Raw genomic sequence first — 115,343 nt, forward strand, 5'->3', positions numbered from 1 at the left:
CACGGATACCATCTTTTCGTATCTCTTGAATAATCTCTATTAAAGAAGGCTCGCAGCCTGTGTTAACTTTTACTTTACCATCTTCGATAAAAAAGTTATCGTTCCCCCATGTTTTAATGCCGTAGTCCAATGTCTTGCTCCTTAAAAATGCGCAATATTAATAGTTTTTTCTTCTTTACTCACAAGGTCTTTGATCCAAATAGTCTGCTTTGCAAGCTCATCTTCACCGATACATACACAAAATTTCACAAAGTTTTTATCCGCGATTTTAAGATGATTTTTAAGCGATTTTGCATTATAGTCGGTGAGAACTTTGTCTGTTTTTCGTTTGCGATCCACCAATTCAAAAACAACGTCTATCGCCTCATCACACAATGCACCGATATAATATCCCTCACGTTCGATTTCTGGCATTTTTACCAGTTCCATTAAACGCTCAATGCCCATTGCAAAACCAACAGCAGGTGTTGATTTTCCTTCCAGAAACTCAACCAGACGATCATAACGTCCACCACCAGCGATAGCACTTTGTGCACCAATGTCATTGCTCACAAATTCAAAGGCAGTTTTGGAGTAATAATCAAGTCCACGAACCAGTTTTGGATTGACCACATAAGCCACGTCAAATTGATCTAAGATACGTTTTAATGTTGTAAAATCATCTTTACATGTAACGCACAAATGCTCTGTTATCAGTGGTGCATCTGCAAGCAATGTTTGACAGTGTTCGTTTTTACAATCCAACACACGAATAGGGTTGGTAAGCTTTCGTCTTTCACAATCTTCGCATAACCCTTCACGTGTCTCTAAAAATTTGACCAGTGTTGTGCGATACTGTGGCATACAAGCAGGGCACCCCAATGAGTTAATTTCCAGGGTAAAACCAATGCCAAGTGCTTCAAACATTGCTTTAAGCATTAAAATAATCGTTGCATCTTCTCGAACATCGCCTTCGCCAAAACTCTCCGCGCCAAACTGATGAAATTGTCGTAGACGTCCTTTTTGAGGTCTCTCATAACGAAACATGGGGCCATGATAAAAGAAGCGTCTGTTGCCACCTGCTTTATCAAATTTTTGTTGAATAAAAGCTCTTACAATACCTGCAGTGCCTTCAGGGCGCAAACAGACATCATTTTCACCTTTGTCGATAAATTGATACATCTCTTTACCAACAATATCGCTGCTTTCACCTACACTGCGTTTAAAAAGCGCTGTTTCTTCTAAAATCGGCGTTTCCATAAACGAAAAACCATAATTTTGCGCAATACGAGTGCATGTCGCAATAATATATTGATAAATTTCACTTTGTGGGGATAGTGTATCTTTCATTCCACGTAATGCATTAATCATTTAAAAATTCCTCGATTTGTTTATAAATTGTTTCTATTTCGTGCGAAGCATCCACCTCTAAAACCTGAATTGGTAAGGTTTTAACAACGCGACGCATTATATCTTGAATCTGTAACAAATAGCTTACACCACGTTCCTCAATGGCATCATGAACTTTAGCACTTAGCCTCGTTTTTATCAGTGTTTCATTGGTTAAAAAAAGCACCATTTTTTCAGGATAATTCTCTTCAAGAGCTAAACGGTTCATTTGGAGTAAAAACTCACCATCAACCTCACAATGGTTGGCACATGCATAGGCAATTCCTGATAAAAAACCACGATCACTAATCACTAAACGCTCATTGCGTACAGGCTTCACAACAGTATCATAATGCAATGCGCGATCCGCTAAAAACAAAAAAAGTTCTGCATTAAAAGAGCCTTTCAGCGCTCCACCCAACAACATTTCTCGAAGTTTAATTCCTGTAGGTGTTCCACCGGGTTCTTTTGTCGCTAAAACATTATGATTTCTTTGAGCAAATAATGCCACTTGGGTGCTTTTCCCCGTCGTATCAATACCTTCAAAAATCACATACATGTAAATCTACTTTGTAAATAAGGTAAAACCATTGGCGGAACGAGATGAGAAACATCCCCTCCATGTTTTACAATGGATCGAACGACAGATGAGCTAATAAATGCATTTTTAAGACTTGGCATCAAATAAACCGTCTCAATTTCACTCCACAATGACGCATTCGCATAACCCATTTGGAGTTCAAATTCAAAATCACTCACCGCCCTAAGACCACGTATCATCACACGAATATTTTTCTCTTTGGAAAAACTCACCAACAGATTATCAAAAGGTTCAACTTCAACACCATCCATATCTTTAATGGCAGCTTGCACCATTTCAACACGGGTGTTTATGTCAAAAACAGGGTGTTTCTCTTCAGAGAGGGCTACTGCGACTAAGACTTTGTCAAAAAGCTTTTTAGCACGCTTGATGACATCCATGTGCCCATTGGTAATAGGATCAAATGTCCCTGGATAGATGGCTACTCTCATGCTCCCTCCCAACGTTGAAAAAGATTGTGTTCAATTTCTAAAAGATCAAACCATTTGCCAATGAGAAAATGCTCCATCTCTTCAAGACTTGAAGCCTTTGCATAATAACCAAGCACAGGAGGTGCAATATGTATGCCAAGCATCGAGAGTTTAAACATATTTTCTAATGCAATGGCCGAAAATGGCATCTCGCGAGGAGCGAGCAGAAGAGGGCGTTTTTCTTTGATCATCACAGAAGCCGTGCGTGTGAGAAGGTTGTCGGCAATACCATGAGTTATCTTGGCAAGTGTATTCATACTACAAGGAATAATCGCCATAGCATCACATTTAAAAGAGCCAGAAGCCGTCACAGCTCCAATATTTTCATCATCAAGTAAAACCGTATTGGATTCTTTAGCAAAAACCATTTTGGCATGCTCAGAGATAATAACATACTTTTCAATGTCAGAAGGAAGTGCTTTCAGAAAAGAGAGACCAAGTTCAACACCACTGGCACCACTAATGCCTACAATGATGCGCTTCATTCGAGAATTACCGCTTCTTTAGATGATACAATTTTTGCATTCAAAATTTTGCCTTGTTCTGTTTTAATCTTAACAACATCTCCAATATCAGCATCTTCTACAAGCGTCGCTGGAACTTCTATCACGAGTCCGCCATCTTTCAATAGGGCTCTTATACTATCTTTTTTTGAGAGAGTTTTCCTCACATCAAAATGATAATCTGCTATAACTTGTCCCTCTTTAATGCTAGTTTTTGTCATAGCATTTTGTGGTATTTCATTTAGAACGGCTCTTGAAGGAATGCCTTCTAAACTCATCCAAATGCTTTCGTAGTCATCGTTTGTGAGGATTTTACCGTTAAGCAAATTACGTTTTGCTTTAAATACAAGCATCTTAGCGTTCATTTCATAAGAAAAATAGAGTTTTTTTTCTCTGTTTCCTACTTTAAAAATTGCGACAAATGAACCACTGTTTTTTTTGAGTGTATTTTCAGGAATGTGCACGTCAACCAACTGATAACGTTTAAAATCCGCAGGCAGTGAAGATTTGGTCGAAATACGCGGTTTTTCATCAATAAGTACCGAAGGAGAAGCTTCTTGAAATTTTTTCAAAAAAGCATCTTCAATTGCGTCTACCTTTCCCATTAATGTACAATTACGTTTAAAAACAACGACGCCTTCACTGCTATCAATGACAGTCACATTACGATCTGTCAGAGCAGAAACAAGAACGTTGGAGTTAATCGAATACTGCATGCGATCTTTTGGGATTTGGACTAAAACAGAGTCATCTTTGCCTTGATAGCCAAAAAATGAAGCTTTAAGCTCATCGTGTTCAATACAATATGTTTTGTCAATATAAATTGGTTCGGATGAAAAAAGGGAAGATACAAAAAGAAGTAAAAATAAAATGGAGCGGGAAACGAGGTTCGAACTCGCGACCCCGACCTTGGCAAGGTCGTGCTCTACCACTGAGCTATTCCCGCAAAACGGACGGAATTCTACCAAAAAAAACCCTTTATGTCAATCTATTTGGACTACAATTGTAGCACAAATAGATTTTAAAGGGCTTAGAGAGCAATGTTATACCTTAAAAATAGTGATCTCTTTTTCTAGTTCTGCTGTTGAGAGATTGAGGTTCGTTGAGACACTCATTAAATTATCAGCAATCTTTTTATTCTCGTGAGCAAGACCGGTTGCTGCTTCCACTCCTTGCGTGAGATTATCAATCTCCTTGCTAATACTGAGCGCCTTTTCATAGGCTACATTAGTAATCTCTAAACTTTTTGAAGTCTTTTCTTTTGTTTCATTTGCCATAGATGAAATTTTAATGGCATCTTCATTGAGATGAACCACTTTTTGGCTATTTTCTTTGATATTTTCACTAGCACTTGATACACTTTGAACCACAACACTAATGGTGACATCAATTTCAGAAAGTGATTTTTGGGTACGCTCTGCAAGCTTTCTCACTTCATCTGCCACGACAGCAAAACCACGTCCATGTTCACCTGCACGGGCTGCTTCTATAGCTGCGTTCAGTGCTAAAAGGTTCGTTTGATCGGCAATATCTTTGATCATATCAAGTACAGAACGAATCTGGGTTGTCTGCTCTGCCAAATCATGCATCTGAGAGGAAATATGTTGTTCATCTTGACTAACACTATTAATGCTTTCGACGATTTGATCCAATGTTTTAATCATTTCATCGAGCATGACATAATCTTCCTTCATATACGTTGCTGATGTCTCAGAAATATCTCGTGATTCTTGTAATTCACGATTAATTTTAGAGGTAAGTTTTTTAACATTTTCCACAATACGATCTTGATCTTCAGCAAGATTATTAATTTTTTGAGAAGAATTTTGCACATTTTTATTGATTTCAGAGTTGGTTGTCATCGTTAGTTTAGCTTTGATCAAGGCTTGCTGAAGCGTTGAAAGGAGTGTATTAAGATTTTCACTAATATGCCCAATTTCATCATGGTTAAGGACTTCCAAAGGACGGTTCAATGCCAAATCTTGCGTGATGTCAGAGAGATGATCTCCAATACGCCCAATTCGCTTGACAATATAACGGCTAATAGATAGAAGAAGGCTAGAGGTAATCGCTAAAATCGCTAATGAAATAGCAATGACTAAATAAAGATTTTGTTTAAGCTTAGTACTAATTTCAACACTAATATCTTTCACTCTTTGATTGGTAAATTTTGAGATATTATCAAAACGCTGTGATATATATTTACAGTCAGCCTCAATTTCAACCGCCATATCGCCTATATCTTCACGATTATCTTTGACATACAATGCATAGATACGTTGATATTGTGGTGCTATTTTTTGACTATAACGATCATAGGCTTCGTTAAGGTTCTGTTTTAGGGTAGGATCGGAATAAAAATCACTTTTAAGCGCTTTATCAAAAAACTCTTTCATGTTTTTTTCAATCATCGGAATATGATCTTTTGCCTGACCAGTAGGAAGAAATTCACTGGTCACATGAATAAGATCATTGAGAACCATTTCAAAAGTGCTACGTGCTGCTGTAATTTCACTATCGGGAACTACATTTTTTTCATAAATCGTTTCTAAAGAGTTTTTACCAATAACACTAGAGTTAATGCTCACATAAGCAAGAATAATCAAACCAAGAACGGTAACAAACGAGATAAAAAGAAGCTTTGTCGAGATTCTAATTTCAGTAAACATCACATACCTTTATTTGGAGCATTTCCTTATTTTCATAGCTGCATGATAGCCAAAAAATATTTAAAAGGTCAAGTTTTTTAAACTATTTTTATAAATAAAAAATATTAAAACTAAATAATCAGAATAACAAAAGTTTGATCTCTTCTCCCGCTTCTACTTGTGTTGTTGTCTCATCACTGATCCAAAGCGCATTACTGTTTACAAGGGGTTTAACCATGCCGGAACCGTATCTATTACCATCAAATGCATAAAAAGCTCCCTCATCGTATGTGCCCAAGACAAGGTTTATACGACCTGATTTAACTTTAAAAGGCTCACTGTTTTGTGCATAGATCACTTCAAAATTAAACTTTTTTTGACCTTGGAATTTTTTGAGTACAGGAATAAGAAACAAAAAAGCATTGACATAGGCAGCCAAGGGATTTCCTGGCATAGAAGCGACAATCGTTTCTCCCATCTTGCCCATCATTGTCGGTTTTCCTGGTTTGATGTTAATACCATGAAAGGAAGCTTTAAAACCATTTATGAGCAGTGCCCGTTCCACAAAATCCGCTTCGCCCATACTGACGCCGCCACTGGTCACTAAAACATCATACTGTTTCATTTGTGCAAAATAGGCGGTTGCGGCTTCTAAATTATCGGGGATAACACCGCAATACTGCGCGGCGAAACCATGTTCGCGCAAAAGTGCCATCAAAGAGAGCGCATTGATGTCGTAAATTTCATCTTCACTTGCGGTTTCCCAAGGAGATTTGAGCTCATCACCTGTCGAAAAAACAGCGATAGCAAGCTTTTTATAGACTTCAACCATACTAATACCCTGTGAGGCAAGCAAAGCAATATCACGTGAGCTTAAGCACGTTCCTTCGCTGAGTAAAAGAGCCCCAACGCGTTCTTCTTCGCCTTTGAGACGAAGAGCATTGCCTTTTTTCACATTGGGCGAGAGAATAATTTTATGTTCATCGTATAAAAGACAATCCTCAAACGGGATGATGGTATCGGCATCATCAGGGACTTTGGCTCCTGTCATGATTTTATAGCACTCATTTTCGCCTAAACTTGGTTCAACCACATTGCCCGCTAAAATCGTTGTTTTAATCAAGAGTTCGCTGAGCCCTTCTTGGTATTTAAAAGCAAACCCATCCAAGGCTGCATTGTTGTAAGAAGGGAGATTTTTTTTACATGTAATATCTTTGGCAAGTGTTCGCCCAAGAGCTTCAAAGACGCTAACCCATACACAATAAGGTTTGGTCGATACGAGATCTTGACTTAGCGCGACTGCCTCATCAAAACTAACCACTTGCCCTTTATTCATTGCTTACTCCTCAAGTCTTTCAATATGCGCACCTAAGTGTGAGAATTTACCTTCAAGATCTTCATAACCACGATCAAGGTGATAGATTCGGTGAATTTTGGTTGTTCCCTCTGCCACAAGTGCCGCTAAAATAAGCGCTGAACTTGCGCGAAGATCGGTTGCCATAACATCGGCAGCATTCAGTTTAGCTTTTCCCTCAACGGTGGCACTATGACCTTTAAGCTTAATGTTTGCCCCCATACGCGACAGTTCACTCACGTGCATAAAACGGTTTTCAAACAGGCGCTCATCAATAATACTCGTGCCTTTTGCTTGCGTACACAGTGCCATGAATTGCGCTTGAAGATCCGTTGGAAAACCTGGATACTCGGTTGTTTCAATGTCAGAAGGTAGAATTTTTTCACACGGATGAATGGTGAGAGTATCGTCTTTTTCATCGACCTTAAAACCCATCTGCTGAAGCTTCAAAATAACCGCATCCAAATGTCTAGGATTAACTTTTTTCAATGTGATTTTTGAGTTTGTAATAGCACCTGCGCACAAATAAGTACCAGCTTCAATACGATCAGGAATGACACGAAAATCTTGAATATCTAAGAGCTTTCCACCACTACCTTGGATGATCAATTTTGAAGTTCCAATACCTTCAATACTCACACCAGATTCAGCTAAAACTTCGCACAATTGCACCACTTCTGGCTCTTTGGCAACATTAACCAGTGTCGTTACGCCATGCGCAAGTGCTGCTGCCATGATGATATTTTCACTACCTGTCACTGTCACTTTATCAAAACTGATTGTTGTCCCTTTAAGCCCTTTAGGTGCTTTGGCCAAAACATACCCTTGTTTGATTTCAATGACAGCACCCATTTTTTCTAACGCTTTTAAGTGCAGATCAATCGGGCGCTGACCAATAGCACATCCACCCGGAAGGGAGACTTCACAGTGACCAAAACGCGCTAAGAGTGGCCCTAGTGTTAAGATAGAAGCACGCATTTTACGTACAATGTCATAATTGGCACAGGCGGAATTAACCGTTGAAGCATCCACTTCAACAATATTTTTTTCTTTACATGTAAAGGTTGCACCTAAATTTGTAAGCAGTTGCAACAGTGTTTTCACATCGGCAACTTGAGGCATATTTGAAATTGTAATAGGTCGTTTTGAGAGGAGTGTTAACGCTAAAAGGGGAAGCGCGGCATTTTTTGCCCCAGAAATTGAGACAGAACCACTTAATTTTTGTTTCCCTTTGATCGCCAAATAATACATCATTCATTGTTTCCTTTTAAAAGATTCAGTTATTGTAGTTAAAAAATGATTAAAATTCCTATGAATTTGGGTAGAATTTGAATTACTATGATTGTGAGGAATTCGGATGCTTTTAGAACAGTTTTTGCATGAAACACGCTATCAATCTATTGCTCATCTCTATTTTGACGAAGTAAAATTAACCATTTTGGATCGCGTTAAAAAAGAACATACCTCTTTTCAATCGTTTGATCTGACCAAAGAGATCAAATTTGCCCCTGTTGCTGACATACTTTTCATTGAAATAGGCGATGGAAATAAAGACAAACTCAAACTCCTTGTCAGCCTTTTTGCCAAACGTAAACCAATTATTGCCTATCTTTTTGCCGATGATGTGGAGAATAGACTCCTACTCAAATTTGCATTGCATTTTGGGATTACCGATGTTTTACCGCTTAAAAATGAAGAAAATCTCCTCTTTTCAATCTTTTCCAAAAGTCCCAATAAACTCGACGACAAACTTTTCACGTTTCAAAAAATTGAACTTGAGAAAAAAATTGAACATTTTTTCCCTTTTTTAGTATTTCAAGGCGAAACCCTAACGTATGCGAATGCCAAAGCAAAAATGCTTTATGAAACCAATGATCTGATGGCACTTCAAACAAAACTGAACCGTGACGAGGAGTTATGTGAAGCCCTGAAAGAAGATGGAGATGCACAAGGAAGTATTGTCATTGAAACAGCTTCTGCTGCAAAAGAGATCTATCTTTGTGTCATCAAATCTTTTCCACAAAGTAGCGAAAAAATTGTCACCCTCATCAATTATGAGCCTGAAAATGAGCCTAAAAACTGCTCTTCTATCATGAATCGTTTTGATTTTGTCGATAAACTCAAAGATCGTCTTGCACAACAAAGTGTTACACAAACGCCTATTTCTCTTATTTTTATTAATATTTCCAATCTGGATAAACTGAGCAAAACATTTACCAGCACAACACTCTATGATGCGTTCAAAAATTTGATGCTTCAACTCTTTAAACTCAAAGAAGAGGGGCAAGAACTTATCCAATGGAGTCCTAATCTTTATATTTTAATGGGTGAAAAAGAGACTTTTGAACACGCTTGCGATCAAACACGGTATATTCAACAAGAGCTTATTTCAGCGACTGCCAATGAAAAAATAACACCGATTATCCTCTCCTCAGCCTTCCAGATCGAAATGGATGATCTTAACGAAGTCATTGATTACATTGAAAAAATCAATACCAAAAATCTCTTGCCACATGATATTGAAAAAATAAAATATTATGAGCTTGATTACCTTGATAATGTTATTGAAGAACAAGAGCAAATTTCTTATTTGATGCACAACTGTGTTAATAATAAAATTCCTATCAAACTGCTCAATATCTACAAAGGTTTGTGCATTAACACCAATTCAGCCATCATAAAAATAGCCCAAGACAGCTACCAAATGAGCTGCGAAAACCTTCAAGGCTACGCAATGCAACTCGAAGGAGAAACCGTCCTTCAAGCGCCCAATTTTCCAAAAGACATCAAAGCTGAAATCTCTTTGGTTGATATTAAACGCTCACTGGTCATCATTAAAAATCTCAAGTTTTTAGCCTCAAGCGCCAACAACAGGCAACATACGCGTGTTCAGACTAACGTACGAACACCTGTTCTCATCAAATACGCCCATCGCTCTTCCGCGCAAGGCGAGATTATCGACATCTCCGTTAATTCTATCGCGATGAAAGTCACCAAATCTTTCCGCGAAGAAGAGATGATGAGTCAATATGTACGACTCAATTTTTCACTCCCATGCGAAGAGGGTGAAAATGGATATGTCATCATGGATATTGAGGCAAAAGTAACCTATATAGGGCACACCGATGAATATACAAAAATTGTTGTCTCTCTCGAAAACCTGCCAAAACCTTATGATGACTATTTGCTTCGTTACATGTACACGCGTCAAAAAGAGCTTATTTCAGAGATCAGAAGAGCAACCAAAGCGTATAACTAGGCTTTACATGTAAAGATTTTTAAACATAGGAAAAACATGAAAATTATGATTATTGGAAATGGTTTTGATTTAAATTTAGGACTAAAAACCAGTTACTCAGATTTTATTTCAAGTGATTTTTTTAAATCTTTAGTAGCAGAGAATAATTCATTAGCAGTCTATTTAGCGAAACAAAATGAACTCAATAACTGGGTTGATATTGAACAAGAAATAACAAAATATTCTACGCAAGTTCAAGCTCAAGATACAGAAGTTGAAAATGACTTTGAAGCATTAAAAACTGCGTTAATGGCTTATTTGAAGGAAGCTCAAGAAGGAGAAATAAACCACGAATCTAAAGCATTTCAAATGATGAGAAATGAAATTGCAACAACAGATAAAATATATAATTTTAACTATACTAATTCTATTTTTAGAGTTGCAGAGATGCTAAAGATCGATATAGCAGTAAAAAGAAAACATTTTTATATTCACGGATCAATTGAAAACAAAGATATTATTTTTGGTGTTGAAGATACTGCAAAAGTCCATAAAAAGCATAAATTTTTCAAAAAATCTCATAACGAGAACTTTGGCAAATCAGACATTATGAACTTCCTTAATATGAATAACGATTTAGTTGTATTTGGACATTCTTTTGGAATAACAGATAGCTCCTATTTTGCAGATTATATTCATGAACTATCTATCATAAAAAATAAAGAAAATCCTGAATTGAAATTTTTTCATTATGGAAAACAAGGTTATAAAGAGCTTATGGCAATGCTTGATGAATATACTTTTGATAACGTATCAAAATTTAAAACTTATATCAACCTTATTACATGTGATTCATCAAAAAACAATTGACCTTTTTTCAAAGATGGTTAATGATACTCGCATTATATGCCGCTCCAAAGCCATTGTCGATGTTGACAACACTCACACCGCTCGCACAGCTATTAAGCATGGAAAGAAGTGCAGCCACACCTCCAAAGCTGGCACCGTAACCTACGCTGGTAGGAACAGCGATGACGGGTTTATCAACTAAGCCACCAATGACACTCGCAAGTGCACCTTCCATTCCAGCGATGACAATAACCACTTTAGCATTTTGGATATCATCTAGGTGAGCAAACAAACGGTGAATCCCCGCCACGCCGACATCAACAATTTTTTTGACATGGTTGCCTAAAATACGTGCTGTCTCGTAGGCTTCTTCCACCACATAAAGATCCGATGTTCCAGCAGCTATGATGGCGATGTAACTCTCTGGTGGCGTCATGATTTCTCGCTCAATGGTGATGGTTCGACCCATCACATTGTACTTTGCCTCAGGGGCAATGCCAAGAACGGCTTCATAGGCTTTTTCATTGGTGCGTGTAATGAGAATGTTATTGTCACGATCAAGAAGTTTTTGCGTAATTTGAGCAATCTGCTCGGGTGTTTTACTCTCACCATAGATGACTTCAGGATACCCCAAACGAATGCCACGGTGATGATCTATTTTTGCAAAATCCAACTCTTCAAACGGTTCTGCTTTGATCTTTTTGAGTGCATCTTTAATGCTCACATCACCCTTTTTAACCGCTTCTAAAAGCTTTTCTATTCCTTGTCCACACATATCATACCTTTTCCAAAATGGTTAATGACTCTGCAATCGAACCATGTCGATAGCCTTCAAGATCTAACGTTACATGTAAAAATCCAAGCGATTTAAGGTGCTCCGTTACATCGTTTAAATGGTGATCATTCAAAAGGCGAAGAGCCTCATTTTGAGGCATTTCGATACGTGCCAAGCCATCTTCGTAGCGAACACGCATTTGGGGATACCCTTGTGCAATCATATACGCTTCTGCACGACCTACCATCGTGAGTGCTCCTTCAACAATAGGCTTATCATACGCAAACCGAGTCAATAAACACGCATAAGATGGCTTGTCCCATGTACTCAGCCCAAGTTCTTGTGAAAGAGAGCGAATCTCTTTTTTACTCAATCCTGCATCCAAAAGAGGTGTTTTAATACCAAGTTCTCCAAGAGCAACACGTCCGGGGCGATACTCTAAGGTATCATCCACGTTACTACCCTCTGCGATGGCACTAAAATCATGTTCTGTTGCAAAAGAACTTAAAGAAGAGAATAGGGCATGTTTACAAAGATAACATCTGTTTTCAGGATTATGGCGAATGGCATCAATCCAAGGCTTTTCTATCACCAAATGCGAAACGCCAATTTCCTTGGCAACTCGTCTGGCATCATTAATTTCCCATGCGGCAATATACGGAGTCGAAACGGTGATAGCCAAAGCATTAGATCCTAAAATATCATATGCAGTTTTAAGTAAAAAGCTACTATCAACACCCCCAGAAAATGCCACAATAAGACGTTCATAGGAAGCAATAATCTCTTTCAAATGTTCATATTTTTGAGTCATCTTGTCTCTCTTTCATTGCAACGGTTACGCTCTCATAAATCTTCAAAATTGGTACATTATGGTTGAGAGCAGCTTGTTTACACTCTTCATATTCTGCTTTGTATTTGAGCATTTTTTCATGCGCAAAGACACATTTCACGCTTATCTCACCATACGGTGTTAGAACTCGTTGCATCTCACGCTCTAACATGACTTTTTGAACAAGCGAACGTCTAAGCCCGATAGAAGAGGTCTCGGCAAAAATAATCTCCATCGCTTCCGCCTCTTTTTCTTGTCCAACCAAAACGCTCAGTTTCACACCCAAACGATTTTTCTTAGTTGTAATAGCGGTTGTATAAACATCTTTAGCACCCGCTTCAAAAAGTTTCTCTTGTACATATGAGAGTATTTCAGGGCTCATGTCATCAATGTTGGTCTCTAACACAACCTCTTCAGAAAAAGCGACTTTTTCCTCGACTTCACCTAAAAAAACACGCAACACATTGGGAATATCAAACTCTTTATGCCCGATGCCATACCCAATTTTTTCAATCGTCAAAGAGGGCATTTTTTCATACATATCCACATTGGCTTTGATGATCGCTGCACCCGTAGGCGTCGTTGTTTCAAATGGCACACGACCCAACGTTACAGGTACATTGTGTAAAATCTCAAGCGTTGCGGGAGCAGGTACTGGAAGAGTGCCATGCGCGCACTGCACAAACCCACCGCCTAGCTCAATTTTTGAAGCCATAATCTTCTTTACATGTAAAGCTTCCAAACAGATTGCAGCACCCACAATATCGACGATGGAATCAACGGCACCCACTTCATGAAAGCCTACATTTTGTGGCTCTTTTCCATGAATTTTTCCCTCAGCCAAAGCTACCATCCAAAACATCTTCAGACTTCGTTCTTTAATGCTTGGAGAAAGCGTACTGTTGTTAATGATCGCTTCAATACTTTTAAACGTTCGATGTTCATGATGATGTGGGCTGACATGCCATTGAGGTGTGAGTTTGACGGTTACTTTTGTCCCGCTAATGCCCATTTTACTAGCTTTTTGAATCACCAATTCAAAAGCAGAATCCAAAGAAAGTTTTGAGAGTTCTTGTCTGAGATAGGCTTCTTCCACACCCACATCAAGAAGTGCACCAAGATTCATATCGCCGCTGATACCGCTAAAGCAGTCATAGTACAAAACTCTCATCATCAATCCTTATTGAGTGACCAATTTTGGAACGGTAATTGAACCAAAAGGAAGCACGATAATACTTGCATTTTCACCTTTTTCTTTAATGGCGTCAGCAAGAGCCACATGCAAATCATGGTATGGTTTTAAATGTACTGCTTTCATCTCTTCATCGCTCAGTTCGCTTACCGCCCAACTTTGCGCCCAAAGGTTAATTTCTGCCATTTTAGCCGCTTTGTGGTAACCCAGCTTATAGCCACATTTGATTTTATCCAACACCGCTTGAGCAGAGTGAGCAGAGCTCATCAATTTAAAAAATCCTTCTTCACCAATACCAGTACGGCATTTTGCCACCATAATGAGAATACCTTTATCTTTAAGCGCTAATTTTCCATTGTCAAGTGCTTTTTGAGACTGATAAAGGTCAATGTCCATAGGATAGGGGGCTACAGAGATAACAATGTCCGCTTTTTGAGGAATATTGACACAAAAAACTTCATCCGCTTTATCAATAGCCGCATAGAATGAATCGCTAAGATCGCCCGCAGTAACCGCGCAAATGTCATGATCACTATCCAAAACAGTCATAATGGCAAAGACATCAATATGTTGAAGTACACCCATTGCATCCATCATATCTTCATGTACAGGATTGCCTTTTAGACTGAGTGCTTGCGCATTGGGATGTAGGGCTAAGAGATGGTTTTGTTGAATTGTATCGTACGCCGCAACACCCGGTAAAAACGCTTTTCGTCCACCCGTATAGCCTGCAAAATAATGTGGTTCAACCGAGCCAATCGCACATACTTTTTTAGCTTCCGCAACGATTTTATTGAGATACATCTCTGTGCCGTTGGTAGATTTACCAAGATAAATCATTGCATCATTGCGTGAATCATGGCTCCAGAGACGATCTTTTGCCTTTAAATCTTCATAAATCTCTTTACCCAAGATAAAATGCCACTCTTCCTCACTTGGCGCTCTATGACACCCCGTTGCAACGATAAAATAAATATCTTTATCTTTAATTTTGGGATAAATGCGCGCTAAAACTTTACGCGTTGGAGTAGGGCGTGTACCATCATTGACAATAAAAACGATACGTTCTTTTGTATCACAAAAATGATCAAAACTCTCCTTACCAAGAGGATGGGCTAATGCTTCATCAATCGCTTTATTGTAATCAATTTTGGGAACACTATTTGGATTATACACACCCACTAACTGTTTATCGTTAATATCCAACTCAAATTTTTCGTCTTTTCCGTAGCCAACACTAACTTTCATACATTATCCTTTATCACCGTTTATATATTTTAAAACTTGTTACATTAAATCAACAACACACATTATTTCGAACAATTAAAACAATATAATCTTTTATTTGTGATATTTTATCACCGATAAAACAAAAAAGTAAAAATTTTATCAAAAAAAAATCAGAGACAGAAATTCCAAATAGATTTTGATAAAATTTTAATAGTCAAAGAACACGAGAGAGCCTAGCGGCTCTCATCTTCATAATGAAGGTCCTATGAGAACACTTCGTATTGTGCACGACCCATTTTGTAAAGATCAGCACCAAATGTATCGTTAATAACTGTTAATGGGAAATCAACCACTTCAAGTCTTCTAATAGCTTCTGGTCCCAATTCTGGATATGCAATGACTTCAGCTTTTTTAATTTGACGAGCAAGAAGTGCGCCCGCACCACCTGTTGCACCAAAATAAATAGCTTTAGATTTTACACAGGCATCTAAAACTTCTTGACTACGTTTACCTTTGCCGATCATGCCTTTAAGACCTTGCTCATTAATGAGTTTTGGTGAGTATGAGTCCATTCTGTATGATGTTGTAGGACCTGCACTACCGATTGGATCACCTGGTTTTGGAGGAGTTGGTCCAACAAAATAGATTACCGCGCCTTTCATATCGAAAGGAAGTGCTTGTCCTGCATCTAAAAGATCAACTAATTTTTTGTGTGCTGCATCACGTGCTGTATAGACAACACCTGTTAAATAAACAATATCGCCCGCTTTAAGTTGTACTACATCTGCTTCACTCAGTGGTGCTGTTAAATGATAAGTTTTGCTCATAATTTTCTCCTTATAGCTTGATATGCATGTGACGTGAACTGTGGCATTGAACGTTAACGCTCACTGGCAAGCTCGCAATATGGCATGGGTTTTTCTCGATATGAACGCCAAGAACTGTATTTGTTCCACCCATTCCCATAGCACCAATACCTAAGTTATTAAGAAGAACCATCAACTCTTCTTCCATTGATTCCAAAACTGGATCGGGGTTTTTGCTTCCAAGTTCTCTAAAGAGGGCATGTTTAGAAGAGATAACCGCTTTTTCAAACGTTCCGCCAATACCAACACCAACAGTAAGTGGAGGACAAGGATTTGGACCTGCATCTGAAATGACTTGTTTAACGTATTCAACAATACCTTTTCGGCCTTTTGCAGGAGCAAAGACAGTTGCGCGAGAAACGTTTTCAGAACCGCCACCTTTTGCAGCATATTCAATGTCCAATACATCACCTTCAACAAGATCAAAGTGAATGACCGCTGGAAGGTTGTAACCAATTTCATCTTTCAAGTTTGCACGTGTATCCCAATGACAGGTAGATGCTCTTAAGTAACCCTCTTTATAGCCTTGTTCTGTTCCCTCGTTGATCGCTTTTTTCAAACTACCACCAACAACCTTAACATCTTCGCCGACTTTGACAAAAAAGACTGCTAAGCCTGTATCTTGGCAAAGGGGTCTTGCTTCATTGGCTGCGATGTCCGCATTGTCCAAAATTTGTTTAAGAACTTGTTTACATACTTCACTTTTTTCAGTTTTGTATGCATCTTCCAATGCTTTGTAAGCATCTTTTGGCAAGTTGGTTGCACTATAAAGGATCATGTCCTTTACACTTTTGACGATCTCTTCGTACTTAATTTCTCTCATTTTTCATCTCCGAAAAAGTTAGTTTTGGTCACACACATAGTACTAAGCGTAGAGGTGCAGTGTTCAAGTTTACATTTAAAAGGAGGGCACCTCTACAGATCTTTACATGTAAAGATCTGTAAAAGTGTACATCCCACAAAGGGGATGTACCTTATAACATTATACAAAAATGAACACGCCTAGAAGTAAAACGGCAAAATAGATTACTGCAAAAAGTGCTCCTAATGCCCACCAACGTGCTTGAGAAATATAACCAGCACCATACCAAATTGGAGATGGTCCTGTACCATATGGAGTGATAATACCCATGATACCAAGGCTACCTGCAAGTAAGATCATAAATGATGGTAATTGTTCAGGTGCAATAAATTTAACAGCGATCAATGCAAAAACAGGAACCAACGCTGAAACGTGCGCTGTTACGCTTGCAAAGAAGTAGTGTAATAAGAAGAATACAATAATCATGGCAATCATCAACGAAATAGGAGGAAGCCCTGTTAGAGAAGATTCTGCTAAGGTACCAACCCATTTTAGGATACCAACTTTTGCCAAACCACCGGCAAGTGCAACAAGAGTGGAGAACCATACTAAAACGTTCCAAGCACCTTTGTTACCAATAATATCGTCCCAAGAGATTACATTACAAAGAACCATTAAACCAACAATAGAAATCGCTGCAGTTGTAGCATCAATACTTAATTCTTTACCGAAAATCCAAAGAACAAGAGCAAGAACCGCAAATAACAACATCATAATCTCTTTAAAAGAGATTGATCCCATTTTTTTAAGTTCATTAGCAGCCCAAATTGGAGCTTCTGGAGATTTTTTTTGTGTTGGTGGATATACAAGATATGTCAATAATGGAGTTAACAAGAAAAGTGGTAACATCAATGGAATCATAATTTTTGCCCATGCGCCCCACTCAATAGTTACTTTAGCACTTTTTGCAATAAGGTCAATTGCTAAAAGGTTTGGAGCAAGTGCTGTTAGGAACATTGAACTTGTCACACATGTTGTTGCCATTGCTACCCAAGTAATATATGCTCCGAGTTTTCTTGGCTCATTTTCGGGAGTAGAGTTAAAGATTTGTGGGATGTTGATCGCGATAGGGAAAATCGTACCACCACTTCTTGCGGTATTTGATGGCATAAATGGAGCAAGAAGGAGGTCAGCAAATGCCACAGCATAGCCAAGACCGAGTGAACTTTTACCCATAAATTTAACCATGACAAGAGAAATTCTTTTACCAAGACCTGTTCTTTGGTAGCCTGCAGCAAACATAAACGCAGCAAAGATTAACCAAATAATAGAGTTGGAAAAACCAGAAAGTGCCCACTTAATACCCTCAGCAGGTTTTGGATCAATAATGCCCATTAAGGCAACTAAACACACACCAATCCAACCAACAAGCGCAGCAGGGACTGGTTCAAGAACTAGACCTACAACAACTCCTAGAAAAATTGCTAAAAAGTGCCATGCATTAGCACTCAATCCCTCAGGAGCAGGGATAAACCACACAACTAACACTACCAATACTGGAATCAGCATGGATATTGCTTTTTTCGACATCGCGAAACCTCCATCAATAAATTTTACTCAACATCTCATAATTAAGACTGATGTAATTATATGGCGATAAAAGAGATATAAATGAGACTTTTTTGATAGAATTACAAAAAAACAAGGCATTAAACTTATGAAATACTTAAAAATTATGATCATATTGTTTTTTTACAGCTCTTTTTTATATAGTGACGAAATTTTATTAATTCATTCCTATAATAAAGGACTCAAATGGAGTGATGGAATCTCACGTGGTATTGAAGATATTATGCTAAAACATCCACAATATGAACTCACGACGGAATATATGGATAGTAAAAAAATAGAATCAGAAAACTATTTTGATGAATTACTTGATCTTTATAGAAAAAAATTCCGTAATCGTCAATATAATGCCATCATCGTTGCGGATAACTATGCCTATGATTTTGTTTTAAAATACCACCATGAGCTTTTCCCCAACACTCCCGTTATTTTTTGCGGCGTGGAGAACTTTAATCCTAAAGAGTTAGACACCTATCTTAAAAAATACGTAACGGGCGTTATTGAATAGACATCTTGCAAAACTCAAATAAAAGGCACTAAAAATGCTTGGCAAGAGGCATGAAAAAATATGAACAAATGCAAAAGCATAAACCCAAAGATTTTAAGCGCCATATTGGCGTTAATGAAGAGACATTTAACGCAATGATAGAGGTGTTTAGGCAATACGATGAGAATCGTAAAAAAGGATTAGGTGTAGGAGGGAGGAGATCTCTTTCACCAGAAAATAAAGTACTTTTGATGCTTGGCTATTATCGTGAGTATCGCACCCTTGAACATATTGGATTTGATTATGGTGTGAGTGAATCAACGGCTTCAAGGATTGTATGTGAAGTAGAAGAAGTGTTGATTAAGTCTGGTAGATTTTCATTGCCAAGCAAGAGAGAACTCTATAAAAGTGATGTTGCCCTCTCTTTTGTTGTCATTGATGCGACAGAAACGCCTTGTCAAAGACCCAAAAAAAGCAAAGAGAGTACTACTCAGGTAAGCAAAAGCGTCATACCCTTAAAGGACAGATTGTGATTGATAAAGAGGAGAGGATTATGTGTGTGCATACCGCTAAAGGTACGACACATGATTTTAGACTGTTTCAAGAATCTAATCTCCCCTTGATGCCCAAGACCTGTGTTTATGTTGATTTGGGATATCTGGGTATTGCCAAAGAACATAGCCATTGTCAAATTCCCCATAAAGCCTCCAAACTTCATCCTTTGAGTGAGGAGCAAAAAGAGGAAAACAGACAAAAAGCAAGTGCTAGAATATGTGTTGAACATGTGAATGCTAAAATCAAAACATTTCAGATACTCACCCAAAAATACAGAAACAGAAGAAAACGATTCAATCTACGCTTTAATTTGATATGTGGATTAATCAACTTTGACCGTGGTTTTGCTGTGGAATACAAATGAGTTTTGCAAGATGTCTAATATAAAGATATACGTGCAAACCTAGAACTGATCTATCAACTCTTTCCTGCAACAAAGATGGTCTATATTATCAGTGATGATGCTTATTCTTCTCTCGCCATTAAAGAGCAGATTATTGATGAATCCAATAATTTTCAAGATAAATTCCGTGTCGTTTTTGACAACAAAATTGATTTTAATAAAATTGACGAAAAAATTGACAAACTTCCCAAACACAGCGTTATTCTTTTTACCAGCTTTTACCGTGATATGAATGGGGTATATATACCTTATCACCGACTCAGATCTTTTTTCCAACGCTCAAAATTTCCTGTTTTTGCACTCAATCATATTCACTTAGGTGAAGGTATCATTGGTGGGTATATGATCAATCCTTATGATCAAGGAGCACTAGCTGCTAAAAAAGCATTTGAGCTTATTAATGGTAAAAAAATTGCTTCCGTTCCTATTGAAACACCTTCAAGCAGTTATTTTTTTGATAATAATATTTTACGTAAATACGGTATACCCCTTACCGATGTTCCAAGTCCTGCTGAAGTCATTAATGGTGTTGAAAGCTTTTATGAAAAACACCGTAGGTTTGTTGAAAATGCTTTTGCCCTTATGCCATTGCTCCTTTTACTCACCACTATTTTGGTTTTAAATATTATTAAACGAATTTCATTGGAAAAAGAGCTCTTGCGTCAAGGAAAACTGGATTATGTCCTTCTAAACAACATCCAAAGTGCCATTTTTTGGAAAGCGAATGATGGTAAGATTTTGGGATGTAATGATCTTCTTTGCGAAATCATTGAACGTGACAAAATTGACATCATTGGTAAAAATGTTCAAGAAATCATGCCTGGTTTTTGTGATAAAATTCAAGAAGTTCCCCTTGATTGCCCCACCAGTGCTGAGATTGTTATGAAAATGCCGTTTAAAGATAAAATTATTTTTTCGGTTCGAAGGACCTACTATACCGATGAAAATAACCAAGAAGCAGGCGTTGTTACCATTTTAACCGATGTTACAGAAAAAAGGCGAATCGAGACAGAGCGAAAACGCCATGAACAATTTGTTATCCAACGCTCCAAACAATCCGAAGTAGGCGAGATGATCGCCAGTATTGCCCATCAGTGGAAAACACCCTTAGTCGAAATCTCTGCTATTGCGCAAGAACTCATTTATAAACGCCGTAAAAAAGTTCTTGGGGAAGAAGATACTCAAAAAGTTGTCGATGATATTATGACGCAAGTAAAATATATGTCCAACACGATTGATGATTTTAGACAATTCATTAAGCCTTCATCCACGCAGACAGCCTTTGATGTACGAGAAGCTATCGATACGCTTTTAAGTGTTGTCAATCATAATGTAAAGTACAATTACATTACGATCAATATTATCCAACCCTCCAAAGAGTCACTCTTAGCTTTTGGGTATCCTAATGAATTTAAACAGTGTGTTTTAAACATCATTAATAATGCAAAAGATAGTATTGTGAAAAAGAGAGAGAGTAAGAATACAGATGGTATCATTGAAATTGAATTAAGCAGTGATGATACGCATATCTATCTCTCTATCAGCGATGATGGTTGTGGGATTGAAAAAAGTAAACTTGAATCTATTTTTGACCCCTTTATGAGTACTAAAGAACATGGAGATGGATTTGGGCTTTATATGGCACGTTTGATTATTGAAGATAAAATGGGTGGAAAAATTATTGCTAAACAAAAAGAGAATGGTGCACAAATTTGCATTACCATTAAAAAAGCCAAGGGAGCTGCATGAAAATATTGATACTTGAAGATAATGAACGACTCGGTAACCTTATGGTTGAAGCACTTGAGCAGAAAAAGTACCGTATTGACCTTTTTAAAGATGGAAAAGTAGCGTTAAAAGCCATTGATAATGGCTATGACTGTTTTATTTTAGATATCAATGTCCCGGGTATTGATGGTCTGAGTCTGCTAAAAGAGATCCGCGTTATGGATGCTTCGACACCCGCTATTATCATCAGTGCCAATGTTGAATTGGATACGATTCAAGAGGCCTACAGTAAAGGGTGCGATGAATACCTCAAAAAACCTTTTTACATGTATGAATTAGAAACCAAAATCGAAAAACTTTGCAAACCAAAAATTTGTCTGGTTTCACTCCCTGAAGGCTTTTGCTACTCTATGGAGCAAGAAATACTTCTTGATGGAGAAGGAGAAGAGGTTAAACTTGCTAAAAAAGAGATCTTACTCCTCAATCTCTTTACCAAAAATCTCAATAAAAACATCTCCTTTGAACGCATCGAACAGTATGTTTGGGGTGGAGAACTTACAACCACGGAAAATATCAGAGCTCTTGTGAAGCGCCTTCGCAAAAAACTCCCTGAAGATACCATCGAAAATCAAGGTGGCATAGGGTATCGTCTGCATTATGAACATTAAATCTTTCTTTGCTACACGTGAGCAGCTTCTCTATCTTTTAGCGGCTGCTGTTCCTATTGCTTTTACAACATGGAATGCCCTTTTGAATAACTTTGTGGTTGAAGTGGCTGGGTTTGATGGTGAAAAAATTGGTTTACTGCAAAGTATTCGTGAAGTTCCTGGTCTTTTAGCCTTTAGTATTGTGTTTGTTTTAATGATTTTTCGTCAACAAACCGCGGCGTATCTCTCTTTACTCCTTTTAGGGCTTGGAACACTTTTGACAGGCTTTTTTCCTTCAGTTGTGGGACTTTATATTACAACATTAATTATGTCTGTGGGATTTCACTATCTTGAAACATTGCATAGTTCTCTTTCACTGCAATGGATCAATAAAGAACAAGCACCTTCCTTTCTTGGTAAAATCTCAGCACTTCGATCTTTTATAGCACTCTTTACGTTAGCCGCACTCTATGTCATGATGAAAATATTTGACATAGGTTATCTTGCCGTTTATGTTTTAAGTGGCGGTATTACCATGCTTTTAGCCATTGTGACATGGATAGGGTTTGAGCATTTTAAAGATGATATTGTCCAAGAAACGAAGCTGTTTCTGCGCAAAAAATACTGGCTCTTTTATGTTTTAACCTTTCTTGCAGGAGCGCGTCGTCAGATTGTGGTTGTTTTTGCAGGGTTTCTTTTGGTGGAGAAGTTTCATTTCAATGTCGAAAATATGCTTTTACTTCTCATTGTCAATACGATTTTAAATATGGTCTGCGCACCTTACGCAGGTAAACTTATAGAACGTTTCGGAGAAACACTTTCCTTAAAATTGGAATATATCTCAATTGTTCTCATTTTTGTCCTTTATGGTTTGGTACAATCACAAACAATGGCAGTATCACTTTATATCTTAGATAATCTCTTTTACACAATAGCCATTGCCTTAAAAACATATTTTCAAAAAATAGCCGATCCTAAAGATATCGCTGTAACATCAGGGGTTGCTTCGGCTATCAACCATATTGCGGCTGTTTTTCTGCCTTTTACCTTAGGAATTGTCTGGATTTATTCTGTCAGTGCTGTCTTTTTTATAGGAGCAGCGATTGCGATGATTGCATTTTTATTAACATTTTTACTACCAAAAAAGGAGCGTGTGTGAGTTTACATGTAAAGGAAGATTTTTTACAATTTGATGACTATCAACCCGATGAAAACACCTACGATGAAACCACTTTTTTTGAAGCAGAAGGAAGTGAAAAATTTGATAAAACCTCAGCACAACAAATGCTCATGATGATGAACCGCGTTTCTGATGATTTACGTCTAGATGACTATTCGATGAAAAAACTTGAAATTGTCCTACGGGAAGAACTTCCTTTCTTTGCTGTTAACCGAAGACTCGTCTTAAACTGGATCAATGAGAATTTTTTATTTTAATCTCATCCTTTGTCGTCTATAATGTAGTATTCACAAAAGAGGATATATGAAAAAAATCTATTTAATCAGACATGCCAAGTCAAGCTGGAAAGATGAAACCATAGATGATTTTGAAAGACCCCTTAACAGTAGGGGAAAACGCGATGTTGCGTTCATGGGAAAGCGTCTTAAACTGTTTGATGTGAAGCCTGACATTATCTATACAAGCCCCGCGAAAAGAGCTGAAAAAACAGCTAAAGAGCTTGTTAAAGAGATGGATTACGATAAAAAGAAAATCAAATCTATCGATTCTTTGTTTGAGAGTTCCTATGAGCAGTATATGGAGCTTATCCATGCAACAGACGATCAATACACTGAAATCTTCATTATCGCACACAACCCAACCATCACCGAAGTGGGTGAACGTTTGAGTGGTGCAATTTTGAGTAACATTCCTACCTGTGCCATTGTTTGTATTAGTTTTGATGTCGAAAGCTTTAAAGAAATTACCGAAGAGAGCGGTCACATTCTCTTTTTTGATTACCCTAAAAAGCACCTCAAAGATTAAACTTTTTTACCAAAGTATAATATAGCTCCCGCCATTAACATGGCACAACTTCCTAATAAAAATGAAACAATTGTTGATCCATTGGAGATACCATCAAGGGGCAATCCATGTGTATTCATACCAAAATAACCCACAATAAGATTTAAGGGAAGAAAAATTCCTGAGAAAATTGTCAAAAGGTAGATAGTTTTGTTCATGCGTTCGTTATTGCGACTGGTGTAAAAATTATAAAGGTTGTTTAACTTATCGATTGCCAGTAAAGAGGAACGATTGGTACGGCTTAAGTGTTCGTGAATATCTTTAAAATGGATCGCTAAAAAATCTTCTTCTTTGAGATAGCTTTGAATAAAACTCTCCAAAACTTCAACACACAGCGTTAGAAGGCGGTTGATGCGACTGAGATCTTTTTTCGTGTTAAGCCAATAGCGCATAAACGAACTTAATTGAGCATTGTCATATAACTGCTCTTCCATCCAATCAATACTTTCATGCAAAGAAGTTAACATTTTCATTGCAATATTCGTTTTTTCATTCAGTAATTCATAAACTTTTTCCATCGTTTTAAAATCTATAAATTCTTGCACGTTTTTATCGTACCAATAGCATGAAGTACCATCAAACACAAAAGCATACGAGTCAATTTTAAGCTCTTTGTCGCGTGAGGTTGGTAGCGCTAAAATTAAAATATCGTAGTTAGATTCTTCTACAAACATCGAAGGATGGGTTGCATTTTTAATATCTAAAAGGTGGAAACGGTCTATTTGTTCGTATAAATGTATCATTGTACGTCATCCATAGTATTAGCTGCAATTTTTAAACGCTCTTTATCAAAATGAGTATAAATGCGAGAAGTATTGAGATCCGAGTGTCCTAGTGCTTCTTGCACCAAGATCAGGTCTCTATTTTTTTGATACAGCAGTGTTGCAAAGGTATGGCGCAACATGTGCGCACCGTTTTTTTCTTTTCTAATCCCCGCTGTCATTAGAATTTTATCCATGATATAGCTCACATAGGCTTGCGTTAAAGGCTTACCCGTGCGACTTTGAAACAAGAGGGCATTTTCAGAACTTCGGTAACTCATCCATTCGTTCAAATCATGCTCAATCTGTTCTGTTTTAATCATTGCCGTACGAGGTTTATTGCCTTTACCCCGAATCTGAAAGATGTAGTAATCCTCATCTTTCACCATATCCTTCAGTTTTAAATCTAAAGCCTCACTGACACGCATACCTGTAAAAATGATCATCTTAATCAGAAGTCGATTCTTTGCCTGAACATAGGGTTTAAACTCTGTCTCTTCAATGGCTTTGAAAAAGCGTGAGAGTTCTTCTTTGTACATGTGAGCAGGGAGTTTTTCACCCTTTTTACCCCCAAGTCCACCCCAGTTCTTGAGCTCAATGCGAAATTGGTGTGAATTGCCTTTTTCATCTTCATTCTGTTTGTCTATAAATTTAAAGAGTGAAACAATGGCCATACGGTAATTTTTTTTTGTAGCATCCGAGAGTGATCCCGTTTGAGAGGCAAGAAATTCACTTAAAATCTCTTCATCAATCTCTTTCAGAGACGTCATTCCCATAGGAGCAATGTAATAGTAAAATTTTTCCAGCGGATTGATAAAAAGATTAATCCCGATGAGTCCAATATTGCGAGCCTCTTTAGCAAGATTTTTCAGTTCATCCATCGTTGCACTACCATGATTGAGCGCTCCAATAATAGCCGAAAGTTTTGCATTTTCTTCGACATGGCGGTTGGAAAGAGAGGTCAGTTTAGACTTGATAAACCGATCCAGCCAAAACAGAAGGCTCTGCTCAAAACTCTCTTTTGCATCCACCATGTAGCGCATTTTAGTTAGCTCGTTTCGCGTAAAATTCCGCTTTAAAAGCAGCAAAGCGTCCTTCAAGGATCGCTTGACGCATCTGTTTCATTAAAGTCAAGTAGTAATGAAGATTGTGAATAGACGCAAGTCTAAAGTACGTAAGCTCTTTTGAGCGGAAAAGATGGTGCAAATAACCACGCGAATAATGTTTACATGTAAAGCAGTCACACTCAGGATCAATCGGGCTATCATCTCTTTGAAACTTGGCGTTTTTGATGCTGACTTTACCAAAGGAAGTAAACAGCGAACCGTTACGGGCGTTACGCGTTGGCATAACACAATCAAACATATCAACCCCTCGCTCCACGTTTTCGACCAAATCCTCAGGCGTTCCCACCCCCATTAAATAACGTGGTTTATTGGTTGGCATTAAAGGCGTGACGTATTCGACGATTTCATACATTTCAGCATTGCTTTCACCCACACTAAGCCCCCCAATGGCAAAACCATCAAAGGGTAGGGCGCAGAGTTCATTGGCACTAATGCGGCGAAACTCTTTATCGGTTCCGCCTTGAATGATCGCAAAAATATTTTGATGCAGACCAATACCCTCAGCTTGCTTTTGCTGATGATAGGCAATGGCGCGCTGTGCCCAATCGGTTGTGCGTTTGATAGAAAGCGCAACGCGCTCTTTGGTGGCAGGAAGAGCTACCAGATCATCCAAGATCATCATAATGTCTGAATTGAAATTGTACTGAATATCAAGCACCTTCTCAGGCGTAAAGTAATGCGATGAGCCATCAATATGGCTTTTAAACATAATGCCATTGACATCGGCTTTAGAAATATCGCTCAAACTAAACGCTTGAAATCCACCACTGTCGGTTAAAAAACTGTTCGGAAATTTGGTAAAACCATGCAGTCCACCAAAATGTTTAATCACCTCATCGTTTGGACGTAAATATAGGTGGTACGTATTACCTAAAATTATCTTAGCTCCAAGCATTTCACTCATATCAACAGCGTCTAAGCTTTTAACACTACCCACAGTTCCAACAGGCATAAATACAGGTGTTTGTATGGTACTGTGTGCTGTTTTTATTGTACAAGCACGAGCATTTCCATCGGTTTTATCTATCTGAAATTCCATTTTAGTTACAATATCCTCTTTAGTTTATAGGGAGTCTTTTACAATGAAAAAAATTTTAATCATCGCTGATGGCATTCTAGCAAAACAATTTTTAGAAAAGGTTATGGAAACCGAAGCGGGCGAAAATAACTACACTATCGTGACCTATAAAGAAGAGACTATACCTAAAAAACGCCCTGAAAATTTTAAATTTTTTGAATTTGACCCCACGAGCTACGAAAAGCTTGCCATCATTCTCAATGAGCAGTTTTTTCAAATCATGATTATTATGTCCAATGAACTCGATGTTAAAGCCACCTACACCAACATTAGACGCGTGGACAGCAAAGTGCGCATCGTCATCATGGATAGATGGGATTTAAAAATTGAAGATAAACGTCTTTTAATGCTCAATTCTCGTGAAATTCTCGCTTCTCGTTTTACTGACCATCTTCCTAACACACCGATTGTCGCTCAAAATATCGGACTTGGCATTGGTGAAATCATGGAAGTTTCTGTGCCCGTGGGAAGCTCTTACGCTTACCGACATCTCGCTTCTATCGAGCAGAGTAAGTGGAAAATTGCAGCCATCTACCGCTCAAATACACTCATTTTACCGCGCCCTGCATTGATGCTTCTTCCTAATGATCTTTTGTTGATGATTGGCGATCCCAAAGTGTTGCAAAGTGTCTTTAAAAGTATCAAGCGAGAACTAGGACAATTCCCTTCACCCTTTGGAAGCAGCATTTACTGCATCATTGACATGCTACGAATGAATGATACAGAGATAGACACACTCATCAATGATGCCTTGTTATTGCACTCTAAACTCAACAGCAACAAATTACATGTAAAGATTATCAACCCAACGTACTCCAAAACACTCGAAAAGATCAAAGGCTACAGCAATCACCATATACACGTTATGATTGACTATTTTGAAACCAGCCCACGTAAAGTCTTGCGTGAAGATACGGAAAAAATGGACATTGGTTTGATTGTCGTGATGAATACCTTTTTCCAAAAAAACAAACGCACCCTATATAAAACAAAATTACCGATTTTCAAGATGGGTAAACGTGGCTTTGGTGGTCTGAACCAAGGTGTGGTTCTGAGCAATGATGCCCATGAAATTGAGCAAGAATCTTCGGTTATTTTTGATGTGGCAACCCAACTCTCCCTTGAGCTCAAACTCTACAGTTATAACCCTGACCATGAAAATGCAAAAAATAGCTTGATTGAGCATTTTGACAATCTCTCAAAGATTTTTGGGCGTGAAGTAGACGTGGTGCAAAGTGATAAAAATCCATTGGTAAAGCTTCGTAATAAAAACAATATTTTGCAATTCATACCCTTTAGTCCCAAAATTTTGGAAGCTAATTTTTTCTCCATTTTCTCTACAGATATGGAAAAACTTCACTTTAAACTTGCCAATAATTATCAGCTATTTATCCCAATCAATGCATAATTAAGTGCTTTTTGAGTATTATAAATAAAAAATATGGATAGATAATGCAAGTCAATGTTGTCTTAAATAAAACCACTTCAAAAGATTACAGTGTCACTATAGACTCTCTAAAAGAGCTTATTTTTGATACAAAAGTCTTAATCGTAACCAATACCACCGTAGCAGCTCTTCACCTTGAAGCCCTCCAGAAAAAACTTTTTGCCAAAGAACTTTATACCGTCATCTTGCAAGATGGCGAAATGTATAAAAATTTTGATAGCCTCAATCTTATTTTAAACGCATGCTTTGAACATCGCTTGGATCGTCAATCTCTTTTAATTGCCTTTGGCGGAGGGGTTATTGGTGATATGACGGGATTTGCGGCTTCGATTTATCAACGAGGTATTCATTTTATTCAAATTCCGACCACACTTTTAGCACAAGTCGATGCAAGCGTGGGTGGTAAAACGGGTATCAATAACAGCTATGGGAAAAATCTCATTGGTTCTTTCTGGCAACCCTGCGCCGTTTATTGTGATAGTGCGTTTCTTAAAACGTTACCCAAACGTGAATTTGCCGCAGGTGTTGCTGAAATTATCAAAATGGCAGTCACGTTTGATAAAGACTTTTTTGAGTGGCTCGAAACACACGATCTTTACGATGAAACTTATCTAAAAACGGCTATTCATAAAAGCATCGCTATCAAAGCCGATGTTGTTTCACAAGATGAGACAGAAAGAGGCATACGAGCCATTTTAAATTATGGACATACCTTTGCTCATGTCATTGAAAACCAAACCCAATACAGTACCTATTTGCACGGTGAAGCTGTAGCGATTGGTATTGTGATGGCAAACGCTTTAGCACAAAAACTTAAGCTTTTAACCAAAGAAGAGGGCAGTCGAATCAAAGCTCTCTTAGAACATTATGCGTTACCAACACATTATGACATCAGTGATCCTGAAGCTTTTTATGATGCTTTTTTCTTAGATAAAAAAAGTGCTCATGACAAAATAACATTCATTTTAGCCAATGGAATTGGTGGTAATGATATGCGCAATAACATTTCCAAAGAGGTTGTTTTAGAAGCACTAAAGGACGTCAATGTATAAAAAAATTCTTTGGCTGATTTTCCTTACATGTAATCTTCTTTTAGCAGAAACAAACAGCTCTTTAAAGCTTGAAGACGCTATGAAAACGGAAGTTCTTCGTCAAAAAATTACAGCTATTGATGAAGCGATTCAAGACAATCTCTGGTACAAGCGTTATGGTAATTACCTAAGCTATCAAAAACTGATCGAAGAGCTCTCAACGGTTGATGCCGAACTTAAAAAAGTAAAAACGGCAAAAGACAAAGTTTCTGTTGAAAAGCGCGAGAGATTAACAAGTAAGCAAGAATCACTTGAAAAGCAAATAGAACTTTTACAAGAGTTTAAAAATTCGCCTTTTAGCCGCATGGTTGAGTCAACCGATTTGGAAACATACCCTAAAATCACCAACCCACTTGCAATTATTTCTGCACTTTCCTATATCAAAAAGATCAAACAAGACAGTGTGGATTATAAAGCACGCATTGATCGCTTGGATATTTTAATAGGTAAACTCAAAGAAAAACTCTCTTTTTTAGAAGAAATATATCAGATTGAGCCAATCATTACCAACGAAGACATGGTGTATGAGGCACAAAAAGAAGTTAACGCATTTGTTGCCGCCCAAGAGATTGCGAGCACAAGTTATACTTTACATGTAAAGAAAGTCGAAGAGGCAACGATTCGTATTACACAAGATATTACTTTGCAGATGAAGCGTGCCTTCAACATCGGTATATTCATCGTTGTAGTCATTGTTTTTACGCTTTTACTTAAATTTTTTGCTAAACGTTATATCAAAGACAATGAGCGTTTTTATACTGCCAATAAAATTATCAATTTTGCCAACGTCACACTGATTATTCTTATTTTACTTTTTTCCTACATCGAAAATGTCTCCTACCTTGTGACAGTTTTAGGTTTTGCCTCTGCGGGTATTGCGATTGCAATGAAAGACTGGTTTATGAGCATTTTAGGATGGATGGTCATCATTTTTGGCGGCAGTTTCCACGTGGGTGATCGTATCAAAGTCAAAAAAGATGGACTTCCTTATGTGGGTGATATTATCGATATTTCACTCCTTCGTATGACGGTACTTGAAGATATTACGTTAACATCGTATATGGAAAATACACGCTCAGGAAGAATTTTCTTTGTGCCTAACAATCTTATTTTTTCCGCTGTTATTTCAAACTACACGCATGGTACGATGCGCACCGTTTGGGATGGCATTAACATCTACATCACCTTTGGTTCAAACCATAAAAAAGCGGTTCATATAGCACGAGAGATTACCAAAAAATATTCAAAAGGCTACACTGATATTGCACGCAAGCAGCTCAATTTACTCCGTAATCAGTACAGTCTTAAAAATACAAACGTTGAACCTCGCATATTTTCATTTGTGGAACCACAAGGGTTTTGTATCAACTGTTGGTATATGACAAACTCGTATGCAGCACTCTCCCTTCGTGGTACGATTGGCTGCGAGATTATTGATGCTTTTATGCAAGAAGATGACATTACGATTGCTTACCAAACACATAATATCAATATTGGGAAGCAAGAGCGACCTTCATTTCCACCTGATGAACTAAAGAGTCCTGATGAAAAAAGTCTTTTTTAAAACGTTCGGATGTCGCACCAACATCTACGATACACAAGTGATGATGGAAAATCTTACCGATTTTGAAGTGACAGAAGAAGAAAGCGAAGCTCAGATCATTGTTGTCAACTCCTGCACGGTCACCAATGGTGCAGACACAGGGGTTAGAAGCTATATCAATCACGCCACCAAAGAGGGCAAAAAAGTCATTTTAGCAGGCTGTGGCGCGATCAGCAAAGGTGAGAGCCTTTTTGCTCAAAACAAAGTTTTTGGCGTTATGGGACATTCTGAAAAAGGGCAGATCAACACGCTGTTAAATCAAGAGATACCGTTTTATCAGATCGGCGATCTAACGTCTTTAGATGAGACGATTGTTCACGAATACACGGGCAAAACCAAAGCGTTTATCAAAATTCAAGAAGGGTGCAATTTTAGGTGTTCCTACTGCATCATTCCTTACGTCAGAGGCAATGCGAGAAGCCAAGATGAAGATAAGATCATCGAGCAAGTACAAAAATTAGCCTTGAACGGTTATGGTGAATTTGTACTGACAGGCACAAACATCGGCAGTTATGGCAAAGACAAAGGCAGTTCCCTTGGTAAACTTGTTCAACGCTTAGGCGCTATCAGGGGTGTTCGTCGCATTCGTTTGGGGAGCATTGAACCTGTGCAGATCGATGAGAGTTTTCGAGAAATTCTAGGAGAATCATGGTTGGAACGCCATTTACATGTAGCGCTTCAACACACCTCGGAGCGCATGCTAGAGCTTATGCGAAGACGTAACAATGTCAAACGTGACTTAGAACTTTTCCATGAACTCAGTGAGCGAGGTTTTGCACTAGGAACCGATTATATTACGGGGCATCCCGGAGAGAGTGGCGAAATTTGGCATGAAGCGTACACGACTTTAGAGCAATTTCCCCTCACACATTTGCATGCTTTTACCTACTCAAAACGCGATGGTACGCCCTCAAGTACGATGAAACCCGAAGTTAAAGGCGATGTCGCCAAAGAACGACTTAAGAGTATAGAAGCCCTTGTAGAGTCGAAAAACATTACGTTTCGACAAAAAAAGAGTGCAATACCCTTAAACGTCTTAGTTGAAGAGTATAAAGATAACCACTACATCGGATACGACCAATTTTTCAATAAAGTCATCATTCAAAGCAATCGTGACATTCTGAAAGAGTGGGTTACTATCGAAAACTATGAGATCAAACAGGAGGCTAATTATGCGCATTTTTAAATCCCAAAAACTGATGCTTGCCATCATGGCATTGAGCATCTTTGCTGTGCTACTTGCATTTGGGTATTTACGTATAACGCCTAAGATTATTGACCTACCGACGTATCATGCACTTTTAGAGAGTGGCGGAATCAAAAAAGCCAAAGTCGAAGAGAACGAAGTATGGCTTTACGGTCTTAACGATCAATTTGTCATCATCAAAGATGGTATTGACATTGGAGAACTTCTCAAAAAAGTACCCATTGAAGTCCAAAAATCCAATCCTTTTTTTGAAGACCTCATTATTTTGGGTATGCTCGGAAGTCTTTTATTTGCACTGTTCATTTATGCTCGCAAAAAGAGGGCTGAAGATATTAAAAAAGAGCAAGAAACCAACCAAAAAGCCTATGCAAGCTATGATCCATTTATGAGTAGCATCATAAGACCAGTGAGAGCGCACGTCAGCTTTAAAGATGTCGCGGGCATTCAAGATGTCAAAGAAGAGCTCGAAGAGATCGTCGATTTCCTCAAAAATCCCGCACGCTACAAACGTTATGGTATCACCCTTCCCAAAGGTGTGCTGTTAGTTGGCCCTCCAGGGGTGGGTAAAACAATGATCGCCAAAGCCGTTGCAGGTGAGGCGAGTGTGCCTTTCTTCTACCAAAGCGGTGCAACGTTTGTGCAAATCTACGTAGGAATGGGTGCGAAGAGGGTTAAAGAGCTTTTTTCCCAAGCGAAGGCTCATGCGCCATCTATCATCTTCATCGATGAAATTGATGCCGTGGGGCGCGCGCGTGGTGGTATGCGAAACGACGAGCGCGAATCAACGCTGAATCAACTGCTTACTGAGATGGATGGGTTTGAAGACAGCAGTGGCGTCATCGTCATTGCCGCAACCAATAAAATCGACATTATCGACGAGGCACTGCTTCGATCAGGCAGGTTTGACAGACGTATTTTCATCTCACTACCCGATAAAAATGATCGTTTAGAGATCATCAAAGCCTATATGCGTAACAAACCCACCGAAATCAATTTAGAAGAACTCGCCAATATGAGTGTCGGATTTAGTGGCGCGGCACTTGCAACCTTTGTGAATGAAGCGGCGATTAACGCGCTTCGTCGTGGCTCTACCATCCTAGAACTCAGTGACTTTGTGGCAGTGCGCCAAAAAGTGCTCATGGGCAAGAAAAAAGTACTCAGTTTCTCCGACGAAGAGAAGAAAATCCAAGCGCTTTACCAAGCCGCAAAAGCTCTGTGCGCTTACTGGTTTGAGATCGATTTTGATAAAATCAGCATTGTCAACGACCGCCTTAAAGATATGGATAGAGAGATTGAGTCTAAAACACAAATGCTCTCGCGAATCAAAGTTTATCTAGCAGGCATGGTCGCAACCAAACTCACCTACAATGAAAAATTCACCAATGCGACCGAAGACCTCAGTCGTGCCACTGCCATTGCCAAAGAGATGGTCGAAGTGTATGGTATGGGTGAAAAGCTCATTCCCTATGAGAGCGACATCTTGCTCATTTTGGAAAATGCCCAAAGTGAACTTGAACACTTTTTAGAAGGTATGAATACGGTACTGACTAAAATTTCCGACGAGCTTTACAGTGTAGAAAGCATCTCAAAAGTGCGTTTAAAAGCCATCATCGATGAAGTTCTTTAGTGGTTTTTGCCTTGCGAACGAGCAAGAACTCTTCGCTCCGTATCTAAACCAAAGCGATTTTACCGTCGCTGGGTTCAGTTATGGAGCGATCAAAGCTTTTGAATATGCCTTTACATGTAAAGAGCGTATCGACACGCTCCAACTTTTTTCCCCCGCCTTTTTTGGGGATAAAGATGCTAAGTTTAAAAAACTTCAAACGCTCTCCTTTTCCAAAAATAGCGACAGTTATACACAAAATTTTATGCAAAATTGTGTGTATCCTTCTACCTTTGATATACAACCATTTTTTCAAAAAGGAACTCTTGAAGAGCTAAGCGAGCTTTTACACTATACATGGAATGAAAAACATTTACATGCTTTGAAAGAACGAGGTATAAACATCGAAGTCTATGTAGGCGAAAAAGATACCATCATTAACTCAATAAGCGTCAAAGATTTTTTCGTCCCCTTTGCAAGCGTTTACTACCTCAAACGAGTAGGGCATATCTTAAAATGATGCACGATTTAGACGAAGCCGCCGTTTTCAAACGCTTATACGAACCTTCCCCTCGTGCCTTTTTTCTTCTGTTCTACACCACCCACTGCAGCCAATGCAAAATCGCCCGCGCAAGAATCGAACGCGTTATGCAAAACGGAACTTTTGAGGTCGATTTTTTTACATGTAATCTAGATGACGCCCCCAGAGTCAGTGAGCATTTTGGCATTCGCTCTGTGCCTGTATGTATGACCTACAACAAAAAAGGCGAGCAACACAGGGTCGAATACGCTCTCAAATCCGAAGCGGTTTATGAGAGTATGGTACTGGGTGTAAATGCGCAAAAAGGCGACCCGAAGTCTCGGTTGTTAGGGTTTTAGAGAAATGATAGCTTTTACATGTAAAGAAAGTAAAAAATCAAGCCCTGACTTCTATTTTTCTATTTTTTTAAGTTAAATATTTTCAATCAAATTATGAATAAAGATACTTATATGAAAGTTTCAGAGCTAATCAGCAAACTTCAATCACTTCCATCCAATGCAGATGTTCTTTGCTATACAGAAGATGAAAATTTCCAATTAAAAGGAGATTTTTTTCGTTTACTGGATATTGAGGACATAATTATTTCTGAAGCATCTAAAATTCGCATAAATGGACGACCATCTTTAAAATTAGAAAAAAACAAAGATTCTGAGCCACATGTTTTGATTTCTGTAATAACAGATTTTTGATTTTTTATGACGGATAAAGGTAATAGGCTACTTTAAATTTTTAAAAAGTAGCCTCTCATCACTCAAACCAAATCCCCGAAATCAACTCATACGATTTTATTCTCTCTTCTGAGTCATGTATCATGGAGTTTATCATCACTTCATTCGCACCTGTTCGCTCAATTAGGCTTTCCAGTTTTTCTTTCACAAATTCGGGTGTTCCCCAGATGGACTCTCTGGTTTTGTGGCGTATGCTCTTTTCTTCCCACTCTTGCCATAAGCTACTCATATCGTGTGTTGGTTTACTTAACGGGCTATTATCACCACGTTGGAGATGCAGAAATTTTTGAAGTTCGCTGGTCGCTAAGTAGTGGGCTTGCTCTGTTGTCTCGGCACAGACAACGTTAATGCAGATGATCATATAAGGCTCTTTGAGTTGAGACGAGGGTTTAAAGTTTGCGTGATAGAGTCGTATGGCATCTTCCATCGCATCCGGTGCAAAGTGTGAGGCAAAAGCAAAAGGCAATCCTTTTTCTGCCGCTAATTGGGCGCTAAACGTACTCGAACCCAGTAACCAGATGGGAATGTCCAGTCCATATCCTGGGACGGCTTTGATCCCTTTGGTGCCTGCACGATCCGATAAAAAATATTGCAACTGTTCCAGCATCATTGGAAAGTCTGAGCCGTCATTGGTTATGTCGCGTCTGAGGGCTAGCATGGTTTGTCTGTCCGTTCCCGGCGCTCTTCCTAGCCCCAAATCAATCCTCTTGGGATACAAAGACTCTAGCGTTCCAAATTGTTCAGCGATAACGAGTGGCGCATGGTTGGGGAGCATAATGCCGCCAGAACCTATACGAATCGTTTTGGTTTTTGCGCCAATGTAACTGAGTACTACCGAGGTTGCGGCACTGGCAATTCCGCTAAAATTGTGATGTTCTGCGACCCAATAACGCTTGTATCCAAACGCTTCAACCCCTTGGGCTAGTTTGGTACTGTTTTCGATGGCTTGCGCGATGGTGAAGCCTTCTCCTACGGGGATTAAGTCTAAAACCGATAAGGGAATTTTTTTAGAGTTCATGTTTCTCTCCAGTTAAAAGCAAGTTCTCCTACTATAATCAAATAAAATTAGAATAACATTACCTAAAAATCTAACGTTTGAAATTTCAGCTATTTTGATCTTAGAGGAGGGTAACTTAGATAGCAATTTTAGGCTATTGCTTATATAATGTTGTTACCAAAAACGCCAAGGAATCCCTCTCATGAACACAATATCAAACGATTCCAAAGAACTGTTGGCTTTTAACAAGCCTAAAGGCTATCTGGTTACGCGCTCGGACGATCTTGGGCGCAAAACTGTTTATGATCTTTTGCCTGAGTGGGCGTTTAGCGAGGGGTGGATGCCCATCGGACGGCTTGATCTGGAATCAAAGGGGCTTTTGCTCTTTACAACCAACAGCAAAATAAACCACGCATTGACTACGCCTCAAAATTGCATCAAAGTCTATGAGATTTGGGTGAGAGGTCATGTGAGCGACGAGCATATCGCTGAGGCGTTACAAGGCGTTCAAAGTCCAGAGGGTCTGCTTAAAGCGCTTGAAGTTGAAAAAGTGGGTATGGGTGGCGCGAAAACCAAACTTAGAGTCAAAATTGACGAGGGGAAAAATAGGCATATCCGCCGACTTTTTGGAGCGCTGAAAGATCCAAAATTTGGCACGCCTTTAAAGGTTTTAGAGCTGAAACGTGTGAGCATCGGCAGTTTTAAACTCGACCTTGAAAGCGGAAAGTGGCGTTTTCTCTCACAAGAAGAAGAAAAACTTCTTATTAAAAGCCTTTACATGTAACCTTTTTGAGGATTGAAAATAAAATAGGAATTTAAAATGAAAAAAATAGTACTGATATTACTGATGAGCTTAGAAATCTATGCTGGCACGCCGATGTGTGACTCTGGAAGGGTTATCAAACTTCTCAGCGATGATAATGAGGGCAATCGCCATCAACGTTTTATCGTCAAATTATCTTCAGGTAAAACGCTCTTGATCGCTCATAACATCGACATTGCGCCTAAAGTTATGACATTGCAAGAGGGTGGGGTTATCAATTTTTGCGGTGATTTGGAAACTAATGCCAAAGGTGGCGTCGTCCACTGGACACATCACGACCCTCACAATCGCCATATTGGCGGTTTTTTAGAATACAGCGGACACAAATACGAGTAACCTAAAACTCAACGCCTAACGTTTTACATGTAAAGATTTAACGACCTTAAAATCTTTACATGTAAAGACAAAAACAGCTTTCTCCATCAACCCTTATTTCCCAAAATCACACTTAATATTTTATTTTCATACAGCATAAAAGGATTAAAATGTAGCTATGTCAAAAGATAGAAAGGATTTTTCATGAATGACAACATTGCGATGTACTTTGCGAAGCTTTTAGCGCAAGTGGGAATTAAACGCATATGGGGAATTACAGGTGATTCGCTCAATGGATTAAGTGATAGTTTACAAAAATTGGGACAAATTGAGTGGATGGGAACACGGCATGAAGAGACCGCGGCATTTGCAGCAGGTGCTGATGCGAAAATTAGTGGAAAATTGGCCGTTTGTGCAGGCTCTTCAGGGCCTGGAAATCTGCATCTGATTAACGGTCTTTTTGATTGCCAACGAAAAGGGGTTCCTGTTTTGGCGATTGCTTCACATATTCCTTCGAGTGAAATCGGGAGCAATTATTTTCAAGAAACACACCCCGAAAATTTATTTAAAGAGTGCAGTGTTTATTGTGAACTCATCAGCAATCCCGAGCAGATGCCGCATATCTTAGAAACTGCCATCAGGCAAGCCATCTTAAAAAAAGGGGTGAGTGTCATCGTCATTTCAGGCGATCTTTTACTCCGTCCGATGCCTAAAGATGCCAAGTATTTGTGGAGTGAGCCACATTTTCCAAAGGTATTGCCAAAGATGGAAGACATTGAGGAGCTTGCGAAGATTTTAAATGAAACCAAAAACATCACCTTTCTGTGTGGGGCAGGGTGCAGTGATGCGCATGATGAAGTGATCAAACTTGCCAAACTACTCAACGCGCCCGTTGTCCATGCGCTTGGAGGCAAAGAGGCTATGGAGGGAAACAACCCAAACAGTGTCGGTATGACAGGACTCATCGGCTATGAATCAGGATACTACGCGATGGAAAACTCCGATGTCTTGCTCATCTTAGGTTCAGCCTTCCCGTATAAAGCGTTTTACCCTCAAAATGCCAAAATCGTGCAAATCGACATCAAGCCTGAAGCGCTCGGCAGACACACCCAAATTAGTTTAGGCATGGTGGGTGACGTGAAATCGAGTTTAGAACTTTTAATGCCTAAAATCAAACAAAAAGCAAATGACACCTTCTTAAAAAGTGCCTTAAAACACTACAAATCAACGGTTGAAACTTTTGATAAACTCGCCAGTGGCACCAGTAAAGAGGGCTTAATTCACCCACAATACTTAACCAAACTGATCGACAAATACGCTAGCGATGATGCGATCTTTACGTGCGATGTCGGAACACCCACCGTCTGGGCGGCACGCTACGTAAACATGAATGGAAAGCGCAAACTCATCGGCTCTTTTAACCACGGTTCTATGGCCAATGCTCTTCCACAAGCCATCGGTGCTAAAGTGAGCGCTCCACATAAAGAGGTCATTGCCTTGTGTGGTGATGGCGGTTTTGCAATGCTCATGGGCGATCTGCTCACCCTCGTTCAGCATAACATCAAAGCCAAAATCGTGATCTATAACAACAGCTCCTTAGGCTTCGTCGCCATTGAGATGAAAGCGGGTGGCTATTTGTCGGATAATACCGAATTAACCAACCCCGACTTTTCAGCCATTGCCAAAGCCGTTGGCGTTAAAAGCTTCAGGGTTGAAAAACCTGAGGAGTTAGAAAGCAAGGTCAAAGAATTTCTTGCGTTTGATGGAGCAGCACTGCTTGATGTCACCACCGCAAAACAAGAGTTAACCATGCCACCCAAAATCTCTTTTGAAAACGCAAAAGGGTTTAGCATTTACATGTTAAGAGCCATCATTAACGGCAAAGGCGATGAATTGGTCGAAGTGGCGAGAGAGAATTTAATACGCTAAAAGTGATTCAAGGTGACAGGTTAGTGGAGCTTGTCACCTTTCGATGTTTTGTGAAAAAAACAGTTACCTGTAAACGCCAAAATGAAGGGAAAAACCTCGTATTGTTACGCTGAACACTTTCAATGTACATTAATCGAAGTAAAGATAAAATTTCGCTCGAAAGTTTTGAGATAGCTCGTTGCTCACTTTGTAACTTAACATTCTCTTGGGGTGTCGCCAAGCGGTAAGGCTCTGGTTTCTGGTACCAGCATTCAGGGGTTCGAATCCCTTCACCCCATCCACCTCTTTACTTCACAACACAATCACTCAAAACCTTTTGCATGTAAAGCGCCCTTTCTCCACTTAAGAGAATACCTCTTCATCCAAATTCAGACTACGTACTATATAATAACATACACAACGATAGCCAATAAAGGAGGGCGCGATGGAACTGTTGGAAAATGTTAGCAATGACATACGAAGGCTACTTGGGGAATTAGACACTATCTTAAGAAATGTAGATATTAACAAAGTGGCAACAAAAACAACGATCAGACAAATTGTAGGTCATATGTGCGATTCTGCATCAAACAACACCCATAGAATCATCCATTTACAATATCAAAAAAGCCCCTTAATCTTCCCCGATTATGCCAATCTTGGCGTGAATGATATATGGATAAAAATTCAAAATTACAATACTTACGAGTGGGATGATTTAATTCATTTGCTCAAATACACAACCATTCATGTCGCACATGTCATCCAAAACATTGACAGCACAAAATTACAACAGCAATGGATAAGCGCTTTAAATGAGCACATTACATTAGAAGAGATGATTGTTGATTATCCACGCCATTTTAAACTCCATTATGATGAGATCGTCGACCTGATTGCTCAATAGATAATAAAGCCGCAACTTCTTCTCTGATTATGCCACTTTCAAAATTATTAAGGATTTTGAAAGTGACACGTAAAAACTTTAAAAAATATTTGCGAACACTCAATGTGGAGTCATTTTATTGAACGATTAATGTTTTGTTGCAATAATTCGTATAAAATAAGCAGAGAAAATCGCATCGTACTTTAGGAGTTTAACATGACATTGACCCATAAAATAAAAATTTACATCATCTCTGATGTCGTGTGTCCTTGGTGTCTCATCGGTTATAAGCGTTTAGAACACGCCATGAAAGAGCTTGGTGTGGAAGATAAGTTTGAGCTTGTGTGGAATCCCTTTGAGCTCAATCCAACAATGTCGCTGGAAGGGGAAGATGCCGTTTCGTATTTGGCACATAAATACACTATGAGCGTTGAGCAAGTGAAGTCAACTCAAGCAACGATCACTAAAAATGGGGCAGAATTAGGCTTTGCATTTCATTATTACGATGGAATGAAAACGGTCAACACACGCAATGCCCACATCTTGCTCGATTTTGCAAAAGAGTTTGGAAAGCAAACAGAACTCAAAATGAAACTCTTTAGTGCTCACTTCAGTGAGAAAAAAGACATATCAAACCGCCATACTTTAGGAGAGATCGTTCAAAATATCGGTTTGGACAAAGATGTTTTTTTAGCAAAGCTAGATGATGAAAGTGCTAGAGAAAAAGTGCAAGAGGCAGAAGAGTATTGGCGCAAACAAAACATATCTGCAGTTCCCACGATGATCTTTAATAACGAACTGATTATGAATGGCGCTTATCCTGTTGAAACGTATAAAAAAGTGTTAACAGAATTACTGGAAAAGAGGCTCAAAAAAAGTTACATGTAAACGTTTAACTCTTTACATGTAAAGCCAACCACGCTTTTGGACTGAGCCCATACCACTTCTTAAACGCTCGCAAAAAGGGGCTTGGTTCGGCGTAGCCTAGATAGGACGCGATGGTGGGGGTGTCCAGTCCTTTTTGCAAATAATGCGTTGCTAATTTCTGACGTACTTCGCCCAAAAGTGCCACAAAACTTGTCCCTTCTATTTTGAGCTTTTTTTGAAGGGTTCGTGGGTGCATTCCCACTTTATGCGCCACACTTTCAAGCGAGACATCAAGCTCACCCGTTCCGATGAGAATGAACCCTTTGACGTGTTCGCTCAAACTTCCATGCACGCTCAACCCCAAACTCTGTTCTGCCTCTTTTTCAAAGACACTCAGCAGATACGGATTGTCGTAACTTGTTTTCATTGCCAGTTGCGCTTTGTCGAAGTAGAGGGCATTTTCAACCTCATCGAAGAGAATCGTTTCACCAAATACGCTCTGATACGCTTTTACATGTAAAGGTTTTGTATGCCTAAAAATAGTCTGTTTGGGAAAAATTGGCTGTGGGATAATCTTGTTAATGAGATGAAGAAGTGCACTTAAGTGAATCTCAGCACTGTACTTTTCGAGGTGCTCCATCTCATCTTCTTTATGAATCAGCAGCGTCAATTTGTACATGCCATTTTCCGCTACAAAAAAGGGCTTGAGTGTTTTACCAATCAGTGGATAATAACGGCACAATTTGATGATCGCTTCTTCGACATTGCGTGAATGTAGCATCAAATAGCCCAAAACACCAAGCTTGTTGGGGTTGACGGACTCGGACAATTTAAACAAAACACTAGAATCACCAGCATAGGCGATAGCCTCTTCAATCAGTTCATTGATATACACTGCATTGATTTTAGTACCCTTGATTTGCAGTTCTTTCATACTGATATTGCGTGCATTTATAAAAGAGGCTACATCAAACCCATAGTGTTTGGTTAAAAACGTAAGAATAAATAAAAATGCTTCCGCAGGGGCTTGCTTTTGAACACCTAGTCGCAAAATGTCATACCTTGAGTCGTAAAATGTCACTAGAAATTTCTGAGCAAAGTATATACTAATGGCTATTAAACTTACTGAGAAAGGAGACGAAATGAATAGTTACAGTCTTGTACTGGCATTTCACGTTATCTCTATTGCGACATGGATGATCATGCTTGTGTATCTGCCTAAACTCTTTGTCTATCACATCAATGCACCACGTGATGCTCAAGCGGTAGTGGCATTGCAAGAAGCCAGTCTTTATAAAGTGGGAACCATCGCTATGATCTTTTCGATCACGTTTGGTCTTATCTTGCTTTATCTCAACCCAAGCTTACTCCAAAGTGGAGGGTGGTTGCATCTTAAGCTTACATTAGCCACATTTATGGTGATATATCACTTTACATGTAAAAGATTTATCAACCAATTTGCCAATGAAGATATTTCAAACACTATGCGCTTCTTTAGGTTTTTTAGAGTTATTCCTGAAATTACAACTTCCTTGATTATACTTCTTACCATCATCAAGCCATTTTAACATTTGGCTTGAAATTCTATTGACATATTTACTAAAAAAATGTACCATTTCGAAAAATGAATGACGGTCAGTCATTTAAAGGAGAGCCATGGCACGTATTATTGATAAAGAAGAGAAACGGCTTGATATTGCTCGTGCATCTATCGAATTGTTTGTCGCAAAAGGTATGCAACAAACAAGTATTGATGAGATTGCGAAGAGTGCTGGTGTTGCAAAAGGTACAGTCTATCTTTATTTTAAAAATAAAGAAGAGATTATCTTTACCATCTGGGATATGCTCTCACAACAACATGATGAGGCATTTCTAAAACGTATTACACCCGAAATGAGTGCTAAAGAAAAAATCTTAGAGTATTTTAATTTTAGCGAATGTGAAAAAGAACACGACAAAGAGCAGATGCTGACGCTCTACCAACACTTCGTAAGTTCTATGCTTGTCGATAAAACAGGTCTTTATAGTGCTTATTTTGAAAGATTTTTTCAACAAGATTATGACTATATTTCAAGCTGGCTCAATGATGGCATTGCCAAAGGCGAAATTACCGTAGGAAATGTAGATTTACTCACCTATACCATTATTATGCTTTTAAAAGGTGTCCTAATTCGAGCCAAAGCCAGTAATATGAATTTTTATGAAGCACAAAATACACTGACACAACATCTGATCTACCTTCTGGATCAATATACAAGGAAAGAACCATGCAAAAATTAACACTTTTATGCCTCTTCCCATTGTTGACTTTTGCAGGGAACTTGCCTGAGCTTCTCAGTCTTGCCGAAGCCAACAAACATGTGGAAGCCTCACGCTATGAGCTTGAAGCGGCAAAAGAAAAAGAGTACGCCACGAAAAGTGGGTATCTACCCAGTCTCAGTTTTGGTGCAAACCAAACCTATAACCAAGAGGAAAGTATGCTGTACCCTGAAAAGAGTCGCACAGGTTCTGCCATAGTCTCGTTTACCATTTACGATGGTGGAAAACGTGAAGCACTGTTCGATCAACAACAAGCCCTTGTGAAATCTGCCACATTTTCACTCGCATCGGTGCAAAACAATACTTCTTTAAACGTTATCTACTACTATTACAATTACATCAGCACCCTTGCTAGTAAAGAAGCAACGCTTCAAAAGATGGAACAACTCGAAGCAGAACGCTACCGCCTTGAAAAATTCCTCTCTGTTGGTAGCGCAACCGCTGATGAGTTGCAAAAGATCATTTCAACGATTGAACAAACCAAAGTTGACCTTTTAACTCTAGACAATACCCTCAACAACATTTCAAACACTTTAGAATATATGACAGGGAAAGAAGTACGTGTTGAGCCAGGTTCAACCATAGCATTTCAAGAAAGCAAAGTAAATGATGCAACACGCTTTGATATTTTAGCGTTAGAGCAGAGCGTTCAAAGTGCCAAAGCAGAAGCAGAAGCGGCAAAATCACCACATTTGCCAACCATTAAAATAGAAGATACTTATTCACGTTTCAAATACGACTATGCAAACCCTGCATGGGAAACGGATGCTGACCATCAAAATACCGTGCAACTCTCCATGCAGTGGAAGATTTTTGACTTTGGCTCCACTTCAGCCAGTTACCAAGCCGCACAAAAGATGTATCTTTCCAAAAACAGTGACTTAGCCTACGAAAAAGACAAAGCCAAAGCAAGTTTCAAAAGTGCTCAAAATAGTTACACAACAGCACTTGCAAAAATCGAAGCGGCCAAAGCAAGGCTGAGCGCATCGGAAATGACTTATGAACTGGTTAAAAAGAAATTTCAACAAGGCATCGTCAACAACGTCACCTATCTTGATGCTCTAAGCGATAAATTTAATGCACGCTCACAACTTCAAACCGCTTTAAATGAAGTGGAATACCAAAAAGCCGTCTTACTCTACGAAATGGGTAAAGAGATAAAAGGAGCCATCCAATGAAAAAAATATTAATTACCACATTGTTTCTGTTTCAAGCCCTTGTCGCAGGGGAAGTGTATGCAACCTTTGATGTTGTCAGCGAAAAAAGCTCTGAGCTTGGACTTTCTATTTCAGGAGTGGTCGGATCTTTAAATGTAGATGTTGGCGACAAAGTCAAGAAAGGTGATTTACTGCTTGCGTTAAGCAATGCGCAAGAAAAGAACGAGTACGAAATTGCACGTAAAAATGCAGAACATTCGGTTAAAATCTATGATCGTTATGCCAAAATCTCTGATGTTATCGACAAAGAGAAAATGGAAAACTACCTCTACGATAAAGATATTCAGCTTTTAAATGCTCAAAACAAAGAGATTATTTTCAAGAAAACAGAACTTCGTGCACCGTATGATTTGGTTGTAACAAAGAAAATGACAGAACTTGGCAACATCGTTCTAGGTTCGCAAACCAAACTTTTAACCGTTGAGAGCACTCGCGATGTCAAGCTTGTGCTTAAAATGGATGAAAAATATTGGACTACGGTTAAAGTAGGACAAAAATTTGTGTATAAAGTTGATGGAAGCGATAAAAAATACGAAGGTGTGATTAGCAAAATCTATCCAACTATTTTACCAAGTACCCGTGAAATGCAAGCCGAAGTCAAAGCCGTCGATCTCATGCCGGGTCTTTTTGGCAACGGCATGATCAGTGTGGACTAACCAATGTATCAAATAGCAATCAACCGTCCCATTACGACCCTAATGGGCGTCTTAACCTTTATTGTCTTTGGTTTGATGTCCTATAACACCATGCCGATCAATCTCTATCCTAACGTTGACTTTCCTATCGTTACCGTTCAAACAAACTACAATGGAGCTGATCCCTCCACCGTAGAATCCAAAGTCACCGATAAGATCGAAGAGGCCGTCTCTGGCGTCGATGGCATTGATAAACTGATGTCAACCAGCTATGAAGGATTTAGTTCGGTCGTCATTCAGTTTAAACTCAATAAAAACATTGATGTTGCGACCAATGACGTGCGCGATAAAATAGGCGCCCTTAACCTTCCTGTTGAAGTGGATAAACCTGTGGTGAAAAAACTAGGCGCTTCGGGTGGTGTTATCAAGCTTTTCGTCGCCAGCGATGGAAAAAATGATATTGCTTTAATGCGTCTTGCCGATGAAAAGCTCAAACCAAAACTTCAACGCGTCAAAGGTGTGGGTGAAGTTAATATTATCGGTTTTCAAGAGCGTGAAATTCGTATTTTTATCGACCCATTTTTACTCAACAAATACAATCTTAGTGCCTCTGATCTCAGCGGGATTATCTCCAAGCAAAACATCAAGCAGGGTGCTGGCAAAATGATCGATCAAAAGCAAGAGATCGTCATCAAAGCCGAAGGGGATGCTGCCAATATTGATGAGATCAAAGACCTTCTGGTCAAACCAGGTGTGCGTCTTAAAGACGTTGCAACCGTTGTGGATGGACTCAGTGATCCTAAGAGTTTTTCATCGTATAACGGTCAAAGAGGTGTCACACTGGAAGTCAAAAAGATTGCAGGTGAAAATGTTCTGAACATCATCCGAGGTGTTAAAAAAATCTTGCCTGACATGCAGCTCTTAGCGGGTAAAAACAATGAGATTAAAATCTTACAGGATCAGTCTGAAAAGATTATGATTAACATTGACAATGTTCGCTTTGACCTTATCTTTGGTGCTTTTTTATCGATTATTATCGTTTTTGCCTTTTTGCGTAATGTGACGGCAACGATTGTTTCTGCCCTTGCTATTCCAACGTCGGTTATTGGTACCTTTGCGATTATGAATGCGCTTGGGTATGACCTTAACCGCCTAACGCTGATTGGTCTGACCCTTGCCATTGGTATTTTCATCGATGATGCGATTGTGGTCATCGAAAATATTATGAAAAAGATGGAAGAGGGCATGAGACCCTTTAAAGCTTCCTTTGAGGGTATCAAAGAGGTGGCATTCTCCATTTTAGCGATCTCTTCGGTTCTCTTAGCCGTCTTTGTTCCCGTTGCCTTTATGGACGGTATCGTAGGGATGTTTTTTAACTCCTTTGCGATGACCGTTGCTTCGGGTATTGTCATCTCATACCTTGTGGCGGTTATGTTTGTGCCTTCCATCGGAGCGCGTCTTTTAAGTGCTAAAGAGAGCAAGTTCTATTATGCGACAGAACCTATTTTAAAAGCAGTTGATAGAACGTATGTGAGCATTTTAAAGCCACTGATTCGTTTTAAAACTATCACCGTTTTGGTGACTTTTGCCCTTTTGTTTGCCTCGTTAACTCTCAAGGTTGGTATGGATTTCCTTCCGATGCAAGACAACAGTGAATTTCAAGTTACCATCAAAGGACCCGTGGGAATCAATCTTGAAACCATGAAGCAAAAAGTCATCCCTGTTGATGAGATGCTTAAGGGTGATCCATCCATTGCTTACTCCATCATTTCAATCGGCTATGATTCTGCCAAAAGCCTCCATAAAGCACGTATTTATGTTAAGTTAAAACCTGTCAAAGAGCGAACGGTTTCACAACTCACCTTAATACAACAGTACCGTGAAAAGATGAAAGGGATGGAAGGGCTGACTGTTTCTGTCGAAAAAGTGGATGATTTTGATACGGGCGATACAACAGCACCTTTGCAAGTGGTTATTACAGGGGATCAATTTGAGACGTTAGATCAAACATCTATGAAGCTCATGGAGTTCTTAAAAGCAACACCGGGTCTTGTGGACGTCGATCGTGACTATGAGAGTGGTAAACCTGAGATGAAGATTACCATCCTTCGTGAAAATGCGCAAAGGGTAGGAGTGAGTGTTAAAGAGATCGCCGCCGTTTTAGGCTCTGCGTACTCAAGCGATAGTGCCATCTCTTACTATGAGGACAATGGCAAACAATTTGACATTACGATTCGTTATAGAGATGACTTTAGAGCCTCGTTGGAAGATATGAAAAAACTGCAAGTCCGAAATGCCAATGGCGATTTTGTCGCATTGGAAGGGTTGATTGCCTTTGAAAGCAATTTAGGAACAGCATCTATCAACCGTTTTGATCGTGAGCGCAAAATCTTAGTGACTGCTAACATTGTCGGTACTTCACTCGATAAAGTGGTCGTACAAGTCAATGACAAAATGAAAGAGATTTTACCAGAAGGGTATCATTACCGTTTTACAGGCGATGTTGAAAATATGAACGATACAGCAAAAGCTTTTGGTGCAGCAGTTCTTTTGGCGGTTATTTTGATCTACTTGATTCTAGCCGCGCTTTATGAGTCATTGATTCAGCCGTTTATTATTATGATCTCTATGCCGCTTTCACTCACGGGTATCATGGTGGCACTCTATTTAAGCGGTTATACCTTCAGCCTTTTTGTTATGATCGGTATTATCTTGCTCTTAGGAATGGTTGGGAAGAACGCCATTTTGGTCGTCGACTTTGCTAACCGTGCCGTTAAAGAGGGTAAGGAGATTGATGAGGCACTTCTTGAAGCAGGTGAAAAACGTCTTCGACCTATTTTGATGACCACTTTCGCGATGATCGGTGCGATGATGCCTCTGGCTTTTGGAAGCGGAGCAGGTCATGAAGCCAATGCCCCCATGGCACTTGCGATCATTGGTGGACTTTTAAGCTCAACCGTTTTAACCCTTCTTGTCGTTCCTGCGATCTATAAATTTATGTATCCAATGGATCGATGGTTACGTAAATGGTACGAAAAAGGTACAATCTAATCTTTACATGTAAAGAGGCTGTAATACCCACACAGCCTCTTTTTTTCCCCAACTCTCCACACATTTTACAAAATCGGCACACTATTTGCTTTTTAGTTACTTGGATTAAGGTTCTCTGTTACAGAGTTAATACAAGAGCAATGCTCTTCAAACGTGATGACGCTTTATGTTTTCACGCTAAAGTCCGTTTTTTCGGATAGGTAAATGCTTTAAGGACACGTGTGATGAAAAAAATGGTATGTCTCATTTCAGTCGCTGCAGTACTTGGAATGAATGCTTACGCAAGAGATTATGTTGAAGATGTTCACGGTGGCATCTCCCATGCAAGTATCGATGGAGAGCACAAGGCTGCTTACAACATCGGTTATGGCATTACAAAAACATTAGACAATAAAGTGCTTTTTGGTGTTGCTTTTAATGGCGAATATGCCAATCTAAGTGATGGTTCAATGTATGGAGCTGGTACAGATTTTAAACTCGGATACAATGTCTGGGAAAAATTGAACGCTTATGGTATCGTTGGGGCAAAACTTCAATCGGTTGATGGTAATGCGGGTTATGGTTTGGGATACGGTTTAGGGGTTGATTATCCTATTACACGCGCTATCTCTGCGGCAGTGGAATATAAAAGCTATAACATGAATGCAAGCAATATTCCTGATTATGACTACAAAACGTTAGGGCTAAATCTCAAATACGCGTTCTAATATACCTTGCAGGGAGATAATCCCTGCTTACTTATTTCTTTTTCGATCTTTTTTGGCTTGTTTCGCTTTAGCTTTAGCTTGCGCTTTACGAGCATCACTCATTTTTGCTTTGTCAGAGTTCACCTCACCCACATTTGTTTGTTTTCCTATATAGGGTACCGTATGTTTTTGCTGTGTTGAAAGTGCTGCTAATTTGTAGCCTTTTTCCATTTTAACGCTATTGTTAAGTAATCCGCCCATGTTATGTCCTTCGTGTTATATGAAATGTAATTGGAGAAAAATCGTTGAGAGTTTTGTAACGATATATGAGGTTATTATACTTTATCCTTGCTTCAACCCATGTAAAAATCTTTACATGTAAAGATAATTTGCTTTTCTTTCAGACTAATTGATTAAAATAGCGCGTAATATTTTTGACATGTAAAAGGAAAAATATGGTAGAGCAAAACCTTCTAAGCGCCCAACAATACGCCGTTAAACATAAAATGAGTACCTTCGCTGTTCTCAAACTCATCAATGCAAAAAAACTCAAAACAATCAAAAAAAACGTTGAAGGTGAAGAGATAGAGTACATCATCGATGAAACACTCCCAAGCAACGTTACCGTTCACAATGAGGCAACAGCCGAGCCAGAGAAAAATGAAAAAATAGACTATGAGATCGAATTTCATAAACTTTTGAGCAAATACATCGAACTACAAGAAAAATATACCCAACTTATTGAGGAAAAAAACCGTGCGATGAAATGAATTTGAAATTACCGATAAAGAGACAATCCATACACTACTCAGCAAATACGCAACGCTCTCACTCAGAAGACAATAACGTTCCTTATGCAATATCGCTTAATTTTGTCTGGTGGAAGAGGGTATCGCCGTTCATGGAACCAAAGAGGGCAAAAGAATAGATATAAAACCATTACCGCCGAAAATCCTATGTACAAAAAACGCATTGAAGAGATCATGATCTTAACATTGACACCAAATAGTCTTTCATGCAAATTCAAAAGGGGACAAAACCTCCCGCAAGAGCGAAAAAAACTTTTGTTAAAATACTTGGAAGAGCGTGGCACATCCCTAGATCTTTTAAGCGCAAATGCCATACGTCAGCTAAGTTAAAATCTTTACATGTAAAAAGGAAGAGGGCATTTAAAATGCCCTTTAAATGAGGTCGTTTATTGATTTAAAATATCAAGTGTTTTTTCATAAACACCGAGTTTACTGAGTTCGTTATTGAGCTCTTCTGTCAATTTGGATTGAGACTTTAATTCGCCAGAGATAAGCTGACTCTTCTCCGCTAGATTTTCCATATCGGAAGAGAGTGCATTGCTTTTTGAAGAAACGGCTAACAACCCACTGCTCACATTGCCCATCGTTTTGCTAATGCTTTCCACCGCTTGAATGATTGTACTTACCGATACATTGGTCTCTGAGAGGCTTTTTTGGGTGCGTTCTGCCAATTTACGCACTTCATCCGCAACAACAGCAAAACCGCGTCCATGTTCCCCTGCCCGTGCTGCTTCGATGGCTGCATTAAGGGCTAAAAGATTGGTCTGATCTGCAATATCGGCAATGACGCTCAAAACAACACGAATATCACGGACATTATTCGTAAGATTATCAACCTCAATAGAAAGGCTTGCATTGTCAGAGCTTCCTTGCTCCATACTGGATGAAAAGAGATTAAATTCACCTTTGACCTGCCCCAGTTGTGATTCTATCGCATCAATAGCCGTTACAGCATCTTGCAATGTACTACCAATCGTTCGAAGTAATGGCATACTTTGTTTCATTTGCTCAAGCATCGCTTTGTTCAGATTATTGATGATCGTTTGGCGATTTATTTTTCGTAGTAAAAAATAACTTTTAAATCCTGCATATTTTTGAACAAAATTATCAATGTAGTCATCTTCAAAATTACCGCCATCAACCTCATAGAAAAAGATGGCCGTTAACGTTTGGTTGATATTAACCCCCAAAAGCTCACCAAAGGTCGAAAAACCTACGACAGGAATCTCTTTAAATGTATTCAACCGATTGAGTACCTCGGCGTTGCAAAGACGTCTTAAAATACAATCATTAAAAATCGCACCAATCGCTTTGGGCTTATTACGGCTAAAATCAGCAAAATCATGGCTCGTTGTCTGTACAAAGTCTGTTTTTTCGAGTAAAACAAGTTCCTCGCCCGCTTCAATATCACAATAAAAATGAATCGTATCGTTTGCGATATCAATAGAAGCAATGGAGCGAATATAAATTTCCTCATCAATAGCAATTCCAAAAGTATAATTCGCAAGTTTAAAGTTAAGTTCATTGGCTGAGCAATGAAAATGGCTGGTTAACGCTTCTATGACACTGACATTGACATTGGTTTTACGATCCAAAAATGCTGTAACGGTGCGAGTAATGGGATTTGCTGCCAAAACCGTAAATACAGTGGCTGTTGGTCTAAAATTTTGACTTTTAAAAACACCAAAACGGTATTTTGGAGCAAGCTTTATAAACGTAATAACCGCATGATGGCGAAGTGTACGCGTCCCATCATAGATATAAGTGTTTTGAAAATCTAATTTACCACCAGCACTACCGCCGATGAGCAAACAGGGAAATTTACCCACATGATAAACCGCTTCCATGAAAAAGCTCTCACTCGCACTCAATCCGTCAATAAGTGTATATCCAAGGGTATCATCGGAACGCATTTTAAAAGGAACACGCACTTTTTTAACCTCTTCAGCAATCAAAGCGGAACGTTCAGCTGCTGTTTTTTTACTCGTTGCCATATCTTCGCTTTTGAGCGGAATTGAAGCCACATAAATATCGCTCACCATATCAGGAGAAAAGAGCATCAAAACAATATTATCGCCTTCGCCAGCATTTGCAGAAGAATAGAGTGAGGGAAGGGGATTTGAACGATCCAAACTGCATAATTCACCTGCAGTCGTTGAAAGAATTAATGTTGTATCGTTAGGAAGAAGCTGTTTAAGTTTTGAAGAGATAGCACTAAAATCAAGAGCAGGTGAGACAAACCCTAAAACAACTTTTGGATTAAAAGGAAGCTTTTCAAGAGCGGTTGTCATCGTTTTTTCTTGAAGCGTTAAAGTTAAAATAGCTTGATTGAGTAGTCCACTTGATGATGAACTGCTAGATTGATGCGATGATTCGGTTGATGAGCGAAAGAAACTAAACATGAGATACTTTCCTTAAAATGAATTTTTTGTTATTTCTAATTATTAATTAAATACTTGATCCATTGGCATCATTTGCCCATCAAAGTGCTATACCGATAAAGCCATCAAAAGCACTTAGCAAAAAACCAATTTCTGCATCTTTATTCATGCTAACGCACAAAAAATAAAGGTGCACTTAAAAAGCCTTTGAATAAAGCCTCCTTGTATGAGAGCCGAAATATGGTAACTTGTTTGTTTTATTAATTATTGAAAACTTAAATTTTCATAGTTAATTATCAAATTCTAACGTAACAAATATTACATTAAGTTCGTAGCATGAAAATAGCTTCTATGGAGTTAAGAAATAAAGACTTCCCTTATATAAGAGGTTTTGAGCTTTTGTTGATAAATGGAGATAAAACAATCTTGAGAGATTTTGAAACAATAACTATACTATTATGGACAACAGCAGAAATATTCTCGCATTACAAAAGTAAGCAATATTTCTGCCGTTGTTTTTTTAACTTAGATGCCTAATGATTGTCTTTTAAAGTACTCTTTACCCACTTTACACAATGGACATGCATTGGGTGCTTTTTTACCTCTATGAATATGTCCACATACTTCACATACCCAAATTTCTTCTTCAGCATCCGCAAAGAAGCCATCTTCTTTCATCGCATCTTGAAGAGCTTTGTATTCACGCTCATGTTCAACTTCGACTTTACCAATGGCATTAAAAAGACGTGCAAGCTCTTTATGACCCTCATCTTCTGCTATTTTTGCAAAGCCTGGGTACATGGTTGTATGCTCATAATTTTCACCCGCCATAGCAGCATCAAGATTTTTGAGTGTGATTTCAGTTTCAGCGCCGTCAACAAGCTTGTGATAGGCTTTAAATTCAGCTCTTGCATGCCATTTTTCATTTTCAGCCGCTTCTCTAAAGTGACGAGAAACTGCATGCCAGCCCTCTTCTAATGCAATGTCTGCAAATAGGTCATATTTATTACGCGCTTGTGACTCTCCCGCAAATGCTTTCATCAGATTAACTGCTGTTAGGTCTTTTGTAATACATTCCATCTCTTGACCACAACAGGTAAGTTTACCACCGCCTACATTTTGAACTTCAACTTCGTTACCACATTTACTACATTTATATGTCTCATACTGTTTCATTCATACTCCTTTATATTTGTGCTGAAATTCTAATACACACTTACTTAAATTGTAATTAATTGTAATTAATAATTTTTATTATCTATAAAATCCCTTTTTTGGTAAAAAAATCTTCGATAACTTTAGGTGCAAACGCTTTATCGTACATGTAAAGCTCCTGCCATGTTTTTCCTTCTAAAAAACTCTTTGTCTCAATCTGATATTTTTGCTTCATCACGGATACAAACTCTAAAACAGCACTAAATAAAAGTGCGTACTGTGCAGCGGTAAATTTTTTGAGAAGATCAAACAATCGGTAATAATTGACCATCTTTTTACTCGACTCTTCACTCATGCGAAGCGACCAAATACGCCCTGCAAAATCATGTTGGTACTCAACACCACTGCGAATTTCCAGAGAAAACTCTCTAAGTCCTTTTAAAAATGTCTCTTTGGGTAAAAAATTTGCGGTATTGTGAAAGAAAAGATAGATACTAAAAAGGAAGAGATCCTCAACACAGGGTGCGTAGTTTTTGATTTCGTCGTACGTCTCTTTTTCAACGCTTAATTGCATTCGAAGATACGCTAGGTGCTTGACGCGCCAGTTATCTTTTTGCTCTGCCCTCTTCTGCCACTCGATCAATGTAGGTCTCGGTATATCGTAACGCTCAACTAAAGGCTTGTAAGATGTCTGCATCGCTTACTCCCAAGTCAGAATAAACTATTCTATTACATTTTTTAAAATATTTCAATATATAAGGTTTTGAAGAAGATTAAAAGGAGAAATGTATACCATTTGTTCACATTAAAAACAGATGGTATACATCAAAATGAGATTAGATATGAAAGTGTTTTAGAAACGCTGGGTTATTTTCAACCAAACCAAGCTCTATAAGGCGTTTTACCGTACATTGGTCGCAGTCAGTGTCTTTTGGCCACTCTCTCGTGTAGCCATCCAGATCATTTTTAGTCGTTGCATCAATGCCGATGAACTCCTCTTCGATAAAAATATCGCGGAGCGCATCAATGTTATTGACCACACGCCAGATGAGCATATAGGCATTATCCACGCTATTGCCCTCTTTATCCACTACGATCAAAAGTTTCATATACTCACTTAAAGGCTTAAGTGCTTCATACACCTCTTTACCTGCCCTCTTCTTATGAATGGTCATAACGGTAATGGGTGTTTTTGTTTCTGTTTTATACTGTTTAAGGGCAATGACTTCTGGAACCAAGGTTGTCACTTTTAAAAGAAGGTCACGATCGCTCAAAATGGTTTTAGAAGGCGCATCGATCACACCACCGGTACAATCCACACCCAATTTTCCGCCAAACAGCGCATTGGGAGAAGCGTGATCAAGTGCGTCGCACACACCTTCACTGATGAGTAAACGTTTGGCATTGATGCGATTGAGAATGTAATCACTCAATTTGTCATAATCATCAAGTTCTGGTGCATTTTCACCCACAAAAATCGCATGTTTGACAAAGCTCATCTGCCCAACACCCCAAAACGCGTGCATAAACTGTTTGGCATGTCCTGGGTAAAGTACATTCATCTTGGCTAAAATAAAGTTATGAAACACGCCATTTTCAGGCATATTATAATCAATCAAATCGGGTGCAGTCGTTTTTAACAGTGGTAAAAAAATACGCTCTGTCGCCCAGCCCATGTATTTATCTTCAAGTGGCGGTTTGCCCACAACAGTGGCTTGATAGACTGGTTTTTCTTTACATGTAATGCACGTCACATCCATCACAGGATACGGCTCTTTAAGCGTGTAGTAGCCTGTGTGGTCACCAAAAGGCCCTTCGATCTCCATCTGACTAGGATCAACCCACCCCTCAATGACAATGTCTACATCTTCAGGTACGTAAATGGGATTGGTCAAGGATTTTACCAAACGAGCGTTTTTATCTTTGATAAAACCATAGAGTAAGAGTTCAAACATCCCAATCGGCATCGGCGCTTGTCCGCACCAAATATAGAGAGGATCACCACCAATTCCAATGCTCACAGGCATTTTTTTACCCGCTTTTTGGTACTCATGGAAAAAATGCGCACTATCTTTGTGAATTTGCCAGTGCATACCCAAACGGTTTTTATCGTACACTTGCAAACGGTACATGCCTAGATTTTGTTTGGTGCCATCCAAACTTTGTGTATAGACTTGCCCCATCGTAATAAAAGGGCCGCCATCTTCGCTCCATGTGGTTAAAATCGGAAAATCATACAGATTTGGCGCATCATACACCTTCGTTTGACAAACACCTTTGCCTTTTAGACGCTTTGGAAGCGCATTTTTAAGATTGAACAGTGTGCCAAGCATGCCCATTTTGTCCATAAACGATGTAGGTGGTTTCATGTGCATCAATGCTTCGATCTGCTTTGCCACTACATTGGGATTTTTACCAAAAATAAGCTCGGTCGCTTTGGTCGAACCAAACACGTTCATCAAAACGGGGATATCAAAGCTTTTTCCAAGTCTTTTGCTCACGGGTTTTGTAAAGAGAAGTGCTTTAGAATCTTCTTTTTTAACCTCAATATACGCTAAATGCGGGATTTCTAAGTCAATATCAAGCTCGTCATCGATAACACGTAAAAGATCGTTTTGGCGTAAAAGCTCAATGATTCTCTGCATTATTTCCCTTTAAAAGATTTCATTCAGTGCAATGTGTTCGGCACGTTCCAAAAGCGCTTTAGCCCCTCTATCAAGCACTTTTTGCGCTAAAGCTTTACCAACAGTTGCATACTCTGTGCGTGTTGTTGTTATCTCTTCTTTAAGCATTTCCGAACCATCAGGAAGGCCAATAATCGCTTTTACATGTAAAGCATCGCCACGTAGTTCTGCATTCACACCAATAGGCACTTGACAGCCACCTTCAAGGATCGTCACAAAGTCGCGCTCAACGCGGGTTTCGATGATGGCATCTTCGTCGTTAAGTACCGAAACCAAACGTTCCACTTCGGCATCACAGACAATTTCAATACCAAGCGCCGCTTGACCCGAAGCAGGGATCATCACCTCTTTTGAAATCGGTGCAAAGTGTGTGACTTCACTGGCAAGCCCCAAACGGTTTATACCAGCACTTGCCAAGATAATTGCATCAAATTCGCCCTCTTTGAGCTTGCGAATCCGTGTATTGACATTACCTCGTAGATTTTTAATCACAAAATCAGGACGAAGTTTTAACAGTTGCATTCGACGTCTTAAACTCGTTGTTCCAACCACAGCACCTTGAGGCAATTCCTCTAATGAAGCATATTTTTCAGAAAGCATAGCATCACGGACATCTTCACGTTTGGTAATGACACCCAGTTTAAGCCCTTGTGGAAACTCCATCGGAACATCTTTCAGACTATGAACGGCAATGTGCGCTTCACCCCTCAGCATCGCCTCTTCAAGCTCTTTCGTGAAAAGTCCTTTGCCTCCTATTTTTGCTAAAGCAACATCTAAAATTTTATCGCCTTTGGTCATCATAATAGAGAGTTCGACCTCAAGCCCAGGGTGCGCTTTTTCAAGTTCCGCTTTGACATGTTCGGATTGCCAAAGGGCAAGTTTACTTCCACGGGTTGCAATAATTAGTTTTTTCATTTAGACTCTTTTATAAATTTTCTATAACTTCGTTTTGTATCATCTTTTTTGCCATCAAGGTAAATGGTTGGAGTGCCATTAACCATCAAAGCATTGGCTAATTCTTGATCGCTATTGAGTTGTTTAAGAATATGGGGTTGGTTAATTTGCTCAATCGTAAAATTTTTATTTAATGCTTTGTTGAAAATATCTAAAATTGCTTTTTCATCCGTCTCTTTAATATCAAAAAATTCTTTATAGACTTTTTTGACAATTTCATGATCACCCTTCTCTTCTGCAAAAATCATTGCTTTGACGAGTGTTGGAGATGCTGGATGGATATTCAGTGGAAAATGGTAATAAAAAAGTGCAAATGTTTCAGGATATTTCTGTACATCGGCAAGAACTTCTGGGACAAAATCCATACAGAAAGGACACGATGGATCACTAAATACAACGATTTTATGAGGTGCATTAAGATTGCCTGCTAAAAGATGCTCTTTATTGTAGGCAGAGGCATCCATATCAAGCGAATAACTCCCCTTGACGCTTCGACCGTTGTTCAGATTTGTAAAATCCTTACTCAAGATTTTTCCATTGGTAAAGACCATATCATTGACGGAGAGTTTTTTACCCTCTTGCTTGACTAAATTAAGATCAATACGCACAAAATAGACCATCCAGTCAGGCATCTCTTTCATCGCTTCTTTTTTGAGAATAACAACTTTATCAAACGTATAATTTTCATTCGGAACAATGGCTTTTTGTAAAAATGTCGTGACTTTTGTGTCAAGATCAGCATTTGCATCTGCGGCAAAAAGTGAAAAACTACTTAAGGTGATTAGTGTCGTCAATAACTTCAACATCAATGATCTCATCTTTTTTTCCTTCCGTAAAATATTCAGTAGAACTGTTCTCATCTTTTACATGTAAAAATTTTGAAGCAAACAGTGTCACAATAGAGCTAAATTGCAACAAAAGTCCTACAATATCGCCTAAAAAACCTGGCAAAATTAGCAAAATTGCACCTACAATGGTCCAAAGATTCAGTCGTTGAAAAGATTCAATGCTAATCTCTCCTTGCATCAGGGCATTAAGGTTTTGCATCAGTGTAATACGCATATTTGCAAGTAAAATAAACCCGAGTACAGCAGATACGACAAGCTCAATAAACGTTGCAAATGCGCCTATAGCAGAAGCAATATTGACACTTACCATGACCTCTAAGAAGAGATAGATTAAAAAATATTTCACGCTAAAAATTCCTTGAGTTTAAAAAGAGCTTCCTCTTTTTTAACAACGGTTTTTTCCAATGTCTTACGCTCAACAATTTCAACAAAACCCTCTTCAAGCTCTTTACCAACAATCAGTGCATATGGAAGACCAATGAGTTCATAATCTTTCATTTTAAAACCAAAACGTTCATTTCGATCATCTAAAAGAACACTGTAACGCTCTTTTTTCAAGGCATTATACAGTTCTTCTGCATAGTTATTTTGTGCTTCATCTTTGACATTGGAAACAATAATATCAAGCAAATAAGGCGCTGTTTGTTTATTCCAAATACACCCTTTTTCATCATGGCTTGCTTCAATCATTACCGCGACCAAACGACTCACACCAATGCCATAGCATCCCATATAAAACGGTTGTGCTTTACCATTTTTATCTAAGAATGTCGCACCCATCGCTTTAGCGTATTTTTGTCCCAGTTGGAAAATGTGCCCTACTTCAATGCCTTTGGTAACGCCTAGTTCACCGCCACAACAAGCGCATTTGTCACCCGCCTTGACACTCGCAAGGTCTTTGTAGCGATCTTCGTTGAAGTTAAACATGGAGACACCTACCATGTGAAAGTCTGTTTCATTGGCACCACAGATAATATTTTTAGCCTCTTTAAGTTCTAAATCTATGTAAAATTTTACACATTCTAGTCCGACAGGTCCAATAAAACCTGCTTTGAGCCCTGCACGTTCAACCTCTTCTAAAGAAGCGTCTAAAAGATCAAGTGCACCACAGGCATTTTGTGCTTTGGTCTCTTGAAGCTCATCATTGCCTCTAACAAAGAAAACAACCACCTCTTCTTTATCCACATAGACCGCTTTTTTTACTACCGCTTTAATGCTGTAGAACGGATCGACTTTAAAGAAATTACAGACATCGTCAATGGTTTTCATATCAGGCGTTTTAAATTTGGAAAGATTCGCTTCAGGAGCTTCAGATGGGGCAAGTTTAGGAGCACGTTTTGCCGCTTCGATATTGGCAGCATAGGAGCATTTTTGACAGACAACAATGTCATCTTCACCATTTTGTGCCAATACCATAAACTCTTTACTACCACTACCGCCAATGGCACCGCTATCAGCATCTACCGCTCTAAAATCGAGCCCTAAACGCGTAAAGATTTTGGTGTAGGTCTTTTCCATCACATCAAACTCTTTTTTCATACACGCTTCATCTTCATGGAAACTATAACCATCTTTCATCGTAAACTCACGACCTCGCAGAAGTCCAAAACGAGGACGTGCTTCATCACGGAATTTGGTGGTAATTTGGTACAAATGCAGTGGTAATTGTTTATAGCTATTGATGCGGTTGCGAACAATATCCACCACTACCTCTTCATGGGTTGGCCCTAAAACAAATTCATTCTCTTTTCGATCTTTAAAGCGACACAACTCTTTGCCAAAAACATCATAACGTCCACTTTGTTTCCACAGTTCTGCAGGAGTGACCACATCCATTTGGATCTCTTGCGCACCCGTTTCATCCATCTCTTCTTTAACAACATTTTTAATTTTATCAAAAACGATTTTTCCCATCGGCAAAAAGTTATACAATCCGCTACCTACTTGAGAGATAAAACCACCACGCACCAAAAATTGATGGCTCGGAAGTGTTGCATCTTTAGGCGCATCCTTGGTTGTTGGTGCATATAATTTTGAAAACTTCATTACTTAACTCCCATTTGGTATTCACATTTATACATATTCATTCGTTTGGTTTGATCTTCATTAATGTTAAAAATATATTGAACCGCTTGTACAATCGTATCGGCTTCAGGTTTTTCCGCGACTTCTTTGAGGTTTTTAGTGGGTGAGTGTAAAAAAGAGTTAAATGCATGATGCAAGAGTTTTTCTACCTGCTCTTGCAACTCTTCAGGAATATACCCTTTTTTCACTGCTTTTTCTAACTCTTGCAAGGAACACTCTTTGGCTTGATCGCGAATCTCTTTGATGATAGGGTCGACACACATACTTTGCAACCATTTAAAAAAGTCCATCGTAGCTCGACCCACAATAGAATAAGCAATTTTGGCTTGCTCTTCACGAAGAGACATGTTTTGATTTACAATCTCTTCCAAATCATCGACCGCAAAAATATGGAGATCCTTATGCTCACTCACGTCAATATCACGAGGAACCGCTATATCAAACCAATACCGTGAGAACTCACGCTCTTCAACCATATCATCGGTAATAACACTATGAGGCGCTCCCGTAGCTGTAAAAACGAGGCGGTAACGATTAATAAATTCTGTCAATTTTGAGTAAGGTGCAATCGTTGCCAATTCACCCAATTCTGTGGCTAAAGCTTGGGCATGTTCCAAATTACGGTTGATAATAATAATGTTAACGCCACTGGAAATTAAATGTTTTGCTGCTAATTGACTCATCTCACCAGCCCCCACAACCAAAGCGGTTAAGCCTCCAATATTGCCTAGTAAATCTTTGGCTTTACTCACCGCAACACTTGAAACCGAAACAGGACTTTTTGAAATATCGGTTCGACTACGTACTTCAGCGGCACAGCGAAAAGCATGGTGCATCGCACGTCCTAGTTTTTGTGCGCAGTAGTTGTTCTCAAATGCAAATTTAAATGCTTCTTTAAGCTGACCCGCAATTTGAGTCTCACCAATGACTAAACTATCAAGAGAAGAACAAACGGTAAAGAGATGATGGATCGCACCATTATCCTCATAAACATCTGCCCTATCCTCTAATTCTTCACGCGGAATGCTCGAAACGCGACTGACAAGATCAAACATATCGTTCAGTGCTGATTCACACTCTGACACACTCGCAATCACTTCGACACGATTACATGTAGAGAGTAAGATCACTTCGTTCACAGCGGCACAACTTGTCAATGTTCCCATAAACGTACGGCATTTTTCTTCTGAATTAAAAGCCAATTTCTCACGAATACTAATATCTGTGTTCTTATGTGTAAAACTCATAGTGAGGTAATGCATTAAAAATTCCTCTCAATCATCTCTTTAATAATAGTGCTCAAACCCACATCTTCTTCTTTTTCAATGACCTCTAACGCTTCCAAGCCTAACTTCCGTGCATACGAAATGGAGTCTTCCAGTGCTTTTGTTTCATTCATTTTTGTTTTAATCCACACTTTTTGTGTTTCATCGAGTTCTTGCTGGAACAAAGAGAGCAGTTTTGTCTGATCCGAGGAAGAGAGTTTACGGTACATGTAAAGATAAGGCAAGGTTGTTTTTCCCTCTTTAAAGTCATTTAATGAAGGTTTCCCAAGCGTTTCACTGCTTTGAGTAATATCTAAAATATCATCGATTATCTGAAAAGCAAGCCCTAAATTTTTGCCATACAGAGCATAAATAGTAGCATTTTTGCCAGCAAGTAATGCCGCAGCTTTAGCGGAAGCTTCGATTAGGGAAGCTGTTTTTTTATAAATCATATCAAAATAACGCTCTTCACTGTCATTAAAAGCATGGGAAAGTTCAACATCTAATAGTTCACCAACAGAAAGAAGTGCAACAGCGTGAGAAACACTATAAGCCACATCATTGGGCATAAATGTCAATTCGCTAAAGCCTTTTGAGTAGAGTATATCGCCTAGCATTATGGCTGTTTTATTGCCAAAAAGCGCATTAATGGAGTCTTCCCCTCGTCTCGTGAAAGCATCATCAATGACATCATCATGTAACAAGCTTGCCGCATGAATAAGCTCAACAATAGCAGCGAGCTTAAGAGAGTTATCTGTAACTCCAGCAATCTTTAAAATGAGTTTTGCGCGTAAACGTTTACCTTTCGGAACTCTATGAAAGAGTTCAACACTGCGTGCGTCGCCTAAAGAAGCGACCATTTCTACCATCAAATTTTCAACTTTTCCTAACACCTGTGCGATCCTACGGTTTCTTTTTGGGTTTAAATTCAACTTCTATACGTTGTAAATTATCTTCTATAAATATATCTAAAATTGCCTCTTTATTTCTTTGATCGAAGTCATTAAAAACAATCTTCAGATACGTTTGAGCAAGCATTTTGTTGTCACCATCAGGTAACAATGGAATAATCACTGTCTCTAGAGGATGTTTCTTCTGCATTATATATTGCATGGGATAGCCTCTATAGTTGACTAATACTGTCAACATATTATTCGTATACAGTGTCCAACGTAAGCGTAAAATGTACTCATTGTTGGGATTATCTGCTGTAGGTTTTTTTGTAACCTCTTTATGGTTAATTAAAACCAACCCTATTTCATCTTTTTTAAGAATAAATTGATGGGTGTATTCGTAATTAATCCCTGCTGAGAGAGCATATGTGCACGCTACTACCCAACAAACAAATCCTAGCCCTATTTTACTCATTTTGAGTTAATATTTCTCCCATTGTGCTAATAAAAAGATCATTATTGTGCTCAACAACAGAATCTGTCTCATCCATTAACACCGTAGAAATCAATCCTTCAAGAGCATCGATTCCAAACTGTTTTTCAAGTAAAATCTCCATGGCACTGTAACGATCTACGATTTCTAGAAGCTTCATTTTGACTAAATCTTGGTTAGCATGAAAGAGAATATCAAAAAATTTACTTTTGGGGCTTCCCATAAAAAAGTCATCTTCATCTTCGTACAACATCAAATTCTCCTGTGCTTTTAAAAAGATACGATTATAGCACACTAAAACTTGTCTCATCTAAAACAGCTACTTTCATAGATCATTTTAACAATGAATATTGACTAACAAAGTGTTAGTCATTGTCGTATTTCCTCCATTAAATATCCTCATTAAACACACCATAAAATAGATATTTACATATAATTATATGTAAAATAATCTGTTAAATTTGTACTGTTAGTATATACAATATAAATAGAAATTTACGTATTATTTGTTACATTTACATCTTTACATGTAAAACATATAAACACTCTTTATTGGTATATGCCCTACCCTTTTCTTGATATACCAATCTCTACTTTTTTAATCATTAGTTGCTTGATAGAGTTACTTGACATTTAAAAATATTTAGTCTATACTTTCATCAACACTACATCAAAAGGATGAAAGATGAATCAAGAAACCCTCGCCTTACATTACGGATATGATAAGCAACACTTTGGAACAATGTCAGTACCAATCTATCAAACCACTGCCTATGACTTTGGAAGTGCAGAGACTGCCGCCAATCGTTTTGCCCTTCGCGAACTGGGACCTATTTACACGCGTCTAAACAATCCAACAACAGACGTCCTTGAAAATAGAATTGCCGCTGTTGAAAATGGTGAAGCAGCGATTGCAACCGCAACGGGACAAGCGGCTATCTTTTTCGCTATTGCAAACTTGGCAGAAGCTGGAGATAACATCATTGTTGCTAAAAAAATCTATGGTGGGGCAACGACATTACTTACACACACGATTAAACGTTTTGGTATCCAAGCAAAACTCTTTGAGAGCGATGATGCCAATGATTTGGAAGCACTTATTGATGACAAAACTAAAGCAATCTTTTTTGAATCACTGTCAAATCCACAAATTGCAATTCCAAACATTGAAAAAATCGTTGCTGTAGCCCAAAAATACAACATTATTACCGTATGTGATAACACCGTTGCAACACCAATTCTCTTCCAACCACTCAATCATGGCATAGATGTAAGTGTTCACAGTGCAAGTAAATACATCTGCGGTCAAGGCAGTGCAATGGGCGGATTGGTTGTTGAAGCCAAAGGACTTAATGCTAAACTTATCGGTAATCCACGCTATCCACAATTCAATGAACCCGATGAAAGTTACCATGGCTTAGTTTACGCAACATTACCGTTCCCTATTTTTTCACTTAGAATTCGCCTCTCACTCATCCGTGATATTGGAGCAACTATTGCGCCATTTAACTCTTGGTTATTGATTCAAGGGTTAGAGACGTTATCACTACGTGTGAAAGAGCATTCGCGGAATGCTTATAAAGTAGCTAGTTTTTTAAAAGCGCACCCTAAAGTAAAAAAAGTCTCTTACCCTGCTTTAGAGAGTGACCCTTTACACAGTAGAGCGAAACAGTATTTTAAAGAGGGCCAAACATCTGGACTGTTAAGTTTTGAAGTTGATGATTTTGAATTTGCAAAACACATTCTTAATTCCACAAAAATATTTTCCGTTGTTGTGAATATTGGTGATTCAAAATCGATCATTACCCATCCTGCAAGCACAACCCATCAACAACTTTCTGTTGAAGAATTAGAGCTTACAGGTGTTAAAGCTGGACTTATTCGACTCAGCATTGGACTTGAAAATGCAGATGATCTTATTGAAGATCTTAAAATTGCTTTAGGTTAAGGAAGCAATATGTCATTACTCTCAACCAAAGGAATGTATGGTTTAAGTGCCATGTACCAACTCTTTTTATCAAAGAGTGTGAAACCTTTGCAAATTAAAGAGATCTCTGCACGTGCTGAGATTCCACAAAACTACTTGGAGCAACTTTTGATTCTATTGCGTCAAGCAGGTTTAGTCAGTAGTGTTAGAGGTGCCTATGGCGGTTATCTTCTAGCCAAGAATGCTCAAGATATTTTGATTAAAGATATTTTGATCGCCCTTGAGGGAAATCTTGTCGTTACAGAAGGAGAAGTAAAAGACCCTGTACTTCGCATTTTCTATGAAGAAAGCAATGCCAAGATACAAGAGATTTTTAATTTACCGCTTTCTGAGTTTGACGTTTATGCACAACGTCTTAACAATCAATTAAATTATAACATCTAAGGAGATTATTATGTATGCACACAATGTAACTGAACTAATTGGCAACACTCCTCTTGTCAAACTAACCCGTGCCTCAGAAGCTTCCAATGCTTTGGTACTAGGAAAATGTGAATTTCTAAACCCTTCACATTCGGTGAAAGATCGTATCGGATTCAATATGATTAAAACAGCACTTGATAAAGGATTAATTGATCTCAATTCAATTATCATCGAGCCAACAAGTGGTAACACGGGTATTGGACTTGCGACCGTATGTGCAAGTTTAGGGCTTAAACTGATACTTACAATGCCTAGTTCCATGAGTTTAGAAAGACGTAAACTTCTAGCAGCATTAGGTGCAGAACTTGTACTAACAGAACCTGCCTTGGGAATGAAAGGTGCTGTCGAGAAAGCAACTGAACTCTCAAAAGAGATACCAAATTCATTTGTGCCACAACAATTTTCCAATGAATCAAACCCAGCCATTCACTATGCGACCACCGCTGAGGAGATTTGGAAAGATACCGATGGTAAAGTCGATATTTTTATAGCGGCTGTTGGTACCGGTGGAACCATTACGGGTACAGGGAAAAGACTAAAAGAGCTCAATCCTAATATCCAAATTATTGCAGTTGAACCAGAAACATCTCCTGTTCTTTCAGGTGGAAACCCAGGACCGCACAAAATCCAAGGAATTGGTGCTGGATTTATTCCTTCAGTCCTTGATACAAAATTGTATAATGAAGTGGTTAAAGTCAGCTATGAAAATGCTATTGAAACTTCTCGCAATCTTGCAAAACAAGAAGGCTTATTGGTAGGTATTTCAGCAGGTGCAAACGTTTATGTTTCATCCCAAATAGCACTTAAACCTGAGAATAAAGGTAAAACAATTGTTACTATTTTATGTGACACTGGCGAGCGTTACCTAAGTGCAGGATTATATGAGTATAAAGAGTCGTAAAACGACTCTTTATTTTATTTCTTCCTCTTTTATTCATTTTTATGGTACTATTTTCTCAACATAAAAGGGGTACAGGTACGTTATGAAACGAATCCCACGCATTCTTCTTAAAAAGCCTATTTTACTTGGTTCAATAACATTTGTTGTGAATCTTGTCATTAGTATGTCACCTGTTCTATACCTTCATGGGAAACATGTAGAACACTACAAAAGTATCCCTTCTTTCAATACGCAACTCCTTATCGAAGAGCAGGACATTGTTTACAGTGCCCTGCTCTATTCCTTTATTTTTGCATTTATTATTTCCATTCTTATCACACTTCTAGCCTTTTTTTTTAAAAAATCTTACCTTGAAGTTGAAAACTTATCACATTTTGATGGTCTAACAGGACTGTATAATCGTCTGATGTTTATGAATGTCTTTCAAAAAGAAATACAAAAAGTAAAACGTAACCGTGACTATCTTTTTTTAGTCATCTTGGATATAGATGATTTTAAGCCTATTAATGACACTTATGGACATCTTATAGGGGATGAGGCAATTAAAATAACGGCTAGTACGTTACAGCAACTTCTTCGTGCCTCTGAATCCATTGCACGTTTTGGTGGAGATGAATTCATTATCTCCATTGTTGATCAGGATAAGAATGCTGCTTCAACGATTGTCAATCGTATTTTAAATGAATTTAACAACAAAACAATTCCCGTTTCTCGCAATCACGATCAACAAGAACTTCAAATCAATCTCAGTATTGGATACACACTTTACAGAAGTGACGATGATTTTAAAACAATGCTGCAACGCGCAGATCAAGCATTGTATATCTCTAAAGAAGCCGGTAAAAACACCGCCACATTCCTAGCTTAAACCAAGTCTTACCCCTATTTTTGTATAATCTAACAAAAATTTATAAGGTATAGATGACTATGAGTGAAAAAAGCACCGTTTACAACCCAAAAGAAATAGAAGAGAATTATTACAAAATTTGGGAAGATAGAGGCTATTTTGAAATTGACGGCAATAAAGCCATTCAAGAGCAAGGCAAAAACTTCTGTATCATGATGCCACCTCCCAATGTTACGGGAAGTCTCCATATCGGACATGCACTTACGTTTACACTCCAAGATATTATCACCCGTTTTAAACGCATGGATGGATTTAAAACACTTTGGCAACCAGGAACTGATCATGCGGGAATTGCCACACAAAATGTGGTTGAAAAACAACTCCTGGCTCAAGGTATTAAAAAAGAAGAGTTGGGACGCGAGAAATTTCTAGAGAAAGTTTGGGAATGGAAAGCGTACAGTGGCGGACAGATCGTTCACCAAATGCGTAAACTTGGTGTCTCTCCTGCGTGGAGCAGAGAACGTTTTACGATGGATGATGGACTTAAAAATTCTGTTAAAAAAGCGTTTGTTAAATACTATAAAGAAGGACTTATTGTTCGGGGTAACTACATGGTAAACTGGTGTACTCATGATGGTGCGCTGAGTGACATTGAAGTAGAGTATGAGACCAACAAAGGCAAACTGTATCATTTAAAATATTTTCTCAAAGATTCTAAAGAGTTTTTAGTCGTAGCGACCACTCGTCCTGAAACCTATTTTGGTGATACTGCTGTTATGGTTCACCCTGAAGATGAGCGCTATAAGCACCTTGTAGGTCAAAAAGTGATTCTTCCACTCATTGGTCGTGAAATTGAGATCATTGCTGATGAACATGTCGATATGAGCTTTGGAACAGGCTGTGTTAAAGTTACACCTGCGCATGACATTAATGACTATGAAGTCGGTAAACGTCATAATTTAGAGTTTATCACGATTTTTGATAGCAATGGTATTCTTAACAATTACTGTGGTGAATTTAAAGGGTTAGAACGCCTTGAAGCACGTGCGCCTATTATGGCAAAACTACAAAATGAAGGGTTTGTCGATAAAGTCGAAGATTATGAAAACCAAGTGGGTCACTGCTATCGTTGTAAAAATGTGGTGGAACCTTACATTTCCAAACAGTGGTTTGTCAAAAAAGAGATCGCGGAAGGTGCTATTGCAAAGGTCAATGAACACCTAGCCGAATTTTACCCAAGCCACTGGCTCAATTCCTACAATGCATGGATGAAAGAGCTTCGTGATTGGTGCATCTCGCGCCAGCTTTGGTGGGGACATCAAATTCCTGTTTTTTATTGTGATGCGTGTGGCCATGAATGGGCAAGTGAAGCGGAGAGTGAGTCAGAATGCCCTAAGTGCTACAGCAACAAGCTTCACCAAGACCCTGATGTCCTTGATACATGGTTTAGCTCAGGTCTTTGGCCTTTTTCAACACTCGGCTGGGGAAATGGGGATGCTTACAAAGATGAAAAATGGAATGAAAGCGACTTAAAAGATTTTTATCCCAATACCCTGCTCATTACAGGCTTTGATATCCTCTTCTTCTGGGTGGCACGTATGATGTTTTCAGGAGAACATACACTGGGCAAGCTTCCCTTTAAAGATATTTATCTCCACGCTCTTGTCAAAGATGAACACGGTCAGAAAATGAGCAAAAGCAAAGGAAACGTGATCGATCCGCTGGATACTATTAATGAATACAGTGCAGATACTTTGCGCTTTACCCTCGCCATTCTTGCAGTTCAAGGTCGTGACATCAAACTGAGCGGTGAAAAATTAGAGCAAATTCGTAACTTCACCAACAAACTTTACAACGCTTCACGCTTTTTGTTGATGAATGCAAACTCATTTGAAGATTTAGACAAGATCGAAATTAAAACCGCTCTTGGTTTATACATGAAAAGCCGTTTAGCAGTAGCAATGGAAGAGGTACGTGCTCACTTTAGCGATTACCGTTTTAATGACGCAGCCACCACACTGTACCGCTTCTTGTGGGGTGAATTTTGTGATTGGGGTATTGAGCTGAGTAAAGCAGACAAACCTGCTATTTTGGAGCTTGGAGCTATCTTTAAAGAGGCAATGAAGCTTATTCATCCCTTTATGCCATTTATCTCTGAATTCCTCTACCAAGAACTTTCCGATAAAACACTGGAAGACAATGAATCCATTATGGTCAAACGCTATCCTCATGCACTCAAACAAGACGAAAAAATTGAGAAGACCTTTGAACTTGTTATCGAAGCGATTGTAGGCATTCGACGTGCCAAGGCCAATATTGATCTTGGAAACAAAAAAATAGAGCACGCTTTTATCAAAGTTTCTGATGCTGTAAACCTAAAAGATGCGTTGAAATACATTAGCTTATTGGCAAAAGTTGAAAATATCGACTTTACTGAGGTTAAGATCGCTAACTCAGCCACCGACGTGGGCGATAACGTTGAGGTGTTTATTCCACTCGATGGTGTTGATTTGGGCCCCATCGTTGAGCGCCTGAACAATCAAAAAATCAAGCTTGAAAAAGAAATTATGAAACTCTCAAGTATGCTCTCCAACGAGCGCTTTGTTGCCAATGCTCCAAAAGAAGTTATTGCAGAAAATCAAAAAGGGTTGGATGATGCTAAAGCTAAAATGGTCAAAATTGAAGCGGAACTCATTTCACTCGGTATTTAATCTTTACATGTAAAGCAGTTGGAGCTTTCAAGCTTCAACTGCTTTGCCTCTTTTTACGCCTTTGGACGAAAAGGTTTGATCACATCCTCGTTACATGTAAGAAAAGGTCCTTCTAAAAGATCAATGCAATACGGCACAGCAGGAAAGACTGCATCTAAACATTCACGTATGGATTTAGGTTTTCCAGGAAGATTGATAATCAAACTACGACCACGAATACCTGCCGTTTGTCGTGATAAAATGGCGGTAGGTACATACTTAAGACTCACTTGACGCATCAATTCTCCAAAGCCTGGCATCATCTTCTCGCAGACAGCCTCCGTAGCTTCAGGCGTCACATCTCGAATAGCTGGGCCTGTGCCTCCTGTAGTGACGATTAAACAGCATTCATCATGATCTGCCATGTGTTCAAGGGCTGCTTCAATGAGTGGCTGTTCATCAGGAATCACTTTGTACACGCTCTCCCACTCACAGCTTAGATACTCACTTAAGACTTGAATAATTGCTTTACCTGAAAGATCTTCATAAATACCTGCACTAGCACGATCAGAGATCGTAAGAATACCAATTTTAATCTGTCTCATATTATTGCTCCATGTTAAATTCGAGTAACGCTTTAATCGTTTTGGTATAAGGAGCATCGACGCCTATTTGATGAAGAGCTCGAATGACAACACCACAAATTTCTTCTATTTCTAACGTTCTACCATGTTCTAAATCAACCAACATAGATGGCTTAATCGAATCAAACTGTTTAATTAAGGTAAACATAGCATCCACATCTTCTTGCGAAATCTTTACATGTAAACTACGTGCAGCATAAGCGGTTTCTTGCATAAGTCCATAAACCACTTCGCTAAGAGGACTTTTCTCAAACAAAATACCTGTTTTGACACGCAGTAACGCGCAAAGTGCATTAACCCCATTGTTAATAATCAGTTTTTTCCACAGTTCTTGTTTGATGTCATATGTCGTTTGGGTTGGAATCCCTGCATGATTTAAAACAAGCGATAATGCTTCCAAAAAACGCTCATTTTCCATCGTTGTATGCATCATACCTAAAATGGTTTCCGCACTGCCAACCGCTTCTACATATCCAGGAGAAACCACATGTGCCCCAATTTTTCGTGTCAATCCGCCCATAATATACTCTTCGGCAAAATAGTCACATAAGATAGCTTCATTTTCAACACCATTTTGCAAAGAGAGGATATACGGTGGTTTCATTTGAGCTCGAAGCCATTGCGCAAGTTGAATGGAGACTTCACGTGTTGCAATTGATTTGGTTGCAAGAATAATAAGATCAAATGAAGTAGCATCTAATTCAGATAAACTCGGTAAATCAAGTGCTTGAATTTTTTGATCAAATTCTAAACTCGGATGCTTTACATGTAAACCCTCAGTTTGAAGCGCTTCAAGGTGTGCCCCTCGTGCAATAAAGACGACGTGATGACCATCTTGGAGAAGTTTGGCGCCAAAATAGCTTCCAACTCCTCCCGCACCTAGAATGATAATATTCATTTTTTTGATTGAGAAAGACGCACACGAACACTTGCTTCATGCGCACCCAGACCTTCAGTGTGAGCAAGCAATGCGCACGCTTCACCAATTTCATCAATGCCTTGTTTGCTCATACTGATGATAGAAGAGCGCTTCAAGAAATTTTCAACGCCAAGCGGCGAGTAAAACTTAGCTGTTCCACCCGTTGGAAGGGTATGATTGGGTCCTGCGATATAATCTCCAATGGGTTCAGGCGTATACAAACCCATAAAAATAGCACCTGCATGGTGAATCTTTGGCAGGAGATCAAAAGGATGAGACGTAACCACTTCTAAGTGTTCAGGCGCAATTTGATTCATCAAATTCACCGCTTCATCCATATCACGCGTCACAATAATCGCGCCTCGCTCTTTGATAGAAACTTCGGCAATCGCTTTGCGATCTAATGTCTCAAGCCACGTATAAATTTCGGTACGTGTTTTTTCCGCAATTTCAAGCGAAGGTGTAATCAAAATAGAACTGGCCATCTCATCGTGCTCCGCTTGTGAAAGCAAATCAATCGCTAAGAGGTGTGGGTTAGCAGTCGTATCGGCTAAAACACCAATTTCACTTGGTCCTGCAATCATGTCAATGTTCACCTCACCAAAAACGAGTTTTTTTGCCGTTGCCACAAAGATGTTACCAGGGCCCGTGATCACATCGACTTTTGGAATACTCTGCGTGCCGTATGCCATTGCCGCAATCGCGCTCGCACCACCTACTTTAAAAGCCTTTTTGATGCCACATAAATGCATCGCAGCCAAAAGCAATGGATTGAGTTCATTATTGGGAGCAGGCGTACAAACAACAACCTCTTTCACCCCTGCGACAAGTGCGGGAATTGCATTCATCAAAAGACTACTGGGATACGCTGCTTTTCCACCCGGTATATAAAGCCCTGCACGATCCACTGGCGTTACTTTTTGCCCCAAGACAGTGCCATTCTCTTCAAAATCAAGCCACGATTTTGGCATGAGCTTTTCATGGTACGCATAAATGCGTTTATACGCTAGCTCTAATGCCTCTTTGAGTTTAACATCAAGAGCATCGTACGCTTTTTTCATATCACTTGTTTTGACTTCAAGTGCTTCATCGTTTGCAACATGCCATTTATCAAATTTTTCAATATGATTTTTTAAAGCACCATTACCATCGGCTTTAATCTCTGCAATTATAGTCGAAACAATTTTTGAAACATTGTCCATATCCATATTTCCACGACGCAAAAGTGCATCGAACTGGACTTGAAAATTTTGTTCGCTGGTTTTTAAAAGCAACATCGTTAATCCTCTTTATAAGTGCTTTATTATAGCATATTTGCCTTACGCACATACCGAGCAATCATGGAACTATTGCCCAAAATCCCTCCTTGATGCAAGTAAATAGGCGTTCCATCCAGTGAAGCGATATGTTCCAATAGCACTTTCCAGCCCACAGGATCGTACACCAAATCAAACGTTACACCCATCTCATCTTTCAATGATTTCCATAACTCAAAAAGCTCTGGGTACAATTTGCCATAGTGATATTTTTTCTTGGTCTCTATAATGGTGGGGGCACATGTCAGATCAGATTCAACCATCTTCCACTGCTTTTGTAAATACATACTATCTCCCACGGTATTACATGTAAAGACAGGAAAGGGAAGATGCTTTTGTAAAAACAGTGCTGTTGTACCTGTTCCTGAGGGTAAAAAAAGATAAGGGTTTTGAATGGAATGTGTTTGTATGTCCGATAGAAGCTCATTGGCTAAAATTTTCATACCCTCTTCTGCTTCAAGCTGCCTGCCCCCTTCCTTTACATGTAAACTTGTTTCATCAAGCCACTTTTTAGCTTCTTCTTCGCGCAAATGTGATTCGATGATGTTCATTCCATTCACAAGTGCCTCTTTATAATTACCGATAGGATTTTCTTTGAGAAAGTGTGGAATATGATCGCATACATAGATGAACTCCCACCCTTTAAGGCGGGCTAAAACAGAGAGAGAATACATCGCGTTGGACTGATTTGATCCAGAACTTACCACACGCTTGATATGAGAAAAATCATGCGTCAAAAAGTAGTAAAATTTACGTGCTTTATTACCAGAAAAATCTTTATCCAACAGATCATCGCGTTTAATATAAAAAATATGGTTCTTAAAAGTTTGTTTTTCAAAAGGAGAAGGAGGAAAAAACATCGTTACATGTAAAAAGAAGGAGACCTCAAAAGAGGTCTCTTAAGGATTATAAGCGATTGAGACAATTAAGATCTTCAAAGGCTTTCAGTAAGCGGCTTTTAATAGCCTCTTCACCTGAGCGAAGCCATTTGCGTGGATCATAATATTTTTTATTCGGTTTATCGTCACCCTCTGGATTACCAATTTGACCTTGAAGATACGGTGCATATTTTTCAACATACCCTTTGACGCCTTCCCAAAATGCCCATTGCGTATCCGTATCGATGTTCATTTTAATGACACCGTACCCTACCGCTTCACGAATGTCGGAGAGTTCACTGCCACTGCCACCGTGAAATACAAAATTGACTGGTTTGGCATCGGTTTTAAACTTCTCTTGAATGTATTTTTGAGAATTATCTAAGATTTTTGGTGTCAAGTTGACGTTGCCTGGTTTATACACACCATGTACATTGCCAAAAGAGGCAGCAATGGTAAAATTAGGACTAATTTTTAAAAGCTCTTCGTAGGCATAAGCAACATCTTGCGGCTGCGTATAAAGAGCTGAATTATCCATACTGGTATTGTCCACACCATCCTCTTCGCCACCCGTACAACCAAGCTCAATTTCCAATGTCATGCCCATTTTACTCATGCGTTTGAGGTAAGAGACACACGTGTGTACATTTTGCTCTAGTGGCTCTTCTGAGAGATCCAACATATGAGAACTAAAAAGTGGTTTGTGTGTTTTAGCAAAATGCATCTCGCTAGCGCTTAAAAGCTCATCAATCCACGGAAGAAGTTTACGTGCAGCATGATCCGTATGTAAAATTACGGCTACACCATAGTATTCAGCAAGTGTATGGACATGTAAAGCACCACTAATGGCACCAAGGACTCCTGCTTTAAGACCATTCACACCTTTACCTGCATAAAATTCAGCTCCACCACTGGAAAACTGAATAATAACTGGTGAATTAGCCGTTTTGGCTGCCTCTAAAACAGCATTAATAGAATTTGTTCCCACAACATTGACAGCAGGGATTGCAAATTGATTGGCTTTTGCAATTGCAAAAACTTTCTGCACATCATTACCCGTAACAACACCCGGTTTTACAAAATCAAAAATTTTCGCATTCAACATGAAAACGCCCTTTATTTCAATTTTTACATACTTTTATAGGCTAAGCCCAAAAAGATTACATTACGCTATGCTCTAAAGCTTAACTCTTGAAGTCAATGTAACATAATTTTATAGTCTAAGGCTTTTAGCCTCTATTTTAAAAAACAAGATTTTTGTGAAAAGCCTTACCTTTTTTGGGGTAAGGCTCTCTTTTTTGGGGTTATTTAATGGTTACTTTTGCGTTTTTTCTAAGTGTTTGTGCTTTATCTTGTACTTGAATACGGAATTTTTCCATTTTCAAGCCATTTTCAATTTGTGGTTTTACTGTTTCAAATGTTGCTTTCTCAGCTGGTTTTGTATCTTCAACTAAGATAACATGGTAACCAAATTGTGTTTGAACAGGCGTTTTAGTAATTTCACCTTTTTTAAGTGCAAATGCTGCATCTGAGAAAGGTTTTACCATTTGATTTGCAGCAAACCAACCAAGTTCACCGCCACCTTGACCGCTAGGTCCTGTAGATTTTGTAGTTGCAAGCTCAACAAATTTATCATTGAGTTTTTGACCTGTCAATCCATCAAGTTCTTTGATAACATCTTTAGCTTCTTGCTCTGTTTTTACAAGCACGTGTCTTGCTTTAACGGTTGCTGGTTGCATAAATTTGTCAGCATTTTTGTCATAATAGTCTTTAACGTCTTTTGGATCAACTTTAACAGCATCAAAGATTTTTTTCATCCAGACTTCAAGAGCAAGATCTGCTTTGATTTTTTTCAAAGCTTCCGTATAATCTTTCTCTTTTTCTACACCACTTTTCATTGCTTCCGTAGTCAAAAGTTTACGCTCAACTGCTTGCTCAACAATTTTTTGTTTTGCATCAGCAGGAAGTTCTTCAAACTTTGCGCCTTGCATAGCACGCATAAGAACAGCAATGTCTTGTTCATTGACATCTTCACCATTAACGGTTGCATATGTTGTCGCATTTAAACTTACACCTAGTACTGCAGCTGCAATACTACTTAGAATAACTTTTTTCACTAAAATCCTTTATTGAAGTAATTCGCGTATTGTACCCCAAATCTTATTACTATTTCTTAAATGAAATGTTAATTTTAAGGATTGTCGGTATAATTTTCAAAAAAATAAGGTAGATGATGAAAAAGGCCACACAAAAAGAGGTTGTAATTATTAAAGCTCTTTTTTTGGAACATTACCCCAAAGCGGTTACTGAACTAAAATATAGCTCTTTGTATGAGCTTCTTGTCTGTGTCATGCTCTCAGCCCAATGCACCGATAAACGCGTCAACCTTATTACACCTGCCCTATTTGAACGCTATCCTCATGCAAAAGAGCTTGCAGAGGCGAATCTCGATGAGATCAAATCATTCATTGCTTCGTGCTCTTTTTTCAACAATAAAGCCGTGAATCTTCTTAAAATGGCACAAAAAGTCGTTGAACTGTACGATGGAGAGATTCCTTTGGATGAGCAAAAACTCATGGGACTCGCAGGTGTGGGACAAAAAACCGCTCATGTGGTGATGATCGAATATGCTTCTGCCAACTTAATGGCAGTCGATACCCATGTTTTTCGAGTCGCACACCGTCTAGGACTTTCAAGTGCTAAAACAGCCATTAAAACGGAAGAAGAATTAACCAAAATTTTTAAAAATGATCTTGCTACGCTACACCAAGCGATGGTACTTTTTGGCAGATATACCTGTAAAGCGGTCAATCCCTTGTGTGAAACGTGCTTTTTAACAGAACATTGCAAAACAAAACAGACATTTAAAGTTTAACTTAGCCCGTAACGGTATCAATCCATTTAATGGAACACCCTTGCGAAGGATGCTGAATTTTAGGTGCATCTTGCTTACTAAACAGTAACATGATTGCCTCTCTTAAATCTTCCTCTTTCACACTACGCGCATCTTGCCAATTATCATCCAATCTTCCATGATAATAAAGTTTCTCTTCACTATCAAATAAAAAAATATCAGGAGTGCAGACAGCACCAAGATGTTTTGCCACACTTTGATTTTCATCAATAAGATAAGGAAACTCTAGTCCCATCTCTTTGATTTTATCGAGCATATGAGCGGGTGAATCTTCTGGGTAGTTAGGATGAATGTTTGGGTTGATCGCAACCGTGGTGATGTCAAGTTTTTTGGCAAACTCCGCAACGGCGTTCAATCTCTTCCAAATAGCATTAGAGTAAGGGCAATGGTTACACATCACAGCGATTAGAAAACCACCTTTTCCGAAAAGTTCTTTACTTTTGAAAATTTTTCCATTTGGATCTTCAAGTTCAAAATGTTCCAGTTTATGACCTAGTTCCACTAAAGAGGAATGTATTAATGACATGGCTTACTCCTTATAGGTATTAATGATATTTTGAACAATGAACGCTGTATTTGAAACAGAATTCATGTCACACTCTTCTCTTTGAGAATGAGGATAGCGAATCGTCGGTCCAATAGAAACTGCTTCTATCTTTTTAGCTTGACGCATGATCAACTCACCACACTCAAGTCCTGCATGAATCGCTTTAAAGGTGGCATGAGGATAAAACTCTTTCATCACACCTTGAACGCGTTGTGCGAAAAGTGTCATTTCAGGCTTCCACGCTCCATGCCATCCTTCTTGTACAGCCTCAAAACCAAGTGCTTTAAAGAAGGCAACAGTTTCATGTGCCAGTATAGCCAAATTTTCATCATCCATTGCACGTGCTGCACAGTCAAATCGAAGCACACCTTCAAAATCGGAAACAATACCAAGATTGATACTCATAGAAGGAATATCAAGCTCTCGATCCCATTCACGAACACCTTGGGCAAAGGCACCCAAAGCCTTTATAATAGAGCTTGATTGAGCAATATACTTTGTGTGCGAGCCTTTCTCCAAACTCTTTACATGTAAACGTGTATCTTCTACATGTAACGGTGTTTTGGATGCGACAATGGCTGTTGCACTTTTAGGAATGGCATTACGCCTCTCCCCTCCATGCAATGAGACTAAAAGAACCTCATGTTTCAAAAGCTCATACCCTAAAGCTTTAATTGCTGAAGGGATTTTTTTATCAATATCGACCCCTGAATGTCCCCCAGTAAAGTTAAACGCACTGATTTCATAGAGTTTAATCTCTTCATCCAATGGCATATACTGTAGTTTCAAAGAGGCAATGACATCCATGCCACCTGCACAGCCAATGTAAATTTCACCCTCTTCTTCTGCGTCAAGATTGAGCAGATAGGAAGACTTTAAGGGGAGACGAAACTGCATTGCACCAATAAGTCCAACCTCTTCATCAACTGTAAAAAGACACTCTAAATTTTCATTATGCTCCATGGCCCAAAACATAATGGCCATGCCCATGCCATTATCAGCTCCTAGTGTAGAGTTCTTAGCTTTGACAAGCGTACCTTCCATGACAATCTCTATGGGATGGGTATTGCCAATACAGACCATATCGTAGTGCGCTTGTAAGCAGACTTGAGGTGCTCCTTTATGGCATAAAATATTTCCTACATGATCTTCGTGAACACTAAAACCAAGAGAGTGCGCAAACTCACAGATATACTCTTTCATCTTTGTCGTATGATAGCTGCAACGTGGAATGGCAGTAATTGCTTTAAAATGCTCTAATATTGACTCCATCTAAACCCTTGAAAATTTAATAAACGAAATGCTATTATACAACCCATGAAAACAATATTAATTTTACTCACTGCCATACTTTTACAAGGCTGCGTCTATTTTAATGACCGAGGAGTATCGGGACGCTATTATAATGATTGCACAGAATATTACGATGGTATGGGTATTTACCATAAAGATTGTGATGAAAATATTGTCGACTACAAAACCGTAACAGATGGTGTTTCAAAAGGGGTCGACAAGAGTGTTAATGCTACCAAAAGCCTTTTTGAATAATCAACGATGAGTTTAGAAACAATCCGCCAAGAGCGTCTTGCTTGGCTAGAATGGAAAGATATTAAGCCGATGCGAGAAGCACTTACCTCTCTTCCTATGCTTGAAAATATCTCTTTTTCACTGGGCGATACTATCACGATAAAAGCTTTACATGTAAAGTTTTTTGATCAAGAAAAAATTAAACAGTGTGCCCTCGCTCTCAGACCATGGCGCAAAGGTCCTTTTGAAATTCTTGATACTTTTATCGATACTGAATGGCAAAGCTTCATCAAATACAATCTTTTAGAGCCTTACTTTAATCTCGAAGGAAAAGTCGTTGGTGATATTGGTTGTAACAACGGCTACTATCTCTTTCGGATGCTTTCACAACGTCCTAAAAAACTCGTTGGTTTTGACCCATCAGCCCTCTATAAAACACAATTTGATTTTATCAACCATTTCATTCAAAGCGATATTGTCTATGAGATGCTTGGCGTTGAGCATCTGCCAGAGTATGAGCACAGATTTGACACGCTCTTTTGCTTAGGCGTTTTGTACCATCGAAGTGATCCTATACAAACACTCAAAGCGCTCTACCAAGGTCTTAATCCTAATGGTGAGCTGATTTTAGATACCTTTATGATTGATGGAGACACACCTGTGGCACTGTGCCCCTCAAAAACCTATTCAAAAATTCCTAATGTCTATTTTGTACCAACCATTCCAGCCCTTTATAACTGGCTAGAACGTGCAAAATTCAGAGATATTGAACTCTTGGAAATCAAAAAAACCGATGCCAATGAGCAGCGGAAAACAGAGTGGATTTATGGTGAAAGCTTGGAAGATTTTTTAGACCCAAATAACCCAGAACTCACTATCGAAGGATTTCCAGCACCCAAACGGGTTTATATTAAAGCAAAACGTTAAATCCGTCGATTTGTTATCAATTATAAATTTATTGTGGAAGATTATAGCGCCTAGGTGCGCGGGCTCTCTGCCGAAGAGAACTCAATGTTAACGCAATTTTTAAAGCTTTGCATTAAAAGCGTGTCAAAAAAATAAAAATAGCAAGGATGCTAAATGGTAAAGAGTAAAGCGGGTTTAGTTCAAGAGATGCTTGACAACACCACTAATTTTGATGATGAGTCAGACAATCAGGATGAAAGTTCGCTCGATTCTACCAATTTTTTAAATGACGATCTCAAAACTCACATTAAAATCAAAAGTACTCTTGTGGGAAACCTCACAGAACTGAGTAAAAATAGCTCCAAAGTCCTTTTGCAAACAACCCATGAAATGAGTGTCGATGAATTTGGTTTGATTCACAGTGGTTTTCTTTTTGGTTCAGCAGAATATGCGGCTGTTGCGGCTGTTAATGAACCCAATGTTGTCGTCATTGGATGCCGTTCTAAATTTTTTGCACCTGCCAAAGTGGGCGATATTGTCAATTTTGAGGCTAAAGGTCGTTTTGAAGATGCCCGTAAAAGAGAGATCAAAGTTATCGGTACCATTAACGAAATAAAGGTATTTGAAGGTATTTTTCAAGCCGTTTTATTAGAACACCATATTCTTGAAACCAAAATTGAAGAGCTTCAAGCAAGCTTCAGTCCAAAAGAGTTTTCATAGAAAATTAAACCAATACGGCACGTTTTGTTGCTCAACTTTAAGTGTCGTACTTTCTCCATGCCCCGGAAAAATTTTCCAATCAGCATCAATTTTTAGAAATTTTTCCAGACTTTGACGCATTTGGTCAGCATTGCTGTACGGAAAATCATATCGACCAATCGAATTTTTAAAAATAAAATCTCCACTAAAAAGGGTATTATCAATTAAAATGGCACTGCAACCGGGTGTATGCCCTGGAAAATGAAAAAATTTGACACATATACCTTCAATATCAAAACTCTCATCACCCACAACTTTTACATTTGCATAACTAGGAGGCGTTCCTTGTCCAAAGGGATCATCTTCAAGCATAAAACAATCATCTACAGGCGCATAAATTGGGATGTTTAATTGAGCTGAAAGTTCAGCATTACTCCATACGTGATCAAAATGACCATGCGTATTTAAAATAGCGATAGGATGATGCACATTGCGTAAAACCCAACTTGTTGCTTCCATTCCTGGGTCAATAATAAGTTCTTTGTCATGAATAGTAATGATATAACAATTGGTTCCGTATGCCCCACATGCTCTACTTTTGATTTGCATTAGCTACTTCTTTTATGAATTTCTAAAATTTTAACACATCTCATCTTATTTTGCTTTAGAAGCTTAAAAGATTGCATTAATTTTAAGTTTAGTATAATTAATCTATTGCTTAAATTGATTACGAGGTTACTGCTATGAATAAATACCAATCTATCGAAAATTATTTAGTTAAGTTTCTTCAAGATGAGGTGCGAAAAGCTGGTTTTTCCAAAGTCGTTTTAGGAATTAGTGGTGGCGTAGATTCGGCTGTTGTTGCCATTCTTGCCCACAAAGCTTTTAAAGATAATCTTTTAGGCATCATGCTTCCAGCCTCTACTTCAAGTAGTGCAAGCTTTGAACATGCAAGCGAACTTACTCAGAAATTTGGTATCAAAACTGAAAAAATCCCTGTTGGTCCTCTTGTTGATACCTACTTCCACGATAAAAAAGATGCTTCAAAACTTCGCATTGGTAATTTTAGTGCACGCATGCGTATGGCAGTTCTTTACGATATTTCAGCACGTGAAAATGCTCTTGTTTTAGGAACGGGAAATAAAAGTGAAATTCTGCTTGGATACGGTACTATTTTTGGTGACCTTGCCTGCGCAATTAACCCCATTGGCGAACTTTATAAAACAGAAATATTTGAATTTGCAGCACACCTCGGTGTACCAAACTCTATTCTTACCAAGGCACCATCGGCTGATCTTTGGGAAGACCAAAGTGATGAGGGAGAGTTTGGATTCAGTTACGCACAAATTGACAAAGTGCTTTACGCTCACATAGAAGAACACAAAGATAAAGAAGCTCTCCTTGCTGCTGGCTTTGAAAAAGAGCTTGTTGAAATGGCATTAGAGCGTATTGCAAGCAATCTTTTTAAAGGAAAACTTCCAACCATTGCTGATTTATCAGCGGTAAAATAAAGGATAAACATGAAAGAAATACCATTTTATAAACCATTTATCGATCAAAGAGAAAAAACACTTATCAATGAAGTTTTGGATTTGGAAAAAGCTAACAAAGTCGAAACACTCGAGAAAGAGTTTATAAAATATACTAACTGTGGCGATGCCATCTCAACGGTGAATGGAACAGCTGCCATGCATCTTGCTATGTGTGCCTTAGATCTTAAACGCGGTGATAAAATTATCTGTTCGGTCAATGCTTTTCCTTCCGTTGCAGAAGTGGTTCGTCACTTTGACGCTGAACCTATTTTTGTGGACATTGATAAAGATGATTTCAACATCGATATTGAACAATTAGAGAGTGTCCTTAAAAACAATAAAGCTAAAAAACTTAAAGGTGCATTCATCAGCCATATTGCTGGGCAACCTGCTGAACTTTCAAAAATCTATGAGTTAGCGAAGCAATATGACATTAAAATTGTCGAAGATGCAACAGCAGCACTAGGTGCTACGTATAAGGGACAAAAAATAGGCGCTCTTGACGCCGACATTACCGTTTTTCGTTTCAATCCACAATCTAATAATTCTGTATCCAGTGCTGGTATTATGACGACTAAAGATCCTGAACTTTCAGAACGTGCACGGCTTCTTCGTAACCATGCCCTTGTCGGAGACGGTTGGGACAAATTTGGTAACCTTGGTTATGTCTATGATGTGGTTGATATTGGATTAAAATATGACCTCAATGAACTTAATGCAGCTTTTGCAATCGGTCAATTGGAAAAAAATGAAAGCTTTATTGAGCGAAGACTCGAAATTGCTGATATTTATAACCGTGAGCTTGCCTCATGTCCACATGTTTCTACGCCGATTAAAAAACGTGATCATACTTATGCACAGTACATCATCAAAATTGATAAAAATAGAGATAATTTTGCAAAAGAGCTTAAAGAGCGAGGTATTTACACAGGTCTTCACTACATCCCATTACACCTGTTAAGCTACTATAAGCATAAATACAACTTGCGTGTCAATGATTTTCCAAAAGCACTCAGTAATTATCAACAAATTTTATCACTACCAATCTACTCAAGCCTCAGTGATAAAGATGTTCTTCACATTTGTGAACAAATCAAAGAGATTGCTAAGAACCGTGTTTAACCGTTCACGTTTTGTTCTATGGGTAGAAGCCTATCTCTTCTACCCAACTTCTTTATTTCAACGATTTTTATCTTATCTGTTCCTACCATTAAGTGCCCTTTACTGCACTATTGTTTTATCAAAGCGTTTTTTTGGCAGGAGAAGAAAGCTTTTTTTTACAATTCCTATCATCAGTATTGGCAATCTTACCGTTGGTGGCAATGGTAAAACACCTTTTTGTATCGCTTTAGCCAAAGAATACTCTGATGTTACTATTGTTCTTAGGGGATATGGGCGTAAATCGCATGGACTTATTTTGGTCTCAGATAATGGGCAAATCATGTGTGATGCAATGGCTAGTGGTGATGAAGCAATGCTGTATGCCAAATCTTTACCAAAATCAACCGTTATTGTGAGTGAAGATCGTGTGGAAGCCATTCGCTTTGCAAAGAAAAAAGGTGCAAAAATTGTCTTTTTGGATGACGGTTTTTCCAAAAGTTTTATTCATAAAATTGATATTTTAGTCAAACCAAATCCCGAACCAACAAACAATTTTTGTCTCCCCAGTGGACCATATCGTGAACCAAGATTTCTTTACCAATATGCTGATCTTGTTATCTCAGAAGATATGGATTTTAAACGTCATGTTGAGGTCATTAATCCTAGTGAAAGAATGCTTCTCGTAACAGCTATCTCCAAACCTAGTCGTTTGGATGCTTATCTGCCCGACAATGTTGTTGGAAAAGTTAGTTTTGAAGACCATTATATGTACTCAGAAAAAGAGCTTGAAATTCTCCTTCATGAACATAAAGCGACGACCATTTTAACCACACAAAAAGATGCTGTTAAAATGGCTACCTTTGACATCCCACTCTCTCTTCTTAAACTTGAAGTCGAAATCTTCCCTAAAACACTCGCAAAAATAAACACACTTTTAGCTCCTAAACGCTAAAATAAGGCTTTAACCTTTATACAAGGATTTGCTGTGCAACATAAAATACACCAAGCACAAATCTTGATGGACGCATTGCCGTACATTAAACTTTTTAATAAAAAAACCATCGTCATTAAATACGGTGGCGCCGCACAAATCAACCCCGAACTCAAAGAGCAGTTTGCAAAAGATATTGTTCTACTTTATCTTGTGGGAATCAAGCCTATCATTATCCATGGCGGCGGTAAAAAAATCAATGCCCTACTCGATAAACTTGAAGTTAAAAGTAGCTTTGTGGATGGACTTCGTGTGACAGATGATCAAGTGATGGAAGTGGTCGAAATGGTGCTCAGTGGAAGCATCAATAAAGAAATCACGACCCTACTTAATCATCATGGCGCCAAAGCCATTGGCATTACGGGCAAAGACGCCAATTTTATCCATGCGCGCCCCATGGATGATGGTAAATACGGACTTGTAGGCGATATTACAAAGATCGACAAGAAAGTGCTCAAGCATCTTATGCGTGAAAAATTCATCCCTGTCATCGCCCCCATTGCAGCGGGTGATGATATCAATCATCCCGGTTATAACATTAACGCAGATTTAGCCGCCAGTAAAATTGCTGTTGCAATGCAAGCCAAAAAAATCATCTTCCTCACAGACACCCCTGGTGTTTTAGATAAAGAGGGAAATCTCATCTCCAGCCTTGATAAAACCAAAATCAAAGCCCTTAAAAAAGATGGTACGATCAGTGGCGGAATGATCCCAAAACTAGACGCGTGTTTAGAAACTGTGCGCGGAGGAGTTGAATGCGCACACATCATTGATGGAAGAGTTCAACACTCCATTTTATTAGAGCTCTTTACCAAAGATGGTATTGGCACGATTATTAAAGAATAAAATTAAATTCTGTCAACGTTGTTGGCAAGCTTCAGTGCCGAGAGGCTAACGTAGCTAAAAGAGCTTTGCTTTTTTAGTGTATAGAAATTAGTAAGGATGAGTATGTTTATTGAAACCCGTGGAAATGATGGTATTAAACCAAACAAAGTTCCCTTTTCATTTGCTATTTTAAACCCAAGCGCAAGCTTTGGCGGACTTTATGTGCCAGAGAACCTCCCTAAAATTGACCCAGACTTTTTAGAGAAGGCTTCAAAAAAAAGCTATAAAGAGATCACGCTTGATATTTTAAGACTCTTTAAAATTGACATTGAAGAAGAGGTCATGCAAAAAGCCGTTGCATTGTATGATGCCTTTGATGATGCTAGCGAGCCTACACCTCTGGTTCAAATTGAAGATGACTTGTTTGTCAATGAACTCTACCATGGTCCAACACGTGCCTTTAAAGATATGGCATTGCAACCTTTTGGCTACATTCTCTCGCACCTTGCGCAAAAATTAAACGAGCAGTATCTCATTCTTGCAGCAACCAGCGGCGATACGGGACCTGCCACATTAGATACGTTTGCCAATAAACCCAACATCAAAGTCGTCTGTCTCTATCCTGATGGTGGAACGAGTGATGTCCAACGCCTTCAAATGACCACACAAAAGAGCCCAAATCTCAAAATCATTGGTATTCATGGCAATTTTGACGATGCCCAAAATGCGCTCAAACGCTTGCTCGCATCGTCTAGCTTTAAAGAAGCATTGAGTACCAAAAATATTAAACTCAGTGCTGCTAACTCGGTCAATTTTGGACGTATTATTTTCCAAATCATTTACCATATCTACGCTTATGTCGCCTTGCTCAAACAAAAGAAAGTAGAACTTGGAAAGCCCTTTTATACGATCATTCCTAGTGGAAACTTTGGTAATGCCTTAGGTGCGTATTACGCGAAAAAAATGGGTCTTCCAGTTGAGAAAATTCTGATTGCATCCAATATCAATAATATTCTTACTGACCTTATCACCACGGGTGTTTATGATCTTCGAAATCGAAACCTCCTTCAAACAACTTCCCCTGCAATGGACATTTTGATCTCTTCCAATATTGAGCGTGTTTTGTTCGATAAATTTGGAGCCGTTCGTACCAAAGAGCTTATGGAAGACCTTAAAGAAAACAAACTCTATACATTAAGCAAAGAAGAGTTAGCAAGCTTGCAATCAGATTTTGAAGCCGTTTACTCCGATGATACCTTTGGTAAAGACCAAATCAAACATTATGCCAACCAAGGCTACATCATGGATCCTCACACAGCAACGTGTCTTAAAGCCTATCAAGAACTCAAAGCTAAGCCCCTTCCGTGTGTCCTTTGCTCCACAGCTGAATGGACTAAATTTGCTCCAACGATGCTGAATGCTATTAACCAAAACAGCGTAAAATACAACGATAAAGAGGCACTTGAGGGCATCAGCAACGCTTTACATGTAAAGATTCCAAATTGCATCAACACTCTCTTTAATGAGCCCGTCATTCACGATAAAGTCGTTGCAAAAGAAGGCATTGAGGCAGAAATTTTTAATTTTTTAAATCATAAGGCAAGTAAATGATCATCATCCCTGCTCGCCTTGCTTCCACACGCTTTCCAGGTAAAATATTGGCCAATATCCATGGGCTTCCGATGGTCATTGCAACCGCAAAACGTGTACAAAATCTTGATGATGTTGCCATCGCTGCCGATACAAAAGAAGTCGTTCAACTCGCTTCTGATTATGGGTTTAAAGCCATCCTCACCTCACAAGATCACCAAAGCGGAACAGATCGTATTAATGAAGCAGCTTCTAAACTCAATCTTTCAGAGAATGAAATTATTGTCAACGTACAAGCCGATGAGCCATTTATTGAAGAAGCTGTTGTCAAAAGTGTCATTGAGCGAGCGAAAAATACCGACGCGATGATTACTAGCGCGTGTAAGAAAATTGATCTTAACCATGTAAAAGATCCAAACCTCGTTAAAGTCATTTTAGATACTAACAAAAATGCTATTTATTTTTCCAGAAGTGTGATTCCCTATGACCGTGAAGGTGGATTTGAGGGCTATTTTGGTCATATTGGTCTTTATGCGTTCCGTAAAAAAGCACTTCAAACCTTTTGTACTCTTCCCTATGCACCTCTTGAACATATTGAAAAGCTAGAACAGTTGCGTGCTATTTACCATGGCTACACGATTGCAATGGTGGAAGTGGAAAGTCAAAGTTTCGGAATTGATACGCAAGAAGATTTAGAGCGAGCACTACGTTTTTTTCAATAAACAATAAAGAGAGCTATGAATCTCTCTTATCGTTTAAACGGCTACTTGCTCAAAAGTATCTTTTTCGTGGTCGAAAAGATACGCTTCCATTGGGTTTTCACCCACTTGAAAAATAATCCTACATGACTCAAAACCCGATTTTTTAAGCCCTTTTTCAACCACTTCTAAGATAAAGGCGCGTGTACTAAACATATGGGTAGTTGTGTTGCCTTCATAGGCAAATGCTTCGTTAGGAATAGGTGTAAAGCCCTCTTTATTGAGATGTTTTTCAAAAACAGTTTTTTCATTTAAGCCTTCGACTTCGACAATCAAAATAACGTTCATTTAAATTCCTATTTTTTCAAGATGCGCTAAAAATTCATCAGCATTTTTAAACCCAACCAGACGAAACTCTGCGCTCTCTTTACCCTCTTTAAAAAACAAAATGGCAGGAGGACCGTAAATCGTAAAAGCTTTTTGCAAAGCTTTATCCTCTTCACTATTTTTTGTCACATCCACCTTTAAAAGCGTGAATTTTTCAAGTTTTTCTTTCACGTTAGCGTCACTAAAGGTAAACTTTTCAAATTCAACACAATTCACACACCAATCAGCATAAAAATCTACCATCACTGGTTTTGGGCTATTTTTAATGGCATTTTCAAGCTCACTTAGATTTTTAACCTTCGTAAAAGAGGAGGAAGATAATGATGAAGGCACAGTCAAACTCTCTTTAGCTATAAATTTTTCAAAAGGTGCTAAAGGATTGCTTGCCCCACTTAAAAAGCCAATGAAAAGGGCTACACCATATACAAGTATTATAAAGAGAAGGCTTTTAAATATTTTTTGCCACCCTTTTGTATGCTCGTTTAGAGGTTCAAGTGCACCAAAGTAAATCGTAGCGCTAATAATCAATATTGCCCACAGAGCCATACTAACAAAGCTTGGGATAATGCGCGAAAGCATCCAGATAGCAACACCTAACAGCATCACACCAAAGAAGACACTCACATTTCGCATCCACATGCCAGGACGTGGCATATATTTACCCGCCGTTGTACCCAACAGAAGCAGAGGAATTCCCATGCCAAGACTCATGACAAATAAAGCACTTCCACCAAGCAAGGCATCACCACTTTGCGAGATGTATATGAGAGCGCCAGCAAGAGGTGCTGCCACACAAGGGCCTACAATGAGTGCGGATAAAAAACCCATAACCGCAATGCCAATAATTCCTTTAGCTTGCGCCTTTCCAGTTTTTTGACTTACTCTATTTTGAATAAAATTTGGCATCTTAATCTCATAAAAACCAAACATTGAAAGCGCCAAGATAACAAAAACTGCACTGAAAATACCAATCACCCAAGGGTTCTGCATTGAAACTTGTATGTTCGCACCAAAAAGTGCTGCAAGAACACCCGCAATAGTGTAAGCCAAAGACATGGCTAAGACATACACTAAAGAGAGTAAAAAACCCTTTTTAGCGTTCATTGACATACTAGGCTGTGAGACAATAATGGAAGAGAGTATAGGCACCATCGGAAAGACACAGGGTGTTAATGAAAGTAAAAGTCCAAAACCAAAAAAGCTGAGCAAGACAAAAATGATATTGTTATTCATAAAACTTTGTGCAATTTCATCTTGTTCTGAGAGAACCGTCTTATTTTGTGCGACAATAAGAGAGGAACCCATAAGATTAAATGTAAATTCTTTGATAAGGGGTTGATAGCAAATACCAAGTTCTGAACAACCTTGATAGGAAAGTTTGAGCGTAAAATTGCCTTTTTTGACCTGATCTTCCAATAAGCTTTGTGGGACAAAAAGCTCAAAAGACTTTCGTTGCGTTACATAGTCGTGAAAGTTCTCTGCTTTAGGTCGTTCAACCCATCCGGTTATGTCAACCACTTTAGGTTGAGTAAGTTCTAATTTGATCTTATCATCGTACATATAAATTTTATCGCCTAAAGCAATACTGATAATAGCACCATGAAGAGTGTGTGTTGCAGTGACTTTAAAAGCTTCTTCTGGTGTTAAAACCTTTGGCTTTTCGACACCAAAAAGAGAGACCATTAACAAAAAGAACAAAGCAGAATACCGTAAAATATGTTGCACAAAAGCACCTTTTCTAAAATAATTGTTTATTGTATCAAAGAACTCTAAATGTTTTTTAAATTACAACGATTTTAAGAGTATTATAAAGCATTACATGTAAAAGCAGGAGCAGAATATGGGCAAAAAGAAAAAAGAAAAAATAGTCCTCCAAAATGAAGAACTGATCATGGATAAAGAACCCATAAAAGAGAAAGATGACAAAGTCCAAATTTGGGTTAAAAAAAGCGAACTCAAATACGAAAAAGATTTAAAGAGACTTCAAATTGAACTGCTCAAATTCCAAAATCACGTCAAAGATAAAGGGCTCAAAGTGCTTATTATCATTGAAGGGCGTGATGCTGCGGGGAAAGGTGGAACGATTAAACGTATTACAGAGCACTTAAACCCTAGAGGAGCTAGAATTGTCGCACTCTCTAAGCCTTCCGATACCGAACGCTCACAATGGTATTTCCAGCGTTATACAGAGCACCTACCTTCTGCTGGAGAAATCGTACTGTTTGATAGATCATGGTATAACAGGGCTGGTGTTGAGCCTGTCATGGGATTTTGTACCCAAGAAGAGCATAAAGAATTTTTGCGTGAAGTTCCCAAATTTGAAACCATGATCGCAAATGCAGGCATTATCTTTTTCAAATTCTATTTTTCAGTGGGTAAAGAAGAGCAAGCCAAACGTTTTAAAGAGCGCAAAACAGACCCTCTCAAACAGTTTAAACTCTCTCCCGTAGATGAGAAATCACAAGAACTATGGGATCAATATACGGTTGCAAAATACTCCATGCTTTTAGCTTCTAACAATCCTAAATGCCCATGGACCATTATTCTCTCTGACGATAAGAAAAAAGCGAGGATTAACACCATTCGACATATCTTGCAAAATGTTGATTACCCCGATAAAATCAAGAAAAAACACTTAGCAACCGACAACTCTATTGTACGTTCAGGTAAGCAAGAGATAGAGATTATGGAAAAAAGCTTACCAAGCGAAAACTTGTCTCACTTGAATGGATAAGCTTTACATGTAAAAAGGTTTGAGCTAGCGTAAGTGTTTGATGAGGAGTTTAATATAGTCTATATCAAGCTTATTTTTAGACTCTTCTTGAATTAAGGATAAAGCATTGTAGGTACTGTAAGCACCTCTGTAAGGTTTTAGTGTAATCAAGGCATCAAATATATCGCAAATAGCAATAATTTTTGCAAATGAACTGATACGAGAACTATCAATTCCACGAGGATAACCACTTCCATCTAACCTCTCATGATGCTCTTTGATTGCATTAATGACAATTCTATCTTTTAAGCCACTGCGTTTGACTAATGTGACACTCGCGTCAACATGTGTCTGAATTTTTTTAATTTCACTCTCACTCAAAAAATCAGGCTTATTCAACAATTCATCATCTAGCTCATATTTACCAATGTCGTGTAAAATTGCACCTAATACTAATTTTTTCTGATCCGTCATATCAATGCCGATTTGACTTCCAAGAATCGAAGCAAAAAAAGCAACTTTAATACAATGCGCGGATAAGGAATCTTTTTCATCTAAAAAGTCATTGAATTTTGAGAGTGTCACACGTTCTTGATTGACGACAAATACCAATTCTTCTGCTAAAATATCAATTGCTTCTATCGGGAGATATTTTTCTTCTTTATCCTTGATCCAAGCATCAAAAAGAGATTTGGAATGTGTATATATCAGCTTTAATTTTTCAGTGATAGCTTGAGTTTTTAATACAATCTTATGAATATCAATACAATTTTTGACAGCTTCATCAAAACTATACAGCGTATCTTCTTCGGATATATTCCCTATTTTATGAACAGTTTCATCATGATATACCTTGTACTTTGGATAACTCTTATTTTCTACATAAATTTGTAAATCAGGGTTACTTAGCTTTTGATATATCTCTTCGTTTAAAAAAGTCCCACTTTCGATTAAAATGACAAAGCCATTGAATCGTTGAATGTAGCAATCAAAATCCAAGACCGTTCCACGTCTAAAAGCCCTATTATCTATCGGAGTAAATCCATGATTTAAAAATATTTTAACTACTTTGCTCATAACACGATACCTTAACCATTCACTCTTCAGCGCATTTCTATTTTTTGATGGCAGGTATTATATCATGCAAAAATGAAATAAATAGGATTATTTGTTTTGTTGAAAATAATGAAAGGGAAAGAGCTTCTCCTAGCCGTATTTACTGACCATAAATACGGCTAAGATAGTAAAAAAAGAGGTTATTATTCTACTTCAGCGTCGATGACATCGTCATCTTTTTTAGCTTTTGGTTTTTCACCGCCAGCGGCACCCGCTTCACCTTGATCTTTTTTGTACATTGCTTCCGCAAGTTTATGGCTCGCTTCGCTTAGAGATTTGACTTTTGCATCGATTTGCTCTTTTGTTGCACTCTCATTTGCAAGAACTTCTTTAAGTGCTTTAAGCTCTGCTTCGATTTTTGTTTTCTCTTCAGCACTGATGGCATCACCCATTTCACCTAACGATTTTTCTGTTTGGTGAGCAAGTGCATCGGCTTGATTTCTAGCATCAACCGCTTCTTTACGTTTTTTGTCTTCTTCTTTGTGAAGTTCAGCATCTTTAACCATTTTCTCAATTTCAGCATCATCCAATCCTGAACTACCAGAGATTTTGATCTCTTGTGCTTTTCCTGTTGCTTTATCTTTTGCAGAAACAGTTAAGATACCATTCGCATCGATGTCAAACGCAACTTCGATTTGTGGCACACCACGAGGAGCTGGTGGGATGCTCTCAAGATTGAACTGACCAAGTGATTTATTATCTCTTGCAAACTCACGCTCACCTTGTAGAGCATGAATAGTAACCGCTGGTTGGTTATCTTCTGCGGTTGAGAACACTTGAGATTTTTTAACAGGAATCGTTGTACCTTTTTCAATGAGTTTCGTCATGACACCACCCAAAGTCTCAATACCAAGGCTTAGAGGCGTAACATCTAAAAGAAGAATATCTTTGACATCACCCTTAATAACGGCACCTTGAATTGCTGCACCAATGGCGACAACTTCATCAGGGTTCACAGATTTATTAAGATCTTTTTCAAAGAATTCTTTGACTTTTTGTTGAACCAAAGGAACACGCGTTGAACCACCGACCATAACGATCTCTTTAATTTCAGCTTTTTTTAAATCAGAGTCATTAACAACTTCTTTGATTTTTTTAATCGTAAGTGCAACTAAATCTTCAATCATAGATTCAAATTTAGCACGAGTCAATTTTTTAACCAAGTGTTTAGGACCGGTTGCATCCGCTGTGATAAATGGTAAGTTAACTTCTGTCTCATTGGAAGATGAAAGCTCTTTTTTCGCATTTTCAGCTGCTTCTTTAAGACGTTGAAGAGCCATAACATCTGATTTAAGATCAATACCATTGTCGTTTTTAAATTCAGAAACCAACCAGTCAATTAATCTGTTATCAAAGTCATCACCACCTAAGAAGGCGTCACCACCGGTTGCTAGAACTTCAACAACATTATCACCTGTTTCAAGTACCGTAACGTCAAATGTTCCACCACCCAAGTCATAAACAACAATTTTCTCAGCTTCTTTTTTATCCAATCCGTAAGACAAAGCCGCTGCTGTTGGCTCGTTGATAATACGAAGAACGTTCAAGCCTGCAATCGTACCTGCTTCTTTGGTTGCTTTTCTTTGGCTATCATTAAAGTACGCAGGAACAGTGATGACCGCGTCTGTTACTTCTTCACCAAGATACGCCTCAGCATCTTCTTTAAGTTTCATCAACACTTTTGCGCTGATCTCTTGTGGCGTATACACTTTACCATCGATTTCAATTGCACATGCGCCATTTCTATCAACAATAGCATATGGAAGACGTTTTTTAGCTTCAATCGTTTTCTCTTCATTACTCATAAGACCCATAATTCTTTTAATGGAATAGATGGTTCTCTTTGGATTGGTGACTGCTTGACGTTTTGCTGTGTCACCAACTAAAACCTCTTCTTTATCGGTAAATGCAACAACAGATGGGGTTGTGTTTTTACCCTCTTTATTAGGAATAACTTTACTCTCACCGCGCTCATAGACAGAGACACATGAGTTTGTGGTTCCTAGATCAATACCAATTACTTTTCCCATTTTTTATCCTTTGATTTTTATTTTTACTCTTTTTTAAATGCGAACAGAGTCCATCTTCAATTCATTACACTAAAGCACAACCTAACGGTCGTATTTTAATTTTATTTGACGATACTCACCATTGCTGGTCTTAAAATACGATCTTTAATCTTGTAACCCTTTTGGAAAACCTGTAAAATCTCGCCACTATTTTTCTCCGCGCTTTCTAATTGCATAACGGCTTCATGGAAATTTGGATCAAATGTTCCATCAATCGCAACCAATTCAACACCGTGTTTTTCAAACGCTTTGCGAAATTGATCAATCGTAAGGCCTAAACCCTCTTTAACTTTTTCTAAAAGCTCACCACTCTCAATCTCTGTGTTACTTCCTGCCAAAATTGCCATTTCTAAAGAGTCAATGACAGGTAAAAGGTCCCGTGCAAACACCTCGTGTGCATACGAAATGGCTTGCATTTTCTCTTTTTCCAAACGTCGTTTCATATTGTCGAAATCAGCATTTGCTCGTAAATATCTATCTTCAAGTTCGGCAACTTTAGATTGGAGTTCTTCGAGTTCACTTTTTTGCTCACATTCGCATTCGTCGTCTTCTTGAGGCTCTGAACACTCAGGAACGATCTCAGCAGAAACATCAGAGACACCCTGTTCCTCTTTTAATTTTTCATCCACGTTTTACTCCTTCACTTGATTAAAGAACTCTTCGAAATCACTCTCAATGCGACCAAAGCAGAAAAAATCTACTGTTGTATCTTCATCTTTGAGTTGTGCTTTTTGTTTGATTGCCATGCATCCTTGAGGAACAAAGCCATCAAAGTAGAGTCCATCGGTAATAGATTCTACAAAATGAAGCGTTTGAAACCGTTGGATAAACGCCTCATTTTGGAGTTCTTGTGCAATAGAGTACATTTCTTTCTCCCCTTCTCTCAAAATGGGTGCTTGGGAAAAAATAGCTGAGAGTTTTTCATGCAACTCATACAATCCTACTTGTGCTGAGATGTCTTTGAGTTCGCGCATTTGACAGCCAACGAGTCGTTGTAAAAACTGCTCCACTTTAGCGTTAAACTTTAAAACAACCTCATGTTCATCAAACACTAAAATCAAAAAACGATTCTGCACCGTTACTAACTCCTTAAAAGGAGAATTGGCAGTTTTTTCAACAATACAAAAAAGATTGTGTTCGTGAGATGAGCGTTTAATTTTATCAATATTTTTAATTTCTAAAGGATGCGTTGGATCCAATTTTTCTTGCCAATATCCCATTAAAGCACGATGCGTTGGTACACGGCCACCACTTACATGTAATTGCTCAAGTGAGCCCACATCAGAGAGCTTTTTAAAATAAATACGTATGGTTGAAGGAGAGATACCTAATGTCATCTTCATCTGTAATTCTAAAGATCCAATAGGCATTCTTGATTTAAGGTACGTCTGAATAATGGCATCTAAAATCAACTCTTGCTTCGAAAGTTTTTTCATTTTTAGCACTCTTAATGTTTAATTGCTGAAGAAATTATACAACATTGAGTGTATTGATGTCAAGTAGTAACTAAAAAGAGCATGGGTATAGGGTTTACATGTAAAGGCAAAGCCCTCTAAAAGGGCATAGTGATTTAATATGGAAAAGTTTAAAAGAAGTAGAAATTAACGAATGGGATGTTTAAGACGTTTTTTATTGCGCATTAAGAGAAGTTTGATGAAATGTTTGATTTCGCCTTTACTCTCTTTGAGCTTGGAGAAAAAAGTTTCTTTTTCAGTAATGGTAGTGAAGATGTCATTTAAAGCTTGTCTTTCATTTTGGGACAACGTACTCACTTTTCATCCTTTAGTTCATGTGCTATGCGTTGAATTAAACGCAAGGCATCGCCCTCTTCCAGTTCACCAAGCATTTTAAAAATAGCTGATGCTGCTTGAGGTTGTGAATTACCAAGTTTCCAGTCTTGGTACGTTCGCATCGATACACCCAATTTATCTGCCATCTCACGCTGAGAAATCTTCTTGCCTAAAAATTTAGACTCAACAGCATTATGAAGGAGATTAAAAATATCGTTTGTTTTCATGTATAGGATTCTAGCTAAGGCTGGTTTAATTATACATAAATACGATTATTTTATAAGTTATTATATCTAAAAAATATCATTTTAGTGTATTTTTACTACATAATTTTGTTAAAAAATACTTTTATTTAAGTTTTTTACTCATTTAATGTTTATTTTTATACAGTTTTACGTATATTATATAGAAAAATATTGAAAGAGTAAAACATAAGAGTTAATTTAGATACTTAGATGTTAATGTGGTTAAAGCAATTTTACATGTAAAGAGGGGAAAGAAATGAAGGGTAAAAAGAAGAAAAGTAGGATGGAAATTCCATCCTACTGTAAAGCACTGACTATTTTTTATTATCTCTAATAGAAAGCTCTTTAATGATTTTGCTGTATGTTACAAAATCTTTACGTTTAAGATATTGCATCAATCGTTTGCGTTGACCGACGAGTTTAAGAAGTCCTAGTCTTGAAGAGTGATCTTTTTTATTACTCTGAAGATGTTCTGTTAAATCAACAATTCTTTTAGAAAGAAGCGCGATTTGTACCTCTGGAGAACCTGTGTCTCCCTCTTTTCTGCCAAACTGACTAACAATTACTTGTTTTTCCGCCGAACCTAAAGCCATAATGACCTCCTGATTGGTATTTGATTTTTTGCTTTTAAACAAAAGCTTGAAATTGTAGCTAAAAAAATTAAAATTGTCTATGGGCATTCTGCCATCACCTTCTATCTTCAAAAAAGCTTCTGAGACAACTTCAAGTCTATCAAGGATTTAGGAGTTATTTTCCTAATTAAAGCTAAATATAACGTTTATTTAGTACAATATTTATCTTATTTAACCAATAAATATGTTCGAGGGAAAACTATGTTATTAACTAAAGCGAGTGAGTATGCACTGCTATCATTGATTATTATTTCTCAAAAGAATAGCCCACAAGATGTTGATACCCTCTCCAATCAACTCGGTATTTCCAAGAGCTTTTTAGCTAAAATCCTTCAAGCGCTTGCAAAAGAAAACATTCTCAGCTCTTTTAAAGGTGCTCATGGTGGTTTTATGCTTGCACAAAAGCCAGAAAATCTCACACTCAAAATGATTGTCGAATGTGCTGAAAAAAAGCAAACAATGGTTTTTGAATGTTCTCCTTCAACACAAAAATGCCCTGGTGGCAAAGGGACATACTGTCGTGTTTGGCCAATTCTTAATAAGCTACAAACGAAAATTGATCTATTTTTGGATAATATGACACTTAAAGATATTATTGAAATTTAAGGGTGTTGATTGGCTAAAAATCAAAATGCGCTCTTCGCTAGGGTTATTCCTTACTTAGAGCCTCTTGTCAAAGCAAAAGATCTTACTGTTGTTGTTTTTATCGTCTCTATTATGGCGATTATTATTGTTCCTCTTCCAAGTGCCATACTCGATTTTTTCCTAGTTATTTCACTCTCTATTTCCGTTTTGATTATTCTGATTTCGCTTTATATTCCAAGGCCAACCGATCTTTCAACTTTTCCAACACTTATTTTGATCATCACACTCTTCCGACTTTCTTTAAACATTGCAACCACGAGAATGATTCTTACCAATGGACATTTAGGGCCTGATGCTGTGAGTGAAATTGTCTCTAGTTTTGGGCAGTTCGTTGTCGGTGGTAATTATGTCATCGGTGTTGTTGTCTTTACCATTCTTGTTTTAATTAACTTTATGGTCATTACTAAAGGTTCTACAAGGGTTGCAGAAGTTGCAGCACGTTTTACACTCGATGCGATGCCTGGCAAGCAAATGGCGATTGATGCTGACTTGAATGCTGGCTTGATTGATGAAAAAACGGCACGTAAACGTCGCGAAGATATTATTCAAGAAGCCAATTTTTATGGAGCCATGGACGGTTCGAGTAAGTTTGTTAAAGGTGACGCTGTTGCAGGCATCATCATCACTATTATTAACATTATTGGTGGTTTTTTAATTGGTTCATTCCAACACGGACTTGATCTTGGAACCAGTGCACAAACCTATACCATTCTTACTATTGGTGATGGTTTGGTTTCACAGCTTCCTGCCCTCATTACTTCAACCGCTACAGGTATTTTAATTACGCGTGCCAATAAAGCAGATGATGTCAGCTTCTCTGATGGTGCTGTTCAACAACTTTTTGGTGAGCACAAAACACTACTGATTGTAGGTTTTATTTTGGTCTTATTTTCTCTTGTTCCAGGACTTCCAACGCTTTCGCTTATGTTTGTTGGAGCTATCTTTTTGGGACTTGGTTATCTTGTCAAACAAACCAATGATGGAAGCTTCTCATTTCAAAAATTCTTTGCTTCTACTCCTGTTGCTATGCAAAAAGCGAAACAAGAAGCCGACAGTAAAGCACAAGCCAGTGCAGCACCCAAGAAAAGCCCAGAAGAACTACGTAAAGAAGAAGAAACAACGCTTAATGATATTCTTAAATTGGAAATCTTGGAGCTTGATTTGGGTTATCAACTCATCAAATTGGCTGATCCTGCGCAAGGCGGTGATCTTCTTGACCGCGTTAAAAGTATGCGTCGTAAAATTGCCTCTGATTTTGGCTATCTCATTCCACAAGTCAGAATTCGTGATAACTTGCATCTAAGCCCTAATCATTACCAGCTCTTACTAAAAGGTATTGAAATTGGCAATGGGGAAATTTATCCTGATAAATTTATGGCAATGGATAGTGGATTAACGATCGACAAAGTGCAAGGAATTCCAACTAAAGAGCCTGCATTTGGGCTGGATGCCATCTGGATTGAAGCGGCATTAAAAGAAGATGCCATCATTAAAGGTTACACGACGGTTGATCCAGCAACCGTAATTTCAACCCACTTAAGCGAATTAATCAAAAAATATGCCGAAGAGCTTCTTACCCGTCAAGAAGTTCAAAGTCTTATTGATAAATTGCAAAAAGATTATCCTGTGGTGGTCAATGACTGTCTCAAAGTGGCCAATGTTGGGCTTATTCAAAAGGTACTTAAAGCGCTTCTTCATGAGAAGATACCTATTAAAGATCTTCTTACCATTGTTGAGACCATCAGTGATGTCGCCGAAGTGACCAAAAATGTCTCAATCATTGTTGAGCAAGTACGTGCTAAACTTTCTCGTGTTATCACAAAGCAATATAAAGATGACAATGGTGTTTTAAAGCTTCTTACATTTAATGCAGGAACTGAACAAAAGCTTTTGGATGCTCTTAGAGAGCGTGATGGCGTACGTGATCTTGTCCTTAACATTGGTCAAATCAATACACTGGTTAAAGAGTGCAGCGATGAAGCAAGCAAACTACTGCATAAAGGCGTTGCTCCCGTTGTCATTATTGTTGACCCACTGCTTCGAAAGTCACTTTCTGATATTTTCGAAAAATTTGGACTTGATATCGTCGTTCTCTCCCATGCGGAGATTGATTCAAGTTCTAAATTTGAAGTCATGGGTTCTATCGAAATAGAAAAGCTCTAAAACAACCAATACACACATCACTAAGCATTAAGGACTTTTATGAACCACAAAATACATCACCTTTCACACACCGATTTAGATGGCTATGGCTGTCAAATGGTAAGTGCCCATTATTTTAATTCAATCGCTTTTTATAACTCAAATTATGGTAAAGAGATCAATGAATGTTTTAATCAAATCTTAAATAACATTCAAACCTCTCCACTACAAAAACATGTCATTCTTATTACCGACCTTAATCTTACTATGGATCAGGCAAAAGAGTTTGAGTCCAAAGTCAGTATCTGTGATAAAGAGATTATGCTATTTGTTCTGGATCATCACAAAACAGGTCAAGAATGTGCGGATGCTTTTGAATGGTACTTTTTAGATTCTAGCCGTTGTGCAACTAAAATCACTTATGACTTTTTCAGCGCCCTCTACGGTGCAGACGAGAAGCTAAGCAAATTTGTTGATGTCGTCAATGCTGTGGATATTTGGCTTGAAAATGAGCCAGAGTTTGAACTAGGAAAAGTATGTATGGGACTCGTTAGTGGCGCTAAAGAGGTGAACAAAGTGATGTTCCCTGAAGAGAATAGCCACTACATCTTTTCACTCCTAACAAAAGCGCAAGAATACTTTACATGTAAAGATGCTCATATTGCTTTAGATGATGCCATTCATAACATTAAAAAGCAGTTTTTTGTAACAACCGCGAACAATACGCTCAGCAATTTAGTCTCTGCGTACAATGTCATTTTACTCACAAAAAATAGAGAGAGAATGCAAATTATGTATAAAGAAGCCAAGGGAATTTTAACGTACAATATTGGGAATGTTTCTGTTATTGGCAATGACTTTTTAACCGCCAATCCTGATCTTGACTTTTTTATGGATATTACCTCAAAAAAGACCATCAGCCTACGTTCAAATGGTAAAGTAGATGTCAGTAAAATTGCCGCACAAATCGCTAATGGTGGTGGTCACCACAATGCTAGTGGCGGACTTCTCAGCAATTTTAAAGATGCTTTTATCTATGATACTATCAAATCACAAGTGATGAGTATCATCGCGAATAAAGGATAATCATGGAAGCCAACAAACTCAAACAAGAGCTCGAGCGTGCGGAAATTGAGATCGAGGAGATGTCAATGCAACTGGCTGACATGCTTGGTGCTGCACTCTACTTTGCAGGCGCAAAAAAAGAAGATTTACCCAAAGCCATTGATCTTTACCTTAAAGGACTGGATGAAGTGTTTGAGGATGAAGACGAAGATAGTGAGATGGGTTTTGAAGAAGTTGTTGAAGTCATTGAATATATCAAAGCTAAAAACCCTAAACTTTTTCAACACTAAGCTGTGTAGAGAACTTTTCTCTACACTCTATACCTTTTTTTTAGCGATAAATGTCGCAAAATTTCCCCATTTAAAAATTGTTTCTATCGTTGAAAATCCCGCATTTTTGAGCATAGCTTTGTTTTCTTCTTCCGTATAAGGAATCAGTACATTTTCTAATGCTTCACGTTTTTGAGCAATTTCAAATTCGCTATAACCTTGCTGACGTTTAAAATCATAGTAAAGATCTATCATCTGTTTATTGAGTTCTTTATCTTCAAATACAATTTTTTCACTAAAAACAAACAGTCCATTGGGATTGAGCGCTTGATAAATTTTAGCCACAAAATCTGCACGTTGAAGTGGACGAATAAACTGAAGCATGTAATTGGCAATAACTGCATCCTTGGAGCCTAAATCAACTTGTGTCATATCTGCTTGTATAAACTCCACTGTTGCCCCATACGCATGCACCTTTTGACGTGCCAAATTGAGCATTGCTTCGGCATTATCAATGCCTAAGAGATGGTAGCTTTTATCGCTTTTTTTATGGAGAGCCAAGAGTGTATTGGCTGTTGAACAGCCAAGATCGACAATCTGTGCTCCCTCCTTTACATGTAAACAAATCGTTTTACATGTAAGATCAACGACCTCTTTATAAAAGGGAATTGAGCGCTCAAGCATATCGTCAAAAACGACGGCAACATCTTCATCAAACTCAAATTGTTTGGTAATTGGTTTGGTAAATACTTTATCCATTACAATCCATATCCATAGCATTAAATTCTTTTAAATTATAACAAAATATTAGTTAGTATTAAGCATTCACTTCTTATACTGTCACTACTTTCGCACAGGTACACCAATGAACAAACAGCTCCAAGAACTTACCGATTTAACGATTAAAGAGATACTTAACCTTGAAATTGTTTTGCCTGAAATTTACCGTGACATTTTTTATACCAAAGCCAAAGAACTTGGTATCAAAGTGAGTGACATTGATAAAGAAGCCGCTTTGATCTACGCTTTGCAAAAAATTCAATATATTCAAAATGAGACTGAACGTTCAACATCAGCGCTCAAAGAAAATGTTGTCAATGCACGTATTGCCATTGAAAATAAAGACAATATGGCATTGCAATTTATTGAAAACAATATGATTGAGTTAGAATTCAAAATTGCTTCCTTGCAAGAGGAGCTTTATGTGGACGAGCTCACACGACTTTACAATCGAAGATGGCTTTTTGAAAAATTCCTCAAAGACGATCACTTTATCAGTAATGGTCTTTTAGCATTTATTGACATCAACGCCTTTAAAGCCGTCAATGACAAATTTGGACATCTTGTGGGTGATAAAGTCTTACATGTCATGGGAAAAGTGCTTAAAAAAGTACACAATACAACTGCTATTCGTTTTGCAGGAGATGAATTTTTGATACTTCACAACAGCGAAAATGAAGAAGAAATACATAAAATTTTACATACTGTCAATCTTAACCTCAAAAAAACACCTTTTAAACACAATCAAGAAATCTTTTATATTGATTTTTCATTTGGTGTTGCACCTTTTAAAGCCAAAGACTCTTTTAAAAGTGTGCTTGAAACAGCTGATCTTAAAATGTACGATTATAAGAAGTCATTTAAGTAAACTTTGCACGTTCCCAGCTGTTTTCTAGCATCTTTGATGTCTTTTTCGATCTGAAGTTTGAGATCAGCAAGCGTATTGAATTTTTGATTATCGCGTAAAAACTCTACAAAAAAGAGTTCAATCGTTCCATGAATTTCCACAAGATTGTGATCTAAGATATGCGTCTCAACCGAAAACTGACTATCCGTACTGGTTCGCACACCAATAAACGAAACGGAATCATAAATGCTCTGGGCGATACGTGTACGTGTTGCGTATACACCTTCATGAGGGATGAGATACTCTAAGACTTTCATATTCAGTGTCGGAACCAGCTCTTTTTTTCCAAGTCCCTGCCCTGTAATCACATCGCCAGAGATAGCATATTCACGCCCTAAAAAGCGGTTCGCTTCTTCTAAACGTCCCTCTTGTAAATAAGTACGGATCAAGCTTGAATGCACCGAAATACCGTGGTAACAAAACTCATCGACAATCACCACTTCGCCATCAAAAAATGTTTTGAGATCTTTTGCGGTGCATGAACGATGTTGTCCAAAGCAAAAATCATAACCGACAACAATCTTTTTAAGATTTTTAAATTCATGCTTTAAGAGCGCTACAAATTCAGCTCCACTGAGATGTTTTACTTTGAGAAAATGAAAAAACATGCACGGATACCCTGCATATTCGCTACGCTTAATCCCCGGTGTTAAATTTGCTTGGTCTTTGTCTATGACAAACAGTGCACCATTTTCACCCAATTGATTAAGAAGCTGCCTATGCCCTACATGAATACCATCAAAACTACCGATGGCAAGGGTGTCAACACTCTCTTTTTTTAAAATAGTAGAACGTCTCAACATTCCCCTCTTTCCCTTTTACAAGTGATTCTCTTTTTTCGATAAGTGTCCACCCAAGGCTCACGGCTTGTGACTCAAATAGATAATGTGCGCGCATAATAGCCGAGCCATCTTTAACGACACCTTTTGTGGTACGTTTGACATCTTTGCCTACTTCAAATTGTGGTTTAAACAAAATAATAATAGCAGAATTTGCTAACGTATCGATTACATCTAAAAGAGCACCGATGCCAATAAATGAGACGTCACAACTAACCATATCATAGGTTCGCTCGGGCTTAAAAAGTCGTATATCACTATTTTCATGCAAAATAATTCGAGAATCGACTTTTAGCGTAGGATGGAGCTGTTCACTGCCTACATCCACAGCGGTCACACTCTTTACCTCTTCTTCAAGCCACACCTGCACAAATCCACCTGTGCTACTGCCAATATCAAGGACATCAGCCCCTTTTACATGTAAATCTAATTCATTGATAAATCCACGCAGTTTAAGCCCCGCACGACTGACATATTGCATCATTTTTGTCACATCAACCGTGTCATTCTCTCCAACTTCTACAGAGCTCTTACGCTCTACTTTGCCATTGAGCCATACACTACCCTCTTTAATGAGTTCCGCCGCTTTATTGCGGCTTTGTGCGAACCCTTTTTCAAACACATAACTATCTAGTCTCATTCCACCATCCCATTGAGTTCACTCTCTGAGAGTGTTTTGACACCAAGTTCTTCTGCTTTAGAGAGCTTACTGCCTGCGTCTTCGCCATAAATGACAAAGTCAGTCTTTTTAGAGACACTTCCACTTACTTTTGCGCCCAATTTCTCAAGCATCACTTTGATCTCATCGCGCGGTTGGCTCATCGAACCCGTCAAGACGACCGTTTTGCCCGTAAAAGCAGACTCGGTTATTTCAAGTTTGGAGGCGACAGGCTGAATCACGGCCATTAATTCATAGGTTTCGGTGCGGTTCACATGAATAAACTCCACCAAACTTTTTGCCATCTCTTCGCCAAACCCTTCAAGCGCGATGATCTGCTCATAGCCTGCTTCCAACCACTCCAACCCAAAGGCTCGTGCGATCTTTTTAGCCGCCACTTCGCCGATATGCTCAATGCCAAGGGCGTTAATAAACTTTTCTAAACTTACCCCTTTGCTCTGCTCAATCGCCGCTAGAAGGTTGTCTGCTTTTTTCGCTTTAAAGCCCTCTAATGCGAGAAGTTGCTCAACTGTTAAAGTGTAAAGATCTTTTACATGTAAAACCAATTTTTGCGCATAAAGTTGCTCAACGATTTTATCGCCAAGACCGTCAATATTGAGCGCTTTTTTCGATGCAAAGTGAATCATCGCCCCCACAACCCTCGCATCGCACGAGAGATTTTGACATTTGATGAGTGCGCCATCATCCAAAAGTTCACTGCCGCACACAGGACAAGTAAGCGGTCGCTCGACTACTTTTTCGCTTCCATTTCGTCGTTCAATCAGCACTTTAATAATCTTAGGAATCACATCGCCACTTCGGATGATAATGACACTGTCTCCTATGCGCACATCTTTTCGCTCAATCTCATCAAAATTGTGCAATGTGGCGCGCTCGACGATAACCCCTTCGATACTCACGGCTTCGACTTCCGCTACAGGTGTCACGACACCCGTTCGCCCTACTTGAAGCGTAATGTCCTTGAGTCGTGTCACTTTCTCAATCGCAGGAAATTTAAACGCCACCATCCATTTGGGGTACTTTACCGTGTAGCCTAGCTCTTCTTGCAAGCTCACATCATCAATTTTGACGACCATACCGTCCATCATCATCTCGATCTCATCGCGCTTTGCTATGAGTTCTGCGTAAAGTGCATGCACATCATCCACGCTTTGAGTGACGACGATGCGAGGTGGTTTTAAAAAGCCAAGGCTGTAAACAAAGCTCATTTTTTGGCTTAAAAAACCCTGTGTTAAGCTATTGACCCCAATGCCCCACGGGTAAAACATTAGTTTTCGCTTCGCCGTAATGCTGGTATCGAGCTGTCTAAGGCTTCCTGCGGCGGCATTGCGAGGGTTGGCAAACAACGCCTCACCAAGACTTAAACGATCAGTGTTAAGTCTTTCAAAGTCTGCTTTTTTGATGACCACTTCGCCGCGAATTTCAATCGGTTCATGATAATCGATGCGCAAAGGAATAGAGCCAATGGTTTTGACATTTTCAGTAACATCCTCGCCAATGCTTCCATCGCCTCGTGTAATCGCCTGTTTTAAAATGCCCTCTTCGTAAATAAGATTCAGGCTTGCCCCATCAAATTTTGGCTCACAGTAAAACGTAAAGCTCTCTTTGACTTTCTTAACACGCTCTATCCACGCATCCAAATCAGCTTCATCAAAGACATCTTCCATACTCCACATGCGCGCTTTGTGTTCTGCTTTATTGAATCCCTCCAATACCATGCCGCCTACTCGTTTAGTAGGACTATTGACATCTGTAAAAAGTGGATTTTCTTGCTCATATTTTAAAATTTCATGATAGAGTGTGTCGTACTCTTCATCACTAGCCAAAGGTGCATCATCAACGTAATACGCCTTTGCCCAAGCATTGGCAAGCTCAATTTTAGCTAAATACTCTTCGTGACTCATGCGATATAACTGCTATAAATAAGTTTAAGAAGGGTAAGTCCGACCATGATGAGGAAAAAGGTACGGATAAACTTTACCTCTTTTTTAATGACCATATTAGAGCCAATATACGCTCCAATAATCTGTCCAAAGCCCATCATTAAACCGACTAAAATCAGCACATTACCACTCCAGAGAAAGACAGCCAAGGAGACAATATTGCTCGTAAAGTTCATCACCTTTGTTTGTGCAGTTGCTTTTTTAAGATTAAAACCAAGCAGTGTCACAAGAGCAATTGTCCAAAAGGTTCCCGTTCCTGGACCAAAGAAACCATCGTAAAAGCCAAGTCCGATGCCAAAGACAAGAAAAAAGAGATGAGAGCCTAGGTACGCATGGCGATCGTTTTCCCCCATTTTAGGTGACAAAAGTGTGTAAATAAAAATGCCTACCAACATGGCAGGAATAATCTTCGCCAAAATGCTCGCATCCATCAGCAAAATGGCGTACGTTCCAATCGCTGCTCCAATGAATGTGTAAATCACCCCAATAAAGACTTCAGACCATGTAATGAAGCCTTTACGGATAAAATTGATCGAAGCCATACCGCTACCAAAGGTACCTTGAAGTTTGTTGGTCGCTAAAGCAATGTGAGGAGGCAGACCCGAAGCCAAAAGTACAGGAATCGTGATAATACCCCCTCCTCCTGCAATGGCGTCAATAAAACCTGCAATAACACCCGTTGCGAGGAAAATAGCGTAATAATAAAACTCAAATTCCATCTTTTTTGATCTCCTCAGTCTGAATGCTTGCTTGTATTGTATCAGGCTCTTCTATCTGCTTGGGTGCTGTTTCCATCACTTCAGGGGCATTTACATGTAAAGATGTTTCTTCTTGCTCTTCAGCTTTATGTGAACTCTCTTGCGTACTCTCATTAGCATCATTGATTTCACTGCTTGGTAACACACTGCTCTCTTCTGAGATGACCGGTGTTTCATCACTTTGAATGTTGGTTTCTTCAAATTGCGCATAAAGTTCTAGCGCACCTTTGGTTGCAGCGGAAACTTCGTTGTAACTGCCATCACGGATATGTCGCCAAATATCGCGCCTTACCAAACTTAACACATAACGTCTGTCACCTCCGATAACGCGTCCAAGTTCATTACCGCCACATTCATGGCATACAAAATAGGTAATTTTATGTTGTAACGTCTCTTCAGAACGACAATTTTCATCATCAACCATCAGCATACTTTGACATTTTGGGCAATAGCACCAAAGTCCAACAACATCGCCTTTTTTATACTTCCAACGCCAAAGCACTTTAAATAAAATGAGTTCACGAAATTTAAAATATTTTGGGCGCATTAAATAACGAGCGACAAAAGGAAAGGCAACTAAAATAATACAAATAGTAATGGCACCGCTATTGACAATCCACTGCGGTATGGCGTAAAGTTCACTAATACGTGTTAAAAGGCTCAATATTTTTTCCAAAAAAGATTCCTAAATAGTTGTTTGATTCAGTGCTTGAAGCACGCTTAGCGCTTGTACATGCGCTTTCACGTCATGGGCACGTATAATACTTGCGCCATGCTCATACGCTTTAAGATGAAGCGCAAGCGTTCCTGGTAAACGCTCATCAATCGGTGTGGGTATGATCTTATCGATCATCGATTTGCGACTCGCTCCCACAAGAAGGGGATAGCCAAAATGTAAAAAGTGTTCATGGTGTTTGAGAAGTTGTAGATTATGTTCTAAGCTTTTTCCAAATCCAATGCCCACATCCAAAACAATCTTTTTTATACCAAATTGCTGTGCTTTTGCAATACGTTCTTCAAAAAAAGCATCGACTTCTAGCATAACATTATCATAGATAGGCTCATGTTGCATACTTTTAGGATCACCTTGCATATGCATTAAAATGACGGTTGCATCGTATTTTGCTGTAATACGAGCAACATCATCATTCGCAAGCGCTGTAATGTCATTAACAATACTAAAACCATGCGTCAAAGCATACTCCAAACACAATGGCGAATAGCTATCAAGTGAAAATTGTGCCTTTTCAAACAGCTTATGCATGAAAATCAGATCGATGATAGGCTTCACGCGCGAAAGCTCTTCTTCATCACTCACACCAAGACTTCCAGGACGGCTTGAAACACCGCCTAAATCAATCATGGTAGCACCCTCTTCTATCATGGTTTCAATATGTTTGAGTGCCGCTTCATCTTTAAAACGACTGCCTTGAAAAAAGCTGTCTTCATTGGTGTTGATGATTCCCATCACTGTAAAATCATCTTTACATGTAAAGATCAATTCACTCAATTTTTGAGCAACCTCTTTTAAGCCAAAAGGTTGCATTTTCTCTTTACGTGCCAACTCTTTGAGCTGTTTATCATTCGCAATTAAAACCGCATCCACTAAAGAGACTTTACATGTAATGGTATCTTTGGGAACGGCAAGATCTGCCCCAATGGACAGCGCATCTTGTTTGAGAATGTTGGCAGCAGGTGCTTTTAAATCTTTGATGTAAATAAGATTCAGATGTGTTTTAGGGGTTAAAAGAGCACTCCCTTCATGCGTAACACCAACCGTTTGAAACAATGCTTTAGCATCCAAGTGGGATGAAAGTTTATACAGTTTCATCGATATTTTCTCAGCATGATTGAAAGCAAAAGTGAAGTTAAAATTGTTTGTCCTCGTGTATTGAGCTCAACAAGATGCAAAAGCTTTTGAAAATGTTCCAATTCTTTTTCGCTAAATCGCAAATGGTGCTCGTTGATCGCTTCAAATACAATCGCTTGCACCAAATCTTTCAAAAAGTTTTTCTCTGCATTTTGGTGTTTCTGAATAAAAGGATAGATATCACCAAGATCAAGTTGTTTCAGGTTGAGTCCACTATGCGTTATCTCTTGTTCAATCACAAGCTCTTTTTGAAGTAAACGTGAACGAATCGTTGGTAAAAACGCTGTTTTAGAAGGAGCCACTACGATAAAAATAATGTGGCGAGGAGGCTCTTCCAAAATTTTAAGCAGTGCATTTTGTGCTTCTACACGATACCCTTTTGCCACTAAAATAAGATATTTGTTAGCAGATTCTGCGATATACGCTTCTTTGATGACTTCTTTGGCGTCATCTATCAAAAACTCATCTTTACAAAAGAAGAGATGGCGCTCTTTGGCGTATTGTTCTTGCAAACTCTCTTTTGCTTTTTCCACATTTTTACAGATTAAAATATGGCTTAAGACCCCTTCGTCACTCATTTTCAAAGGTAACCTCGGCAAAAAGCACGGCATCGATACTTTTATCGAGAAGTCTAAAAAGCTGAATTAATTTGATATCCAAACTATCATCATCACTTAAAAGATAAAAGCTATTTTGGACATGTTCATCCATAATCCAAAGAAAGCTATCGTCTTTACGTTTGGCAATTTGCATCTTGATGTCGCTGTTTTTGCCTACATAAAAGAAGGTATATCCACTTGGAAAGGCTTGGGAAAGCATATTTTCTAAAAGTTCAATATCTTCTTTGGTTTTAACTTGATATAAATTGGGATAGAGCGTCTGCAGCGATAAAAATGGCAGAAGCGGTCTATTTTTTCGATGATTGTTGATGGCTCGCAACATATAGTGACAAAACCACGCCCGATCATCATCGGTAATCACAATAAAAGTATGGCCATCAAGAAGATTTTTAAGCATGGAAGCAGCAAGAGGAACCCATTCGAACCTCTTCTCTTCCATCCAACTCATCGAAGAGCCATCTTTGCGTATCTCTTCTAGTGTCCATTTTAAAAATTGTTGCATAAATTATTTATCCAATTGGTATGCGCTGTGCAATGCACGTACGGCTAATTCACCGTATTTTGCTTGAATAACCATAGAAATCTTAATTTCACTGGTACTGATCATCTCAATATTGATACCCTCTTTTGCCATAACATCAAAGGCCTTGCACGCAACACCACTGTGTGATTTCATACCTACACCTACAATAGAAACTTTAACAATTTCACTATCATATTCCATGACATCACTGGCTCTAAGCTCGCTCATAGCAGCTTTTGTTATATCAAGCTCATTTTGAGGAACCGTAAAGCCAAGATTGGTGGTACCATCATGTCCCACATTTTGGATAATCATATCAACGTTAACGTTACAATCAGAAAGTTTTTTGAAAATTTCAGCTGCAATACCAGGTTTGTCCGTAACACCACGAAGAGTGACTCTAGCTTGATTTTTATCGAGTGCAATACCGCTAACTAATGGTTGTTCCATACTATTATCTTCCTTTGTAATAAGTGTTCCTTCATGGTTGTTAAAACTACTGCGTGTTACAAGATTGACATTCAGTTTTTTTGCCATCTCAACCGAGCGGCTTTGAAGCACTTTCGCTCCAAGACTTGCAAGTTCTAACATCTCATCGTAACTGATTTTATCCAGTTTTTTTGCCTTAGGTTCAATGCGAGGATCGGTGGTATAAACACCATCAACATCGGTGTAAATTTCACAAAGATCCGCCTCAAGTGCACCCGCAATAGCCACAGCAGAAAGGTCACTGCCTCCACGTCCCAAGGTTGAAACCTCGCCCGCTTCCGTGACACCTTGAAAACCAGCCACCACGACAATTTTACCTGCTTTGAGTTCTTCTTGCATTTTGCTTGTATCAATGTATTCAATGTGTGCTTTGGTATGGATTTCATCGGTTACAATGCCAGCTCGTCTACCACTCATCGAAACGGCAGCATAACCTTCTGCTTCAAGGGCAATAGCAAGAAGCGCACTCGTTACGCGCTCTCCAGAGCTGAGTAACATATCGACTTCACGATGGTTAGGCGTTTTACTAAAATAGCCTGCATAGTCTAATAGCTTATTGGTTTCACCACTCATCGCCGAAACGACAACGACAAGATCATGCCCTGCTTGTTTACTCTCAATAACTCTTTTAGCAACAGCTTCAATGCGTTCGACATTACCAACACTTGTGCCGCCATACTTTTGAACGATCAACATTTTAAAGATACCCTTCTTTTTTGAAATATTCTAACACCTGTTTATAGACGGGACGCTTGAAATAAGTAATGAAATCAAATACCTCTTCCAAACTAACAAATCGGTAGTCACAAAACTCTGGTTCTTTGGTAGCTATATTAATCTTTGCATCTTTTTTGAGTCTCACTAAAAAATACTTTTGGCTTTGTCCATCAAAAGGATACATTTTCTGAGCAATTTTTTGAGGGAAGTCGTATTGTAACCAGTGCGGATACTCTGCTATAATTTCGACATCACCTGTACCAATTTCTTCTTCAAGCTCTCGATAAAGAGCCTCTTGTGGTGTTTCTCCCTCATCAATTCCCCCTTGAGGAAATTGCCAAGCACCCTCTATATCGCTACGACTGGCAATAAAAAGTTGGCATTGAAAAGGGTATTTTGCAGAGACAATCACAGCAGCAACATTAGGTCTGTATCGTTTTGGTGATTCCATAATTGCGCATTACCTCTATATTTTTGTTAAAATAGTATCTAAAAAGTCATTAAACTTGCTTGATATAAGGAATTTCGTGTTAGCTTATCTGCATATCCCTTTTTGCGATAGTAAATGCCACTACTGCGCCTTTAACTCCTATGAGAACAAGGGTACACTGAAGCAAAACTATATGCACCATATCACCACCCAACTTCGTTTTGAACTTGAAAAGTTTAATGCCCAAAAAGAGAGTATTACCTCTCTTTTTATTGGGGGAGGAACTCCTTCAACCATTCCAGCTTCGTGGTATGAATCATTTTTTAAGATGATAACGCCCTATTTAAGCCACGATGCCGAAGTCACTTCTGAGGCAAACCCTCACTCTGCAACGCAAGAGTGGATAGCAGAAATGAAAACATTGGGCATCAATCGTCTTAGCTTTGGCGTACAGAGTTTTAATGAGCAAAAACTTACTTTTTTAGGTCGTAACCATTCACCCAAAATTGCACTTCAGGCCATTCATAACGCTTCAAAAGTTGGTATTCAAAATATTTCACTGGACCTTATTTATGGCACAGCGTTGGACACACCTTCTTTACTTGAAAAAGACCTACATATTGCATCATCTTTGCCAATCAACCATTTAAGTGCTTATGCGCTTACACTAGAAGAAGCAACACCTTTTTACAAGAGAAATGATGTGACAAATGATTCAGAAGAACTGGCTAGATCATTTGTGCAAGCAATTATTCAAGCAGGATTCCCACAATATGAAATCTCTAATTTTGGAAGATACCAAAGCATTCATAACAAAGGATATTGGGAGCATCAAGATTATCTAGGTATTGGGGCAGGAGCAGTAGGATTTTTAAAAAATAGGCGTTTTTACCCAAGCAAAGAGATTGAAGCCTATATACAAAATCCTCTTTTTCAAGAAGTTGAGACATTAAGGAGAGAAGACTTACACAATGAAACACTTTTTCTTGGCCTTCGAAGCAATATTGGTATTGTTTTAGACGAATTTAGCCCAAAAGAGCAAGAAAGAGTCAACCTTTTGATAAGAGAAAACAAGCTTACATGTAAAGATAATCGCGTCTTCAATAATGACTATTTTTTAAGCGATGAAATAGCCCTTTTTATTACTCAGTAGGATTTTCTTCGAGTGCGACATGGAGAAGTGCTTTGGCCGCTTCTCTTCCTTCATTCACGATATGTTTAACTTCTAAAGCTTTCAGTAGTTTTTTCTCATCATAATCACTTGCTTTTGCAACAATCTTAATCGGTGCATCAAATGACTTTAAAACCTCACACAGCAAGATCAATTTTTTTTCATTATTGATTGCAATAATGACCGATTTTGCATTTTCTACAAAAGCATTTTGCAGAATACTTTTTTCGGCAGCATTGCCAAAATAAACAGGCTCACCCCTATTTTGTCCTAGCTTAACCAGATTAATATCATGTTCTAAAACAAGGTAATTCACATTCATCTTCTTAAGGCGATAAACAATTTCTTGTCCAAGTTTTCCATAACCACATACAATAATGTGATCTTTAATACCAGAGGAATGAATTTTAAAATCGCCATTGTCTGGCTCTTTAGTAATTGAATTTACAATCTTTTTCATATTTTTAAGAATAAAAGGTGTCATAACCATGGACAGCACAACTGTCACAATGAGAACTTGAGATGTATTGGTGCTTATCAAATGCGATGAGCTAGCTAGGGCTAAAATCGCTAAAGAGAACTCGCCTCCTTGACAGAGTGCCAATCCGGTTTTAAGTGCAACTCTCCCACCTACTGAGAAAAATAAAATAGTAAAAACTACCAATGTTTTAAATGCCATCATGACACCTAAAAACAGTAAAATCGTAGCGTAATTTTGTGCAATCAAACTAAGATCAATCTGCATTCCAACGGTGATAAAAAAAAGACCAAGGAGAATATCTCGAAAGGGGACAAGATCGGCTTCAATTTGATGTTTGTACTGTGTTTCAGACATCATCATACCTGCCAAAAAAGCCCCTAACGAGTATGAAAAGCCTAAAGAGTGAGATAAAAAAGAGGCACCCACAACCAGTAATAACACTGATGCAATAAAAATTTCTTGGGTATCCGCCCAAACAACAAGCGATAAAAAGCGATTGAGTAGATATTTCCCAATGATAAACATCAAGCCTAAAATAATCACTGCGCTGTAAAACGTTTGTAAAAGCAAAGAAGAAATAGAGCTGTTTTGATTGGAAAAGATATTAATCATCAATAAAATAGGAATGACCGCAATATCTTGAAACAAAAGAATTCCCAGTGCTTTACGTCCATAAATTGTGTGTATTGTTCCACTATCATTCAAAATTTTTAGAACAATGGCTGTTGATGAAAGTGCGAGGGCATAACCAATGATAATGGCACTTTTTTTCTCAATTCCAAAGAAATACTCAGCACCTAACGCAATGACACCTCCTACAAGTAAAACTTGTAAAAAACCATAAAAGAAAACATCCTTTTTCATACTCAAAAGATGTTTGATCGAAAATTCCAACCCAATTGTAAACATTAAAAAAACAATTCCAAACTCAGCAATTTGTGTCAAAGAATCATTATTGCGACCTAATTTATACATGTAGGCAATAGCAAACCCCGTAATGATATACCCAATAATCGTGGGAATATTAAAACGCTTTAACAAAATGTTAAAAATCGTTGCTATGGCCGTTGCGCTTAAAATAATCGCTAATATATTATCCACACCTATTCCCCAAATAAAATAATCTCATAACTATTTTTATGTTTAACCAACGGATTTTTGGTTTGTGTACTTTTTTTAGTTAGCCCACTCAGCTCTAGTCGTAAATTTTCAACCAACAATTCAAAATCATCAATTTTGTCTTTCAACTGCATGATAATATCAACACCTGCAAGATTCACACCAAGATCACGTGTGAGTCGTTGAATCATTTTGATCTTATCAATATCGCGTTGTGAATAAAGACGCATTTTCCCATCGGTTCTTGAAGGTCTAACCAATCCTTCCCTTTCATACTGACGAAGCGTTTGAGGATGAATCGTTAAAACTTTTGCGACTACACTAATCAAATAAACAGGTTCTTCATAATCATGGTGCATAAGAGGCTCCTCTTTTTTATTCCTAAATTCTTAACACGCTTTTAAAGCAAAGCTTCTCAAGCTACGCTAACGCTGAGTTTTCTTCGGCAGAAAGCCCACGCACCTTTGGCGCTTAGATTTTTTACAAATCGAGTTTTGCAAGCAGTCTAAGCATTACACACATTTATCACACAAAATTTATTGCGGTAGTTTTGCTTCCATCATTGCTTTAAGATCACTGTCTAATGAAGCAAGCGGAGGTAAAACAATGTTGGCAACAAGGTACAAATCGCCTTTTGATTGATTTTTGCGATTGAGTGCGCCATACTCTTTTACTCTAAATTTTTGTCCGTTTTTCGTATCTTCTTTGACTTTTAATGTAATCTCTTTATAGAGCGTATCAACGGCTATTTTACCGCCAAAAAGTGCTGTTTTAAGAGGAATATCGATGCTCTTAACCAAATCATCTCCATCACGTGTGTATTCAGGACTATCAGCAACTTCCACACTTAAGATTAAATCACCTTTTTGACCTTGATACGATTTACCTTTGTCTTTAACACGCATCTTTTCACCATTTTTAATGCCTGCAGGAATCTTCACATCAAAGCTGTCATTGTTGTAGGAGAGTGAGTGCTTTCCACCCAAAATAGCAACATTAAAAGGAATAATAATTTTGGCGCTTACATCCAAATCAGGTTCACTATAACCTCCAAATCCACCGCCGAAACCTGCATTGCCAAAACCACCGAATCCACCTTGTCCAGCACGTCCACCGCTACTAAAACCACCAAATCCGCCGCCACCGCCGAAGATACTGCGCAAGATATCGTCTAAATTAGCACCACCACCTTGTGAATTGGCAAAATCATGGAAATTTTGGCCGCCAAACATGTTATCGCCATATTGATCGTATTGTTGGCGTTTTTGAGCATCACTCAAAATTTCATACGCAGCGTTAATCTCTTTAAATTTTTCTTCTGCCCCTGCATCTTTATTAATGTCTGGGTGATATTTGCGAGCTAAACGTCGATAGGCTTTTTTGATCTCTTCCGCACTTGCGTCTTGAGAGACGTCTAAGGTCTCATATAAACTCTTACTCATGACTTTAACCTTGTATAAATATTTATAGTGATTATAACACAAAACTTTAGTCTAGGTCAATCAACTTACTCCCCGTTTTCTTAATATTTACTTTATATTTACCTCTCTCCCTTATAATGCTTACTAAGAAACTATTAAGGAGTTTATCCATGAAAAAGATTGTTTTTTTATCAATAATCGCATCGCTTTCTCTTTTTGGAGCAACCATAGAAATTGCTCAAATGCCTAAAGATTCTCAGCATGTTGATGCTACATCTCCTAATGTTATACTCTCATACAATAATGCTATTAAAGAGATCAAGAAGAGTGTTGTTAACATCGCAACAACGAAAAAAAGTAAACAAAATGACCAACTCAATGAACTTATGCAAAATCCGTTCTTTAAAGACTTTTTTGGAAATCGTATCCCTGAACTGAAACAGCAGGAACGTAAATCACATTCACTGGGTTCTGGTGTTGTGATCTCTTCTAATGGTTATATCGTTACCAATTATCATGTTGTTGAAGGAGCAGAAGAGATTCTTATCACGCTTCCCGATGATGAAAAAGAGTACAAAGCAAAAGTAATTGGGGAAGATTCTAAAACCGATCTTGCTGTTGTAAAAATTGATGCCAAAGATTTACATGTCGCTCAATTTGGTAACTCATCAAATCTACTTGAAGGAGATGTAGTTTTTGCCATTGGTAACCCATTTGGTGTAGGTGAGACCATAACACATGGTATTATCTCTGCACTTAATAAAAATAACGTTGGACTGAATCAATACGAAAATTTTATCCAAACAGATGCCTCTATTAATCCTGGAAACTCTGGTGGAGCATTAGTCGATAGTAGAGGTGCTCTTATTGGTATTAACAGTGCTATTCTTTCTAAAAGTGGAGGCAATAATGGTATCGGTTTTGCCATTCCTTC

Annotated in this window: 119 protein-coding genes, 2 tRNA genes and 2 pseudogenes (2 of these 123 running past the window's edge); 55 read left to right on the plus strand and 68 right to left on the minus strand. The window is 38.5% G+C overall.

All coding sequences use genetic code 11. The features are described from left to right. The 10 genes and pseudogenes from speA to murA form a co-directional block, all read right to left on the minus strand. On the minus strand, positions 1-130 hold the start of the coding sequence (speA, locus tag SJPD1_RS08065) for a biosynthetic arginine decarboxylase (RefSeq protein WP_096046698.1). Its footprint begins 1,715 nt before the window's first position; the window shows 130 of its 1,845 coding nt (coding positions 1-130); its start codon is at positions 128-130; the stop codon falls past the left edge of the window. 11 nt (positions 131-141) lie between these two features. After that, complete coding sequence (hisS, locus tag SJPD1_RS08070; RefSeq protein WP_096046699.1) at positions 142-1,350, minus strand: histidine--tRNA ligase; 1,209 nt, start codon at positions 1,348-1,350, stop codon at positions 142-144. Next, on the minus strand, positions 1,343-1,927 hold the full coding sequence (gene tmk, locus SJPD1_RS08075) for a dTMP kinase (protein WP_087438710.1): 585 nt from the start codon (positions 1,925-1,927) through the stop codon (positions 1,343-1,345). Before tmk ends, hisS begins: the two co-directional genes overlap by 8 nt. Then, the gene (gene coaD / locus SJPD1_RS08080; protein ID WP_096046700.1) at positions 1,918-2,400 is read right to left on the minus strand and encodes a pantetheine-phosphate adenylyltransferase; all 483 of its coding nucleotides are present in this window, start codon (positions 2,398-2,400) and stop codon (positions 1,918-1,920) included. Before coaD ends, tmk begins: the two co-directional genes overlap by 10 nt. Further along, positions 2,397-2,924 (minus strand): UbiX family flavin prenyltransferase, encoded by a 528-nt coding sequence (locus SJPD1_RS08085; RefSeq protein ID WP_096046701.1) that lies wholly within the window; start codon positions 2,922-2,924, stop codon positions 2,397-2,399. Before SJPD1_RS08085 ends, coaD begins: the two co-directional genes overlap by 4 nt. Further along, a complete protein-coding gene (gene flgA / locus SJPD1_RS08090; protein WP_096046702.1) occupies positions 2,921-3,658 on the minus strand; it encodes a flagellar basal body P-ring formation chaperone FlgA in 738 nt (245 codons plus the stop codon). Before flgA ends, SJPD1_RS08085 begins: the two co-directional genes overlap by 4 nt. Positions 3,659-3,813: 155 nt before the next feature. After that, positions 3,814-3,888: transfer RNA gene (locus SJPD1_RS08095), tRNA-Gly, on the minus strand. Positions 3,889-4,165: 277 nt separating this feature from the next. Further along, positions 4,166-4,927, minus strand: a pseudogene (locus tag SJPD1_RS14975) (methyl-accepting chemotaxis protein); the annotation flags it as partial. 802 nt (positions 4,928-5,729) lie between these two features. After that, entirely contained in the window at positions 5,730-6,926 is a 1,197-nt protein-coding gene (locus SJPD1_RS08105; protein ID WP_096046704.1) for a molybdopterin molybdotransferase MoeA, read from the minus strand. Positions 6,927-6,929: 3 nt separating this feature from the next. Beyond that, positions 6,930-8,198, minus strand: coding sequence for a UDP-N-acetylglucosamine 1-carboxyvinyltransferase (gene murA / locus SJPD1_RS08110; protein WP_096046705.1), 1,269 nt, complete (start codon positions 8,196-8,198; stop codon positions 6,930-6,932). Positions 8,199-8,301: 103 nt separating this feature from the next. Between murA and SJPD1_RS08115 the strand changes: the two genes are divergently transcribed. Beyond that, positions 8,302-10,203, plus strand: a complete 1,902-nt coding sequence (locus tag SJPD1_RS08115; RefSeq protein ID WP_096046706.1) for a PilZ domain-containing protein — start codon at positions 8,302-8,304, stop codon at positions 10,201-10,203. Between the two features lie 36 nt (positions 10,204-10,239). Next, a complete protein-coding gene (locus SJPD1_RS08120) occupies positions 10,240-11,052 on the plus strand; it encodes an AbiH family protein (protein WP_096046707.1) in 813 nt (270 codons plus the stop codon). A gap of 7 nt (positions 11,053-11,059) precedes the next feature. Here SJPD1_RS08120 and larB read toward each other — a convergent pair whose 3' ends face one another. The 7 genes from larB to SJPD1_RS08155 form a co-directional block, all read right to left on the minus strand. After that, positions 11,060-11,806 (minus strand): nickel pincer cofactor biosynthesis protein LarB, encoded by a 747-nt coding sequence (gene larB / locus SJPD1_RS08125; protein ID WP_096046708.1) that lies wholly within the window; start codon positions 11,804-11,806, stop codon positions 11,060-11,062. Between the two features lies 1 nt (position 11,807). Next, positions 11,808-12,617 carry an ATP-dependent sacrificial sulfur transferase LarE gene (larE, locus tag SJPD1_RS08130; protein ID WP_096046709.1) on the minus strand — a complete coding sequence of 270 codons (810 nt, stop codon included), beginning with the start codon at positions 12,615-12,617 and terminating at the stop codon, positions 11,808-11,810. After that, positions 12,601-13,806 (minus strand): nickel pincer cofactor biosynthesis protein LarC, encoded by a 1,206-nt coding sequence (gene larC / locus SJPD1_RS08135; RefSeq protein WP_096046710.1) that lies wholly within the window; start codon positions 13,804-13,806, stop codon positions 12,601-12,603. The genes larE and larC overlap by 17 nt, the downstream gene beginning before the upstream one ends. Positions 13,807-13,815: 9 nt before the next feature. Beyond that, complete coding sequence (locus SJPD1_RS08140; RefSeq protein WP_096046711.1) at positions 13,816-15,075, minus strand: lactate racemase domain-containing protein; 1,260 nt, start codon at positions 15,073-15,075, stop codon at positions 13,816-13,818. A 245-nt stretch (positions 15,076-15,320) separates the two neighbouring features. After that, positions 15,321-15,884, minus strand: a complete 564-nt coding sequence (locus SJPD1_RS08145) for a Fe-S-containing hydro-lyase (RefSeq protein WP_087438722.1) — start codon at positions 15,882-15,884, stop codon at positions 15,321-15,323. 10 nt (positions 15,885-15,894) lie between these two features. Further along, positions 15,895-16,746, minus strand: coding sequence for a fumarate hydratase (locus SJPD1_RS08150; protein WP_087438723.1), 852 nt, complete (start codon positions 16,744-16,746; stop codon positions 15,895-15,897). A 159-nt stretch (positions 16,747-16,905) separates the two neighbouring features. Then, positions 16,906-18,315, minus strand: a complete 1,410-nt coding sequence (locus SJPD1_RS08155) for a DASS family sodium-coupled anion symporter (protein ID WP_096046712.1) — start codon at positions 18,313-18,315, stop codon at positions 16,906-16,908. Between the two features lie 127 nt (positions 18,316-18,442). On the opposite strand from SJPD1_RS08155, the gene SJPD1_RS08160 reads away from it, so the two are divergent. From SJPD1_RS08160 to SJPD1_RS08195, 8 genes are all read left to right on the plus strand, one after another. Next, positions 18,443-18,862 carry a hypothetical protein gene (locus SJPD1_RS08160; RefSeq protein WP_096046713.1) on the plus strand — a complete coding sequence of 140 codons (420 nt, stop codon included), beginning with the start codon at positions 18,443-18,445 and terminating at the stop codon, positions 18,860-18,862. A gap of 50 nt (positions 18,863-18,912) precedes the next feature. Then, on the plus strand, positions 18,913-19,374 hold the full coding sequence (locus SJPD1_RS08165; protein ID WP_025343414.1) for a transposase family protein: 462 nt from the start codon (positions 18,913-18,915) through the stop codon (positions 19,372-19,374). Further along, positions 19,296-19,760, plus strand: a complete 465-nt coding sequence (locus SJPD1_RS08170; protein WP_084613060.1) for a transposase family protein — start codon at positions 19,296-19,298, stop codon at positions 19,758-19,760. The genes SJPD1_RS08165 and SJPD1_RS08170 overlap by 79 nt, the downstream gene beginning before the upstream one ends. 75 nt (positions 19,761-19,835) lie before the next feature. After that, positions 19,836-21,548 (plus strand): sensor histidine kinase, encoded by a 1,713-nt coding sequence (locus SJPD1_RS08175; protein ID WP_226372174.1) that lies wholly within the window; start codon positions 19,836-19,838, stop codon positions 21,546-21,548. Further along, positions 21,545-22,195 carry a response regulator transcription factor gene (locus SJPD1_RS08180; RefSeq protein WP_096046714.1) on the plus strand — a complete coding sequence of 217 codons (651 nt, stop codon included), beginning with the start codon at positions 21,545-21,547 and terminating at the stop codon, positions 22,193-22,195. Before SJPD1_RS08175 ends, SJPD1_RS08180 begins: the two co-directional genes overlap by 4 nt. Continuing rightward, on the plus strand, positions 22,185-23,333 hold the full coding sequence (locus SJPD1_RS08185; protein ID WP_096046715.1) for an MFS transporter: 1,149 nt from the start codon (positions 22,185-22,187) through the stop codon (positions 23,331-23,333). The genes SJPD1_RS08180 and SJPD1_RS08185 overlap by 11 nt, the downstream gene beginning before the upstream one ends. Further along, positions 23,330-23,611 (plus strand): hypothetical protein, encoded by a 282-nt coding sequence (locus tag SJPD1_RS08190; RefSeq protein WP_096046716.1) that lies wholly within the window; start codon positions 23,330-23,332, stop codon positions 23,609-23,611. The genes SJPD1_RS08185 and SJPD1_RS08190 overlap by 4 nt, the downstream gene beginning before the upstream one ends. Positions 23,612-23,657: 46 nt before the next feature. After that, entirely contained in the window at positions 23,658-24,158 is a 501-nt protein-coding gene (locus SJPD1_RS08195) for a SixA phosphatase family protein (protein ID WP_096046717.1), read from the plus strand. Here SJPD1_RS08195 and SJPD1_RS08200 read toward each other — a convergent pair. From SJPD1_RS08200 to tgt, 3 genes are read right to left on the minus strand one after another with little or no spacing between them, the layout of a single operon-like run. Beyond that, positions 24,155-24,940, minus strand: a complete 786-nt coding sequence (locus SJPD1_RS08200) for a CorA family divalent cation transporter (RefSeq protein WP_096046718.1) — start codon at positions 24,938-24,940, stop codon at positions 24,155-24,157. The two genes, SJPD1_RS08195 and SJPD1_RS08200, sit on opposite strands and share 4 nt — an antisense overlap. Further along, positions 24,937-26,001, minus strand: coding sequence for a tyrosine-type recombinase/integrase (locus tag SJPD1_RS08205; protein ID WP_096046719.1), 1,065 nt, complete (start codon positions 25,999-26,001; stop codon positions 24,937-24,939). The genes SJPD1_RS08200 and SJPD1_RS08205 overlap by 4 nt, the downstream gene beginning before the upstream one ends. Position 26,002: 1 nt before the next feature. Continuing rightward, a complete protein-coding gene (gene tgt, locus SJPD1_RS08210; protein WP_096046720.1) occupies positions 26,003-27,124 on the minus strand; it encodes a tRNA guanosine(34) transglycosylase Tgt in 1,122 nt (373 codons plus the stop codon). Between the two features lie 43 nt (positions 27,125-27,167). Here tgt and SJPD1_RS08215 point away from each other — a divergent pair, with 43 nt between their 5' ends. The 8 genes from SJPD1_RS08215 to SJPD1_RS08250 all read left to right on the plus strand — a co-directional run bounded on the left by SJPD1_RS08215 (position 27,168) and on the right by SJPD1_RS08250 (position 35,344). Next, complete coding sequence (locus SJPD1_RS08215; RefSeq protein WP_096046721.1) at positions 27,168-28,571, plus strand: COG3400 family protein; 1,404 nt, start codon at positions 27,168-27,170, stop codon at positions 28,569-28,571. Positions 28,572-28,615: 44 nt separating this feature from the next. Continuing rightward, the gene (aroB, locus tag SJPD1_RS08220; RefSeq protein ID WP_096046722.1) at positions 28,616-29,662 is read left to right on the plus strand and encodes a 3-dehydroquinate synthase; all 1,047 of its coding nucleotides are present in this window, start codon (positions 28,616-28,618) and stop codon (positions 29,660-29,662) included. Next, positions 29,655-31,265, plus strand: a complete 1,611-nt coding sequence (locus SJPD1_RS08225; RefSeq protein ID WP_096046723.1) for a mechanosensitive ion channel domain-containing protein — start codon at positions 29,655-29,657, stop codon at positions 31,263-31,265. Before aroB ends, SJPD1_RS08225 begins: the two co-directional genes overlap by 8 nt. Beyond that, positions 31,246-32,490, plus strand: coding sequence for a tRNA (N(6)-L-threonylcarbamoyladenosine(37)-C(2))-methylthiotransferase MtaB (mtaB, locus tag SJPD1_RS08230; protein ID WP_096046724.1), 1,245 nt, complete (start codon positions 31,246-31,248; stop codon positions 32,488-32,490). The genes SJPD1_RS08225 and mtaB overlap by 20 nt, the downstream gene beginning before the upstream one ends. Next, entirely contained in the window at positions 32,477-34,138 is a 1,662-nt protein-coding gene (locus tag SJPD1_RS08235; protein ID WP_096046725.1) for an AAA family ATPase, read from the plus strand. Before mtaB ends, SJPD1_RS08235 begins: the two co-directional genes overlap by 14 nt. After that, a complete protein-coding gene (gene bioV, locus SJPD1_RS08240; protein ID WP_096046726.1) occupies positions 34,125-34,634 on the plus strand; it encodes a pimelyl-ACP methyl ester esterase BioV in 510 nt (169 codons plus the stop codon). The genes SJPD1_RS08235 and bioV overlap by 14 nt, the downstream gene beginning before the upstream one ends. Next, positions 34,634-34,993 carry a thioredoxin family protein gene (locus SJPD1_RS08245; protein WP_226372294.1) on the plus strand — a complete coding sequence of 120 codons (360 nt, stop codon included), beginning with the start codon at positions 34,634-34,636 and terminating at the stop codon, positions 34,991-34,993. Before bioV ends, SJPD1_RS08245 begins: the two co-directional genes overlap by 1 nt. 111 nt (positions 34,994-35,104) lie before the next feature. Next, entirely contained in the window at positions 35,105-35,344 is a 240-nt protein-coding gene (locus SJPD1_RS08250) for a hypothetical protein (RefSeq protein WP_096046728.1), read from the plus strand. Between the two features lie 58 nt (positions 35,345-35,402). Here the strand turns inward: SJPD1_RS08250 and SJPD1_RS08255 are convergent, their stop codons facing one another. Next, a complete protein-coding gene (locus SJPD1_RS08255; RefSeq protein ID WP_096046729.1) occupies positions 35,403-36,401 on the minus strand; it encodes an LLM class flavin-dependent oxidoreductase in 999 nt (332 codons plus the stop codon). A 181-nt stretch (positions 36,402-36,582) separates the two neighbouring features. Between SJPD1_RS08255 and SJPD1_RS08260 the strand changes: the two genes are divergently transcribed. From SJPD1_RS08260 to SJPD1_RS08285, 6 genes are all read left to right on the plus strand, one after another. Beyond that, complete coding sequence (locus tag SJPD1_RS08260) at positions 36,583-37,164, plus strand: pseudouridine synthase (protein ID WP_096046730.1); 582 nt, start codon at positions 36,583-36,585, stop codon at positions 37,162-37,164. A 36-nt stretch (positions 37,165-37,200) separates the two neighbouring features. Further along, on the plus strand, positions 37,201-37,539 hold the full coding sequence (locus SJPD1_RS08265; protein ID WP_096046731.1) for a DUF3465 domain-containing protein: 339 nt from the start codon (positions 37,201-37,203) through the stop codon (positions 37,537-37,539). Between the two features lie 183 nt (positions 37,540-37,722). Further along, positions 37,723-39,447, plus strand: a complete 1,725-nt coding sequence (gene poxB, locus SJPD1_RS08270; RefSeq protein WP_096046732.1) for a ubiquinone-dependent pyruvate dehydrogenase — start codon at positions 37,723-37,725, stop codon at positions 39,445-39,447. A gap of 206 nt (positions 39,448-39,653) precedes the next feature. Further along, positions 39,654-39,728, plus strand: a tRNA-Gln gene (locus SJPD1_RS08275). A 143-nt stretch (positions 39,729-39,871) separates the two neighbouring features. Then, a complete protein-coding gene (locus SJPD1_RS08280; protein WP_096046733.1) occupies positions 39,872-40,333 on the plus strand; it encodes a hypothetical protein in 462 nt (153 codons plus the stop codon). Positions 40,334-40,528: 195 nt separating this feature from the next. Next, the gene (locus SJPD1_RS08285; RefSeq protein WP_210394348.1) at positions 40,529-41,200 is read left to right on the plus strand and encodes a DsbA family oxidoreductase; all 672 of its coding nucleotides are present in this window, start codon (positions 40,529-40,531) and stop codon (positions 41,198-41,200) included. A 4-nt stretch (positions 41,201-41,204) separates the two neighbouring features. On the opposite strand, the gene SJPD1_RS08290 is transcribed toward SJPD1_RS08285, so the two are convergent. Further along, positions 41,205-42,230, minus strand: coding sequence for an AraC family transcriptional regulator (locus SJPD1_RS08290; protein WP_096046734.1), 1,026 nt, complete (start codon positions 42,228-42,230; stop codon positions 41,205-41,207). Between the two features lie 91 nt (positions 42,231-42,321). Between SJPD1_RS08290 and SJPD1_RS08295 the strand changes: the two genes are divergently transcribed. The 6 genes from SJPD1_RS08295 to SJPD1_RS08320 all read left to right on the plus strand — a co-directional run bounded on the left by SJPD1_RS08295 (position 42,322) and on the right by SJPD1_RS08320 (position 49,108). Further along, positions 42,322-42,747, plus strand: coding sequence for a CopD family protein (locus SJPD1_RS08295; protein WP_168171344.1), 426 nt, complete (start codon positions 42,322-42,324; stop codon positions 42,745-42,747). 88 nt (positions 42,748-42,835) lie between these two features. Then, positions 42,836-43,459, plus strand: a complete 624-nt coding sequence (locus tag SJPD1_RS08300; RefSeq protein ID WP_096046736.1) for a TetR/AcrR family transcriptional regulator — start codon at positions 42,836-42,838, stop codon at positions 43,457-43,459. Continuing rightward, entirely contained in the window at positions 43,447-44,676 is a 1,230-nt protein-coding gene (locus tag SJPD1_RS08305; protein ID WP_096046737.1) for a TolC family protein, read from the plus strand. The genes SJPD1_RS08300 and SJPD1_RS08305 overlap by 13 nt, the downstream gene beginning before the upstream one ends. Continuing rightward, complete coding sequence (locus tag SJPD1_RS08310; protein ID WP_096046738.1) at positions 44,673-45,371, plus strand: efflux RND transporter periplasmic adaptor subunit; 699 nt, start codon at positions 44,673-44,675, stop codon at positions 45,369-45,371. The genes SJPD1_RS08305 and SJPD1_RS08310 overlap by 4 nt, the downstream gene beginning before the upstream one ends. 3 nt (positions 45,372-45,374) lie before the next feature. Continuing rightward, complete coding sequence (locus tag SJPD1_RS08315; protein WP_096046739.1) at positions 45,375-48,401, plus strand: efflux RND transporter permease subunit; 3,027 nt, start codon at positions 45,375-45,377, stop codon at positions 48,399-48,401. Between the two features lie 224 nt (positions 48,402-48,625). Next, positions 48,626-49,108 carry an outer membrane beta-barrel protein gene (locus SJPD1_RS08320; protein WP_096046740.1) on the plus strand — a complete coding sequence of 161 codons (483 nt, stop codon included), beginning with the start codon at positions 48,626-48,628 and terminating at the stop codon, positions 49,106-49,108. Between the two features lie 27 nt (positions 49,109-49,135). On the opposite strand, the gene SJPD1_RS08325 is transcribed toward SJPD1_RS08320, so the two are convergent. Beyond that, positions 49,136-49,348, minus strand: coding sequence for a hypothetical protein (locus tag SJPD1_RS08325; RefSeq protein WP_087438748.1), 213 nt, complete (start codon positions 49,346-49,348; stop codon positions 49,136-49,138). Positions 49,349-49,542: 194 nt separating this feature from the next. Between SJPD1_RS08325 and SJPD1_RS08330 the strand changes: the two genes are divergently transcribed. Together SJPD1_RS08330 and SJPD1_RS14450 are read left to right on the plus strand one after the other, a co-directional pair. After that, on the plus strand, positions 49,543-49,857 hold the full coding sequence (locus SJPD1_RS08330) for a hypothetical protein (RefSeq protein WP_096046741.1): 315 nt from the start codon (positions 49,543-49,545) through the stop codon (positions 49,855-49,857). An 84-nt stretch (positions 49,858-49,941) separates the two neighbouring features. Next, positions 49,942-50,226, plus strand: a complete 285-nt coding sequence (locus SJPD1_RS14450; protein ID WP_138070108.1) for a hypothetical protein — start codon at positions 49,942-49,944, stop codon at positions 50,224-50,226. A gap of 56 nt (positions 50,227-50,282) precedes the next feature. Here SJPD1_RS14450 and SJPD1_RS14980 read toward each other — a convergent pair whose 3' ends face one another. The 13 genes and pseudogenes from SJPD1_RS14980 to SJPD1_RS08395 form a co-directional block, all read right to left on the minus strand. Then, positions 50,283-50,912, minus strand: a complete 630-nt coding sequence (locus SJPD1_RS14980) for a methyl-accepting chemotaxis protein (protein WP_420855362.1) — start codon at positions 50,910-50,912, stop codon at positions 50,283-50,285. Between the two features lie 234 nt (positions 50,913-51,146). Then, positions 51,147-52,298: pseudogene (locus SJPD1_RS14985) on the minus strand (FIST signal transduction protein); the annotation flags it as partial. A gap of 504 nt (positions 52,299-52,802) precedes the next feature. After that, a complete protein-coding gene (locus SJPD1_RS08345; protein ID WP_096046744.1) occupies positions 52,803-53,453 on the minus strand; it encodes a ferritin family protein in 651 nt (216 codons plus the stop codon). Positions 53,454-53,535: 82 nt separating this feature from the next. After that, positions 53,536-54,129: a hypothetical protein gene (locus SJPD1_RS08350; RefSeq protein WP_096046745.1), complete on the minus strand. Its 594-nt coding sequence runs from the start codon at positions 54,127-54,129 to the stop codon at positions 53,536-53,538. Between the two features lie 139 nt (positions 54,130-54,268). Then, on the minus strand, positions 54,269-56,077 hold the full coding sequence (locus SJPD1_RS08355) for a menaquinone biosynthesis decarboxylase (protein ID WP_096046746.1): 1,809 nt from the start codon (positions 56,075-56,077) through the stop codon (positions 54,269-54,271). A gap of 9 nt (positions 56,078-56,086) precedes the next feature. Further along, entirely contained in the window at positions 56,087-57,031 is a 945-nt protein-coding gene (gene hemC / locus SJPD1_RS08360; RefSeq protein ID WP_096046747.1) for a hydroxymethylbilane synthase, read from the minus strand. Beyond that, the gene (locus SJPD1_RS08365) at positions 57,028-57,888 is read right to left on the minus strand and encodes a DsbA family protein (protein ID WP_096046748.1); all 861 of its coding nucleotides are present in this window, start codon (positions 57,886-57,888) and stop codon (positions 57,028-57,030) included. The genes hemC and SJPD1_RS08365 overlap by 4 nt, the downstream gene beginning before the upstream one ends. Next, entirely contained in the window at positions 57,839-58,264 is a 426-nt protein-coding gene (locus tag SJPD1_RS08370; RefSeq protein WP_096046749.1) for an FxsA family protein, read from the minus strand. The genes SJPD1_RS08365 and SJPD1_RS08370 overlap by 50 nt, the downstream gene beginning before the upstream one ends. Next, on the minus strand, positions 58,261-59,964 hold the full coding sequence (locus SJPD1_RS08375) for a proline--tRNA ligase (RefSeq protein WP_096046750.1): 1,704 nt from the start codon (positions 59,962-59,964) through the stop codon (positions 58,261-58,263). The genes SJPD1_RS08370 and SJPD1_RS08375 overlap by 4 nt, the downstream gene beginning before the upstream one ends. Next, positions 59,964-61,265 carry a glutamyl-tRNA reductase gene (gene hemA / locus SJPD1_RS08380; protein ID WP_096046751.1) on the minus strand — a complete coding sequence of 434 codons (1,302 nt, stop codon included), beginning with the start codon at positions 61,263-61,265 and terminating at the stop codon, positions 59,964-59,966. The genes SJPD1_RS08375 and hemA overlap by 1 nt, the downstream gene beginning before the upstream one ends. Next, positions 61,265-62,161 (minus strand): polyprenyl synthetase family protein, encoded by an 897-nt coding sequence (locus SJPD1_RS08385; RefSeq protein ID WP_096046752.1) that lies wholly within the window; start codon positions 62,159-62,161, stop codon positions 61,265-61,267. Before SJPD1_RS08385 ends, hemA begins: the two co-directional genes overlap by 1 nt. Before the next feature lie 10 nt (positions 62,162-62,171). After that, positions 62,172-62,636 (minus strand): hypothetical protein, encoded by a 465-nt coding sequence (locus tag SJPD1_RS08390; protein ID WP_096046753.1) that lies wholly within the window; start codon positions 62,634-62,636, stop codon positions 62,172-62,174. Beyond that, entirely contained in the window at positions 62,629-62,964 is a 336-nt protein-coding gene (locus SJPD1_RS08395) for a DUF2018 family protein (RefSeq protein WP_226372175.1), read from the minus strand. The genes SJPD1_RS08390 and SJPD1_RS08395 overlap by 8 nt, the downstream gene beginning before the upstream one ends. Positions 62,965-63,339: 375 nt before the next feature. On the opposite strand from SJPD1_RS08395, the gene SJPD1_RS08400 reads away from it, so the two are divergent. The 5 genes from SJPD1_RS08400 (at position 63,340) to SJPD1_RS08420 (ending at position 69,523) form a co-directional block, all read left to right on the plus strand. Next, positions 63,340-64,602: an O-acetylhomoserine aminocarboxypropyltransferase/cysteine synthase family protein gene (locus SJPD1_RS08400; protein ID WP_096046755.1), complete on the plus strand. Its 1,263-nt coding sequence runs from the start codon at positions 63,340-63,342 to the stop codon at positions 64,600-64,602. Positions 64,603-64,611: 9 nt separating this feature from the next. After that, positions 64,612-65,025: an RrF2 family transcriptional regulator gene (locus SJPD1_RS08405; RefSeq protein ID WP_096046756.1), complete on the plus strand. Its 414-nt coding sequence runs from the start codon at positions 64,612-64,614 to the stop codon at positions 65,023-65,025. A 10-nt stretch (positions 65,026-65,035) separates the two neighbouring features. Continuing rightward, complete coding sequence (gene cysK / locus SJPD1_RS08410) at positions 65,036-65,965, plus strand: cysteine synthase A (RefSeq protein WP_096046757.1); 930 nt, start codon at positions 65,036-65,038, stop codon at positions 65,963-65,965. Positions 65,966-66,047: 82 nt separating this feature from the next. Beyond that, positions 66,048-66,833 (plus strand): GGDEF domain-containing protein, encoded by a 786-nt coding sequence (locus SJPD1_RS08415; protein ID WP_096046758.1) that lies wholly within the window; start codon positions 66,048-66,050, stop codon positions 66,831-66,833. A 59-nt stretch (positions 66,834-66,892) separates the two neighbouring features. Then, positions 66,893-69,523: a valine--tRNA ligase gene (locus SJPD1_RS08420; protein ID WP_096046759.1), complete on the plus strand. Its 2,631-nt coding sequence runs from the start codon at positions 66,893-66,895 to the stop codon at positions 69,521-69,523. Positions 69,524-69,576: 53 nt separating this feature from the next. Here the strand turns inward: SJPD1_RS08420 and mog are convergent, their stop codons facing one another. From mog to SJPD1_RS08450, 6 genes are all read right to left on the minus strand, one after another. Next, complete coding sequence (gene mog, locus SJPD1_RS08425) at positions 69,577-70,107, minus strand: molybdopterin adenylyltransferase (protein ID WP_096046760.1); 531 nt, start codon at positions 70,105-70,107, stop codon at positions 69,577-69,579. A 1-nt stretch (position 70,108) separates the two neighbouring features. Further along, positions 70,109-71,044 (minus strand): ketopantoate reductase family protein, encoded by a 936-nt coding sequence (locus SJPD1_RS08430; protein WP_096046761.1) that lies wholly within the window; start codon positions 71,042-71,044, stop codon positions 70,109-70,111. Next, complete coding sequence (gene hisD / locus SJPD1_RS08435) at positions 71,041-72,342, minus strand: histidinol dehydrogenase (protein WP_096046762.1); 1,302 nt, start codon at positions 72,340-72,342, stop codon at positions 71,041-71,043. Before hisD ends, SJPD1_RS08430 begins: the two co-directional genes overlap by 4 nt. Before the next feature lie 26 nt (positions 72,343-72,368). After that, the gene (locus SJPD1_RS08440) at positions 72,369-73,166 is read right to left on the minus strand and encodes a 1-aminocyclopropane-1-carboxylate deaminase/D-cysteine desulfhydrase (RefSeq protein ID WP_338055363.1); all 798 of its coding nucleotides are present in this window, start codon (positions 73,164-73,166) and stop codon (positions 72,369-72,371) included. A gap of 121 nt (positions 73,167-73,287) precedes the next feature. Continuing rightward, complete coding sequence (gene fbaA / locus SJPD1_RS08445; protein WP_210394349.1) at positions 73,288-74,364, minus strand: class II fructose-bisphosphate aldolase; 1,077 nt, start codon at positions 74,362-74,364, stop codon at positions 73,288-73,290. A 199-nt stretch (positions 74,365-74,563) separates the two neighbouring features. Next, on the minus strand, positions 74,564-75,376 hold the full coding sequence (locus SJPD1_RS08450) for a peptidylprolyl isomerase (RefSeq protein ID WP_087438771.1): 813 nt from the start codon (positions 75,374-75,376) through the stop codon (positions 74,564-74,566). Between the two features lie 116 nt (positions 75,377-75,492). On the opposite strand from SJPD1_RS08450, the gene nth reads away from it, so the two are divergent. After that, positions 75,493-76,134, plus strand: coding sequence for an endonuclease III (gene nth / locus SJPD1_RS08455; protein WP_096046764.1), 642 nt, complete (start codon positions 75,493-75,495; stop codon positions 76,132-76,134). A 1-nt stretch (position 76,135) separates the two neighbouring features. Here the strand turns inward: nth and SJPD1_RS08460 are convergent, their stop codons facing one another. Further along, on the minus strand, positions 76,136-76,699 hold the full coding sequence (locus tag SJPD1_RS08460) for a thioredoxin family protein (protein WP_096046765.1): 564 nt from the start codon (positions 76,697-76,699) through the stop codon (positions 76,136-76,138). Positions 76,700-76,702: 3 nt separating this feature from the next. Then, positions 76,703-77,992, minus strand: coding sequence for a zinc-binding metallopeptidase family protein (locus SJPD1_RS08465; RefSeq protein WP_096046766.1), 1,290 nt, complete (start codon positions 77,990-77,992; stop codon positions 76,703-76,705). A 45-nt stretch (positions 77,993-78,037) separates the two neighbouring features. Here SJPD1_RS08465 and SJPD1_RS08470 point away from each other — a divergent pair, with 45 nt between their 5' ends. The 3 genes from SJPD1_RS08470 to SJPD1_RS08480 all read left to right on the plus strand — a co-directional run bounded on the left by SJPD1_RS08470 (position 78,038) and on the right by SJPD1_RS08480 (position 79,873). Then, a complete protein-coding gene (locus tag SJPD1_RS08470; protein WP_096046767.1) occupies positions 78,038-78,268 on the plus strand; it encodes a hypothetical protein in 231 nt (76 codons plus the stop codon). A gap of 6 nt (positions 78,269-78,274) precedes the next feature. Next, positions 78,275-79,174: a tRNA 5-methoxyuridine(34)/uridine 5-oxyacetic acid(34) synthase CmoB gene (gene cmoB, locus SJPD1_RS08475; protein WP_096046768.1), complete on the plus strand. Its 900-nt coding sequence runs from the start codon at positions 78,275-78,277 to the stop codon at positions 79,172-79,174. A 153-nt stretch (positions 79,175-79,327) separates the two neighbouring features. Further along, positions 79,328-79,873, plus strand: coding sequence for a thioesterase (locus tag SJPD1_RS08480; protein WP_096046769.1), 546 nt, complete (start codon positions 79,328-79,330; stop codon positions 79,871-79,873). Here SJPD1_RS08480 and SJPD1_RS08485 read toward each other — a convergent pair. Then, the gene (locus tag SJPD1_RS08485) at positions 79,868-80,461 is read right to left on the minus strand and encodes an MBL fold metallo-hydrolase (RefSeq protein WP_096046770.1); all 594 of its coding nucleotides are present in this window, start codon (positions 80,459-80,461) and stop codon (positions 79,868-79,870) included. The two genes, SJPD1_RS08480 and SJPD1_RS08485, sit on opposite strands and share 6 nt — an antisense overlap. A gap of 134 nt (positions 80,462-80,595) precedes the next feature. Here SJPD1_RS08485 and SJPD1_RS08490 point away from each other — a divergent pair, with 134 nt between their 5' ends. The 6 genes from SJPD1_RS08490 (at position 80,596) to kdsB (ending at position 86,613) form a co-directional block, all read left to right on the plus strand. After that, positions 80,596-81,363, plus strand: coding sequence for an NAD+ synthase (locus SJPD1_RS08490; protein ID WP_096046771.1), 768 nt, complete (start codon positions 80,596-80,598; stop codon positions 81,361-81,363). A gap of 9 nt (positions 81,364-81,372) precedes the next feature. Beyond that, the gene (locus SJPD1_RS08495; RefSeq protein WP_096046772.1) at positions 81,373-82,506 is read left to right on the plus strand and encodes a DegT/DnrJ/EryC1/StrS family aminotransferase; all 1,134 of its coding nucleotides are present in this window, start codon (positions 81,373-81,375) and stop codon (positions 82,504-82,506) included. Further along, entirely contained in the window at positions 82,487-83,437 is a 951-nt protein-coding gene (locus SJPD1_RS08500) for a tetraacyldisaccharide 4'-kinase (RefSeq protein ID WP_338055364.1), read from the plus strand. Before SJPD1_RS08495 ends, SJPD1_RS08500 begins: the two co-directional genes overlap by 20 nt. 33 nt (positions 83,438-83,470) lie before the next feature. Next, positions 83,471-84,322 (plus strand): acetylglutamate kinase, encoded by an 852-nt coding sequence (gene argB, locus SJPD1_RS08505; protein WP_096046774.1) that lies wholly within the window; start codon positions 83,471-83,473, stop codon positions 84,320-84,322. Between the two features lie 102 nt (positions 84,323-84,424). Further along, on the plus strand, positions 84,425-85,912 hold the full coding sequence (gene thrC / locus SJPD1_RS08510) for a threonine synthase (protein WP_096046775.1): 1,488 nt from the start codon (positions 84,425-84,427) through the stop codon (positions 85,910-85,912). Then, positions 85,909-86,613: a 3-deoxy-manno-octulosonate cytidylyltransferase gene (gene kdsB / locus SJPD1_RS08515; RefSeq protein WP_096046776.1), complete on the plus strand. Its 705-nt coding sequence runs from the start codon at positions 85,909-85,911 to the stop codon at positions 86,611-86,613. The genes thrC and kdsB overlap by 4 nt, the downstream gene beginning before the upstream one ends. A 33-nt stretch (positions 86,614-86,646) precedes the next feature. Here kdsB and SJPD1_RS14535 read toward each other — a convergent pair whose 3' ends face one another. Together SJPD1_RS14535 and dsbD are read right to left on the minus strand one after the other, a co-directional pair. Further along, the gene (locus SJPD1_RS14535; RefSeq protein WP_168171345.1) at positions 86,647-86,937 is read right to left on the minus strand and encodes a hypothetical protein; all 291 of its coding nucleotides are present in this window, start codon (positions 86,935-86,937) and stop codon (positions 86,647-86,649) included. After that, a complete protein-coding gene (gene dsbD / locus SJPD1_RS08520; protein ID WP_168171346.1) occupies positions 86,938-88,701 on the minus strand; it encodes a protein-disulfide reductase DsbD in 1,764 nt (587 codons plus the stop codon). 163 nt (positions 88,702-88,864) lie between these two features. On the opposite strand from dsbD, the gene ppk2 reads away from it, so the two are divergent. After that, positions 88,865-89,710 (plus strand): polyphosphate kinase 2, encoded by an 846-nt coding sequence (gene ppk2 / locus SJPD1_RS08525; RefSeq protein WP_226372295.1) that lies wholly within the window; start codon positions 88,865-88,867, stop codon positions 89,708-89,710. Between the two features lie 24 nt (positions 89,711-89,734). On the opposite strand, the gene SJPD1_RS08530 is transcribed toward ppk2, so the two are convergent. The 7 genes from SJPD1_RS08530 to rpsO all read right to left on the minus strand — a co-directional run bounded on the left by SJPD1_RS08530 (position 89,735) and on the right by rpsO (position 95,502). Continuing rightward, the gene (locus SJPD1_RS08530; RefSeq protein WP_096046777.1) at positions 89,735-90,766 is read right to left on the minus strand and encodes an HD-GYP domain-containing protein; all 1,032 of its coding nucleotides are present in this window, start codon (positions 90,764-90,766) and stop codon (positions 89,735-89,737) included. A gap of 182 nt (positions 90,767-90,948) precedes the next feature. After that, positions 90,949-92,835 (minus strand): molecular chaperone DnaK, encoded by a 1,887-nt coding sequence (gene dnaK, locus SJPD1_RS08535; RefSeq protein WP_096046778.1) that lies wholly within the window; start codon positions 92,833-92,835, stop codon positions 90,949-90,951. 101 nt (positions 92,836-92,936) lie between these two features. After that, positions 92,937-93,452, minus strand: a complete 516-nt coding sequence (gene grpE / locus SJPD1_RS08540; RefSeq protein ID WP_369805716.1) for a nucleotide exchange factor GrpE — start codon at positions 93,450-93,452, stop codon at positions 92,937-92,939. A 54-nt stretch (positions 93,453-93,506) separates the two neighbouring features. After that, positions 93,507-94,310 (minus strand): HrcA family transcriptional regulator, encoded by an 804-nt coding sequence (locus tag SJPD1_RS08545; protein ID WP_096046780.1) that lies wholly within the window; start codon positions 94,308-94,310, stop codon positions 93,507-93,509. A gap of 165 nt (positions 94,311-94,475) precedes the next feature. Continuing rightward, positions 94,476-94,646: a hypothetical protein gene (locus SJPD1_RS14540; protein ID WP_167749077.1), complete on the minus strand. Its 171-nt coding sequence runs from the start codon at positions 94,644-94,646 to the stop codon at positions 94,476-94,478. Then, a complete protein-coding gene (locus SJPD1_RS08550; RefSeq protein ID WP_087438788.1) occupies positions 94,643-94,891 on the minus strand; it encodes a helix-turn-helix domain-containing protein in 249 nt (82 codons plus the stop codon). Before SJPD1_RS08550 ends, SJPD1_RS14540 begins: the two co-directional genes overlap by 4 nt. Before the next feature lie 332 nt (positions 94,892-95,223). Further along, positions 95,224-95,502, minus strand: coding sequence for a 30S ribosomal protein S15 (gene rpsO / locus SJPD1_RS08555; protein WP_087438789.1), 279 nt, complete (start codon positions 95,500-95,502; stop codon positions 95,224-95,226). Positions 95,503-95,742: 240 nt separating this feature from the next. Between rpsO and SJPD1_RS08560 the strand changes: the two genes are divergently transcribed. From SJPD1_RS08560 to SJPD1_RS08575, 4 genes are read left to right on the plus strand one after another with little or no spacing between them, the layout of a single operon-like run. Then, positions 95,743-96,147: an RrF2 family transcriptional regulator gene (locus SJPD1_RS08560; protein WP_087438790.1), complete on the plus strand. Its 405-nt coding sequence runs from the start codon at positions 95,743-95,745 to the stop codon at positions 96,145-96,147. A gap of 9 nt (positions 96,148-96,156) precedes the next feature. After that, entirely contained in the window at positions 96,157-98,349 is a 2,193-nt protein-coding gene (gene flhA / locus SJPD1_RS08565) for a flagellar biosynthesis protein FlhA (RefSeq protein ID WP_096046781.1), read from the plus strand. Between the two features lie 39 nt (positions 98,350-98,388). Then, entirely contained in the window at positions 98,389-99,414 is a 1,026-nt protein-coding gene (locus tag SJPD1_RS08570) for a DHH family phosphoesterase (RefSeq protein WP_096046782.1), read from the plus strand. A gap of 2 nt (positions 99,415-99,416) precedes the next feature. Then, positions 99,417-99,683 (plus strand): hypothetical protein, encoded by a 267-nt coding sequence (locus SJPD1_RS08575; protein ID WP_087438793.1) that lies wholly within the window; start codon positions 99,417-99,419, stop codon positions 99,681-99,683. A 27-nt stretch (positions 99,684-99,710) separates the two neighbouring features. Here SJPD1_RS08575 and cmoA read toward each other — a convergent pair whose 3' ends face one another. Next, the gene (cmoA, locus tag SJPD1_RS08580) at positions 99,711-100,421 is read right to left on the minus strand and encodes a carboxy-S-adenosyl-L-methionine synthase CmoA (RefSeq protein ID WP_096046783.1); all 711 of its coding nucleotides are present in this window, start codon (positions 100,419-100,421) and stop codon (positions 99,711-99,713) included. Between the two features lie 106 nt (positions 100,422-100,527). On the opposite strand from cmoA, the gene SJPD1_RS08585 reads away from it, so the two are divergent. Further along, positions 100,528-101,310 carry a GGDEF domain-containing protein gene (locus tag SJPD1_RS08585; RefSeq protein WP_096046784.1) on the plus strand — a complete coding sequence of 261 codons (783 nt, stop codon included), beginning with the start codon at positions 100,528-100,530 and terminating at the stop codon, positions 101,308-101,310. On the opposite strand, the gene SJPD1_RS08590 is transcribed toward SJPD1_RS08585, so the two are convergent. From SJPD1_RS08590 to SJPD1_RS08635, 10 genes are read right to left on the minus strand one after another with little or no spacing between them, the layout of a single operon-like run. Next, complete coding sequence (locus SJPD1_RS08590) at positions 101,289-102,152, minus strand: bifunctional riboflavin kinase/FAD synthetase (RefSeq protein WP_096046785.1); 864 nt, start codon at positions 102,150-102,152, stop codon at positions 101,289-101,291. The two genes, SJPD1_RS08585 and SJPD1_RS08590, sit on opposite strands and share 22 nt — an antisense overlap. Beyond that, positions 102,112-102,828: a 23S rRNA (cytidine-2'-O)-methyltransferase TlyA gene (tlyA, locus tag SJPD1_RS08595; protein WP_096046786.1), complete on the minus strand. Its 717-nt coding sequence runs from the start codon at positions 102,826-102,828 to the stop codon at positions 102,112-102,114. The genes SJPD1_RS08590 and tlyA overlap by 41 nt, the downstream gene beginning before the upstream one ends. Further along, positions 102,825-104,771 (minus strand): NAD-dependent DNA ligase LigA, encoded by a 1,947-nt coding sequence (gene ligA / locus SJPD1_RS08600; protein WP_096046787.1) that lies wholly within the window; start codon positions 104,769-104,771, stop codon positions 102,825-102,827. The genes tlyA and ligA overlap by 4 nt, the downstream gene beginning before the upstream one ends. Next, positions 104,768-105,529 carry a TSUP family transporter gene (locus SJPD1_RS08605; protein WP_096046788.1) on the minus strand — a complete coding sequence of 254 codons (762 nt, stop codon included), beginning with the start codon at positions 105,527-105,529 and terminating at the stop codon, positions 104,768-104,770. Before SJPD1_RS08605 ends, ligA begins: the two co-directional genes overlap by 4 nt. Next, positions 105,519-106,244 (minus strand): hypothetical protein, encoded by a 726-nt coding sequence (locus SJPD1_RS14735; RefSeq protein WP_226372176.1) that lies wholly within the window; start codon positions 106,242-106,244, stop codon positions 105,519-105,521. The genes SJPD1_RS08605 and SJPD1_RS14735 overlap by 11 nt, the downstream gene beginning before the upstream one ends. A gap of 9 nt (positions 106,245-106,253) precedes the next feature. Continuing rightward, positions 106,254-107,399 carry a dihydropteroate synthase gene (folP, locus tag SJPD1_RS08615; protein WP_096046789.1) on the minus strand — a complete coding sequence of 382 codons (1,146 nt, stop codon included), beginning with the start codon at positions 107,397-107,399 and terminating at the stop codon, positions 106,254-106,256. Next, positions 107,396-108,016 (minus strand): DNA polymerase III subunit delta', encoded by a 621-nt coding sequence (locus SJPD1_RS08620; protein ID WP_096047824.1) that lies wholly within the window; start codon positions 108,014-108,016, stop codon positions 107,396-107,398. The genes folP and SJPD1_RS08620 overlap by 4 nt, the downstream gene beginning before the upstream one ends. Next, positions 108,009-108,560 (minus strand): HobA family DNA replication regulator, encoded by a 552-nt coding sequence (locus SJPD1_RS08625; RefSeq protein ID WP_087438801.1) that lies wholly within the window; start codon positions 108,558-108,560, stop codon positions 108,009-108,011. Before SJPD1_RS08625 ends, SJPD1_RS08620 begins: the two co-directional genes overlap by 8 nt. 3 nt (positions 108,561-108,563) lie before the next feature. Further along, positions 108,564-109,766, minus strand: a complete 1,203-nt coding sequence (locus tag SJPD1_RS08630) for an aspartate kinase (protein WP_096046790.1) — start codon at positions 109,764-109,766, stop codon at positions 108,564-108,566. 1 nt (position 109,767) lies between these two features. Further along, a complete protein-coding gene (locus SJPD1_RS08635; RefSeq protein WP_087438803.1) occupies positions 109,768-110,238 on the minus strand; it encodes an RNA pyrophosphohydrolase in 471 nt (156 codons plus the stop codon). 76 nt (positions 110,239-110,314) lie between these two features. Between SJPD1_RS08635 and hemW the strand changes: the two genes are divergently transcribed. After that, entirely contained in the window at positions 110,315-111,370 is a 1,056-nt protein-coding gene (gene hemW, locus SJPD1_RS08640; protein ID WP_096046791.1) for a radical SAM family heme chaperone HemW, read from the plus strand. Here hemW and SJPD1_RS08645 read toward each other — a convergent pair. From SJPD1_RS08645 to SJPD1_RS08655, 3 genes are all read right to left on the minus strand, one after another. Beyond that, complete coding sequence (locus tag SJPD1_RS08645; protein WP_096046792.1) at positions 111,360-112,970, minus strand: cation:proton antiporter; 1,611 nt, start codon at positions 112,968-112,970, stop codon at positions 111,360-111,362. The two genes, hemW and SJPD1_RS08645, sit on opposite strands and share 11 nt — an antisense overlap. Before the next feature lie 2 nt (positions 112,971-112,972). After that, positions 112,973-113,347 carry a heat shock protein transcriptional repressor HspR gene (locus tag SJPD1_RS08650; RefSeq protein ID WP_096046793.1) on the minus strand — a complete coding sequence of 125 codons (375 nt, stop codon included), beginning with the start codon at positions 113,345-113,347 and terminating at the stop codon, positions 112,973-112,975. 177 nt (positions 113,348-113,524) lie between these two features. Continuing rightward, on the minus strand, positions 113,525-114,430 hold the full coding sequence (locus tag SJPD1_RS08655; RefSeq protein ID WP_096046794.1) for a DnaJ C-terminal domain-containing protein: 906 nt from the start codon (positions 114,428-114,430) through the stop codon (positions 113,525-113,527). A 149-nt stretch (positions 114,431-114,579) separates the two neighbouring features. Between SJPD1_RS08655 and SJPD1_RS08660 the strand changes: the two genes are divergently transcribed. Further along, a protein-coding gene (locus tag SJPD1_RS08660; RefSeq protein ID WP_096046795.1) for a Do family serine endopeptidase crosses the window boundary here: on the plus strand, positions 114,580-115,343 show its 5' portion. Its footprint extends 664 nt past the window's final position; the window shows 764 of its 1,428 coding nt (coding positions 1-764); the start codon lies at positions 114,580-114,582; its stop codon lies beyond the right edge, outside the window.

It is taken from the genome of Sulfurospirillum diekertiae (assembly GCF_002309535.1).
GTDB classification, from domain to species: Bacteria; Campylobacterota; Campylobacteria; order Campylobacterales; family Sulfurospirillaceae; genus Sulfurospirillum; species Sulfurospirillum diekertiae.

What these genes read in the sequence shown, in the direction of transcription:
- larC (WP_096046710.1), bottom strand. Translation starts at nt 13,806, where the DNA reads ATGAGAGTTTTGTACTATGACTGCTTTAGCGGTATCAGCGGCGATATG.
- SJPD1_RS08195 (WP_096046717.1), top strand. Translation starts at nt 23,658, where the DNA reads ATGAAAAAAATCTATTTAATCAGACATGCCAAGTCAAGCTGGAAAGAT.
- SJPD1_RS08430 (WP_096046761.1), bottom strand. Translation starts at nt 71,044, where the DNA reads ATGAATATTATCATTCTAGGTGCGGGAGGAGTTGGAAGCTATTTTGGC.
- larB (WP_096046708.1), bottom strand. Translation starts at nt 11,806, where the DNA reads ATGTGTGGACAAGGAATAGAAAAGCTTTTAGAAGCGGTTAAAAAGGGT.
- poxB (WP_096046732.1), top strand. Translation starts at nt 37,723, where the DNA reads ATGAATGACAACATTGCGATGTACTTTGCGAAGCTTTTAGCGCAAGTG.
- SJPD1_RS08650 (WP_096046793.1), bottom strand. Translation starts at nt 113,347, where the DNA reads ATGCACCATGATTATGAAGAACCTGTTTATTTGATTAGTGTAGTCGCA.
- SJPD1_RS08205 (WP_096046719.1), bottom strand. Translation starts at nt 26,001, where the DNA reads ATGCGCTACATGGTGGATGCAAAAGAGAGTTTTGAGCAGAGCCTTCTG.
- SJPD1_RS08320 (WP_096046740.1), top strand. Translation starts at nt 48,626, where the DNA reads ATGAAAAAAATGGTATGTCTCATTTCAGTCGCTGCAGTACTTGGAATG.
- SJPD1_RS08630 (WP_096046790.1), bottom strand. Translation starts at nt 109,766, where the DNA reads ATGTTGATCGTTCAAAAGTATGGCGGCACAAGTGTTGGTAATGTCGAA.
- hemA (WP_096046751.1), bottom strand. Translation starts at nt 61,265, where the DNA reads ATGCATTACCTCACTATGAGTTTTACACATAAGAACACAGATATTAGT.
- SJPD1_RS08550 (WP_087438788.1), bottom strand. Translation starts at nt 94,891, where the DNA reads ATGAAAACAAACGATATTTTTAATCTCCTTCATAATGCTGTTGAGTCT.
- SJPD1_RS08215 (WP_096046721.1), top strand. Translation starts at nt 27,168, where the DNA reads ATGAAAAAAATTTTAATCATCGCTGATGGCATTCTAGCAAAACAATTT.
- SJPD1_RS08250 (WP_096046728.1), top strand. Translation starts at nt 35,105, where the DNA reads ATGAAAGTTTCAGAGCTAATCAGCAAACTTCAATCACTTCCATCCAAT.
- SJPD1_RS08265 (WP_096046731.1), top strand. Translation starts at nt 37,201, where the DNA reads ATGAAAAAAATAGTACTGATATTACTGATGAGCTTAGAAATCTATGCT.
- SJPD1_RS08165 (WP_025343414.1), top strand. Translation starts at nt 18,913, where the DNA reads ATGAAAAAATATGAACAAATGCAAAAGCATAAACCCAAAGATTTTAAG.
- SJPD1_RS08585 (WP_096046784.1), top strand. Translation starts at nt 100,528, where the DNA reads ATGAACAAACAGCTCCAAGAACTTACCGATTTAACGATTAAAGAGATA.
- SJPD1_RS08255 (WP_096046729.1), bottom strand. Translation starts at nt 36,401, where the DNA reads ATGAACTCTAAAAAAATTCCCTTATCGGTTTTAGACTTAATCCCCGTA.
- SJPD1_RS08480 (WP_096046769.1), top strand. Translation starts at nt 79,328, where the DNA reads ATGGTAAAGAGTAAAGCGGGTTTAGTTCAAGAGATGCTTGACAACACC.
- SJPD1_RS08160 (WP_096046713.1), top strand. Translation starts at nt 18,443, where the DNA reads ATGAAATACTTAAAAATTATGATCATATTGTTTTTTTACAGCTCTTTT.
- SJPD1_RS08330 (WP_096046741.1), top strand. Translation starts at nt 49,543, where the DNA reads ATGGTAGAGCAAAACCTTCTAAGCGCCCAACAATACGCCGTTAAACAT.
- SJPD1_RS08485 (WP_096046770.1), bottom strand. Translation starts at nt 80,461, where the DNA reads ATGCAAATCAAAAGTAGAGCATGTGGGGCATACGGAACCAATTGTTAT.
- SJPD1_RS08570 (WP_096046782.1), top strand. Translation starts at nt 98,389, where the DNA reads ATGAACCACAAAATACATCACCTTTCACACACCGATTTAGATGGCTAT.
- SJPD1_RS08175 (WP_226372174.1), top strand. Translation starts at nt 19,836, where the DNA reads ATGGTCTATATTATCAGTGATGATGCTTATTCTTCTCTCGCCATTAAA.
- SJPD1_RS08400 (WP_096046755.1), top strand. Translation starts at nt 63,340, where the DNA reads ATGAATCAAGAAACCCTCGCCTTACATTACGGATATGATAAGCAACAC.
- SJPD1_RS08155 (WP_096046712.1), bottom strand. Translation starts at nt 18,315, where the DNA reads ATGTCGAAAAAAGCAATATCCATGCTGATTCCAGTATTGGTAGTGTTA.
- ligA (WP_096046787.1), bottom strand. Translation starts at nt 104,771, where the DNA reads ATGAGTCACGAAGAGTATTTAGCTAAAATTGAGCTTGCCAATGCTTGG.
- SJPD1_RS08405 (WP_096046756.1), top strand. Translation starts at nt 64,612, where the DNA reads ATGTCATTACTCTCAACCAAAGGAATGTATGGTTTAAGTGCCATGTAC.
- SJPD1_RS08545 (WP_096046780.1), bottom strand. Translation starts at nt 94,310, where the DNA reads ATGAAAAAACTTTCGAAGCAAGAGTTGATTTTAGATGCCATTATTCAG.
- SJPD1_RS08115 (WP_096046706.1), top strand. Translation starts at nt 8,302, where the DNA reads ATGCTTTTAGAACAGTTTTTGCATGAAACACGCTATCAATCTATTGCT.
- SJPD1_RS08305 (WP_096046737.1), top strand. Translation starts at nt 43,447, where the DNA reads ATGCAAAAATTAACACTTTTATGCCTCTTCCCATTGTTGACTTTTGCA.
- SJPD1_RS08365 (WP_096046748.1), bottom strand. Translation starts at nt 57,888, where the DNA reads ATGAGATCATTGATGTTGAAGTTATTGACGACACTAATCACCTTAAGT.
- tgt (WP_096046720.1), bottom strand. Translation starts at nt 27,124, where the DNA reads ATGGAATTTCAGATAGATAAAACCGATGGAAATGCTCGTGCTTGTACA.
- SJPD1_RS08350 (WP_096046745.1), bottom strand. Translation starts at nt 54,129, where the DNA reads ATGCAGACATCTTACAAGCCTTTAGTTGAGCGTTACGATATACCGAGA.
- tmk (WP_087438710.1), bottom strand. Translation starts at nt 1,927, where the DNA reads ATGTATGTGATTTTTGAAGGTATTGATACGACGGGGAAAAGCACCCAA.
- SJPD1_RS14980 (WP_420855362.1), bottom strand. Translation starts at nt 50,912, where the DNA reads ATGCTTGAGCAAATGAAACAAAGTATGCCATTACTTCGAACGATTGGT.
- SJPD1_RS08280 (WP_096046733.1), top strand. Translation starts at nt 39,872, where the DNA reads ATGGAACTGTTGGAAAATGTTAGCAATGACATACGAAGGCTACTTGGG.
- SJPD1_RS08285 (WP_210394348.1), top strand. Translation starts at nt 40,529, where the DNA reads ATGACATTGACCCATAAAATAAAAATTTACATCATCTCTGATGTCGTG.
- SJPD1_RS08560 (WP_087438790.1), top strand. Translation starts at nt 95,743, where the DNA reads ATGTTATTAACTAAAGCGAGTGAGTATGCACTGCTATCATTGATTATT.
- SJPD1_RS14450 (WP_138070108.1), top strand. Translation starts at nt 49,942, where the DNA reads ATGCAATATCGCTTAATTTTGTCTGGTGGAAGAGGGTATCGCCGTTCA.
- dnaK (WP_096046778.1), bottom strand. Translation starts at nt 92,835, where the DNA reads ATGGGAAAAGTAATTGGTATTGATCTAGGAACCACAAACTCATGTGTC.
- fbaA (WP_210394349.1), bottom strand. Translation starts at nt 74,364, where the DNA reads ATGTTGAATGCGAAAATTTTTGATTTTGTAAAACCGGGTGTTGTTACG.
- SJPD1_RS08300 (WP_096046736.1), top strand. Translation starts at nt 42,836, where the DNA reads ATGGCACGTATTATTGATAAAGAAGAGAAACGGCTTGATATTGCTCGT.
- hemC (WP_096046747.1), bottom strand. Translation starts at nt 57,031, where the DNA reads ATGAAAAAACTAATTATTGCAACCCGTGGAAGTAAACTTGCCCTTTGG.
- SJPD1_RS08635 (WP_087438803.1), bottom strand. Translation starts at nt 110,238, where the DNA reads ATGGAATCACCAAAACGATACAGACCTAATGTTGCTGCTGTGATTGTC.
- SJPD1_RS08465 (WP_096046766.1), bottom strand. Translation starts at nt 77,992, where the DNA reads ATGGAGTCAATATTAGAGCATTTTAAAGCAATTACTGCCATTCCACGT.
- murA (WP_096046705.1), bottom strand. Translation starts at nt 8,198, where the DNA reads ATGATGTATTATTTGGCGATCAAAGGGAAACAAAAATTAAGTGGTTCT.
- SJPD1_RS08575 (WP_087438793.1), top strand. Translation starts at nt 99,417, where the DNA reads ATGGAAGCCAACAAACTCAAACAAGAGCTCGAGCGTGCGGAAATTGAG.
- SJPD1_RS08620 (WP_096047824.1), bottom strand. Translation starts at nt 108,016, where the DNA reads ATGAGTGACGAAGGGGTCTTAAGCCATATTTTAATCTGTAAAAATGTG.
- SJPD1_RS08355 (WP_096046746.1), bottom strand. Translation starts at nt 56,077, where the DNA reads ATGCAGAGAATCATTGAGCTTTTACGCCAAAACGATCTTTTACGTGTT.
- SJPD1_RS08120 (WP_096046707.1), top strand. Translation starts at nt 10,240, where the DNA reads ATGAAAATTATGATTATTGGAAATGGTTTTGATTTAAATTTAGGACTA.
- SJPD1_RS08225 (WP_096046723.1), top strand. Translation starts at nt 29,655, where the DNA reads ATGTATAAAAAAATTCTTTGGCTGATTTTCCTTACATGTAATCTTCTT.
- SJPD1_RS08310 (WP_096046738.1), top strand. Translation starts at nt 44,673, where the DNA reads ATGAAAAAAATATTAATTACCACATTGTTTCTGTTTCAAGCCCTTGTC.
- SJPD1_RS08315 (WP_096046739.1), top strand. Translation starts at nt 45,375, where the DNA reads ATGTATCAAATAGCAATCAACCGTCCCATTACGACCCTAATGGGCGTC.
- SJPD1_RS08150 (WP_087438723.1), bottom strand. Translation starts at nt 16,746, where the DNA reads ATGAGAGAAATTAAGTACGAAGAGATCGTCAAAAGTGTAAAGGACATG.
- cmoA (WP_096046783.1), bottom strand. Translation starts at nt 100,421, where the DNA reads ATGGATAAAGTATTTACCAAACCAATTACCAAACAATTTGAGTTTGAT.
- cysK (WP_096046757.1), top strand. Translation starts at nt 65,036, where the DNA reads ATGTATGCACACAATGTAACTGAACTAATTGGCAACACTCCTCTTGTC.
- SJPD1_RS08530 (WP_096046777.1), bottom strand. Translation starts at nt 90,766, where the DNA reads ATGAGCAAAGTAGTTAAAATATTTTTAAATCATGGATTTACTCCGATA.
- SJPD1_RS08460 (WP_096046765.1), bottom strand. Translation starts at nt 76,699, where the DNA reads ATGTCATTAATACATTCCTCTTTAGTGGAACTAGGTCATAAACTGGAA.
- SJPD1_RS08625 (WP_087438801.1), bottom strand. Translation starts at nt 108,560, where the DNA reads ATGCAACAATTTTTAAAATGGACACTAGAAGAGATACGCAAAGATGGC.
- SJPD1_RS08415 (WP_096046758.1), top strand. Translation starts at nt 66,048, where the DNA reads ATGAAACGAATCCCACGCATTCTTCTTAAAAAGCCTATTTTACTTGGT.
- coaD (WP_096046700.1), bottom strand. Translation starts at nt 2,400, where the DNA reads ATGAGAGTAGCCATCTATCCAGGGACATTTGATCCTATTACCAATGGG.
- bioV (WP_096046726.1), top strand. Translation starts at nt 34,125, where the DNA reads ATGAAGTTCTTTAGTGGTTTTTGCCTTGCGAACGAGCAAGAACTCTTC.
- SJPD1_RS08420 (WP_096046759.1), top strand. Translation starts at nt 66,893, where the DNA reads ATGAGTGAAAAAAGCACCGTTTACAACCCAAAAGAAATAGAAGAGAAT.
- nth (WP_096046764.1), top strand. Translation starts at nt 75,493, where the DNA reads ATGAAAAAGGCCACACAAAAAGAGGTTGTAATTATTAAAGCTCTTTTT.
- flgA (WP_096046702.1), bottom strand. Translation starts at nt 3,658, where the DNA reads ATGCAGTATTCGATTAACTCCAACGTTCTTGTTTCTGCTCTGACAGAT.
- mog (WP_096046760.1), bottom strand. Translation starts at nt 70,107, where the DNA reads ATGAGACAGATTAAAATTGGTATTCTTACGATCTCTGATCGTGCTAGT.
- SJPD1_RS08180 (WP_096046714.1), top strand. Translation starts at nt 21,545, where the DNA reads ATGAAAATATTGATACTTGAAGATAATGAACGACTCGGTAACCTTATG.
- SJPD1_RS08235 (WP_096046725.1), top strand. Translation starts at nt 32,477, where the DNA reads ATGCGCATTTTTAAATCCCAAAAACTGATGCTTGCCATCATGGCATTG.
- SJPD1_RS08260 (WP_096046730.1), top strand. Translation starts at nt 36,583, where the DNA reads ATGAACACAATATCAAACGATTCCAAAGAACTGTTGGCTTTTAACAAG.
- hisS (WP_096046699.1), bottom strand. Translation starts at nt 1,350, where the DNA reads ATGATTAATGCATTACGTGGAATGAAAGATACACTATCCCCACAAAGT.
- hisD (WP_096046762.1), bottom strand. Translation starts at nt 72,342, where the DNA reads ATGTTGCTTTTAAAAACCAGCGAACAAAATTTTCAAGTCCAGTTCGAT.
- mtaB (WP_096046724.1), top strand. Translation starts at nt 31,246, where the DNA reads ATGAAAAAAGTCTTTTTTAAAACGTTCGGATGTCGCACCAACATCTAC.
- SJPD1_RS08470 (WP_096046767.1), top strand. Translation starts at nt 78,038, where the DNA reads ATGAAAACAATATTAATTTTACTCACTGCCATACTTTTACAAGGCTGC.
- SJPD1_RS08390 (WP_096046753.1), bottom strand. Translation starts at nt 62,636, where the DNA reads ATGAGTAAAATAGGGCTAGGATTTGTTTGTTGGGTAGTAGCGTGCACA.
- SJPD1_RS08140 (WP_096046711.1), bottom strand. Translation starts at nt 15,075, where the DNA reads ATGAAAGTTAGTGTTGGCTACGGAAAAGACGAAAAATTTGAGTTGGAT.
- SJPD1_RS08345 (WP_096046744.1), bottom strand. Translation starts at nt 53,453, where the DNA reads ATGAAACAGTATGAGACATATAAATGTAGTAAATGTGGTAACGAAGTT.
- SJPD1_RS08495 (WP_096046772.1), top strand. Translation starts at nt 81,373, where the DNA reads ATGAAAGAAATACCATTTTATAAACCATTTATCGATCAAAGAGAAAAA.
- SJPD1_RS08325 (WP_087438748.1), bottom strand. Translation starts at nt 49,348, where the DNA reads ATGGGCGGATTACTTAACAATAGCGTTAAAATGGAAAAAGGCTACAAA.
- SJPD1_RS08655 (WP_096046794.1), bottom strand. Translation starts at nt 114,430, where the DNA reads ATGAGTAAGAGTTTATATGAGACCTTAGACGTCTCTCAAGACGCAAGT.
- SJPD1_RS08105 (WP_096046704.1), bottom strand. Translation starts at nt 6,926, where the DNA reads ATGAATAAAGGGCAAGTGGTTAGTTTTGATGAGGCAGTCGCGCTAAGT.
- SJPD1_RS08590 (WP_096046785.1), bottom strand. Translation starts at nt 102,152, where the DNA reads ATGTTGAGACGTTCTACTATTTTAAAAAAAGAGAGTGTTGACACCCTT.
- SJPD1_RS08145 (WP_087438722.1), bottom strand. Translation starts at nt 15,884, where the DNA reads ATGAGCAAAACTTATCATTTAACAGCACCACTGAGTGAAGCAGATGTA.
- SJPD1_RS08375 (WP_096046750.1), bottom strand. Translation starts at nt 59,964, where the DNA reads ATGAAGTTTTCAAAATTATATGCACCAACAACCAAGGATGCGCCTAAA.
- SJPD1_RS14535 (WP_168171345.1), bottom strand. Translation starts at nt 86,937, where the DNA reads ATGAACGTTATTTTGATTGTCGAAGTCGAAGGCTTAAATGAAAAAACT.
- SJPD1_RS08490 (WP_096046771.1), top strand. Translation starts at nt 80,596, where the DNA reads ATGAATAAATACCAATCTATCGAAAATTATTTAGTTAAGTTTCTTCAA.
- SJPD1_RS08200 (WP_096046718.1), bottom strand. Translation starts at nt 24,940, where the DNA reads ATGATACATTTATACGAACAAATAGACCGTTTCCACCTTTTAGATATT.
- SJPD1_RS08185 (WP_096046715.1), top strand. Translation starts at nt 22,185, where the DNA reads ATGAACATTAAATCTTTCTTTGCTACACGTGAGCAGCTTCTCTATCTT.
- rpsO (WP_087438789.1), bottom strand. Translation starts at nt 95,502, where the DNA reads ATGGCTTTAGGTTCGGCGGAAAAACAAGTAATTGTTAGTCAGTTTGGC.
- thrC (WP_096046775.1), top strand. Translation starts at nt 84,425, where the DNA reads ATGTTTATTGAAACCCGTGGAAATGATGGTATTAAACCAAACAAAGTT.
- SJPD1_RS08295 (WP_168171344.1), top strand. Translation starts at nt 42,322, where the DNA reads ATGAATAGTTACAGTCTTGTACTGGCATTTCACGTTATCTCTATTGCG.
- SJPD1_RS08605 (WP_096046788.1), bottom strand. Translation starts at nt 105,529, where the DNA reads ATGGAATTTGAGTTTTATTATTACGCTATTTTCCTCGCAACGGGTGTT.
- kdsB (WP_096046776.1), top strand. Translation starts at nt 85,909, where the DNA reads ATGATCATCATCCCTGCTCGCCTTGCTTCCACACGCTTTCCAGGTAAA.
- SJPD1_RS08395 (WP_226372175.1), bottom strand. Translation starts at nt 62,964, where the DNA reads ATGAGACAAGTTTTAGTGTGCTATAATCGTATCTTTTTAAAAGCACAG.
- SJPD1_RS08245 (WP_226372294.1), top strand. Translation starts at nt 34,634, where the DNA reads ATGCACGATTTAGACGAAGCCGCCGTTTTCAAACGCTTATACGAACCT.
- larE (WP_096046709.1), bottom strand. Translation starts at nt 12,617, where the DNA reads ATGACTCAAAAATATGAACATTTGAAAGAGATTATTGCTTCCTATGAA.
- tlyA (WP_096046786.1), bottom strand. Translation starts at nt 102,828, where the DNA reads ATGAGACTAGATAGTTATGTGTTTGAAAAAGGGTTCGCACAAAGCCGC.
- folP (WP_096046789.1), bottom strand. Translation starts at nt 107,399, where the DNA reads ATGAAACTGTATAAACTTTCATCCCACTTGGATGCTAAAGCATTGTTT.
- aroB (WP_096046722.1), top strand. Translation starts at nt 28,616, where the DNA reads ATGCAAGTCAATGTTGTCTTAAATAAAACCACTTCAAAAGATTACAGT.
- SJPD1_RS08085 (WP_096046701.1), bottom strand. Translation starts at nt 2,924, where the DNA reads ATGAAGCGCATCATTGTAGGCATTAGTGGTGCCAGTGGTGTTGAACTT.
- cmoB (WP_096046768.1), top strand. Translation starts at nt 78,275, where the DNA reads ATGAGTTTAGAAACAATCCGCCAAGAGCGTCTTGCTTGGCTAGAATGG.